Source organism: Lysinibacillus composti (genome assembly GCF_016908465.1).
Classification (GTDB): domain Bacteria; phylum Bacillota; class Bacilli; order Bacillales_A; family Planococcaceae; genus Ureibacillus; species Ureibacillus composti_A.
Map to the genome: position 1 here is coordinate 169,295 of NZ_JAFBDY010000002.1, position 111,439 is coordinate 280,733.

General features: G+C 34.8%; 100 protein-coding genes, 3 pseudogenes and 1 riboswitch (1 of these 104 only partly in view). Of the genes and pseudogenes, 36 read left to right on the forward strand and 67 right to left on the reverse strand.

Going from position 1 to position 111,439, the window contains the following annotated elements; translation table 11 throughout:
- Both JOD29_RS04765 and JOD29_RS04770 read left to right on the forward strand, forming a co-directional pair.
- A protein-coding gene (locus JOD29_RS04765; RefSeq protein ID WP_124762878.1) for a tyrosine-type recombinase/integrase crosses the window boundary here: on the forward strand, positions 1-809 show its 3' portion. 67 nt of this gene lie to the left of the window's left edge; the window shows 809 of its 876 coding nt (coding positions 68-876); its start codon lies beyond the left edge, outside the window; the stop codon is at positions 807-809.
- Between the two features lie 67 nt (positions 810-876).
- Positions 877-1,734: a patatin-like phospholipase family protein gene (locus JOD29_RS04770; protein WP_124762876.1), complete on the forward strand. Its 858-nt coding sequence runs from the start codon at positions 877-879 to the stop codon at positions 1,732-1,734.
- Positions 1,735-1,768: 34 nt separating this feature from the next.
- Here JOD29_RS04770 and JOD29_RS04775 read toward each other — a convergent pair whose 3' ends face one another.
- On the reverse strand, positions 1,769-2,797 hold the full coding sequence (locus tag JOD29_RS04775) for a PTS sugar transporter subunit IIC (protein ID WP_124762874.1): 1,029 nt from the start codon (positions 2,795-2,797) through the stop codon (positions 1,769-1,771).
- A 322-nt stretch (positions 2,798-3,119) separates the two neighbouring features.
- On the opposite strand from JOD29_RS04775, the gene JOD29_RS04780 reads away from it, so the two are divergent.
- From JOD29_RS04780 to JOD29_RS04790, 3 genes are all read left to right on the forward strand, one after another.
- The gene (locus JOD29_RS04780; protein WP_124762872.1) at positions 3,120-3,545 is read left to right on the forward strand and encodes a GatB/YqeY domain-containing protein; all 426 of its coding nucleotides are present in this window, start codon (positions 3,120-3,122) and stop codon (positions 3,543-3,545) included.
- Positions 3,546-3,749: 204 nt separating this feature from the next.
- Positions 3,750-3,905 carry a transcriptional regulator gene (locus tag JOD29_RS04785; protein ID WP_124762870.1) on the forward strand — a complete coding sequence of 52 codons (156 nt, stop codon included), beginning with the start codon at positions 3,750-3,752 and terminating at the stop codon, positions 3,903-3,905.
- Between the two features lie 398 nt (positions 3,906-4,303).
- A complete protein-coding gene (locus tag JOD29_RS04790) occupies positions 4,304-6,010 on the forward strand; it encodes a putative bifunctional diguanylate cyclase/phosphodiesterase (protein ID WP_124762868.1) in 1,707 nt (568 codons plus the stop codon).
- A 118-nt stretch (positions 6,011-6,128) separates the two neighbouring features.
- Here the strand turns inward: JOD29_RS04790 and JOD29_RS04795 are convergent, their stop codons facing one another.
- The 4 genes from JOD29_RS04795 to JOD29_RS04810 form a co-directional block, all read right to left on the reverse strand.
- Complete coding sequence (locus JOD29_RS04795) at positions 6,129-7,523, reverse strand: nucleoside-diphosphate sugar epimerase (protein WP_124762866.1); 1,395 nt, start codon at positions 7,521-7,523, stop codon at positions 6,129-6,131.
- A gap of 261 nt (positions 7,524-7,784) precedes the next feature.
- The gene (locus tag JOD29_RS04800; protein ID WP_124762864.1) at positions 7,785-8,699 is read right to left on the reverse strand and encodes an anti-sigma factor domain-containing protein; all 915 of its coding nucleotides are present in this window, start codon (positions 8,697-8,699) and stop codon (positions 7,785-7,787) included.
- The gene (sigI, locus tag JOD29_RS04805) at positions 8,699-9,442 is read right to left on the reverse strand and encodes an RNA polymerase sigma-I factor (RefSeq protein ID WP_124762862.1); all 744 of its coding nucleotides are present in this window, start codon (positions 9,440-9,442) and stop codon (positions 8,699-8,701) included. Before sigI ends, JOD29_RS04800 begins: the two co-directional genes overlap by 1 nt.
- Before the next feature lie 104 nt (positions 9,443-9,546).
- Positions 9,547-10,311: a hypothetical protein gene (locus JOD29_RS04810; RefSeq protein WP_124762860.1), complete on the reverse strand. Its 765-nt coding sequence runs from the start codon at positions 10,309-10,311 to the stop codon at positions 9,547-9,549.
- A gap of 470 nt (positions 10,312-10,781) precedes the next feature.
- Here JOD29_RS04810 and trhO point away from each other — a divergent pair, with 470 nt between their 5' ends.
- The 7 genes from trhO to JOD29_RS04845 all read left to right on the forward strand — a co-directional run bounded on the left by trhO (position 10,782) and on the right by JOD29_RS04845 (position 18,379).
- Positions 10,782-11,738, forward strand: a complete 957-nt coding sequence (gene trhO / locus JOD29_RS04815; RefSeq protein ID WP_124762858.1) for an oxygen-dependent tRNA uridine(34) hydroxylase TrhO — start codon at positions 10,782-10,784, stop codon at positions 11,736-11,738.
- Positions 11,739-12,009: 271 nt separating this feature from the next.
- On the forward strand, positions 12,010-13,434 hold the full coding sequence (gene aspA, locus JOD29_RS04820) for an aspartate ammonia-lyase (RefSeq protein WP_124762856.1): 1,425 nt from the start codon (positions 12,010-12,012) through the stop codon (positions 13,432-13,434).
- 198 nt (positions 13,435-13,632) lie between these two features.
- Complete coding sequence (locus JOD29_RS04825) at positions 13,633-14,637, forward strand: NAD(P)/FAD-dependent oxidoreductase (protein ID WP_124762854.1); 1,005 nt, start codon at positions 13,633-13,635, stop codon at positions 14,635-14,637.
- Positions 14,638-14,853: 216 nt separating this feature from the next.
- Positions 14,854-15,414 (forward strand): PepSY domain-containing protein, encoded by a 561-nt coding sequence (locus JOD29_RS04830; RefSeq protein WP_124762852.1) that lies wholly within the window; start codon positions 14,854-14,856, stop codon positions 15,412-15,414.
- Between the two features lie 157 nt (positions 15,415-15,571).
- Positions 15,572-16,243 (forward strand): response regulator transcription factor, encoded by a 672-nt coding sequence (locus tag JOD29_RS04835; protein ID WP_124762850.1) that lies wholly within the window; start codon positions 15,572-15,574, stop codon positions 16,241-16,243.
- Between the two features lie 26 nt (positions 16,244-16,269).
- A complete protein-coding gene (locus JOD29_RS04840) occupies positions 16,270-17,655 on the forward strand; it encodes a sensor histidine kinase (RefSeq protein WP_124762848.1) in 1,386 nt (461 codons plus the stop codon).
- A gap of 436 nt (positions 17,656-18,091) precedes the next feature.
- The gene (locus JOD29_RS04845) at positions 18,092-18,379 is read left to right on the forward strand and encodes a hypothetical protein (protein ID WP_124762846.1); all 288 of its coding nucleotides are present in this window, start codon (positions 18,092-18,094) and stop codon (positions 18,377-18,379) included.
- A gap of 346 nt (positions 18,380-18,725) precedes the next feature.
- On the opposite strand, the gene JOD29_RS04850 is transcribed toward JOD29_RS04845, so the two are convergent.
- Genes JOD29_RS04850 through fdhF form a run of 3 tightly spaced genes read right to left on the reverse strand, consistent with a single transcriptional unit; the run spans position 18,726 to position 23,209 of the window.
- Positions 18,726-19,775 (reverse strand): P-loop NTPase, encoded by a 1,050-nt coding sequence (locus tag JOD29_RS04850; protein ID WP_124762844.1) that lies wholly within the window; start codon positions 19,773-19,775, stop codon positions 18,726-18,728.
- A 14-nt stretch (positions 19,776-19,789) separates the two neighbouring features.
- Positions 19,790-20,266 carry a helical membrane plugin domain-containing protein gene (locus tag JOD29_RS04855; RefSeq protein WP_124762842.1) on the reverse strand — a complete coding sequence of 159 codons (477 nt, stop codon included), beginning with the start codon at positions 20,264-20,266 and terminating at the stop codon, positions 19,790-19,792.
- A gap of 18 nt (positions 20,267-20,284) precedes the next feature.
- Entirely contained in the window at positions 20,285-23,209 is a 2,925-nt protein-coding gene (gene fdhF, locus JOD29_RS04860) for a formate dehydrogenase subunit alpha (RefSeq protein ID WP_124762840.1), read from the reverse strand.
- Positions 23,210-23,789: 580 nt separating this feature from the next.
- Between fdhF and JOD29_RS04865 the strand changes: the two genes are divergently transcribed.
- From JOD29_RS04865 to moaA, 3 genes are read left to right on the forward strand one after another with little or no spacing between them, the layout of a single operon-like run.
- Entirely contained in the window at positions 23,790-24,137 is a 348-nt protein-coding gene (locus tag JOD29_RS04865; protein WP_124762838.1) for a Na-translocating system protein MpsC family protein, read from the forward strand.
- 19 nt (positions 24,138-24,156) lie between these two features.
- Positions 24,157-24,957: a formate dehydrogenase accessory sulfurtransferase FdhD gene (fdhD, locus tag JOD29_RS04870; protein ID WP_240033583.1), complete on the forward strand. Its 801-nt coding sequence runs from the start codon at positions 24,157-24,159 to the stop codon at positions 24,955-24,957.
- A gap of 16 nt (positions 24,958-24,973) precedes the next feature.
- A complete protein-coding gene (gene moaA / locus JOD29_RS04875; RefSeq protein ID WP_124762834.1) occupies positions 24,974-25,990 on the forward strand; it encodes a GTP 3',8-cyclase MoaA in 1,017 nt (338 codons plus the stop codon).
- 43 nt (positions 25,991-26,033) lie between these two features.
- Here the strand turns inward: moaA and moaC are convergent, their stop codons facing one another.
- The 3 genes from moaC to JOD29_RS04890 are packed head-to-tail and all read right to left on the reverse strand — an operon-like array spanning position 26,034 to position 27,590.
- Positions 26,034-26,516, reverse strand: coding sequence for a cyclic pyranopterin monophosphate synthase MoaC (gene moaC, locus JOD29_RS04880; protein WP_124762832.1), 483 nt, complete (start codon positions 26,514-26,516; stop codon positions 26,034-26,036).
- Positions 26,509-27,099, reverse strand: coding sequence for a molybdenum cofactor guanylyltransferase (locus tag JOD29_RS04885; RefSeq protein WP_124762830.1), 591 nt, complete (start codon positions 27,097-27,099; stop codon positions 26,509-26,511). The genes moaC and JOD29_RS04885 overlap by 8 nt, the downstream gene beginning before the upstream one ends.
- Complete coding sequence (locus JOD29_RS04890) at positions 27,096-27,590, reverse strand: MogA/MoaB family molybdenum cofactor biosynthesis protein (RefSeq protein ID WP_124762828.1); 495 nt, start codon at positions 27,588-27,590, stop codon at positions 27,096-27,098. The genes JOD29_RS04885 and JOD29_RS04890 overlap by 4 nt, the downstream gene beginning before the upstream one ends.
- Positions 27,591-27,707: 117 nt before the next feature.
- Between JOD29_RS04890 and JOD29_RS04895 the strand changes: the two genes are divergently transcribed.
- From JOD29_RS04895 to moaD, 5 genes are read left to right on the forward strand one after another with little or no spacing between them, the layout of a single operon-like run.
- Complete coding sequence (locus JOD29_RS04895; protein WP_124762826.1) at positions 27,708-28,724, forward strand: thiazole biosynthesis adenylyltransferase ThiF; 1,017 nt, start codon at positions 27,708-27,710, stop codon at positions 28,722-28,724.
- A 13-nt stretch (positions 28,725-28,737) separates the two neighbouring features.
- Positions 28,738-30,027 (forward strand): molybdopterin molybdotransferase MoeA, encoded by a 1,290-nt coding sequence (locus tag JOD29_RS04900; protein ID WP_124762824.1) that lies wholly within the window; start codon positions 28,738-28,740, stop codon positions 30,025-30,027.
- Positions 29,997-30,515, forward strand: coding sequence for a molybdopterin-guanine dinucleotide biosynthesis protein B (gene mobB / locus JOD29_RS04905; RefSeq protein WP_124762822.1), 519 nt, complete (start codon positions 29,997-29,999; stop codon positions 30,513-30,515). The genes JOD29_RS04900 and mobB overlap by 31 nt, the downstream gene beginning before the upstream one ends.
- Positions 30,512-30,988, forward strand: coding sequence for a molybdenum cofactor biosynthesis protein MoaE (locus tag JOD29_RS04910; RefSeq protein WP_124762820.1), 477 nt, complete (start codon positions 30,512-30,514; stop codon positions 30,986-30,988). The genes mobB and JOD29_RS04910 overlap by 4 nt, the downstream gene beginning before the upstream one ends.
- Positions 30,985-31,218, forward strand: coding sequence for a molybdopterin converting factor subunit 1 (gene moaD / locus JOD29_RS04915; protein ID WP_124762818.1), 234 nt, complete (start codon positions 30,985-30,987; stop codon positions 31,216-31,218). Before JOD29_RS04910 ends, moaD begins: the two co-directional genes overlap by 4 nt.
- 92 nt (positions 31,219-31,310) lie before the next feature.
- On the opposite strand, the gene modB is transcribed toward moaD, so the two are convergent.
- The 4 genes from modB to JOD29_RS04935 all read right to left on the reverse strand — a co-directional run bounded on the left by modB (position 31,311) and on the right by JOD29_RS04935 (position 35,005).
- Complete coding sequence (gene modB / locus JOD29_RS04920) at positions 31,311-32,000, reverse strand: molybdate ABC transporter permease subunit (protein WP_124762816.1); 690 nt, start codon at positions 31,998-32,000, stop codon at positions 31,311-31,313.
- Entirely contained in the window at positions 31,981-32,793 is an 813-nt protein-coding gene (gene modA / locus JOD29_RS04925) for a molybdate ABC transporter substrate-binding protein (protein WP_124762814.1), read from the reverse strand. The genes modB and modA overlap by 20 nt, the downstream gene beginning before the upstream one ends.
- 59 nt (positions 32,794-32,852) lie before the next feature.
- Positions 32,853-33,962 carry an ABC transporter ATP-binding protein gene (locus JOD29_RS04930; RefSeq protein ID WP_124762812.1) on the reverse strand — a complete coding sequence of 370 codons (1,110 nt, stop codon included), beginning with the start codon at positions 33,960-33,962 and terminating at the stop codon, positions 32,853-32,855.
- A 248-nt stretch (positions 33,963-34,210) separates the two neighbouring features.
- On the reverse strand, positions 34,211-35,005 hold the full coding sequence (locus JOD29_RS04935; RefSeq protein ID WP_124762810.1) for a formate/nitrite transporter family protein: 795 nt from the start codon (positions 35,003-35,005) through the stop codon (positions 34,211-34,213).
- 1,453 nt (positions 35,006-36,458) lie between these two features.
- Here JOD29_RS04935 and JOD29_RS04940 point away from each other — a divergent pair.
- Positions 36,459-36,779 (forward strand): DUF485 domain-containing protein, encoded by a 321-nt coding sequence (locus JOD29_RS04940; RefSeq protein ID WP_124762808.1) that lies wholly within the window; start codon positions 36,459-36,461, stop codon positions 36,777-36,779.
- Complete coding sequence (locus JOD29_RS04945; protein ID WP_124762806.1) at positions 36,779-38,323, forward strand: solute symporter family protein; 1,545 nt, start codon at positions 36,779-36,781, stop codon at positions 38,321-38,323. The genes JOD29_RS04940 and JOD29_RS04945 overlap by 1 nt, the downstream gene beginning before the upstream one ends.
- 82 nt (positions 38,324-38,405) lie before the next feature.
- Here the strand turns inward: JOD29_RS04945 and JOD29_RS04950 are convergent, their stop codons facing one another.
- The 7 genes from JOD29_RS04950 to parE all read right to left on the reverse strand — a co-directional run bounded on the left by JOD29_RS04950 (position 38,406) and on the right by parE (position 46,802).
- Positions 38,406-39,314: a DMT family transporter gene (locus JOD29_RS04950; RefSeq protein ID WP_124762804.1), complete on the reverse strand. Its 909-nt coding sequence runs from the start codon at positions 39,312-39,314 to the stop codon at positions 38,406-38,408.
- A 125-nt stretch (positions 39,315-39,439) separates the two neighbouring features.
- Complete coding sequence (locus JOD29_RS04955; RefSeq protein WP_124762802.1) at positions 39,440-39,910, reverse strand: S-ribosylhomocysteine lyase; 471 nt, start codon at positions 39,908-39,910, stop codon at positions 39,440-39,442.
- A 13-nt stretch (positions 39,911-39,923) separates the two neighbouring features.
- Positions 39,924-40,664: an amino acid ABC transporter ATP-binding protein gene (locus JOD29_RS04960; protein WP_192894191.1), complete on the reverse strand. Its 741-nt coding sequence runs from the start codon at positions 40,662-40,664 to the stop codon at positions 39,924-39,926.
- 16 nt (positions 40,665-40,680) lie between these two features.
- Positions 40,681-41,340 carry an amino acid ABC transporter permease gene (locus tag JOD29_RS04965; protein ID WP_124762800.1) on the reverse strand — a complete coding sequence of 220 codons (660 nt, stop codon included), beginning with the start codon at positions 41,338-41,340 and terminating at the stop codon, positions 40,681-40,683.
- A gap of 73 nt (positions 41,341-41,413) precedes the next feature.
- Positions 41,414-42,223: a transporter substrate-binding domain-containing protein gene (locus JOD29_RS04970; protein WP_124762798.1), complete on the reverse strand. Its 810-nt coding sequence runs from the start codon at positions 42,221-42,223 to the stop codon at positions 41,414-41,416.
- A 182-nt stretch (positions 42,224-42,405) separates the two neighbouring features.
- The gene (gene parC / locus JOD29_RS04975) at positions 42,406-44,829 is read right to left on the reverse strand and encodes a DNA topoisomerase IV subunit A (RefSeq protein ID WP_124762796.1); all 2,424 of its coding nucleotides are present in this window, start codon (positions 44,827-44,829) and stop codon (positions 42,406-42,408) included.
- Positions 44,826-46,802 carry a DNA topoisomerase IV subunit B gene (gene parE, locus JOD29_RS04980; RefSeq protein ID WP_124762794.1) on the reverse strand — a complete coding sequence of 659 codons (1,977 nt, stop codon included), beginning with the start codon at positions 46,800-46,802 and terminating at the stop codon, positions 44,826-44,828. The genes parC and parE overlap by 4 nt, the downstream gene beginning before the upstream one ends.
- Positions 46,803-47,174: 372 nt before the next feature.
- On the opposite strand from parE, the gene plsY reads away from it, so the two are divergent.
- From plsY to JOD29_RS05000, 4 genes are all read left to right on the forward strand, one after another.
- A complete protein-coding gene (gene plsY, locus JOD29_RS04985) occupies positions 47,175-47,777 on the forward strand; it encodes a glycerol-3-phosphate 1-O-acyltransferase PlsY (protein WP_124762792.1) in 603 nt (200 codons plus the stop codon).
- Between the two features lie 30 nt (positions 47,778-47,807).
- Positions 47,808-48,101, forward strand: coding sequence for a HesB/YadR/YfhF family protein (locus JOD29_RS04990; RefSeq protein WP_124762790.1), 294 nt, complete (start codon positions 47,808-47,810; stop codon positions 48,099-48,101).
- Positions 48,102-48,247: 146 nt separating this feature from the next.
- Positions 48,248-48,925, forward strand: coding sequence for a hypothetical protein (locus tag JOD29_RS04995; protein WP_124762788.1), 678 nt, complete (start codon positions 48,248-48,250; stop codon positions 48,923-48,925).
- A 291-nt stretch (positions 48,926-49,216) separates the two neighbouring features.
- Positions 49,217-49,729 (forward strand): ferritin-like domain-containing protein, encoded by a 513-nt coding sequence (locus JOD29_RS05000; RefSeq protein WP_124762786.1) that lies wholly within the window; start codon positions 49,217-49,219, stop codon positions 49,727-49,729.
- A 99-nt stretch (positions 49,730-49,828) separates the two neighbouring features.
- Here JOD29_RS05000 and JOD29_RS05005 read toward each other — a convergent pair whose 3' ends face one another.
- The 5 genes from JOD29_RS05005 to tlp form a co-directional block, all read right to left on the reverse strand.
- Positions 49,829-50,200 carry a hypothetical protein gene (locus tag JOD29_RS05005; RefSeq protein WP_124762784.1) on the reverse strand — a complete coding sequence of 124 codons (372 nt, stop codon included), beginning with the start codon at positions 50,198-50,200 and terminating at the stop codon, positions 49,829-49,831.
- Positions 50,201-50,696: 496 nt separating this feature from the next.
- Positions 50,697-52,172 carry an aldehyde dehydrogenase gene (locus JOD29_RS05010; protein WP_124762782.1) on the reverse strand — a complete coding sequence of 492 codons (1,476 nt, stop codon included), beginning with the start codon at positions 52,170-52,172 and terminating at the stop codon, positions 50,697-50,699.
- A 326-nt stretch (positions 52,173-52,498) separates the two neighbouring features.
- On the reverse strand, positions 52,499-52,708 hold the full coding sequence (locus JOD29_RS05015; protein ID WP_205101633.1) for a hypothetical protein: 210 nt from the start codon (positions 52,706-52,708) through the stop codon (positions 52,499-52,501).
- Between the two features lie 26 nt (positions 52,709-52,734).
- Positions 52,735-52,926 carry a hypothetical protein gene (locus JOD29_RS05020; protein WP_124762780.1) on the reverse strand — a complete coding sequence of 64 codons (192 nt, stop codon included), beginning with the start codon at positions 52,924-52,926 and terminating at the stop codon, positions 52,735-52,737.
- A gap of 184 nt (positions 52,927-53,110) precedes the next feature.
- Positions 53,111-53,341 (reverse strand): small acid-soluble spore protein Tlp, encoded by a 231-nt coding sequence (gene tlp, locus JOD29_RS05025; RefSeq protein ID WP_124762778.1) that lies wholly within the window; start codon positions 53,339-53,341, stop codon positions 53,111-53,113.
- Between the two features lie 382 nt (positions 53,342-53,723).
- Here tlp and JOD29_RS05030 point away from each other — a divergent pair, with 382 nt between their 5' ends.
- Entirely contained in the window at positions 53,724-54,167 is a 444-nt protein-coding gene (locus JOD29_RS05030; protein WP_124762776.1) for a hypothetical protein, read from the forward strand.
- 93 nt (positions 54,168-54,260) lie between these two features.
- On the opposite strand, the gene JOD29_RS05035 is transcribed toward JOD29_RS05030, so the two are convergent.
- Positions 54,261-54,911, reverse strand: coding sequence for a glycoside hydrolase domain-containing protein (locus JOD29_RS05035; RefSeq protein ID WP_239585566.1), 651 nt, complete (start codon positions 54,909-54,911; stop codon positions 54,261-54,263).
- Positions 54,912-55,120: 209 nt separating this feature from the next.
- Here JOD29_RS05035 and JOD29_RS05040 point away from each other — a divergent pair, with 209 nt between their 5' ends.
- Positions 55,121-56,035, forward strand: coding sequence for an oxidoreductase (locus JOD29_RS05040; protein ID WP_124762774.1), 915 nt, complete (start codon positions 55,121-55,123; stop codon positions 56,033-56,035).
- A gap of 44 nt (positions 56,036-56,079) precedes the next feature.
- On the opposite strand, the gene JOD29_RS05045 is transcribed toward JOD29_RS05040, so the two are convergent.
- Positions 56,080-56,916, reverse strand: a complete 837-nt coding sequence (locus JOD29_RS05045) for a DMT family transporter (RefSeq protein WP_124762772.1) — start codon at positions 56,914-56,916, stop codon at positions 56,080-56,082.
- A 343-nt stretch (positions 56,917-57,259) separates the two neighbouring features.
- On the opposite strand from JOD29_RS05045, the gene JOD29_RS05050 reads away from it, so the two are divergent.
- Entirely contained in the window at positions 57,260-58,345 is a 1,086-nt protein-coding gene (locus tag JOD29_RS05050) for a LysM peptidoglycan-binding domain-containing protein (protein ID WP_124762770.1), read from the forward strand.
- Positions 58,346-58,460: 115 nt separating this feature from the next.
- Here the strand turns inward: JOD29_RS05050 and JOD29_RS05055 are convergent, their stop codons facing one another.
- The 17 genes from JOD29_RS05055 to JOD29_RS05135 all read right to left on the reverse strand — a co-directional run bounded on the left by JOD29_RS05055 (position 58,461) and on the right by JOD29_RS05135 (position 80,664).
- Entirely contained in the window at positions 58,461-59,444 is a 984-nt protein-coding gene (locus JOD29_RS05055) for a VanW family protein (protein WP_239585567.1), read from the reverse strand.
- Positions 59,445-59,626: 182 nt separating this feature from the next.
- Positions 59,627-60,649 (reverse strand): VanW family protein, encoded by a 1,023-nt coding sequence (locus JOD29_RS05060; protein WP_240033582.1) that lies wholly within the window; start codon positions 60,647-60,649, stop codon positions 59,627-59,629.
- 137 nt (positions 60,650-60,786) lie between these two features.
- Positions 60,787-61,563 (reverse strand): sulfite exporter TauE/SafE family protein, encoded by a 777-nt coding sequence (locus tag JOD29_RS05065; protein ID WP_124762768.1) that lies wholly within the window; start codon positions 61,561-61,563, stop codon positions 60,787-60,789.
- Positions 61,564-61,625: 62 nt separating this feature from the next.
- Entirely contained in the window at positions 61,626-61,853 is a 228-nt protein-coding gene (locus tag JOD29_RS05070) for a sulfurtransferase TusA family protein (RefSeq protein ID WP_124762766.1), read from the reverse strand.
- A 43-nt stretch (positions 61,854-61,896) separates the two neighbouring features.
- Positions 61,897-63,024 (reverse strand): MBL fold metallo-hydrolase, encoded by a 1,128-nt coding sequence (locus JOD29_RS05075; RefSeq protein ID WP_124762764.1) that lies wholly within the window; start codon positions 63,022-63,024, stop codon positions 61,897-61,899.
- Positions 63,025-63,102: 78 nt separating this feature from the next.
- Positions 63,103-63,498: a DsrE/DsrF/DrsH-like family protein gene (locus JOD29_RS05080; RefSeq protein ID WP_124762762.1), complete on the reverse strand. Its 396-nt coding sequence runs from the start codon at positions 63,496-63,498 to the stop codon at positions 63,103-63,105.
- 26 nt (positions 63,499-63,524) lie between these two features.
- Positions 63,525-64,088 carry a sulfurtransferase TusA family protein gene (locus JOD29_RS05085; protein WP_124762760.1) on the reverse strand — a complete coding sequence of 188 codons (564 nt, stop codon included), beginning with the start codon at positions 64,086-64,088 and terminating at the stop codon, positions 63,525-63,527.
- Between the two features lie 67 nt (positions 64,089-64,155).
- Positions 64,156-64,452: a rhodanese-like domain-containing protein gene (locus JOD29_RS05090; RefSeq protein ID WP_124762758.1), complete on the reverse strand. Its 297-nt coding sequence runs from the start codon at positions 64,450-64,452 to the stop codon at positions 64,156-64,158.
- Between the two features lie 23 nt (positions 64,453-64,475).
- Positions 64,476-64,823 (reverse strand): rhodanese-like domain-containing protein, encoded by a 348-nt coding sequence (locus tag JOD29_RS05095; RefSeq protein WP_124762756.1) that lies wholly within the window; start codon positions 64,821-64,823, stop codon positions 64,476-64,478.
- 62 nt (positions 64,824-64,885) lie between these two features.
- Positions 64,886-65,149 carry a metal-sensitive transcriptional regulator gene (locus JOD29_RS05100; RefSeq protein ID WP_124762754.1) on the reverse strand — a complete coding sequence of 88 codons (264 nt, stop codon included), beginning with the start codon at positions 65,147-65,149 and terminating at the stop codon, positions 64,886-64,888.
- 161 nt (positions 65,150-65,310) lie between these two features.
- Complete coding sequence (locus JOD29_RS05105) at positions 65,311-66,177, reverse strand: CheR family methyltransferase (RefSeq protein WP_124762752.1); 867 nt, start codon at positions 66,175-66,177, stop codon at positions 65,311-65,313.
- Between the two features lie 23 nt (positions 66,178-66,200).
- Entirely contained in the window at positions 66,201-69,449 is a 3,249-nt protein-coding gene (locus JOD29_RS05110) for a response regulator (protein WP_124762750.1), read from the reverse strand.
- A gap of 48 nt (positions 69,450-69,497) precedes the next feature.
- Positions 69,498-71,570, reverse strand: coding sequence for an EAL domain-containing protein (locus JOD29_RS05115; protein ID WP_205101637.1), 2,073 nt, complete (start codon positions 71,568-71,570; stop codon positions 69,498-69,500).
- 229 nt (positions 71,571-71,799) lie between these two features.
- The gene (locus JOD29_RS05120; protein WP_124762746.1) at positions 71,800-74,754 is read right to left on the reverse strand and encodes an EAL domain-containing protein; all 2,955 of its coding nucleotides are present in this window, start codon (positions 74,752-74,754) and stop codon (positions 71,800-71,802) included.
- Positions 74,755-74,789: 35 nt separating this feature from the next.
- Positions 74,790-77,564 carry a PAS domain S-box protein gene (locus JOD29_RS05125; protein WP_239585579.1) on the reverse strand — a complete coding sequence of 925 codons (2,775 nt, stop codon included), beginning with the start codon at positions 77,562-77,564 and terminating at the stop codon, positions 74,790-74,792.
- A 458-nt stretch (positions 77,565-78,022) separates the two neighbouring features.
- Positions 78,023-79,180, reverse strand: coding sequence for a Ger(x)C family spore germination protein (locus JOD29_RS05130; RefSeq protein WP_124762742.1), 1,158 nt, complete (start codon positions 79,178-79,180; stop codon positions 78,023-78,025).
- Positions 79,177-80,664 (reverse strand): spore germination protein, encoded by a 1,488-nt coding sequence (locus JOD29_RS05135; protein WP_124763228.1) that lies wholly within the window; start codon positions 80,662-80,664, stop codon positions 79,177-79,179. The genes JOD29_RS05130 and JOD29_RS05135 overlap by 4 nt, the downstream gene beginning before the upstream one ends.
- Between JOD29_RS05135 and JOD29_RS20715 the strand changes: the two genes are divergently transcribed.
- On the forward strand, positions 80,664-81,530 hold the full coding sequence (locus JOD29_RS20715; protein WP_338088282.1) for a hypothetical protein: 867 nt from the start codon (positions 80,664-80,666) through the stop codon (positions 81,528-81,530). The genes JOD29_RS05135 and JOD29_RS20715 overlap by 1 nt on opposite strands.
- A 48-nt stretch (positions 81,531-81,578) precedes the next feature.
- Here JOD29_RS20715 and JOD29_RS20720 read toward each other — a convergent pair.
- The 8 genes and pseudogenes from JOD29_RS20720 to JOD29_RS05175 all read right to left on the reverse strand — a co-directional run.
- Positions 81,579-82,613 (reverse strand): annotated as a pseudogene (locus tag JOD29_RS20720) (endospore germination permease); the annotation flags it as partial.
- Positions 82,614-82,721: 108 nt separating this feature from the next.
- The gene (locus JOD29_RS05145) at positions 82,722-83,624 is read right to left on the reverse strand and encodes an alpha/beta hydrolase (protein WP_124762740.1); all 903 of its coding nucleotides are present in this window, start codon (positions 83,622-83,624) and stop codon (positions 82,722-82,724) included.
- Between the two features lie 122 nt (positions 83,625-83,746).
- Positions 83,747-84,964 carry a CapA family protein gene (locus tag JOD29_RS05150; protein WP_124762738.1) on the reverse strand — a complete coding sequence of 406 codons (1,218 nt, stop codon included), beginning with the start codon at positions 84,962-84,964 and terminating at the stop codon, positions 83,747-83,749.
- Positions 84,965-85,169: 205 nt separating this feature from the next.
- Positions 85,170-86,570, reverse strand: a complete 1,401-nt coding sequence (locus JOD29_RS05155; protein WP_124762736.1) for an S-layer homology domain-containing protein — start codon at positions 86,568-86,570, stop codon at positions 85,170-85,172.
- Positions 86,571-86,693: 123 nt separating this feature from the next.
- A complete protein-coding gene (locus JOD29_RS05160) occupies positions 86,694-87,311 on the reverse strand; it encodes a TetR/AcrR family transcriptional regulator (RefSeq protein WP_124762734.1) in 618 nt (205 codons plus the stop codon).
- Positions 87,312-87,686: 375 nt separating this feature from the next.
- Positions 87,687-87,934: pseudogene (locus JOD29_RS05165) on the reverse strand (DUF6985 domain-containing protein); the annotation flags it as partial.
- A gap of 519 nt (positions 87,935-88,453) precedes the next feature.
- Positions 88,454-88,891 carry an SMI1/KNR4 family protein gene (locus tag JOD29_RS05170; protein WP_124762732.1) on the reverse strand — a complete coding sequence of 146 codons (438 nt, stop codon included), beginning with the start codon at positions 88,889-88,891 and terminating at the stop codon, positions 88,454-88,456.
- Between the two features lie 9 nt (positions 88,892-88,900).
- Positions 88,901-89,086 (reverse strand): annotated as a pseudogene (locus tag JOD29_RS05175) (transposase); the annotation flags it as partial.
- A gap of 272 nt (positions 89,087-89,358) precedes the next feature.
- On the opposite strand from JOD29_RS05175, the gene JOD29_RS05180 reads away from it, so the two are divergent.
- The 3 genes from JOD29_RS05180 (at position 89,359) to JOD29_RS05190 (ending at position 93,898) form a co-directional block, all read left to right on the forward strand.
- On the forward strand, positions 89,359-90,750 hold the full coding sequence (locus JOD29_RS05180; protein WP_124762730.1) for a hypothetical protein: 1,392 nt from the start codon (positions 89,359-89,361) through the stop codon (positions 90,748-90,750).
- A gap of 279 nt (positions 90,751-91,029) precedes the next feature.
- Entirely contained in the window at positions 91,030-92,451 is a 1,422-nt protein-coding gene (locus JOD29_RS05185) for an FMN-binding glutamate synthase family protein (protein ID WP_124762728.1), read from the forward strand.
- 25 nt (positions 92,452-92,476) lie between these two features.
- Positions 92,477-93,898: an FMN-binding glutamate synthase family protein gene (locus JOD29_RS05190; RefSeq protein WP_124762726.1), complete on the forward strand. Its 1,422-nt coding sequence runs from the start codon at positions 92,477-92,479 to the stop codon at positions 93,896-93,898.
- 121 nt (positions 93,899-94,019) lie between these two features.
- Here JOD29_RS05190 and JOD29_RS05195 read toward each other — a convergent pair whose 3' ends face one another.
- The 7 genes from JOD29_RS05195 to JOD29_RS05225 form a co-directional block, all read right to left on the reverse strand.
- Positions 94,020-94,565: a DUF2812 domain-containing protein gene (locus tag JOD29_RS05195; protein WP_124762725.1), complete on the reverse strand. Its 546-nt coding sequence runs from the start codon at positions 94,563-94,565 to the stop codon at positions 94,020-94,022.
- 1 nt (position 94,566) lies between these two features.
- Positions 94,567-94,881: a PadR family transcriptional regulator gene (locus tag JOD29_RS05200; RefSeq protein ID WP_124762723.1), complete on the reverse strand. Its 315-nt coding sequence runs from the start codon at positions 94,879-94,881 to the stop codon at positions 94,567-94,569.
- A 122-nt stretch (positions 94,882-95,003) separates the two neighbouring features.
- On the reverse strand, positions 95,004-95,855 hold the full coding sequence (locus JOD29_RS05205; protein WP_124762721.1) for an MBL fold metallo-hydrolase: 852 nt from the start codon (positions 95,853-95,855) through the stop codon (positions 95,004-95,006).
- A gap of 319 nt (positions 95,856-96,174) precedes the next feature.
- The gene (gene metA / locus JOD29_RS05210; RefSeq protein WP_124762719.1) at positions 96,175-97,113 is read right to left on the reverse strand and encodes a homoserine O-acetyltransferase MetA; all 939 of its coding nucleotides are present in this window, start codon (positions 97,111-97,113) and stop codon (positions 96,175-96,177) included.
- A 203-nt stretch (positions 97,114-97,316) separates the two neighbouring features.
- Positions 97,317-97,428, reverse strand: a riboswitch (SAM riboswitch).
- A 92-nt stretch (positions 97,429-97,520) separates the two neighbouring features.
- Entirely contained in the window at positions 97,521-98,288 is a 768-nt protein-coding gene (locus JOD29_RS05215; RefSeq protein ID WP_124762717.1) for a hypothetical protein, read from the reverse strand.
- A gap of 21 nt (positions 98,289-98,309) precedes the next feature.
- A complete protein-coding gene (locus tag JOD29_RS05220; RefSeq protein ID WP_124762715.1) occupies positions 98,310-102,092 on the reverse strand; it encodes a DEAD/DEAH box helicase in 3,783 nt (1,260 codons plus the stop codon).
- Between the two features lie 416 nt (positions 102,093-102,508).
- Complete coding sequence (locus JOD29_RS05225; protein WP_124762713.1) at positions 102,509-102,934, reverse strand: acyl-CoA thioesterase; 426 nt, start codon at positions 102,932-102,934, stop codon at positions 102,509-102,511.
- Positions 102,935-103,126: 192 nt separating this feature from the next.
- On the opposite strand from JOD29_RS05225, the gene JOD29_RS05230 reads away from it, so the two are divergent.
- On the forward strand, positions 103,127-103,498 hold the full coding sequence (locus tag JOD29_RS05230; protein ID WP_124762711.1) for a nucleotide excision repair endonuclease: 372 nt from the start codon (positions 103,127-103,129) through the stop codon (positions 103,496-103,498).
- Between the two features lie 123 nt (positions 103,499-103,621).
- On the opposite strand, the gene JOD29_RS05235 is transcribed toward JOD29_RS05230, so the two are convergent.
- The 4 genes from JOD29_RS05235 to JOD29_RS05250 form a co-directional block, all read right to left on the reverse strand.
- The gene (locus JOD29_RS05235) at positions 103,622-104,161 is read right to left on the reverse strand and encodes a methylated-DNA--[protein]-cysteine S-methyltransferase (protein WP_124762709.1); all 540 of its coding nucleotides are present in this window, start codon (positions 104,159-104,161) and stop codon (positions 103,622-103,624) included.
- A gap of 286 nt (positions 104,162-104,447) precedes the next feature.
- Positions 104,448-105,026: a hypothetical protein gene (locus JOD29_RS05240; RefSeq protein ID WP_124762707.1), complete on the reverse strand. Its 579-nt coding sequence runs from the start codon at positions 105,024-105,026 to the stop codon at positions 104,448-104,450.
- Positions 105,027-105,110: 84 nt separating this feature from the next.
- Entirely contained in the window at positions 105,111-106,550 is a 1,440-nt protein-coding gene (gene panF, locus JOD29_RS05245; RefSeq protein WP_192894190.1) for a sodium/pantothenate symporter, read from the reverse strand.
- Complete coding sequence (locus JOD29_RS05250; RefSeq protein WP_124762703.1) at positions 106,550-106,813, reverse strand: YhdT family protein; 264 nt, start codon at positions 106,811-106,813, stop codon at positions 106,550-106,552. Before JOD29_RS05250 ends, panF begins: the two co-directional genes overlap by 1 nt.
- Before the next feature lie 309 nt (positions 106,814-107,122).
- Here JOD29_RS05250 and JOD29_RS05255 point away from each other — a divergent pair, with 309 nt between their 5' ends.
- Positions 107,123-107,596, forward strand: coding sequence for a hypothetical protein (locus JOD29_RS05255; RefSeq protein ID WP_124762701.1), 474 nt, complete (start codon positions 107,123-107,125; stop codon positions 107,594-107,596).
- The gene (locus JOD29_RS05260) at positions 107,584-107,874 is read left to right on the forward strand and encodes a YxcD family protein (protein ID WP_124762699.1); all 291 of its coding nucleotides are present in this window, start codon (positions 107,584-107,586) and stop codon (positions 107,872-107,874) included. Before JOD29_RS05255 ends, JOD29_RS05260 begins: the two co-directional genes overlap by 13 nt.
- 138 nt (positions 107,875-108,012) lie before the next feature.
- On the opposite strand, the gene JOD29_RS05265 is transcribed toward JOD29_RS05260, so the two are convergent.
- Together JOD29_RS05265 and JOD29_RS05270 are read right to left on the reverse strand one after the other, a co-directional pair.
- Complete coding sequence (locus tag JOD29_RS05265) at positions 108,013-108,279, reverse strand: hypothetical protein (RefSeq protein ID WP_124762697.1); 267 nt, start codon at positions 108,277-108,279, stop codon at positions 108,013-108,015.
- Between the two features lie 193 nt (positions 108,280-108,472).
- Entirely contained in the window at positions 108,473-110,680 is a 2,208-nt protein-coding gene (locus tag JOD29_RS05270) for a 5'-nucleotidase C-terminal domain-containing protein (RefSeq protein ID WP_124762695.1), read from the reverse strand.
- Between the last annotated feature and the right edge of the window lie 759 nt (positions 110,681-111,439).

Sequence of the window (111,439 nt, forward strand, 5' to 3'; positions counted from 1 at the left end):
AACAATATTGCATAGATACTGAACAATTTCTGAACTATATTCAGAAAAATAATTTAAAGCTAAAAGAAGAATTAGACAGTGTATTAATTGGATACAAACAGTTTTTAGAAACCGAATATACACAAATATCTAGTTTTAATCGTAAAGTATCTTCGTTGAAAAATTTTTTATCCTTTTTACAAGACCGAAGTATTATTAATACAGTGCCGGATGATGCTTTAAAGCAAAATAAATTAGAGAAAAGGAATATTCACCCATTGAGTCAAACCCGGTTAGATCAGGTTTTATCAGTTTATTTAAATAAATATAGAAGAATCAGTGATCGGGAATTTGGATGGATTGCATTACGAAATTTTTGTGTTACTCGTGTAATAGCAGAATTGGGTTTAAAACCGATAGAAGTGGTTGAAATGAAGTGGACTCACATCCATAATAATGAAATAAAAGTTATTCGCACGAAATCAGTACGTACGTTATCTTTATCTAAAAGCCTTATAGATTGGCTAGAGTTATATAAAAATGAAACAAAAATGATTTTTCCATTATGTGACCAAGTGGATTATATGTGGTTAGGGATCGGTAATAAAAAATATCAACCAATTACTGAAAAAACGATTGAACGAATATTTCAGACAATTTCAAAAGAGGTTGGATTTAAAGTGACAGCAACAGCTCTTAGATATTCGAAGATCCAAAATGAACTTGATGAAAAAGTTGATGAACAACTAAATCTATTATACATCCAGCTTGGTTATGCCAGGAAAGGTGTCCTTGTAGAGCGTGTCGATCGTTTTACACATGAATCCTAATATCCTAATGGAAATTTAGTATTTTATTGATTTTGTATGGAAAAAATTGGGGAAAAAGAGGAATATAATGAGTAAAAACATCATTGAGAGTAGCTTAATATTAGAAGGTGGCACCTTTCGTACCGTATTTACGGCAGGGGTATTAGATGCATTTTTGGATCATGATTTGATAATGCCATACATCCTAGGTATTTCAGCTGGAGCTATAAATGCCTGTTCGTATGTCTCTAAACAAAAGGAAAGAACTTATCGAGTATACGCAGATTACAGAAATGACAAACGCTATATGGGCTTCCGAAATTTTTTAAAAGAGAGAAGTTTGTTTGGATTAGAGTTCGCATATGATGTTATTCCTAACCAGTTAGATAAATTTGATTGGGATACATATCAACAATATAATGGTACTTTGTTATTTGGTGTTACCAATGCATTAACTGGTGAAGTGGAATATAAGAATGCATTAGATATGGACCGTCGTTGTTCACTGCTACGCGCAACATGTGCAATTCCTGTGTTGTTTCCGGAAATTAAACTAAATGATACCCCATACTATGATGGAGGATTAGCCGACCCCATTCCAATTCAGAAGGCAATCGAGGATGGGTATAATAAGCATGTAATCATATTGACAAGACCAAAAGGCTATCGGAAAGTGATGGATCGACAAAGTAAATGGGCGATGAAACTATTAAAAAAACGCTATCCGCAAATCGCCGAACGTTTACAGGTACGAGTCGATCAATATAATCACACAATTGATTTTTGTGAAAAGTTAGAATCAGAGGGGAAGGCTGTTATTTTCCGACCTGAAAGCCCATTAAATAGTATGGAAAAGGATGTAACCCTCATGCGCAAAGGATATGAAATGGGGTTTAAACAGGGAACTGAAAGAATGGTCAATATGAAAGAATTCCTTCAAATATAAGTAAAAGGGCCGTCTATTTAGACGACCCTCATTTTTATTCGTAATTAACTTTATAATCTTCGTGACTAAACCAACGTAATTTAGTTTCAAATAGTTTTAATAAAACAACGTTTAAGATAATAGGAAGGGCGATAAATAGAGATACAGAAATGATCAAGCTTTCTGTGCTCCAACCTGTAATATCTAAATATTTTAATGGTCCAACGAATCCTGCTAGTCCAAAACCTGCACTATAAGGTGTTCCTTCAATTTGGAATAGACCACCTAATGCTCCTAAAATACCAGCAGTAATAATCATAGGTAATGCAATTTTAGGCTTCATAAAGAAGTTACGCATTTGAATTTTCGCAGATGCAACGTGGGCAATAGCTGTCCCAAAATTATTTGCACGATAACTTGCGATACACATACCGACACCAGAAGCACAAACCCCAAGATTTGCAGCCCCAGCACCAATACCAGAAAGCATAATTACTGTTGCCACACCGATTGTTGAAATAGGAGAGATAATTAAAACTGAAAAGACCATTGCAATTAACGCACCCATGATGATAGGTTGTAAACTTGTCAAGTACATGATTCCGTCACCAATTAATAATGAACCATCTTTAATATATGGTAATACTGATAATCCGATTAAACCAGGAATAAAAATTGTTAATGCTGGCATTGCTAGTAATGTCCAGTCTTTTAATTTAGAACCTAAAAATTGAACGAATAATACAGCCAGTGCTGACGTAAGACCGATATTTATGACAGTTCCGATTCCTGCGATAGTCATTGTGCCATCTTCCATGACTGTTGTGACACCACTACCAATAAATGCAGCCAAACCAATCGAAGACATTTGGATAGGTGATAATTTAAATTGAACTCCAATTAAAACCCCCATAATAACGGGTAATAAACTCATTACAATAATTGAAGCAGTTAAAACCGGCTGTAGCCATGGAGCATAAGGAATAATTAATTTTAATATTTCACCAACTAGAGCATTGGGTATTAAACATACAACGATTCCTAAACTCATTCCGGTTAATAATTTACTAAAAAAGTCTTTCATATTTTCATATCCTCTCTAAGATGTTGTTTATTGTTATGTGAGTATTATCATTATATAAGTTTTGAAGATTTATTCAACTGAAAAAATTCTGATAATTTAATATAGTTTTATAATTTATGACTAAGAGAGAAAAAATTATACTGAAAACGCTTTTTTATTTAATAAAAGATAATGTAGAGAGTCTTTTATTTGCTATAAGTAATTCTGGAATAGTGAATTTTTGCCAATCTGAATAGCCAATTGTTTACTTTATGCCATAACGGTAATAAAATTAACTTGGATTTACTTCTAAATCTTTCAGTAATTTAAAGGAGATTATTATATGTTAAAAACAAAAGTGTTCGATGAATTAAAAATAGCGATGAAAGAAAAAGACGTAGTAGCTAAAGGTGTTTTAACACTTTTAAAATCTGCTCTTGATCAATCTGAAAAAGAAAAAGGGTCAGAGCTAACTCAAGAAGAAGAAATTGCTATTGTCAATCGTGAAATTAAACAAACAAACCAAGCGTTAGAAGGTGCGCAACAAGCAAATAGAGATGATTTAATAGAAAAAGAAGAAGCAAAACTTCTATTATTAAAGAAATTCTTGCCGAAGCAACTATCGGAAGAAGAAATCATTCCAATCTTGACTGAAGCAGGTATCGTTAAAGGCATGAATATGGGCGAGGCAATGAAAATCGCTAAACCATTACTTACAGGTAAAGCAGATGGCGCAACTATTTCGAAAATAGTTAAAAGCTTAATTTAGCTGACTACACTTATTAAAAAGAAACTCACAATCATTGTGGGTTTTTTCTTTTTTATAATTTTTTTAAATCCAATAATTTGTTTTACGTCTCTATAATATTTCAAATATTTTCAGAAAATTATTGACATGAAAAACCGTCTGTACTACAATAAATTCATAAAAATATAACTGTTATAGTACAAAAGATGAAGGGATGAGGAAATGATGAGTATGTATCAAGAAGGGTATCAATATTATATTGCTAAATGTAAACAGTTTGGGCTAGAACCTATTAATTTTTATTACTTTGTACAACAATTAACACAAGAACAATTAAATGCATTTAATGAGCAAGCACAGGAAGTAAAAATTAGTTTATAAAATGTTAGATTCTCATTGAAGATCTTATTTTAATTGAGACACATGTGAACAAACAGGATTTGAACGAGTTAATTATTTTTTTAGGTTAATTTAAGAATATTTGTAAATATGTATAGCCGAGTGACTCATAAGATCGAGGATTAAAAAGTGAAAATTATACAGGATGTCAGATAGCAACCCCATTTGTAAATTAAAACAAAGGGGTTGTTTTCAATTTAATGGATAATTTTGGATGTTCAGAAAGTGTTTACAAAAAATTTACTTAATTAGATAATATTCTGTGATAAAATAACTATACTTAAAACTCTGACAAATTATCTTATAAACCATTAAATTTCGACATCTTAATAATGTCGGTTAGTTTTTTTGTTTATCTAATGACGGGAGAAACTTTTAATATGGTCAAAATTGTTCAATCAAAAAATGAGACACCAACTATCGAATTTTCCTATGAGCAACTAAATGATATTAAATCAGCACTTGATGAATCAGTCATTCTAGCTGTTACCGATCATCTTGGAATGATTACTTTTGTAAATAATCGTTTCTGTGAAATTTCAAAATATACAAGAGAAGAACTGATCGGACAAAATCATCGTGTTTTAAACTCTGGTTTTCACTCAAAAGTTTTCTTTAAAGAAATGTGGAAAACAATAGGGAGCGGGGAAACTTGGCATGGAGATATTTGTAATAGAGCAAAGGATGGCACACTATATTGGGTTCAGACCACAATCGTTCCCTTTCTTAATGAAATAGGAAAACCCTATCAATACATTGCAATTCGAGTTGATGTGACTGCTAAAAAGAATATTGATTTAATTACTTACATAGCAAATCATGATGATTTAACTAGTTTGCCAAATCGTAGAAGCCTGTCCATTCGTTTGAATAAGGAAATTAAAGACAACAAGCAAAACAATACTAAATTTGCATTGTTTTTTATTGATATTAACCGTTTCAGGCGTATTAATGATTCATTAGGTCATCATGTAGGAGATTTATTTTTAGTAGAAGTTGCTAATAGATTTAAAGAGATAGATTCAAAGGGTGATTCTTTTTATCGAATAAGTGGAGATGAATTTGTTTACTTTTTAGATAATGTAGAGGATCTCCATATAATGGCACAGAGAATTATTAGTCTCTTTAAAAAGCCTTTCCTATTTGAAGGAAAAGAATTTTTATCGAGTATTTGTATTGGTATAAGTATTTTCCCTGAACATGGTGAAGATATAGAAAATTTACTTGTTAGCGCAGATATGGCGTTGCATGTAGCAAAGAATAAAAGAGGGAACTATTATCAATTATACAAAGAAAATATACAAAGAATGGATAATCGTGCCTTAGAAATGGAGACCAAGTTGTATAAAGCAATACATCAGGATCTTCTAGAGCTCCATTATCAGCCGAAGATTGATATTAAATCTAATAAAATGATTGGTATGGAGGCATTGCTTCGATGGCATGATTCAGAATTGGGACAGATTCCACCTAACAAATTTATACCAATTGCAGAGGAAAGTGGTTTGATTTGTGATATCGGGGAATGGGTCTTAAGAAAGGCTTCTTTACAAATTAAACAGTGGAAAGAGCAATACGGATTAAATTTACGTGTTGCCGTTAATATCTCACCAACACATTTTGAAGAGCCCTGTTTTATTGATCGATTAAAGAGCATTATTGAAGAAACGAACGTAGAGCCTAAAAACTTAGAAATTGAAATTACTGAATTAAGTATGATGCATTATAATAATGAGTTAATAAATAAAATCAAAAAGTTAAAAGATTTAGGTTTAACGATTTCTATTGATGATTTTGGAACAGGCTATAGTTCATTAAGTTATCTGAAAAACTTCCCTGTAGACACATTGAAAATTGACCGTTCATTTATTGTTAGCATGATTGACGGGGATTCAAATATTGCCATGGTTTCAGCCATCATTTCTTTAGCACATGCGTTGAAAATGAATGTTGTAGCTGAAGGGGTTGAAACTGAATACGAACTAGAGATTTTAAAGAAACATCATTGTGAGTTTGTACAGGGCTATTACTTCAGCAAACCTTTATGTGTATCGGATTTCAATCGATTTTTAGAGGATAATCGTTAAAATTCCCGGGTTTTAAAAGTGCAATCACTTATGAGCTAGAAGTGGAAGAAATAAATATAAATACAAAAAAACGCACAGGTTGTATAATCTGTGCGTCTCTTTATATGATGAGATCCTGTTAACTACTTTCTTCTAATCGGTTTTGAAGTCGATGATATTCTTCATCACCAACTGAATCATAGTATTGGAATAGTAGATCTGAATCTATCTTTATCGTATCTTTATAATTTAAATATAACTGCTCCGTTAAATGACGAATAATAATTGGAACCGGATGGCTGTGATTGAATTGATTTATATATTTTTCAATAAAGGACTCCGTAACAGAACACCATAAATTATGGCCAAGTGATTCGAATTCAACATATTTTACGTGAGCATTTAAAAATTCATCATCTAAATATTGGTTATATGAACAAATCGCATGCCAATCTAACTTTTCACGATAACGATGTAACCAATGCGGTTCTAAAATTGCACTAACTAACATTATTTGCATTGGTGAATAAGCATCGATAATTTCGTCCATCTCTTTGTTTGTGCGTCTTTTGAATCCCATATCATCATATAATTGACAAGCTAATGAAGGAATTCCTTTTACTAAATGTTCGCTACCAAGCCATTTATATTGACCACGATCGAATTCGAAGAACAGAAAATCTACTATTTCTTCTTCCTCTTCAATGAAGTCTTCAAGTAAGTTAATTGTACTATATTCACTGAAATAGGTTTCATCTTCAATAAATAAATCGATTTCATCACTAAAATGTGGATTAATTTCTTTATTTAATCGACGAAGTTCATCGACAATAAATTTTTTGAATGAAGCAGATAGTTGAGATAGCACCGGATAATTATATTGCAATGTTGCCACATCAACCTGATCAAGATGATCGATTAAATAGTTTTCTGTTAGTAAATCACATGCATAACAAATATATGAAAAGTCTACATATGGTAAATACTTTTCAAACTCTGTTGGATGAAGTTTTGTTAAACTATATCGCCAGAAACAGTAATCTAAAATAAACTTTTTTGATAAATTTGGATTTAACTTCACTAATTCATTTAAATCTAATTCATCTATAATTGGTCCTACATAGGATGGAATAGATTTGACATTGAAATCCTCAGGGAAATTTAATTTAGCTAAGGCTTTTTCAGGTTTAAATTTCTTTTTGCGGTTTGGATGCGTTTTAAAGCTATACGATCCAATTGCACCGCGCTCATCGAGTAATATATAGGCTAGTTCTTGTTTTTGGTCTCTTGAAAGCTTCGTATTTTTAGGGAATTTTACTGAGGCGTAGTATCGTAAATTTGACATGTCATAGAAAAATTTATAGTCTCCCTCAGGAGTAAAATCTGAACGAGAATTATTTTTTCTCCAATATAATAGTGCACCATTAATAGGGGGATAGTTTGAAAATTCTATATTAGCAATCGAAAAGATATTATGTGAAAGTGATTCATCGTATACAGTTTTGATAAATTCAATTTTTTTTATTTTCAGCATTTTAAACCTCCAATACCTCTATTATATACTATTTATGGGAAACATTAAGTAAAAAAAATGTAAATATGGACTTTTTCTTCATTTGTTAACTGAAGTCAAATTGGGCCACTATAATATCATATTTTTTAAAAATGACCATTAGAACTAAATTTAGTGTTAAATTTATTAAAAAAGTGTAAGCGTTAATTGAAATTATGAAAACCAAAATTTAAAAATAGAAAACGGGTGTCCTCACTTTATGAGAACATTCCCTCTTTAGAATCAATTTTCATTGGATTGGTTGTTGTTGTTATTTTGGTTATTTTGTTTTTGAGGAGAGTTTGACTGTTCATTTGGTTTGACAACTGATTTGCCAGCGTTATTTGCATTATTTTGGGCAGATTGTTCGCGTCCAGTAGGTGATTGACCTGGATGTTCTACTTTCGGATTATTTTGATGCTTATTTTGTTGTGATGAATGAGTATTTGTCTTTTCGTTTGATGGATTTTGGTTTGTATTTGTATTTTGGTTTGTTATAGGCTTCTCGGGTTTATTTTCAGTATCATTTTGTTCTACTGAAGGTTGCGGTCTTTCTTTATCCTTCTCGAATGACTTTTTGGTTTCAACTTCATCTTTTTTTTCACTTGAGGTAGAATTCTCATCCGTTGATTTCGGTGACTTTTCAATTTTAGCGTCCATAACAGCTTGATTTATTTGTTTATTTAACTGTTTATTATCTTGTTTTTCGTATTGGGTTGTGATTGTAATGTCTTTGTTTGTGGCTGCAACCTTCTCTACAACTTCTGGTAAAACCGTATCTAATGGTCGACCTGTCCATTGATCTGTTTCAAGCTTTTGTTGCGAATGAACGGATATGACTTTTCCATCTTCGTCGACACCTAATTCAATGGGGACTTCACCGTTGATTTGGATATAGGCATATACACTATTTGACTTAGGAATTAGTGTCGCTACCAGAAAGATTGCTATTATTGCTGCTACTAAAGCTGGTCCCAACAAAAGTTTTTTCTTTCGATTTTTAAGAAGTGGGGGAGTATCGACTAAACGGAATTCTACTTCATCCCCAATTTCAGGATCTGTTTTTAGAGGGATTCCGCGTAAAAACGCACCACCCGCCGTCATAAAAATCATATCATTACTATTTTTTGTACACACAATCCCTCTATAAGTGCGCATTATATGATTTCTCCTTTTACATAGTCTTTAATATAAATGAAATCGCTGTTTAAAAGTAAGACGACGGCGATTATGTATTTCCTATGTCGTTCTAATGTTTTTCGAGATACTTCAACTAAATGTTCAATTTCTTTCAATGGAAGCCTTTTATTCTTGAGTAAAGATTCATAGAGTTCATCCGATTCCGCAATCATTTGTGCTATGTGAAATGCTGTCTTCCTCGCATCCGAATGTTTCGGGGAGCATTTTGTCAGTTCTTCAAATGATAAATTAAATTCTGCAAGCAATTGCTGATATTGAAGAAGTTCCTCTCTTCTAGATGCTGATTTTTCATTTTCAGAATATGTATGTATTGATTTCTCATCAAAAATAAAATGTTGACTAGATGATTCTTCTTGAACAGGCTCCAATAATAGATATCTTTCTTTTCTTGCCGATTCTTTTCGAATAAAATCCACAAGTCTTCTTCTTATTATTAAGTGAGCAAATGTTTGGAATGATGCATTTTCCTTTGAATCAAAAGTTCTGATTGCTTCGTGAAATCCATTCATTGCAATACTAAATTCTTCATCATGTTCATCAATAGGTCTTTTACATACAAAGGTGGCCGTTTTTTTCATAAATGGCCAATTAGCAAAAAGGAGGTCATGAAGAACCTCCTGATTGCCTGCTTTTGCCTTTTGTAGAAGGTCATTGATATTCGGTTTTGATTTAAAAATCCCTTGAATAATGGACAAAAGCATTTTGAACCTCCGTTCTCAAATTTCTGAATGCCTTTGATTTTATAGGGCTTAATGAAAATTGAAAAGCGGTTTTTGTATATTGAAATGTTAATTTAATATTAGTATTATTTTTCGTTACCTTTACCAGTTTGTTTTTCCGCTTTTTGCGCTTGTTTTAGAGCTTGTTTTTCCGCTTTATGTTCCTGTTGAAGGGCTTTACGCTCTGCTTTATGTTCCTGTTGAAGGGCTTTACGCTCTGCTTTGTGTTCTTGTTGTTGTGCTTTACGTTGCTCTTTAACAGTTGGAGTTGGTGCTGCAGTTTCAGCTTTCACTTCCGTTTTAGTAGTTGTTTCAACTTGTGTCGTTTCTTCAGTAGTTGTTACTTCTTTATTTGCTTCTTGTTTTGCTTCAAATTTTGCAATCGCTCTTTCAGCATTACGTAAAATTGCAGCTTTTGCTGTTTCATTTCCTGCATTTTCATATGCTTTTTTAAGAGCTACTAGATTTCCAGCAGTATAACCTTCTGGGATCTCTGGAAATTTACTATCTTTTACTTCTGTAGTTGATTTTGAATCTTCATCTGTAGATTTTTCTACTTTATCTTTTGATTGTGTAGTAGTTTCTTTTGTAGAATCTGCTTCTTCAGTTGGATCAGTTGTTTTTTCCTCTACTGTACCATCTTCATAAACTGTTGTAATTGAACCATCTTCATTTAAATTAACTTTTGTTGTACCTTCTTCAGGTGTTGATACGTCAGTAGTTTTATCAACTTGTTCTTCAGCTGATTCGTTATTAGGGTTAAGTAAAGTTTCGTCCGCCCATGCATAACCTGATCCTGCTACTGCCATTGTTGCTACTAATAGTGCTGCACTTGTTTTTTTGAATTTCATTTCTAGTCACCTCAGAATAGTATTTTGTCCGCTATTTGTATGGACACTCTATTATTCGTAGATTGATAGGGTGTTTGTGGGGGTCCTACGAGGAATTTTATTATTACAAAATTATTACAATATATTTTTATTAATAGTAATCATAGAGAAGGTTGGGGAATTAAGTTCATTGTTTGTTCATAAAATAGTTCTTTATTACATAGGTAAATAATTATTCAATCAAAAGTCGTAGGCAGATGAGATGAAAATATGATAAAATAATGATACTTTTTTGTGAAGAAAAGTACAGGTTTAGTCCGATATTGCCAATTTATTTTTCCGATAGTTATTTTCACAGCGGTCAATGCATTTCAAAACCGCTATTTATATTGGAATTTTTATTTTTTGGAAAACAAGAAAGTTATAGAGCTTACGGAAATTTAAGCACTATCAATTATATCTTGCAAATATACATGATAGGTGGAATAAAAATGAATTATCAAGTATTACTTTATTATCATTATACGACAATTGAAGATCCAGAAACTTTCGCAGCTGAACATTTGAAAGCTTGTAAAGAGCTTAACTTAAAAGGGCGAATTTTAGTTGCAACAGAAGGAATTAATGGTACTGTTTCAGGCGTGATTGAAGATACAAACGCTTATATGGAAATGATGAGAAACCATCCTCTATTTGAAGGAATCGTGTTTAAAATTGATGAGGCAGAAGGTCATGCATTCAAAAAAATGCACGTACGTCCTCGCCCAGAGCTTGTTAACTTAAGCTTACCAGAAGATATCAATCCACATGAAATCACAGGTCAATACCTTTCACCTGAACAATTTTTTGAGGAAATGCAGAAAGAAGATACAGTTGTATTAGATGTACGTAACACATATGAATATGATGTCGGTCACTTCCGTGGAGCAATTCGTCCAGAGGTAGAAACATTCCGCGACACACCTCAATGGGTACGTGATAACAAAGAATTATTTGAAGGTAAACGTGTTTTAACTTATTGTACTGGTGGAATCCGTTGTGAAAAATTCTCTGGCTGGTTAATGCGCGAAGGGATCGGAGAAGAAGTTGGTCAATTGCACGGTGGGATTGCTACCTATGGGAAGGACCCAGTGGTTAAAGGTCAACTTTGGGACGGACAAATGTATGTATTTGACGAACGTTTAACAGTTCCAATTAATCAGGTTGAACATGTTGTTGTCGGAAAAGATCATTTTGATGGAGAACCATGTGAACGTTACATTAATTGTGCAAATCCAGATTGTAATAAACAAATTTTAGCTTCAGAAGAAAATGAATTAAAACATTTAGGTGGCTGTACGATTGAGTGCTCAAAACACGAACGCAATCGTTTCATTGAAAAACATAATTTGTCTGAGGAATTCGTTCAACAGCAATTGAAATGGTTAGAAGAAAAAGCAACAGTATAAATTGAAATGGAGAAAGAGCTATTAGAGGCTCTTTCTTTTTTTGATTTTTTCGTTAATAATGCTATATACTCTATAAAACTTGCGGAATTCTTGTTATCTAGTAATGAAAAATATAGAAATACTATAAAAAAATTGTTAATTTAAATTTATATATCAAAATGAGATGAAATTGTGCTAATATCGGTATAGATATATTTGTGACAAAGTTTCAAACTTTATCGCTAACTAGCTACTAGTCAGTATCTATTATCTAAGAATGGGGAGAAGTATAATGATTACTTCAGAATTTCGTATTGAAAAAGATTTTTTAGGAGAAAAAGAAATACCAAAAGACGCTTATTACGGTGTTCAAACAATGAGAGCCGTTGAAAATTTCCCAATTACGGGGTATAGAATTCATCCAGAACTAATTAAATCTTTAGGGATTGTGAAAAAAGCAGCAGCACTTGCCAATATGGAAGTTGGAATGTTGGAAAAAGAAATCGGTCAATATATTGTTAAAGCATGTGATGAAGTCATTGCTGGAAAATGGAATGATCAATTTATCGTCGATCCAATTCAAGGTGGTGCAGGCACATCCATCAATATGAATGCTAACGAAGTGATTGCAAATCGTACACTTGAGTTAATGGGAGAAGAGAAAGGGAACTATAAAAAAGTAAGCCCTAATACTCATATAAATATGTCCCAATCAACAAACGATGCATTCCCAACAGCAGCACATATTGCAATTTTAAGCTTAATGGATCAATTACTTGAATCAACAAAAACGATGCAACATGCTTTCGTAGAAAAATCGAAGGAATTTGCTGGCGTTATTAAAATGGGTCGTACTCATCTTCAAGACGCTGTACCAGTTTTACTTGGTCAAGAATTCGAGGCATATAGTCGTGTCATTTCACGTGATATTGATCGTATGTCACTTTCAAGACATCATTTATTTGAAGTGAATATGGGAGCAACGGCAGTTGGAACAGGGTTAAACGCAGATCCAAAGTATATTACATCTGTTGTTCAACATCTTAAGGAATTAAGTAAATTCCCATTAACAAGTGCTAAGCATTTAGTTGATGCTACTCAAAATACAGATTGTTACACAGAAGTATCTGCAAATTTAAAAGTTTGTATGATTAATATGTCTAAGATCGCAAATGACTTCCGTTTAATGGCTTCCGGACCACGCGCTGGTTTATATGAAATTGAACTACCAGCTCGTCAACCAGGTTCATCTATTATGCCTGGTAAGGTAAATCCTGTTATGGCAGAAGTTGTGAACCAAGTGGCATTCCAAGTAATGGGGAATGATGTCACAATCTCACAAGCGTCTGAAGCAGGTCAATTCGAATTAAATGTAATGGAACCTGTATTATTCTATAACTTAATTCAATCGATTTCGATTATGAGTAATGTATTTAACACATTTACAGAAAAATGCGTAGCCGGCATTAAAGCAAACGAAAAAGGCTTAAAACAATATGTAGAGAATAGTGTAGGGATTATTACAGCCGTAAATCCTCATATTGGCTATGAATTAGCTGCACAAATCGCAAAAGAAGCAATTGCAACAGGTGCCTCTGTACGTGAGCTTACAATTAAATCTGGCGCACTAACAGAAGAACAATTAGACCAAATCCTTAATCCTTATGAAATGACACGTCCAGGTATTGCTGGAGGAAAGTCTCTTGTTAGAGGGTAAAAGGTTAAAAATATAATAGAATCGCATGATGAGAAGGAATCTTTTTTTAGATTCCTTCTCTTTTTATCGTTTCAAGAACAAATGTTCGTTTCTACATTAATTATAGAATAGGTGGTACTAAAAGAGGGAATCGTACCCATAATGAAGAAAGGTTAAAGGCTGAAGAATTTGAAAACCATAATTTATAGGAGTGATCAAATGGTGGGGCGTGAGGAGATTTTTGATGTAACCATTATTGGTGGAGGTCCTGTGGGGTTATTTACAGCATTCTATGCAGGAATGCGTGATTTATCGGTCAAAATCATTGATAGTTTACCTCAATTAGGTGGTCGACCATCAGTTATTTATCCAGAAAAATTTATTTATGATATCGCAGGTTTACCAAAAATTCGTTCAAAAGATTTAATTGAAAATTTAGTTTCCCAAATGTCCAGGTTTACCCAAACAATTGTGTTGGAGCAAACTGTAGAATCGTTTAATAAAGTTGAGGATGAGGTCTTTGAAATAAAGACTGACAAAGGCCTTCATTATTCGAAAACAGTACTAATTACGGCAGGTCTAGGAGCTTTTACCCCTCGTAAATTAACTCTGGAACATATAGAAACATATGAAGGGCAAAGCGTTCATTATTTTGTGAACGATTTAGAGTTATTTCGTAATCAAAATGTTGTGGTATTAGGTGGTGGGGATTCAGCCCTAGATTGGGCATTGATGCTTGAGGGAATTGCTTCGAACGTAACGTTAGTCCATCGCCGAGATCAATTTACCGCGCATGAACATACAGTGAACCAAGTACAATCTTCATCTATTGATGTTCGTACGCCTTTTGTGCCCGTTGCGATTAAAGGTGAAAGCGGTAAACTTTCCGAACTACATCTTAAAAATAGTTCAACGAATGAAATTGAAGTATTAACAGTTGACCATATCATAGTGAATTATGGATTTCTTTCTTCCCTCGGCCCATTAGGTCAATGGGGGCTAGAAATGGATAAGTTTTCAATTAAAGTCAATACGAAGATGGAAACGTCTATTCCAGGGATTTATGCCGTAGGGGACGTATGTTCGTATGACGGCAAAGTGAAGCTAATCGCCACTGGATTTGGAGAAGCAACCATTGCCATTAATGCTGCAAAACATTTTATTGACCCGACAACTAGTAAACACGTACCACATAGTTCGGATATGTTTTTAGATCGATCATAAAATTCAGCTCAAACCCGTTTTAATGCGAACGGGTTTTTTTAGTGCGAAAAAACGGGGTTAAGAACACTTGTTCGTATATAGGTGGGACTCTTTTGCAAATAAAACATTAAAAACTTCTAATGAAAGTCTAATTGTTTTCTTAAGGGTTTTTCACGTTCCTTTTATGATTGAAGTGTAAGATAGTCACTGTAGTAAACATATGGGAGGAACACGAAAATGAAAAAATATATTATATCAGCATTAGCAGTAGGAATTATCGCAGGTGGAGGTTATACATTCGTAAATGCAGATATACAAGACGAGGAAAACCAAGCAGAATTAGCAAAACAAGCGCAAATTACAGAGCAAGAGGCAACTAAAATTGCCCTTGAAAAAGTACCTGGTACGGTTAATGAAGTTGAATTAGAAAATGAAGACGGTTTAATTGTATATGAATTTGAGATTGTTGGGGAAGATGGTAGCGAACAAGACTTAGATGTGGATGCAAAGACAGGGGAAATTGTTAAGGTGGAAGCTGACGATGATGAAAATGACGATTTTAGCCAAGCTGATCTAGCAAAACAAGCAAAGATTACAAAGGATGAGGCTTCAGAAAATGCACTCGAACAAGTGCCTGGTACTGTCACAGAAGTAGAATTAGATGATGAAAATGGTCTAGTTGTCTACGACGTTGAAATTAATGCTAAAGATGGAACACAACAATCTGTTAAAGTAGATGCTAAAACTGGAAAGATTGTTAATGTTGAACTTGAAACTGATGATGACAACAAAGTATAAAATAATAATCAAAAATAGTTTTATTAAAAGTGTCCGAAATCATATTTCGTGACACTTTTTTAATAGTAATTTCTGTCGTATTAAATATACACGTCCAATCCCGGTTAAACTAGGATAAGTAATTTTTATACAAAATTATATGGAGAGCGCTACTTATATGAAAAAGGTACTAATAATAGAAGATGAAAAGGATTTGTCTGAATTCATTCGATTAGAATTAGAGTATGAAGGTTATAAAGTATTAACTTCCTATAATGGAAGGGATGGTGTTGATCAAGCATTAAACGAAAACGTGGATTTAATTTTATTAGATCTGATGCTGCCAGGTTTAAATGGAGTTGAAGTTTGCAGAAGAATACGTTTAGCTAGCAACACGCCAATTATTATGATAACTGCTAGAGATAATGTATTCGATAAAATATCAGGACTTGATAGTGGGGCAGATGATTATTTAACAAAGCCATTTCAAATTGAAGAATTATTAGCAAGAATGAGATCAATTTTTAGGAGAGTTGAAAATACGTTAAGTCAACAAACATTGGTACACAAACAACTGCAATTAAATATTGAGTCTAGAATATTGAAACGAGGAAACGAAGAATTAGAACTCACGAAAAAAGAATTTGATTTGCTGTATCTTCTAATGAAAAATAAAAATAAAGTGTTAACCCGGGAAAGTCTACTAGAAAAGGTCTGGGGCTTTGAAACGAATGTAGAAACTAATGTAGTGGATGTCTACATAAGTTATCTCAGAGCGAAAATAGATAAGAAAGAAGAAGATTCCTATATACAAACTGTTCGGGGCACTGGATATGTCATGAGAGATTAGTTGTTAGTAAAGGTGGGAGAATCAAATTGAAAAAACTCTCAATAAAATGGCGATTGACTATCTTCTCGGCTATTTCAATCTTTATTATCTTTATCATTTGTAATCTAATTCAGCTAATTTTTCTACACATTTATAATGTGGATCAGGAAGAAGACCTATTAAAAGAACGATCAGAAGTTATTACCAGTTTAATTTCGGAGCGGGTAAAGGCCGATAATCGAAACGATCAGTTAATGATTCCAGAAGATTTTTTTGAAAATCTAATAGAAGACCATGAAATGATTCGAATTATCGATTATCGAGGCCATGAAATCTATTACATCGCCGAGGATTTTCCGTCTTTTCGTGATCGTGAATTAGAGAATGGTTTTTCTAGGCTTCAGGAAAAGGATGATGATTATTTAGTTCTAAAGCAGCCTATCGAAATAAACGACTTTCATGGAATCATAGAGATTGGAAAAAATGTTGAGATGTTCGATGACTTTATGGAACAAGTAGTATGGGTATTACTATTTGGTACTGTATTGTCCTTAGTTCTAAGTGTGATTGGTGGACAGCTTTTAGCAAGAAAATTCCTAGCGCCACTTACTGTAATGACGAAAACGATGATGAAAATTGAAGATGAACATTTTCAGGAACGTATACCAGTGATGAATACAAAAGATGAATTCTCCCAATTTTGCAACATTTTTAATTCTATGATGGATCGTATTGAAGTTTCGATGGAACAACAAAAGCGTTTTGTAGAGGATGCCTCTCATGATTTAAGAACACCATTAGCCATTATTCTAGGTCATCTTTCATTAATACAAAGATGGGGCAAAAATGATAAAAGAGTGTTAGAAAAGTCGATACAAACAAGTATTAAAGAAACAAATAGGGTCATTGAGTTAACGAACCGTCTATTACAACTAACTCATATTGATAAGCTTGAGGAAGAAGAAATAGATAATAGCATCCGTTGTAATGTCACCTCCATATTGGATGAAATCTCTAATGATTACGAGTTAATCCATCAACATATAAACATCAGTATAAATAATAGTTTAGGTGAGAAACCTTTCGTTGCCATACAAGAGGAGCAGCTAAAGCAAGTATTGATAATACTATTTGATAATGCAATCAAATATAGTGGTGATGATAAAAAAATCATCGTCACATTAGAGACTCAGCAACAAAAATGCAAAATCGAAATTATAGATAATGGATACGGGATTAGCAATGAAGATCTGCCATATATTTTTGACCGTTTTTATAGAGTAGATAAGGCTCGAAGTAGAGAATTAGGCGGAACTGGCCTGGGTTTATCAATCGCTAAAGATATTATTCAGAAATATAATGGGGAAATATCAGCTGAAAGTAAGCTTGGTAAAGGAACAACTATTACTATTATTTTACCATTTTCTAAGTAGCAACTAAGCTCTTGAATTGATTTTAGCACATTCATTTGAATAAGAATTTATTTCTTGAGTGATTAATGCTGCAAAACATTCTATTGATCCGATAACTAGTAAACACGAACCATATAGTTCGGATATGTTTTTAGATCGAACATAAGATTTGGATTGAACCCGTTTTAATGTGAACGGGTTTTTTAATGCGAAAAATCGGGGGTAAGAACGTTTGTTTGTGTGTCGTAGCATTCCATCCTAAATACATTAAAAATTACTAATGAAGGTCTACTTGTTTTCTTAAGGGTTACTTACCTTCCTTTGTAGAGGTGGATCTATAATCAATTTAATTTAAGATTATTTCGCTACCAAATAGAAACAAGATACGTGAGAAAAGATAAATATCAGAGTATAATATAATAGGAAGAAACTCAAAGAAAAAAGGATGGAAGAGCAAATGAACGAGCAATTAGTAGATTGGATTACGCGTTTTCAAAAGGACAAAGATATTGACGCTCTTGCAAACTTAAAAGACTATTGTTACGATATGATCGAACCTTTAATTATTGAATTTACTGAGAAATATGGTGAAGATGCTGGGGAATTATTACGCTTAAAATGGGATAAAAGATTTTATTTTATATTTACGAAGTATCAGCTAAACGTTGGATTACCATTAGATAATTTTGTTAAGAATACTTACCGCTTTTATTTTATGCAGGTTTTAAAAAAGGCTGGTTATTAATAATTGGATTCTAATTGGTGAAAAATACTCATCATTAAAATTAGTTATACGTTTTCATATCAAACTCTAAACAAATATTAAAAACATCTTCGATTGAATATAGGATTTGTGTCCTAAAATTCAATAAGAAGATGTTTTTTTATGGGAATTAAAATGTGTTTTCTAAACGAAGCTTAATGAATTGGAGTGAGAGATGATCCTAAGGGGAAAAGTAGACCCTTTGAAGGCCATTGAATCGAGAAGACCAAATAATAAATCAAACAACCAGTTGCAGGGGGCAATCCTACAACTGGTTGAATGGATACTTTATTAATGTGTCTATATACGGTGTCTGCTTTATAACAAATTAACGATAAACAATATCTTCAGCTAGGTGTGAAAATACTTCTCCAATCATTGAGTCCTCATCGTAAACAGAAGAACCGGTATTTTCCTCAGGTTGAGCAAATGGAACTTGAGCTAAGACATCTGTATGAAGTTCATGTGCTAATTTTTGGGCACCACCCTGACCAAATAAATAGTGTTTTTCACCATTTTCATTTTCAAAGTAAGCCATATTTTCAACTACACCTAAAATGGAATGTTTTGTATGTTGAGCCATTATACCTGCACGTGAGGCCACGTGAGAAGCAGCGTTGTGCGGTGTTGTGACAATGATTTCTTGTGCTTGCGGAATCATGGCTGCCACATCAATAGCAACATCTCCGGTACCAGGTGGTAAATCTAGTAGAAGATAATCTAGATCGCCCCAATGCGTGTTAACAAGGAAATTACGAATCCATTTGTTGAGCATTGGACCACGCCACATGACAGGTTGATTATCCTTAGAGAAAAAGCCCATCGACATGATTTTTACACCATCACTCACAACTGGAATCGCTGTTTGGTCAATCATTGTTGGTTTTTCAGTTGTCTTCATCATGGCAGGAATACTATAACCATAGATGTCAGCATCTAAAATACCAACATTTTTTCCAAGGCGGGCAAGGGCTACTGCTAAGTTAATCGTAACAGTAGATTTACCAACGCCTCCTTTACCACTAGTAACAGCAATAAATTTGACACCAGAATCAGGCATAAGCATTTTCGGCATCCCCTGATCTGTCACATTTTGAGTTTTTAAAGAAGCTGTTAAATTGCGGCGTTCCTCATCAGTCATTGAACCGAAAGTAAGGGAGACGCTTGAAGCACCAAGATTTCTTAAAGCATGTTCAATATCCTGTTGAATTTTCGCTTTTAACGGACAACCAGAAATAGTTAAAATCACATCAAGGGAGATATGAGTTCCTTCAATAATTTGGATATTGCGAACCATATTTAACTCAACGATGCTTTTATGAAGTTCTGGGTCTTCAACATGTTTTAGTGCATTTAAAACGCTCTCGTTTGTTAACATTTAAAAAATCCTCTCTACTTTAATCCTTTACCAATTCCTTGTAACAAGTGAATGCCAAAGTTCATAGCGCGATTGATATCAGGATCATTTAGCATTTTTACTAGCTTGAAGACACTGATTTTTTCATCAGTGTCCACTGCTTTGTTAGCAGCATCTAGGCCAGTCGTTAAACTTTCTATAAGTTTAGTTGTTTTTTCTGGGTCCATTGCCGATAAAGCACCAGCAGCACCCATTAAGTTGTTGATCATATTCGTGACAGGTTTTCGAGTTACCTGACCAAGCAGAATATGAACAACATCTTCTTTTGCTTCAAGTAGTTTTGTGACTGCTTGAAGTGCGCCCATATCATTTAAATCTTTCATGATCGCAAAGAGTTCATTTACTGTTTCTTCATTCTCGGAAAGAAGTTGTTTTAAATTCTCTAATTTTTGTTCTTTAATTTGTTCTTCTGTTAATTGTTCCTTTTTAATGGTTTGAATTGGTGCAGCCATACCTTTCACTTCCTTCCATTAATTAGTTGTTAAGTGAACGTAGCCAGGGCGATTCCATTTACGTTCTACTTCGACACCATTTTGTGGATTACGTTTTTTATTTCTAGGGTTTGTTCTAGGAAGTGGTGATTTACCTTTTGCTTTCAGTACTTCCACTCTAACTTTTGTTTGTTTATAGGCAGGTGTTAATGTATTCACATCAGAAGCTGAACCTGTTAAGAAATTAATTGCTGAATCTTTGCTAGTAGAGTTCATTGGTAAGAATAGCTCGTTACCTTGCACACGATCTGTTACAAGGGCGTTTAATTTTAGGGCGCCATTTGGAGAAACTAAACGTAATAAAGTTCCATCTTCAATGCCTCGTTCTTTCGCTAATTCTGGTGATACTTCTACGAAAATTTCAGGTACTTTTGATTGAATACCTTTTGATTTATTTGTCATATTTCCTTCGTGGAAGTGTTCTAACATACGACCATTATTAATATGACAATCGTACTGTGCTTCATATTCAACAGGTTTTACCCAATCGTTTAAAGCAAAACGAGCTTTTTTGTCAGGGAAGTTAAAGCCATCTACGTAAAGTAAAGGTGTATTTGTACCATCATGACTACCCCAAAGGAAACTGCCCCAATCTTCTAATACATCGTAGTTATTTCCAGAGAAAATTGGAGAAAGACTAGCCATTTCATCATAGATTTCACTAGGGTGGCTGTAGTTCCAATCTGCTCCTAAACGACGGGCAACTAATTGAAGGATTTCCCAATCTGCTTTTGATTCACCAAGTGTTGGTAAAACTTGATATAAGCGTTGAACACGACGTTCAGTGTTTGTAAATGTACCTTCTTTTTCAAGAGATGGTGCTGCTGGTAGAATAACATCTGCATATTGTGCTGTGCGTGATAGGAACACATCTTGAACAACAAAGAAGTCTAATGATGAAAGAACTTTATCTACATGATTAGCATCAGCGTCAACTAACGCCATATCTTCACCAACTAAATACATTGCTTTCATTTTACCTTCCATAATCGCATCTAACATTTGCGGGTTCGTACGACCTGGTTGCGGTTGAATTTCAACACCATATGCTTTTTCAAACTTAGCACGTGCTTCGTCATCTGTAACTTTTTGATAGCCTGGTAATAGGTTTGGTAATGTACCCATATCACAAGCACCTTGTACGTTATTATGTCCGCGAAGAGGGTAAGCTCCTGCACCTGGACGGCGATAGTTACCAGTAGCTAAAAGAAGATTTGAAATTGCTGCTGAAGTATAAGAACCGCCTGTATTTTGTGTAACACCCATACCCCAAAGTACACAAGTACCGTCTGCATCACGAATCATTTCCGCAACATTGATTAACACATCTTTCTTAATGCCTGTTACTTCTTCTGCGTAGTCAAGTGTGTATTTATCAAGAACATCTTTGAAATCATCAAAGAATTTTACATTTTCACTAATAAAGGCTTCATCATGCCAACCTTGATCAATCATGTATTTTGTTACGGCCATTAACCAAACTTGGTCAGTACCTTGTTTTGGACGCATGAAGATGTCAGAGCGTTCAGCCATTTCGTGCTTACGAACATCGGCAACAATTAATTTTTGACCATGTAACTTGTGGGCACGTTTTACGCGAGTCGCTAATACAGGGTGACCTTCTGTAGGGTTTGCCCCAACAATAATAACAAGACCAGCTTTCGCTATATCCTTAATTGTTCCTGCATCACCACCAAAACCAACTGTGCGCAATAAACCATCTGTAGCTGGAGATTGACAATAACGTGAACAGTTATCTACATCGTTCGTACCAAATAATTGACGTGCCATTTTTTGAATTAAGTAGTTTTCTTCATTCGTAATTTTAGAAGAAGAGATAAAACCAACAGAACCAGGGCCAAATTCTTTTTGAATACCACCTAGTTTTGTAGCGATTAAATCTAACGCTTCATCCCATGTTGCTTCAACAAATTCTTCGTTTTTACGAATTAAAGGTTTTGTAATTCGTTCTTCGGAGTTAACGAAGTCCCAGCCAAATTTCCCTTTAATACATGTAGAAACTGCATTCACAGGACCTTCAGAAGGTTGTACTTTTAGAATCTTGCGGTCTTTTGTCCAAACTTCAAATGAGCAGCCTACACCACAGAAAGTACAGACTGTTTTTGTTTTCTTCGTACGTTTGCTTCGCATGGCAGCTTCAACTTCGGAAACTGCGAAAATACCGCTATATCCTGGTTCAACCTCTTTAATTAAACTAATCATTGGATCCAACGTTTCTTGTTTAAGGCCAGTCATAAAACCAGCTTCTCCAAGCATTGATTTTTCCATTAAAGCGTTACAAGGACAAACGGTAACACATTGTCCGCAACCAACGCATGAAGAATCATTAATTGCAACACCCTCATCCCAAATAATGCGTGGTCTTTCTGCTTCCCAATCTAAGGATAATGTTTCATTAACCTGTAAGTTTTGACACACTTCTACACATTGTCCACAAGCAATACATTGGTTAGGATCGTAACGGTAAAATGGGTGTGACATGTCCACTTCATGTGGTTCAACTTTGGGTTGATAAGGATATTTTTGATGTTCGATTTCCATCATTTCCGCTGTATTATGTAGTGTACAGTTTCCGTTGTTATTGTCACAAACCGTACAGTATAATAAGTGGTTTTCTAATAAACGATCCATTGCTTCTGTTTGTGCTGCTTTCGCTTTTTCAGAAGTAAGTTGGATATTCATACCATCTACTGCTTTTGTTGAACAAGATCGAACTAGTTGTCCATCCACTTCAACGATACAAGTATCACAAGTTTGGATAGGGTCAACGGATGGGACATGACAAATTTGTGGATGGGCTATACCATTTTGATTGATAGTATCAAGAATTGTAGCTCCTTCTGCCACTTCATAAGATAAACCATTAATGTTAATTTTCGTCAAAGTAAACTCCTCCTTGTGCTATTTGACAATTATATGACACCAGGTTAATGGTTATGGTAAAGCCGGAAGAGTATGTTCAGTTAGTTTTTTTAAAACTCTACCCTGGATTTATCGTGTCCTTAGACTAAAGTTGAGTCGATTGGGAACATTCATTAACGAAGTGATCATAAAGTTGCATGCTCAAAAAATAAAAAAATCCACCATGAAACAGCATATTTTCACACGCTGTATATCTCATGGTGGATAAAATTCTTAGCAAACCGTACTAAAAACTCAATCTACTTTTATTTTTTTATTAAACAATAGAATTGAAATATTTGAATCATTATGCCAAATGTTTACTTTCGATAAAACTAAGTCATAAAAATTAAAATACATCAATTCCATTTACAATAATTCTCATTATAGCGTCTACATTATAAATCCACAATAGTCAATTATTATTCTGAATTTTCGTCAATTTAGAATAATTATTTTCCCTTTAACTTTTTTAAAAGTTGCTATATTATTAACAAACTATAAGGCTGTCTCACCAAAACGAGGCAAAAAATAGAGTATATATGTTAGGGGAGTGGCAAAAATGTCAAAAAAAGTGCATGAATTTAATGACATTATTCGAAAACTACGCAAAGATTTATTTGGAAAAGGACCGGAGCGTATTCATACGGTTTTTGTAGATAACATGGCCATTTCAACTTTGTATGGCAATATAACACCAACCGAAAAGTTTATGTCAAGTACACCAGAAGGCGCTAGAATGATTCATGCTGCACGTACAAGAATGATTAAAGATTTATATGCAGAAGCAACTCCTGAAGGAATGGAAGAATTAATGGGCTCAAAGTTGCTCCATTTATTTACAGATATCAAAATTGAAGAAGATGTCGCGATTTCTGTCTTTATTTTTGAAGAAAAAATTACTGAATAGAAGAGGAAGGGGATGCCTCGTGAAAAACGCAGTAACTCGAGAGATTCTACGTATCGAAAATAATAAAGTAAATGTAGTAGAAGATTTAGTTGTAACAGAATACGCTGTCACGGTTAAAATTAATCAGCAGGAATTTGTTACGATGGTTTGCACACCCGAGTATGTTGAAGATATGGTAATGGGATATTTAGCTTCGGAACGAATCATTCGTAGTTTTGAAGATATTGAAGATATTTGGTACCAAGAAAAAGAAGGATTTGTGCATATTAATACGAAGCAAGTCAACCCACTCTACCAACAAATGCAAAATAAACGATTCATCACTTCATGTTGCGGTATGAGCCGACAAGGGTTTGTTTTTGCTAATGATGCATTAGTATCTAAAAAAATGGATGATATTCATGTGCGAATTACTACAGATGATTGTTTTCGACTAATGCGAGATATGCAAGATTCGGCTGTAACGTTCCAAGAAACTGGTGGAGTGCATAATGCCGCGCTATGTGATGTTAATGGTATTGTGTTAAGTCGCATGGATATTGGGCGTCATAATGCACTAGATAAAATATATGGTTACTGCTTACGAAATAACATTAGCATGCAAGACAAAATTATCGTCTTTAGCGGAAGGATTTCGTCCGAAATCTTAATGAAGGTATCAAAAATTGGATGTGAAATTGTTTTGTCCAAGTCAGCGCCTACAGAATTAGCATTGCAATTGGCAGAGCAACTGGGGATTACAACGGTGGGGTTCATTCGCCAAAATGCATTGAATATTTATACACACAAAGAGCGTATTCAATTATCTACAAACGAATGAAAGAAGGAGATTCAAAATTAGTAATCTACAAGATCAACTACATAGACCGCTCAGAGATTTAAGGATATCAGTAACAGATCGTTGTAACTTCCGATGTCAATATTGCATGCCAGAAGAACTATTTGGCCCTGATTTTGCCTTTTTGCCGTCTGAAAAGATATTGAGTTTTGAAGAAATCGAAAGGTTAGTAAAGATTTTTGTCTCACTAGGTGTGAAAAAAGTTCGTATTACAGGTGGGGAGCCTTTACTGCGTCGAGATTTACCAAATTTAATTGAACGCATTCATCGTATTGATGGAGTAGAAGATATCGCCTTAACAACCAACGGCACATTATTAAAAAAATATGCCAATGATTTGGCAAAAGCAGGATTATCAAGGGTTTCTGTTAGCCTTGATTCGCTAAATGAAGAACGTTTTTTTGAGATGAATGGTCATCGGGGTAAAGTGAAAACGGTATTAGAAGGTATTGAAAAAGCTGCAGAAGCAGGCTTGCATGTGAAAATTAATATGGTAGTTCAAAAAGGTGTTAATGAACAAGATCTCGTTTCGATGGCAAAATATTTTAAAGACAAAAAGCATATTCTCCGTTTTATTGAATATATGGATGTAGGTAACTCAAATGGTTGGAAAATGGATGACGTTGTATCGAAGAAAGAAATGATTGAACAAATTCATCAAGTGTTTCCGCTGAAACAAGTTGAACCTAATTATCAAGGGGAAGTAGCGAAGCGTTTTCAATATCAAAACGAACAAGGTGAAATCGGTATCATTTCATCTGTGACAGAATCATTCTGTTCATCTTGTTCCCGTGCCCGTATTTCAGCTGAAGGGAAATTGTATACTTGCTTATTTGCTACAGATGGAACTGATTTACGGGAATTATTAAGAACTGGGGAAGATGATGCATCAATTATCAAATGTATTTCGGATGTTTGGGAGAATCGAACTGATCGCTATTCCGATGAACGAAATGAACAGACGATGGAGAAGAGGAAAAAGACAAAAATCGAAATGTCGCACATCGGTGGTTAAAAGAAAAAACAAAAAAACCGGCAAAATGCCGGGTTTTTTCTGTTTATTTATGCATAAAGGTGCCGCTTTTACCACCCGTTTTTTGAAGAAGATAGGTTTCTTTAATGACCATATTTTTGTCGACAGCTTTACACATATCATAAAAAGTCAGTGCGGCAATGCTCGCTGCAGTTAATGCTTCCATTTCGACGCCTGTTTTGCCACTGCATTTTACTGTAGCTTGTATGTGAAGTTCATATCCATCTTGTGCTTTAGTATATTCAAATTGGAAATCTGTTCCTTGCAGCATGATCGGATGACACATCGGGATAATATCTGCTGTTTTTTTAGCACCCATAATCCCTGCAATTTGTGCGACTTGCAAAGGATCACCTTTTTTTATGCCACCTTGTTGGATAGCTTGATAGACTTCATCAGATAAAGTAATCGTACTACGAGCGATGGCTGTACGTTGTGTAATGTCCTTTTCTGAAATGTCGACCATTTTCGGACGACCTTCTTCGTTCCAGTGTGTAAAATTATTCATAAGTAGACTCCTTTTTATCTAATTGTGACCAATCTAGTTGCGTATTAATATTTACGAATGTTGAGCATTCTTCTTCAAATTCAACATAACGAACACGAAGTTGCTCTAACAAAACTTTCATACTTCTCTTGTTTTGTTGAAGTAATAGATTTGCTTTTGGCAAAGCACTGCGGCGATATAAAGCTGCAAGAGGCTGTATTCTAGAAGCTTGTTTAGGAACAATCGCGTCATAACGATCATCGATATATGTAAGCATAGTTTGGACAAAATCTACATTCATATAAGGCATATCACTTGCAACTATAAAAAACCACTCAACATTTTGGAAATTAGCTAAGATGTTCTGTAATGCAGACAGAGGGCCTTGATGAGGTTGTTTTTCAATAATCATTTCAATCTGGTCTTCTACAAACTTCGATTCTAAGTTAGCATTTGTAGCGATTATTAAAGGCTGTAGTTGATTTTTTTGTAAGGCAATAAGACTGTTCTTATACAAAGGTTGACCATTAAACAATTCAAACATTTTCGGTTGACCATATCTAGAAGATTGACCACCAGCTAAAACAACACCAGCTATTTTCATATGCGATTCAGCTCACTGACAAAATGTTGTACAGTAGGAATAATTAGTTTTGTCATAGCAAGTTTTACTGCATTAACGGACCCAGGTAGCACATAAATGGCGGATTTTTCACGACAACCTGCTGTAGCACGGCTAAACATAGCTTTTGGACCGATTTCCTCATAACTTAATGATCGAAATAATTCACCAAATCCTACCATTTCTTTTTCGAAAAGGGGGAGAATCGTGTCGTAGGTTTGGTCCCTAGGTGTAAATCCTGTGCCACCTGTGACGATGACCGTGTTAATATCTTGATTAGTACACCATTTTTTTACATACTTTGATATTTCAAATGGTTCATCTTTTGAAATTTGATAGTCAATGATTTCAAATGAAGCTTCTTGTAGTAAAGTTTGAATTTGTTGACCTCCGAAATCATTCGCCTTTGTACGTGTGTCACTTACAGTTAAAATGGCAGCTCTTATTGGTTGTTGATGATGTGTAGGGTGCAAGCTGTAAACCTCCTTTTCTTTAGTTGAATGCGTTTTTTACTGAAAAACATTGTTTTTATTATAATGCTATAAATGAAAAGGTCAAACCAAAAATAAAAGTTAGGAAGGCAAAAAGTTATGCATAATAGATATTCTAGACAAGAATTATTCAATCCGATTGGAGAAAAAGGACAGCAACTATTAAAACAAAAGCATGTCTTGATTATTGGTGTTGGTGCATTGGGGAGTGCTAGTGCAGAAGCTCTTGTAAGGGCAGGCATTGAAAAGTTAACGATTATTGATCGTGACTACGTAGAGTGGAGTAATTTACAAAGACAACAACTGTATACCGAACAAGATGCCCAAGAAAAAGTTCCTAAAGTCATTGCAGCAAAAAATCGCCTCCAAAGTATTAACTCATCAGTGGAAATTAATGAATTTATTCTTGATGCCTTTACAGAGAAATTACCAGGTATACTTAAAGATGTAGATATTATGATAGATGCAACAGATAATTTTGATGTTCGCTTTATGATGAATGATCTTGCGCAAAAATACCAAATTCCATGGATTTATGGATCTTGTGTTGGCAGTTATGGTGCGACTTATACGATTGTGCCAGGTAAAACACCTTGTTTACATTGTTTGCTAAAAGTTATGCCAAATACAGGGATGACTTGTGACACGGTTGGGATTATAAGTCCCGCTGTCCAAATTGTCGCAGCTTATCAAGTCGCTGAGGCATTAAAACTTTTAGTAGGCGATGAAGAAGCTAGAAGAAAATCCTACTTAACATTTGATGTTTGGCAAAATCAACACTATGAAATGAATGTGGAAAAAGTACGCAATCATGATTGTCCCTCTTGTGGACAAAATCCCACATATCCCTATTTATCCTATGAAAATCAAACAAAATTAGAGGTACTATGTGGGCGTGATGCAATACAGATTCGTCCAGCAAAACCTGTTCACCATAATTTAGATCAGCTCGCGGTTAAACTTAAGCCTTACGGAGATATTCAACAAAATCCGTATTTATTATCTTGTCAAGCGCCAGACTATCGAATCGTTATTTTCCAAGATGGTCGAGTGGTGATTCATGGTATACAGGATATTGAAAAAGCTAAAAGCATTTATTATCGTTTACTAGGGTAAAGGAGTGTTCAGGGTGTTACAACAAAGAAAACCAATTACAGTGGGAGACGCTGTGCAACGAGTGATGGAATATGCATTTCAAGAAAAAAAAGAGTTAGTCTCATTACTACAAGCACATGGTCGCTTTCTAGCAGAAGATATTGCAGCAGATCACGACGTACCAGCTTTTGATCGTTCTCCTTATGATGGATATGCGATTCGCTCGGTTGATAGTCAAGGGGCAGCTTCAGAAAATCCAGTTACCTTTACGATTGTGGGGGAAATCGGTGCAGGCTATGTATTTGAAGAAGAAGTTTGCAATCGAGAAGCCGTACGAATCATGACGGGTGCTCCTATCCCAAAAGGATGTGATGTGGTCGTCATGTTAGAATTAACACATACTTTTGAAGAAAATAATCAAATGTACATGTCGATTAAACGAACTTTTGAAGCGGGAACAAATATTTCTTATAAGGGTGAGGACGTACAAAAAGGTACGATTCTTATTGAAAAAGGACAATATATCAATCCTGGTGTTGTCGCATTACTTGCTACTTTCGGTGTAGATCAAGTACCTGTTTTCCGAAAACCAATTGTAGGTGTCATTGCAACTGGAAGTGAGTTACTAGATCCAAGTGACTCTTTACAGCCGGGCAAAATTCGTAATAGTAATGCCTATATGATCATGGCACAAATTGAACGTGCTGGGGCAACCGTCAAATACTTCGGTAAATTTAGCGATGATATCAATTTATGTATTGATGTTGTCAAAAAAGCCTTAGAAGAAGTAGATATATTAATAACAACTGGAGGCGTTTCGGTAGGTGATTATGATTACTTACCAGCTATTTATGAAGCTATTGACGCAAAAGTATTGTTTAATAAAGTGGCAATGCGACCAGGGAGTGTTACGACTGTAGCTGCTCGAAATGGTCAATTATTATTCGGACTTTCAGGTAACCCATCAGCTTGCTATGTTGGTTTTGAACTATTTACACGTCCAATTATTCGAAAGGCATTTGGGAATAAGCAACCGCATCTTCGTAGGGAGCAAGCTGTTTTGGGGGCCGATTTTAAAAAGGCGAATCCATTTACTCGTTTTGTCCGTGGGATTGCTTCATACGAAGATGGTCAATTAGTTGCCGTTCCTTCTGGTTTTGATAAATCAAGTGCTGTTTCGTCCTTAGCGGGAGCGAATGCCTTTATTGTATTACCTGGCGGATCACGTGGATACGAAAAAGGAATGCAAGTAGCTGTCTTATTGTTAGAAGATTTGCAAGGAAGTGAGTGGCCTTGGGACAACATCAAAAAGTCCTACAAATAGTAGGTTATCAAAATAGCGGAAAGACAACGTTAATGGAACAACTAATTTCACAAGCCGCCACTGAAGGTTTACAAGTAGGAACCATCAAGCATCATGGACATGGTGGACCTCCTATGAGTGACAATGCAAAAGACAGTGTTCGTCATGAGCAGGCAGGAGCTAGTGTAACGGCAGTTGAAGGGGCTGGAACGTTGCGCATGAGTATTCAACAAAGTAACTGGCAACTTGCTGATATACTCGCTATTTATGCATTATTTAACATCGATATTATTTTGATCGAAGGGTATAAGAATGAACACCATTCCAAGGTTGTTCTGTTGCGAACATTGGAAGATCAAGAATTACTGCAAAAAGTGACGAATATCATCTGTGTACTATATTGGCCGACCTATCCACTAGAAAAGCAATTAGAATACCCAACTTTTTCAATTCATGACAAGACACAGTATATGGAATTTTTAATGAAAGAAATGAGGGGGATATCATGAATACACCGTTGTTTGAGATTGTAGATATACCAATTAACGTTGAAGAAGTAAGGCGAAAAGTAACAGACCGTAATGCTGGTGCTATTACGCTTTTCATTGGAACAGTTCGAGAATTGACAAAAGGAAAAAAAACATTACATTTGGAATATCAAGCATATCCAGCTATGGCTATTAAAATGTTTGAACAAATCTCTAAGGAGATACAAGAGCGGTGGCCAGAAGCGAAAGTTGCCATTACACATCGTATTGGGCATCTAGATATTTCAGATATTGCCGTTGTAATTGCGGTATCATCACCACATCGTAAAATTGCCTACATGGCGAATGAATATGCCATTGAGCGTATTAAACAAATTGTTCCCATTTGGAAAAAAGAGTTTTGGGAAGATGGTACAGAATGGATTGGCGATCAATTAGAAAAAGTCCCATACCCAAAAGGAAATCCATCTATAAAAAGAGGTGAACTTTCGTGATTAACATACTATTATTTGCTCACTTACAAGAAGCAATCGGAAAATCAGAATTAAGAGTTGACCTATCAGATTATACTGTTGGTCAAATTAAAGAGTGGATGGAAAATCAATATCCACAACTGTCTCTTCAAAATATAATGACTGCAGTAAATGAGGAATTTGCAACAGATCAGATGATTGTAAAAGATGGAGATACACTTGCGTTTATTCCACCTGTTAGTGGAGGGTAATGAATACTTTTAGACATAAAGCTAGAACATCTAAAAACAGGTGTATTGAAACACGATTCGCGTTTCAATACACCTGTTTTACTTTTTCTAAATCACTTACTATTTTCATTCTTTATCCGTACAACTAGCAACATGAAAAAGGAAATAATGACCATTGAAATGACCCACATCCAGGCCATTTTCATATTCCCAGAATCAATTGCTATATAAATTGCTGTCGGAATTGTTTGGGTTTCTCCCGGAATGTTACCAGCAAACATTAAGGTAGCACCAAATTCACCTAATGCCCTCGCAAAGCTTAATATACTTCCAGAAATAAGAGCCTTCGAAGCAAGAGGGATAGAAATGAATAAGAAAATTCTCCACTCACTTGCTCCATCTATTCTAGCAGCGTCTTCAATGTCAGTGTTTATTGCCTGAAATCCTGATTTTGAAGACTGATACATAAGTGGAAAAGCAACAACAATTGCTGCAATAACAGCAGCCCACCATGTAAAAATAATAGGCTGCTTAAAAAGCCATTCAATAACTTGTCCAACTATACTATTCTTTCCAAAGATTACAATAAGGAAAAAACCAACAACAGTAGGGGGGAGTACCATCGGGAGCATGAGTATTGTTTCCAAAACAGCTTTCCCTTTAAAAGTTTTTCTAGCAAATACGTGACCTATTAATGTACCTAGTAAAATAACGATAACACCTGAAATAGTAGCTATTTTTATCGACAACCAAATTGGACTCAAAAACTCTTGCATAAACTCTTTATTTAATAGTAAATCCATATTTTTCAAACACCTTTAATGCTTCGTCGCTTTGTAAATACAAATAAAAATCTTTGGCTACTTCGTAATGTTGTGAATCCTTAATAATACCAACAGGATAAATAATAGGAGAGTGTGTAGCAGGATCTGCATTTGAAACGACTTTTATTTTATTTGAAATTAATGCATCTGTTTTATAGACAATTCCAGCGTCAATATTGCCGGTTTCAACATAGGATAATACTTGCCGTACATCCTTTGCATAAACTATTTTTGATTCAACATCTTTCCAAAGATTCATCTGTTTAAGAGACTCCTTTGTGTACTTCCCAGCAGGCACTGTTTCTGGCGTACCGATTGAAATTTTACCTGTACTTTCTTTGACAAGGTCTTCGAAACCTTTAATTGATTGATTCTCTTTCGGAACAACTAGCACGAGTTCGTTTCCAAGTAGATCTAGACCATCTTCATTTGCTATTATTCCTTCCTTAACTAGTAAATCAAACTTGTCATCTGCTGCTGAGAAAAATAAATCAACTGGTGCTCCTTGAGAGATTTGTTGTTGTAAAGAACCAGAAGCTCCAAAGTTGAATTTCAATGTGATTCCAGGATGTTCTTCTTCGTATGTATGTTGTATGACATCCATTGCATCTTTTAAACTAGCAGCTGCTGAAATGATTAATTCTTCATTTTCTGATGGTGTTTGTGTTTCTCTTTTGTTTTGTGATGGTTCTGTACTCCCGTTATTAGAACAAGCTACGACAAATATAAGTGAAAAAAGTAAAATAACTGTTAGTTTAAAGCGATTATGCATGTTTCGGCCCCTATTCTATTAATGTTTATCTGACTAGAATTATTTTAAAAGTTCATATCCTAAAATACATCAAGATGAATACGGTTTTTTGAAATGTAATCAAAAAAGTGAATTTTATCCATATCAACAGCTAACTTTATAACTTGTCCTTCTTTAACTGCTGTTTGGGTATTAAGTCGGGCAATTAATGGTTGACACGCGATTTGCGAGTGTATAAGATTTTCTGCACCTAATGATTCAATTAATTCTATTTTAACATCAATAGTAGAACATGCTGTATTATTAGGAAAGATAGATGCGTCATGAAGATCTTCTGGGCGGATACCTAATATGATTTCTTTGTTAACATATCCTTGCTTGCGTAAGGACATCATTTTAATTATAGGAATTTCCATTGTTAGATGATCGAAAAGAATTTTATCATGTAAAAGGGTGCCGGAAAAAAAATTCATTGCAGGTAAGCCTATAAATCCTCCAACAAAAACATTTTCCGGTTTATCGTAAACTTCTTTAGGAACACCAACTTGTTGAATTTTTCCGTTATTCATCACAACTAAGCGGGTTGCCATTGTCATTGCCTCAGTTTGATCATGAGTTACGTAAATGGTTGTAGTCTGTAAACGCTGATGCAATTTAATAATTTCAGACCGCATTTGTGTTCGAAGCTTTGTATCTAAGTTGGAAAGCGGCTCATCCATTAAGAATAATTTTGCGTCACGAACAATTGCACGACCTAATGCAACTCGTTGACATTGTCCCCCTGAAAGCGCCTTTGGTTTGCGATCTAAGTGTTCTTCGATATTTAGGATCTGTGCTGCATTTTTTATGCGCCGATCTATTTCATCCTTCGGGAATTTGCGACTTTTTAATCCAAATGCCATATTTTGATATACGTTCATATGAGGGTAAAGAGCATAGTTTTGGAAAACAAAAGCAACATCACGATCTTTTGGAGAAACATCGTTCATGTATTGTCCATCCATTATAATCTGACCTTGAGAAAGATCTTCTAATCCCGCTAGTAGACGTAATAGGGTGGATTTCCCACAACCGGAAGGCCCAACCAAAACGATAAACTCTTTATCTTTAATATCAAGGTTAAAATTGTTTACTGCTTGAATGTCTTTATTGTAGGTTTTATAAATGTGTTGTAGTTTTAATTCAACCAAAGTTATCATCCTTTAAAGTATGTATATTTACGACGCAAAAATTTAATTGAACGTACTGAAAAATACTTATATGATCACTACATAATTATAATATAAATTCAATTGATTAATAATTTTTTTAATAAATTGGGGAGATAAAACAAAGAACTACTACAACTTCAATACAGAAATTGTAGTAGCACTAAGAGAACTAGTTAGTTAATATTGCAAAGCTCTTTTAAAATTGAACTGTTTGCTAAAACGTCAGTCTAATTTTGTGGCTTCTGAACTTGATTTGCTTGTTTATGATAAACATAAAAATATAAAAGTCCAACAAAACCAGCTCCGCCAACAGCATTGCCTAAGAAAGTCGGAATAATGTTTCTAAAAAAGTCAATCCAAGTAATTTCTCCTGCAAAAATGGCTGCTGGTATTACAAACATATTCGCGACAACGTGTTGGAAGCCAATTGCAACAAACGCCATAACAGGGAACCAAATGCCGGCAATTTTTCCAATAAAGTCATCTGCACCATAAGCAAGCCAAATCGCTAGACATACAAGCCAGTTACAACCAATTGCCGAAATAAAAGTTTGTAAGAACGATTCTTCTACTTTTGATGTTGCCATTGCAACCGTTTTATGTAGATATGGACCTGTTTCGGTTAAACCAACGACATGACCAAAGAAATACGCTATAAAAAGAGCACCAACGAGATTCGCTAAAGTGATCCAAAACCAATTATGAACAAGATTCCCTAGAGAGATTTTCTTTGCATAAAACGCCATGGATACTGACATCATATTTCCCGTAATCAACTCTGCGCCCGCTAAGACAACTAAAATAAGGCCAACAGGGAATACGGCTCCTCCAATCAGGTTAGCAAGGCTTCCCCATTCAGTAGGCAAATTGCCGATGACACGAATATCTAGTAAATAGCCCAATGCAATAAATGCTCCTCCTAAAAATCCAAGTAACAACATATGTGAAAAGGGAAGTTTGGTCTTTGTCACCCCCGTTTCGATTGTTAACTCTGCAATTTTTTGTGGTTTATGAAAAGCCAATAAAATTCCTCCTAATTGAAAATAAAAAAGGTAGCATCTAAAAAAACCTTTTACAAAAAAGGCTTTTGAGATGCTACCTAACGTCTTTGCACTCGATACAAAGAAATCAATCATCATAATTAATAAATATAAAAAACATATAAAAGTAAAGAAGCAGATCTTACCTAATCACCATTTTATGCTCAATATGTATTTATTTTAACGTAAAAAAGCACTAACTACAAGTTTTCATTGTAGGGTCAATTCATCTTTGGTAGTCTTTATATTTCTATTTTAACCGATCAAAATAGTATGCATTAGCATTTAGAGCTCATACACCGCATGTAGAATTGGAGATTAGCGGGAAGTAGACATGGGAACGTTTGTATTATGTTTCTAATATGTAAAAATTTACAATCCGCGATATAAAAAAGACTTCATTAAACCCAATGAAAGATAAATAGAAAATTAAACGTCAATAGATCGCATTAAAGAATTGGTGAAAATTTTTCCTATGGAATTTGAAGCTATCACGAGTTAATTTTTAACGAAAACAATGTTAGAATTTATCGCAACTCATCTGGATCTATAATATAAGTGGTATTAAAGGTACTGAGAAAATAGGGCGTATTAAAGTAGATATAGTTTAAGGTCTATTTGCTGAAATAAATTTTAGTTTACATAATATAAATTATCGGAAGTAACGTTTCAGTTCATAAGTATACTTATAATAGTGAGACGGAATGAAAAAATGCTATTAAATCCTTAATCTATATGCCTTTTATAACTTTGCTTCATTTTAAACTGATTTGAATTCAGCTTTTAAAATGTCTTTTACCAGTCGAATTTTTTATATTTGGTTGTCTGTTAATCCAATCCAACAATACTTGTATAAGCTTCACTAGAATTTACAACTCAAGATCCCTTATGTTCCTTTTTGGTTTGTTCTATTAAATGCTTATTTAAAATTTCATACCCATCATCTAGAATCAATATTCTCTAAGCATATATTATTTTCCACTATGCATTTGATGTTTTCTCAAACAAGAATCGCTATCTCATTTAAACAAGATTAATTAAAAAAATTAATAAAATACCTTTTATACAATATTAATACGAAATAACAATATCCTTTATATCCTTTATCTAAATAACAAATTCATAATTTCCCTATTATGATTATTTTTGCATTTTAAGATTTTCGTTTAATTGTCAATAGTTAATTATGATTGATATTACTGCTTTAGTTGAAGATAAAACATCCGGTTAAGTACGCGTGATTCATTATTTTTAGCTTTCAAACTCATTATTTCTCTATTAATCTAAAATTTTATGAGAATTTTAAGATAATTTTCAGAAAAAACTATTGCAATTTTGTGAACGGTTAACTAGAATTGGAATTGTAAAGTCTATCAGAATAGAATTTTACAAACACAAAGTAGAAGAAATGGACACAAATAAGGGGGTTGTATTTATGGGGAATAATAAGCCAGCAATTGATTATGATAAAATTGCTGAAATGGGATCGTTCAAACAACTTGTAAAAAAGAAAAACGTATTTCTATGGTCTATTACTGTAATTTTCCTTGTAGCTTACATGTTGTTACCGATTCTAACGTCTTTCACGCAAATTTTACACCAAAAAGCAATTGGTGATATCACTTGGGTGTGGATTTACTCAGTTGGACTTTTCGTTATGACATGGGGTCTTGCTCACCTTTACGTTTCAAAAGCAAATGTCTTCGATAAAGAAGCGAAAGAAATTATCGAAGAATATGAGAGAGGTGTTAAATAATGAGTCCGATAGCAATTATCATGTTCTTAGCGATTGTTGGTTTAACTTTAGTCATAACTTGGTGGGCTTCTAGACGGACAAGTACCGCTACTGATTTCTATACAGCTGGCGGTGGTTTAAAGGGTTGGCAAAATGGACTAGCGATCTCAGGTGACTATTTATCTGCGGCTTCTTTCTTAGGTATTGCAGGATCGATTGCCTTAACTGGTTTTGATGGATTCTTCTTCTCATTAGGATATTTAGTGGCGTATTTAGTGGTATTATACATTGTTGCTGAGCCATTACGTAACCTTGGTAAATTTACTTTAGCAGATATGATTACTGCTCGTTTTGACAAATCTAAAGTTCGTGGAACAGCGGCTTTAAGTTCAATCGTAATTGTACTATTTTACATGATTGCACAACTTGTTGGTGCAGGTGCCCTTATTCAATTATTATTAGGTATTCCTTATTGGTCTGCAGTTCTTTTAGTAGGTTTCATGATGACAATCTATGTATTATTTGGTGGTATGACTGCAACATCTTGGGTACAAATTATTAAAGCTTGTTTATTAATGTTAGGTACAGTAATTATCTCATTCCTTGTACTTGCTAAATTTAACTTTAATATTTTAACAATGTTCTCTTATATGACTACAGCGACAGATGCAGGTGAAGCTTACTTAAACCCTGGACTAAAATACACAAACGGTATTGATACAATTTCAATGTTGGTTGCATTAGTTCTTGGTACAGCAGGTCTTCCACACATCTTAATGCGTTTCTTCACTGTTAAAGATGCGCAAACAGCTCGTTCATCAGTCATTTGGGCTACTTGGATCGTGGGTATTTTCTATGTTTTAACAATCTTCTTAGGATTCGGAGCAGCTGCGTTTGTAGGTAAAGAGGCAATTGTTGCAGCAAACCCAGCTGGTAACATGGCTGCCCCACTACTTGCACAAGCATTAGGTGGAGACATTTTATTCTCATTCGTTTGTGCTGTTGCCTTTGCTACAATTTTAGCGGTAGTTGCAGGTTTAGTACTTTCAGGCGCTTCTGCCCTATCACATGACATTTATGGTCAAATTATTAAAAAAGGTAAAGTGACAGAAAAAGAGCAAGTTGTTGCTGCTCGTGTAGGCTCAATTATTATTGCAGTTATTTCAATTGTGCTTGCATTAGGTGCACAAACATTAAACGTTGCATTCTTAGTATCATTAGCATTCTGTATCGCAGCATCTGCAAACTTACCAGTAATTATTTATACAATCTACTGGAAGCGCTTCAATACAAATGGTGCTGTAACAGCAATGCTAACAGGTTTAATTTCAGCATTAATTCTTGTAGCAGTTTCTCCAAACGTTTGGAATCCAGAAGCTGGTAAAGCAATCTTTGTAGGTGACCCATTAATTATGCTAACAAACCCTGCAATTATTTCTGTACCACTTGGTTTCTTAGGCGGAGTAATCGGTACTCTACTTTCTAAAGAATCAGATGAAGCGAAATACCGTGAAGTTGATGTTAAGGCACAAACTGGTATTTCTGTACAAGATGTATCACATTAAATTAAATTTAAAAACCTCAAGTGAATTTCACTTGAGGTTTTTTATTGGTAAAAAAGCGGCAACCAAAGTAAATGGTGATCCCTTACTCTAGTGCTACTTCTTTTTCTTTTCTAGATAAGATGACGATCGTCAAAAGAATACATATGGACCCTAACCAATCGATTAACCCGAAAGGTACACCTAAAAAAATGACCGCTGTGATTGCTGCGGAAAGTGGCTCAGCACATGCCAGTAAACTAGTTTCTGAAGCTGTGAGATAGATTAAACTATTGAGATAACAATAAAATGCTAAGACAGTTCCACAGATGATGACAAAAAAGAAAGCAAAATTAGTGGAAAGATACCACTCGCCTTCGAACTTCCAAGGAGGATGAACGAAGCTAAATACTACACCTCCGATGAGCATTCCCCATCCAACAACAATTGTAGAGCCCCATCTTCTTAATAACTCAATCGGTTGAATCGTATAAAAAGCTAAACCAATCGCTGCTAAAATCCCCCAGAAGAACCCTTCTTTTGAAATAGATAGCGTTTGGATATTGCCATGTGTCACAAGTAAAAAGGTACCAAATAAAGCTAAAACAACAGCTAGAATTTCCTTTTTATTTGGAAGCCTTTTTGCTTTCATAATGAAGTAACTAGTCACTAATGCTGGACCTAAATATTGTAATATGGTTGCTGTAGCAGCGTTACTATGCACTATCGCGGCTAAATAAGTGTATTGTACACCAATCATACCAACAATCCCAAAAATCGTTACACTGAGGATATCCGCTTTGTGTCTCCAAATATCGAATATTCGATACCCTTCTCTTTTATAAGCAATAAGGGTTAACAATAACCCAGCACATAATAATCGAAGAGTAGTCATCCATTCAGCACTAATGTGTAAGGTTTGAAACATGTATTGTGAAACTGTACCCGATACTCCCCAAAATAGCGCACCGGTTATGACGAGGATGATCCCTTTACTACGGTTTTCTAAAACCATTTAACGTATCCTCCGAGTTTTTTATTACTACCATCATACTCTACTCAATAAACTTATCAATTATTAATAGATGAATAGAAAAAATGACTTAAGGAATTAGTCCTTTAGTCATTTTTGATACTAAATTATTCAGCAAATACGATGTGCCATTCAGAGCGTTTTTCTAAAAATTCTTTAGCAAGAGCTTGTGCACCTTCTAAGCTGTGGCTTGCTGCCCATCCACATTGTACTTCGTTACATGCTGGTACAGATGTTGCTGCTAAAACATCTTTTAATGTGTTTTCAAGGATATTCAATACATCATCATAGTCGTTGTGATTGATAAATGATAAATAAAATCCAGTTTGACATCCCATTGGCGAAAGGTCAATTACTTGTGATGAATGATTACGGATACGATCTGCCATTAAATGTTCTAATGAGTGTAAAGCAGGCATTTCCATATGTGCTTTGTTTGGTTGTTTAAAACGAATATCATATTTTGTTACAACATCGCCTTTTGCACCTTCTTTTACCCCAGCAAGTCTTACATATGGTGCTACTACTTTTGTATGGTCTAGATCAAAGCTCTCTACATTTGTTTTTTCTTTTGTCATTTCTCTGTTCCTCCTAAATAAATTGCATGGATTGAATAAATGAATTAATTCGTTCATTCTCTGTATTATTAAAGAATTGTTCGGTTTTTCCGTCAAAAACGATTTCACCATTCTCTAAAAATAGTATACGATCTGCAACTACGCGTGCAAAGTTTAAATTATGCGTGACGATAATCATAGATTTATCTTCTTCGGCTAAGGCTTTTAATACCTTTAACACTTCACCTTCTAATTCTGGATCAAGCGCACTTGTCGGTTCATCAAAAAGTAAAAATTTAGGCTCCATAGCTAGTGCACGGGCAATCGCTACACGCTGTTGTTGCCCACCAGATAATTGGGAAGGGAAACTATCCTTTTTGTGAAGTAATCCAACTTTCTCAAGTAACTGTTCGCCAATACTAACCATTTTTGTTTTATCTTTTTTTAATACTGTGATTGGCCCTTCAATGACATTCTCAAGAACTGTCATGTGTGGAAATAAATTAAATGATTGGAAAACCATCGCTGTATTTTGACGAATTGATAATCTATCTTTTTGATTTAATTTCGCCGTGAAATCTACTTTTAACGACTCTATTTCTAGTGTACCAGTTTGAGGGATCTCAAGTAAATTGATACATCGTAAAAGTGTTGATTTTCCTGATCCTGATGGACCTAAAATCACAGTTGTTTCCCCTTTATTGAATTGTACATTGATATTTTTTAGTACGTGATGTTCATTGAAATGTTTGTTCATATCTGTAAAAGAAACGATGGTGTCCACTTCCTTTCTAAACGTACTTTGAAGCTGATTTTTCTAATCTGCTTTGTAATGTTGTTAATACTGTACAGAAAACTAAATAAATAGCTGCTACTAGACTATAAATTGCTAGTGGTTCATATGTAAATGCAGTAATTTGTTGTCCAATCATAAACATATCTGCAATGGTAATACTTGCAGCTAGAGATGTACCTTTTAAAAGATCAATAAAGTCGTTCGTAATGGGCGGTAAAGAAATACGGACTGTCTGTGGTGCTATTACTCTGCGTAAAACTTGCCAATAAGACATTCCAAGTGACTCCGCAGCTTCCCACTGCCCTTTTGGTATAGATAAGATCGATGCTCGAATCGATTCAGAGGCATAGGCGCCTGTATTTAAAGAAAATGTAATAATCGCAGCCGTCCAAGGATCTAGTGTAATTCCTGCTTTTGGAAATCCGAAGAATACGATGAATAATTGTACTAATAATGGTGTTCCTCTAAAAATCCAAACATACGTGCTGAAAATGAATTTTAAAACTCTAAAGTTCGATAATTTTACTAGTGCGGTGATTACCGCAATCACTAATGCAATGGCAAATGAAATAAGTGACAATGGGATTGTTACTATTAGCCCAGCCTTTAAAATGGGCCATATAGAATTTAATACGATTTCGAGTTCACGGCTCATCTTTTGGCATCCTTTCAAGTTGAATAAAGATAAAAATCAATCGGCCAATGAAGAGCCGATTGATCCGGTAATCTTATTGAATCATTACATTTTCATTGAAGTATTTCTCTGAGATTTTAGCAAATGTGCCATCTTCAAGACGCTCTGTAATAATATCATTTAATGCATCGCGAAACTCTTCATTATTTTGATTTAAGATTAATGCGATTTCAGAAGAGCTTGTTTCACCATCAATTAATTTAATTGGTGCATCTGGTTGTTCTTTTAAGTAAGTTAAGAATGTAACTCGGTCATGGATTGTACCATCAGCACGTTTTTGTAAAACTAACTCAATTGAACTAGTTAAATTTTCAGTTGGTACAATCTCTGCTCCTAAATCGCGAGCATCTTGTGCAAAGTTACTAGTTACAGTTTGTGCTGCTTTTTTGCCTGAGAAATCTTCTAAACTTGCAATGTCTGAATCAGAATGTACTGCTAATGTAGCAACTGATTTCATATATGGAATTGTGAAATCATACTTTTCTTTGCGTTCATCAGTAATAGAGATGTTGTTAATAACAAAATCATATTTATCTGTATCAAGACCAGCGATTAATGAATCCCATTTTGTTTCAACATATTCGGCTTCAACACCTAGGTCTTTAGCAATTTGATCTGCAATTTCATACTCAAATCCTGTTAATTTTCCAGTTTCATCGTGGTAACTGAATGGAGGGAATGTTCCTTCAAGACCAATCGTAATGACACCGTCTTCTTGAATTTGTTCTAGTTTGTTTGTAGTTCCCTCTGTTGTTGATTTCGAAGAAGTAGCTTCATCACTACTGCATGCTGCTAACGCTCCAACTGAAAGTGTTAGTAGAGATGCAAATAACCATTTTTTCACTTAAATTTCCTCCTGATTTAAACCTAGTTTTTTGATATGATTAATATTATTACATATATTACTTTATTTCAATAAGAATTTTTAAAATATTATGCATTTTCAATATTTGTTAAATTCTTAATATTAAAATTAAAAGGTATTTATAAGTCAACTAAACTTATAAATACCTTAGTTAATATAATTTATTCTTTTTTATCGACTTTTACTGAGATGATGTCACCATCATTTGCGACATCTATTCTTAAAGAACCATTTGAGTAACGATCAGCTTTTGATAAATCTGAAACATTTATGGTTTCTTGGATTTGTTTGTCTGTTATTAATGTAACAGAATCTGTTTTCTCAACAACCATAACTTTTAGGATACGATGAGGATTTGCCTTTAATTCTTTTAAAATGACAACGCCTCGTTTTGCACGATTACTACTTTCAATCTCCCTTACACTCATACGCTTAACAGCCCCACGCTGTGTAACAACAAACACTTCTTGTTCTTCACCTGATTCTAAGATGTTAATAGACACTAGTTGATCATCGTCTTTTAAGTTGATTCCTTTCACGCCACCAGTTTTTACGCCGGTCACAGGAATTTCATCTAAATTAAAGCGAAGAGTATAACTTAAGTAACTTGTAAGAAGTAATTCTTTATTAGGAGAAACGAGTTCTGCAAAAATCATTTCGTCTCCATCTTTAACATTCATTGTTTTAATCGGCTTAGAATAGCGCTGGACAGCATAATCAGAAAGATTGGAGCGTTTAATTTGCCCTTCTTTTGTTGCTGTTAAAACGAATAGATCGTCTTGTTCAAATTTTTCAATTCCAATAACATTGATGATTTCTTCTTCTTTATCGGTTGGAACAATACTTGATATATGTTGACCAAGATCTTTCCAGCGGATATCCGGAAGTTCATAAACTGGCTGATAAATGTAATTCCCTTTATTTGTGAATAATAGTAGATGATGCTGAGTATTTAGATTTGCTTCATACAGTAAATAGTCAGACTCTTTCATAGCAAAGTCTTGTCCATTTGATGCAGCATGTGAACGAATGCTTGTTCGTTTTACGTAACCGTCTTTAGTGACAGTAACTACTACTTCCTCACTAGGTACTAATACATCTAAAGTAAGTTTAATTTCTTCTATTTCTGCCTCGATTTTAGATATACGAGGTAATGAGAATTTTTTTCGAATTTCTTTTAGTTCAGATTTAATTACTTCAATCAATTGTTTTTCACTATCTAAAATCGCTGATAACTCCGCAATGGTTTTACGTAATTCCTCTTCTTCAAGACGGAGCTCAGTGATATCTGTATTTGTTAAACGATAAAGTTGTAAGCTAACAATTGCTTCAGATTGAATTTCAGTAAATTGGAATTTCTCTTGTAAATTGTTCTTCGCATCTTTTTTATCTTTCGAAGAACGAATTGTCGCAATTACTTCGTCTAAAATGGATAATGCTTTCATTAAACCTTCTACGATATGTAAGCGGTCCTTCGCCTTCTCTAAATCATATTTACTACGCTTTGTGATAACATCTTTTTGATGTTCAATATATGCATCTAACATTAAAGGAAGTGTCATCATTGTTGGTCGTCGGTTATGAATCGCAATCATATTAAAGTTATAAGTAACTTGTAAATCCGAAGTTTTATAGAGATAGTTTAGGATCCCTTGACCTTGAACGTCTTTCTTTAACTCTATCACAATACGAAGTCCTGTACGGTCCGATTCATCACGAATATCAGCAATTCCCTCAAGACGTTTATCAATTCGTTGTTCATCTATTTTTTTTACTAATTGTGCTTTATTAACTTCAAAAGGAAGTTCGTGAATGACGATTTGTTCTTTGCCACCTTTAATTTGCTCAACTTCAGCTTTGGCACGAACAACAATTTTCCCTCTTCCAGTTTCGTATGCTTTTTTGATACCTTCTACACCTTGGATAATACCACCTGTTGGAAAATCAGGACCTTTAATAACAGTCATGAGTTTATCTACAGAACAGTTGTTGTCATCTAGTCGCATTAGGACTGCATCCAGTGTTTCGGCTAAATTGTGTGGAGGAATATCAGTAGCATAACCAGCGGAAATCCCTGTAGAACCGTTGACTAAAAGGTTCGGGAATTTTGCTGGTAATACTGTTGGTTCTAAATCTTGGTCGTCAAAGTTTGGGATAAAATCCACCGTGTTTTTTCCAATGTCTCGTAACATCTCAGCAGCTATGGCAGAAAGACGTGCTTCTGTATAACGCATCGCTGCTGGTGGATCACCATCAACAGAACCATTATTCCCGTGCATTTCGATTAACATATGACGAGATTTCCAGTCTTGGCTCATACGAACCATTGCATCATAAACAGATGAGTCACCATGCGGATGGTAATTACCAATAACATTCCCGACAGTTTTTGCTGATTTACGGAAAGGTTTTTCGTTAGTATTCCCTTCATGGAACATTGCGTATAAAATACGACGTTGTACAGGTTTTAACCCATCTCGAGCATCTGGTAAGGCACGGTCTTGTATAATATATTTACTATAACGACCGAACCGATCACCCATCACTTCTTCTAAAGGTAATTCTTGAAATCGTTCGGCTGTCATTCTTCAATTTCCTCCTCATGTTGGATGAATTCACTTTCTAAAATACTTGAATCCTCTTCCATTCCGAAGTTTACATTCGATTCAATCCATTTACGACGTGGTTCAACCTTGTCACCCATTAATGTCGTCACACGACGTTCTGCACGTGCACCGTCTTCAATTTTGACACGAATTAATGTTCTTGTTTCGGGATTCATAGTCGTATCCCATAATTGGTCAGCGTTCATTTCCCCTAACCCTTTATAGCGTTGGAGAATGTACCCTTTACCGATTTTATCAATAGCTGATTGTAAATCTTTTTCTGTCCAAGCATACTCAATTTGCTCTTTTTTTCCAGCGCCTTTTGACACTTTATATAAAGGTGGTAAAGCGATATATACTTTCCCAGCTTCAATTAACGGTCTCATATAGCGGTAGAAGAAAGTTAGAAGTAATACTTGAATGTGCGCACCGTCTGTATCGGCATCGGTCATAATAATGACTTTATCGTATGAAGCATCTTCTACAGTAAAGTCTGCCCCAACACCTGCACCGATTGTATGAATAATTGTTGCAATTTCTTCGTTTTTCATAATATCTGAAAGCTTAGCTTTTTCGGTATTGATTACTTTACCTCGAAGTGGCAAGATCGCTTGGAAAGTACGGTCGCGGCCTTGTTTGGCAGAACCGCCCGCAGAATCTCCTTCCACTAGGTATAATTCGTTTTTAGCTGCATTTCGAGACTGAGCTGGTGTTAATTTACCAGATAAAATCGTGTTTGATTTTTTCTTTTTCCCATTTCGCGCATCTTCACGTGCTTTTCTTGCTGCTTCACGTGCTTGTTGTGCACGGATTGCTTTACGAACTAGAGAAGCAGATAAATCCGCATTTTCTTCTAGGACATATTTCATTTGTTCGGAAACAACGGATTCTACTGCAGAACGAGCTTCAATTGTTCCAAGTTTACTTTTTGTTTGCCCTTCAAATTGCAATAAGTATTCAGGAATACGGACCGATATGATTGCTGAAAGACCTTCTCGGATATCCGTACCATCAAGGTTTTTATCCTTTTCTTTTAATAACCCAATTTTTCGAGCGTATTCATTGAATACTCGTGTCATTGCTGATTTTGCACCAGTTTCATGTGTTCCACCATCACGGGTACGAACATTATTAACGAAAGATAAAATTGTTTCTGAATAGCCATCGTTAAATTGGAAAGCATATTCTACTTCAATTTCCTCATGTGCTCCTTCAACATATTTTACGGGATGAATCGTATCTTTTTCTTCATTTAAATAAGCAACAAAGGCTTCAATTCCATTCTCATAATGGAAAACATCGTGTTGACCTTCAGGACGTTCATCAATAAGTTCAATCTTTAACCCTTTTAATAAAAAAGCAGACTCGCGTAAACGTTCAGCTAATGTATCGTAGTTAAATTTTGTTGTAGAGAAGATGGTTTTATCTGGCAAAAAGTGGACGCTTGTTCCTGATTCTTTCGTTTTCCCTAATATTTCTAGAGTTGTGACCGGGTGACCACCGTTTTCAAAGCGTTGACGATAAATTTGACCTTCACGGTAAATCGTCACTTCTAAAAATGTAGAAAGCGCATTCACGACGGAAGAACCTACACCATGTAATCCACCACTTGTTTTGTAGCCACCTTGTCCAAACTTACCTCCTGCATGAAGGATTGTAAAAATAACCTCTGGTGTTGGTTTCCCTATTTTATGCATTCCAGTAGGCATGCCTCGTCCAAAATCTCGAACGCTAATACTGTTATCTTCATGGATTTTTACAATGATATGTGAACCAAATCCAGCAAGTGCTTCATCGACAGCATTGTCAACAATTTCATAGACTAAGTGATGAAGGCCTCTACTATCTGTTGATCCAATATACATTCCTGGTCTTTTTCGTACGGCTTCTAAACCTTCTAATATCTGAATGGCATCGTCATCGTATGCGATCCCTGGCTGATTAACTGCCAAATCAAATCCCCTCCAAAATACAAACATCCGTTCTATTTCAATCTAATCGTACTGACATTTCCTATAAATGTCAACATTGTACAATAGAGTAGCATTCCTAATTGTATCAAAGAAAAGTTGAAATACACAAACAGAACTTTAATTTTAAAAATTTGTAGTAATCTTTACAACCATGTAAAATTCATCTTGTACAATTATTCATGATAATTTAGCCTTTTTCCTTCTTGTTAATTCATTTTTAAAAAAAAGAATATTTAAAACCATTGAGAATGTGTTAATTTGAAATAAGCCTTCCGAATAAATAGAAAAAGGTGTAAAATGGTTACGACTATTAGTACCAACTAATAATTTTAGTGTTGAAAGGATTTTTTTATGGTTAATGCAATAATACTGATTTGTGCTTATTTGATTGGTTCAATTCCTTCTGGATTGTGGATTGGGAAACTTTTTTATAAAACTGACATTCGTCAGCATGGTAGTGGTAACTTGGGAGGTACCAATTCATTTAGGGTATTAGGAAAAAAAGCTGGTATTGTCGTAACGTCTCTTGACATCCTAAAAGGGACAGCAGCAACGCTATTGCTATTAATTCCCTACTTCTCAGAATCAACAATTCACCCTTTAATTTTAGGTGTTGTAGCTGTAGTTGGACATATGTTCCCTATATTTGCAGGATTCCGTGGTGGTAAAGCAGTTGCAACATCAGGTGGAGTTTTACTCGGCTACTCTTGGCCTTTTTTCATTGTTTTAATCATAGCATTTTTTATCGCCTTAAAAGCAACAAAAATCGTAAGTTTATCATCAATGATTGTCGCGGTTGTTGGTTTAGTATATAGTGCGATCTATTGGATTGTTACAGGTGATTTTGCGCTCTTCATATTAGTAGCTGTATTAGCATTCTTTATTTTTTACCGTCACCGTGCAAATATTAAGCGAATTAAAGAAGGTACAGAGCCAAAAGTAAAATGGATTTAAGTTCATGATTTTTTGGAGGGATTGGTCGAAATGAAAATTGTTGTGTCTCAAGAAGCTTTGAAGTGGTTTAAATACGAGATGGATGTACAAGCTGGTGATTACATAAGGTTTTATGCTCGCTATGGCGGTTCTTCACCCTTTCATGAGGGTTTTTCACTTGGGATGAATCGTGAAATACCACATGATTTAGGAATAGAAACCATGATAGAAGGCATTCATTTTTATATCGAAAAAGATGATCTTTGGTTTTTCAATGAACATGACTTACAAGTTTCGGTTAATCCAGAATTAGATGAACTTAAATATAGTTACCTAAATGCATAAAATAACTAACCCGATTCAATAATGAATCGGGTTTTTATTATTAATAAAATAATCAATCGTGTAAATTCCCTTTTTCCTCACATAATAAGCCACAATAACAAGAGATTAAATAACCTTGCTACAAAAATGGCGAAAGGAGTACTTTTGTGAAAAAAGGTTTAAAGTTTGGTTGTTTAGGGATTATAGCACTGATTGTCTTAATGGTCATCATCGGATTTTTAGTAGGAAATGATGAAGAAGTAATTGATAAACCGGATGTGAATCAAGAATCAGCTACTGATTCAAATGCAATTAATACTAAAGAAGAAACTACTGAGTCTGCAGAGAAAGAAGAAGCAGGATCACATGCTATTAAAGCAGGTACTTATAAAGTAGGTACTGATATTGAAGCAGGTGAATATTTAATTTTCTCCGAGGGTTTTGGCTATATTGAAGCTGCTAAAGATAGTACTGGAAATCTAGAAAGTATAGTGTTTAATGCAAATTTAACTGAAGATAGTCACACCTACGCAACCCTAAGTGATGGACAATACTTTAAGTTACAAGGCGCTAAAATGTACCCAGTTACAGAAGCACCCTCAGTCATTCCAGAAGATGGTGTTTATCGTGATGGAATGTATAGAGTGGGAAAAGATATTCCTGCAGGGGAATATAAAATTATTTTGGAAAGTGAAGCAGGTATGGGATATATTGAAGTGTCAAAAGATAGTAGTTATGATTTAGAGAGTATTGTAACAAATGAAAACTTGCAAGCTGATACGTACCTAACTGTTCAAGAAGGACAATATTTAACACTTCAAGGTGCAAAAATTGAAACTAAATAATCATTTAAGGACTATTCATTTTAGGATAGTTCTTTTTAAGGGAAATTATAAATATGAATATGCGTGACCTTCTAAAAGTTCCGGAAACTATTCGCGGCTTACAGTGGTAGGCCGCGAATAGTTTCTGGAAAATGGCTTACACTTTCTCAACATTTGGAAGTGAAAATACTACCCAAGATTACAACTTTTAAGTATGACCCGCTTTAATATTTTATTCTCCGCACTTTTTTTGCACCCATTTTGTGTAAATGACATAGGCTACTATACATATTATAAGTGAGGAGAATGATCGTGAATTTTAATAATCCATACGGTCAACAAATGTCCCCTACTGAGTTTATGTACCCAATAATTAATTCACAATTTGAAAATAACCAAAGATTACCCGTTTTAGGTGAGTTATCATACGATCGATTAGTAAAAACAATTTATGATTCTATAGTAGCCGAAGCAACGGCAGCAAAGTTTTATACTAAATTGTTGGATTTAGCACCTAATGAAATTCATCGAGAAATTATCAAATATGCACGTAATAATGAATTAAAACATATAGAATCTCTTACGATGCTCTATGTAAGGTTAGTGGGTCATATTCCGCATGTTAAATTAGAACCGATTCAGATATCAAATTATAAAGCAGGGATCTTAACCGCATTAAAGGCTGAGATTGAAGCCGTTGATTTATATCGTGATGTTCAATTGGTTAGCATGAATCCAGTTATACGAGAACCATTTTATCGGGCAATGGTCAATAAAATGGAACATGCAAATCAATTTGGAGAAATTTATCATTCATTAAGTTAGAGAAAAAGACGGAGCAACACAGGTGGTCCAGTGTTATTCCGTCTTTTTGTTGAAAATAAAGTTTTACAAAGCTATCTCGTCAATAAATACTCATTGCAGTTAAAATCTTTTAGGATTGACAACTTCCCTCTCGTACCCCAGTGCTGTAACCATCTCATTGTACAGTACTAATGTTTCTTCGAAAATTGGTCCAACTAATTCTTCATTGACTTCCTTCTCAAAATCAGTGCCTACACCTACAAAAATTCCATTGAACTCTTCTAATTTTTGTTTAAATGCTTGTACTTCATTACTTTGACCTATATTAGGATCTACATATGTATGAACATTAAAGGAATGTTGATTTGCACTAAGGCGCTCATAAGTAGCTGCACGATCCTTATTCTTTTTATGGGAAAGGCGTTTCAAATCTTTCATGTTTGTTAGTACGCTTTTTCCTTGTTTTATCAGTATTTCGCTAAGATTTTCCATTGTTCATTCACCTTTCTTACATACCGATTAATGCAAAATAGTTAACATTTTTTATATTACCATTGTAACACAACTTTTAAATGTCAGCATAACAGTGGATTTAGTGAGAATGAAAATCCCTTTACTTTAATGTTGTGAACTTTCATAATTCTAGTTTTTGTTTAATTTGCTTATTAGCTATTGCGTAAAGTTTTTTGATTTTATTATTTGTTTGGAGCGTGGGAATTTATAAAAAGTATTATAGAAGTGTCGGATAATATGAAATATTATGAAAAATGATATTGCGGTCTTTGTTTAAAATAAAGTAAATGGCCTTCGGAGTAAGCCGCGCATGGGTTTTGGATCATTAAAAAGTAGTCATTACTTAAAGAACCCAAGCCTCTAAAACTGTTATTCTGTCAATTTTCTTAACAATAAGAAAAACAGCTGCATGAAGTATCCACACAACTGTTTAGTGAAAATGATATTTGGTTGAGTTCTCTTACTATTTATTTCCCTAGACTTTAATGGAGAATGGATCACGTTCTTCATCTGAAAAGTTCATCATTACATTTTTAACGTACGTAAACTCTTTTATGGCTTCTAGTGAACGTTCTTTACCGTACCCACTATTTTTGATTCCGCCAAATGGTGCATTAGGGGCGGCGGTACGATACGTATTAACCCAAACAGTACCTGCTTCAAGTTTTCTCGTTAAATAATGAATCTTTTTAAAATCTGTTGTCCAAATTCCAGCAGCAAGCCCATATTTCGTATCATTGGCAATTTGAATCGCTTCTTCTAGATCTTCAAAAGGAATAATACTTAGTACTGGACCGAACACTTCTTCGCATGCAATCTCCATGTCATTTTGCACGTCTGAAAATATTGTTGGATTTAAAAAGTATCCATTTTGAAGTTCCTCGCTTTGAGGTGAATACCCTCCCGTTATTACTTGTGCGCCTTCTGCTTTTGCTTTTTCAATCATTCCTAGAATTTTATCGAATTGTTGTTTATTCGCAACGGGTCCCATTTCTGTTTCCGGATTTAGAGGGTTTCCTAATCGAATTGATTTAGTCTTTTCAACAACCTTTTCAACGAATTCTTGATAAATGCTTCTCTGAACTAATAATCTAGATCCCGCGATACATGTTTGCCCAGTTGCAGCAAAAATACCTGCAACAGCCCCAATCACTGCTTTCGATAACTCTGCATCTTCAAATACAATGTTTGGAGATTTTCCACCAAGTTCTAATGTAACAGGTACTAAATTACGAGCAGCAGTTTCCGCAATCCTTTTCCCTGTTTCTGCACCACCTGTAAAACTAATTTTTTTAATACCAGGATGTTCAGTTAAGTATTTTCCTACTTCACCGTCACCAGTTACAACATTTATGACACCTGGAGGAAAGCCTGCCTTTTCTACTAATTTTGCAAATTCTAATGTACTAGCACTAGCATGTTCACTAGGTTTTATAATCACGGTGTTTCCAGCAGCTAATGCTGGCGCCAGTTTATTCGCAATTAGAGAAAGTGGTGAATTCCATGAAATTATTAGAAGGGATACACCTAATGGAGTACGAATAGTATAATCAAACAAATCAGGGTCATCTAATGGGATAACCTCTCCATATATTTTATTTGCTGCACCTGCAAAAAATCGATAGCCCCTAGCAGCAAAATATACTTGGTTTTTAGTTTCTCTAATGACCTTTCCATTATCAGTTGTCTCTATTTCAGCTAATAAGTTGGCATTTTCCTCAAGTAGATCTGCTAAATTATTCATTAATTTTGCTCGTTCGGTTCCATTATAGTCTCTCCATGTTGCGTAGAAGGCATTTGTTGCGCTTTGAACCGCCCATTCCACATCTTCTATTGCTGCTTGTGGGATTAGTGCCCAAGGTTGTTGTGTATACGGATTTAAGCTTGCAAAAGTTGTACCCTTTGAACTGTTACACCATTGTCCATTAATAAACATTTGGTAATCTCTCATAGTCGACCCCACTTTCGGTTAAGTTATATTTCTATGTAATAGCTAAGCAATCTCCAGGTGATCAAGTTTAAAAATTACATAAATATCCATTACCATAATAGTGTTTGAACAAATCCATGTAAATACTTTCTATCTTTTAAGCTGAAATTCTCTCTTATTAGTCATTGTTCTCTAAGTTTTTTATTTTGCAAACCGAATTGAAATAAATGCGAAATTAAAAAAGCACGCCATTAGTAATGGAATGCTTCTTTTAGTAAAAACTTAATATAAGGTACCAAACATCCCCCAATGTTTTTGTACAGTTACTATGTTTGCAGTCTTTTTATTTATAAATATAAAAAGTAATCGTCGATTTTCGTTCCAGGCGCTTCGCTTTCCACGGTAACGGCTCCAACTAATTTTTGCGGTCGTTCACCGCAAAAATGGATTTTCCGCTCGTGCTGTTCCCGTAGGAAGCTTTGCTCTGTGCGAAAGGCGAAGCCGACAACAACAGTCTTCGCGCCATCCACACCAATCGACTTTTGAAAGACTTTCAATGAAATTTGAATTTTGTTTTAAAAAATTATATCGCTTCTTGACCTTTAAAAGTTTCATACATATTGATCGTAATTTTATCGCATATTTTATGAAGTTCCCTTAAATTATTAATGCCCACCGCATCAACCCAGTGAAGAAATTGCATTCTTTCTTCATCGCTTTGAAGCTGATTTTCTAAGATATATTTAAGTGAAAATTCTTGTTGACTATTTGCCATCTAAAACTCCCCTTTGTTTACCATGAACTAATCCCCTATCATTTCATTACCCCAATTTTATGTATTCTAATCTTTAAATTACAAATTTATTAATCCAATATGTTTACACCATTTTCTTCGTTATTGCTGTACTTATAAAAATTAAAAGACTGTGACAAACAAATATGTCGCAGTCTATTTTCTTCTATACTTCTCTGTTTTTTCTTGCTGTCATTTCATCTTGCATTTCTTCTTTCATGGCATTAATCGATTGTTTTCGACGTTCATTTTTCTCTTGCAAACGTTGCTTTTCCTCAGGTGAGGCAAATTCTAAGCTGATTTCAGCATCTTGTATCTTTTTCTCAGTATTTTCAATCATATCATGTAGACGTTCCACATTATTTGAACGATTATCTGGCTTTGATTGTTTTGTCATTACCTATACCTCCAATTCGATGCTCTAGTTCCCGTTTAGTTTGCTTAATTTTTGTGGGTGTATACGGATTAAAAGTAAACAGGCTTTCCCTTTGATATGGGAAGGTTTTTTTAAATAAGAAAACTTTCGAACGACCTATAATCCCTAATCTATTCTGGCATCATTTTTTCTAATTATGTAAACATAGTTTTCAATTAAATCCATAAATCGATTCCTTAAACATTCCACACTACAGGTTTTCCTTTAACCTTTTCTTTTCCATGTCATTAATGAAAATTTAATACTGAAGCCTATAATTTGCCTCACCCTACTAGGAAAATAAAAGAATAATTCATCTATTTCTTATCATATAATTCGGTAATTGAACAAGTGAGGTGAAAAGATGAATTATAAGAAAGTCTATGAAAATTTAATAGAATCGTCATTTTACGAGGTTGACTTTCCTGCATCGCCAGGAAATTTTATTCTTTCAGAGGAACAAACCCTTACGCAAGATTTTATCAATGGTTTAGTGGACCAGATCGAATACCGTTTAGTTGAACTAAATGGCATTACGACTACTTATAAAGATCATCAATATGAGATTGATTCAGAAATATTTAAGTTGACGTACTTACTTGATTGTCTATATTCAAATGAAATTCATGAACTTGTTAACTTTAAAGGAATAGATGTAGATCCCCCAATCGATATTGAAGATGCAGGTGCTTATATTTACGAACGCAATGTTGAGGCTTACCAAGATATTTTAGATCAGGCAAATTCACATATGCATACGATTAGAATTATTTTGGGGGAACTTTGTGATGCGAGCGAGGACCTGTAGCTTAAATCGGTAGGGATAATTACTTTATGACAAGGACTCTTTATATATCAAAAACCGTGAGCGTCGCATTAGTTATGTGACGCTCACAATAGATTAGTGAAGTTGCTGGAATAAACGACGATCAATAAGATTCGTATCAATTGGACAAACTTCAGAATCTCGCCCATATTGCCAAGCCCATGTATTGGACTGACAATCAACAGTTAAAGGATTAAATTGAGGAGCATCTTTTGCATTTGTTACACCAGGATCCTCTTTGGCACTCCAAAGTATGGCTTGAGTCTGAACTCTGAGCTCTTCACTTACAGCTTGGCAAAAAGCAGCCTTGAAGCCACCTTCTGTAGGATCGTGGTAAAAGCCCGGTTTGTAATCAGAATTATAAAGATAGTTTACAAATCCTTTAATCCACGCACTATCGACTTCCATAAATTTTTCAATGTTTGCGAAAATAAAAGTTCCTTTTCGAATACCAAGTCGTTTTGCATGATATGCGGCATTCATTGCTGCAACTCGACCATTGCTTTCTCCTATTGCTCTACGGAATTCATTGTAAATCGGCATTAGTTTTGTCCCATTTTTATGAAGAAGTGAAATTTCGTCCTTTGTTAAACCTTCGGAAGCACCTTCTACTCGAGTAAGGTATCTTCCCCAATATTCGGGTTTACCGTAGTTTTCCATTACGCAATTGTAGAGTTCTTGCGTAACGGCTTGAGAAGAGTCTACACCCCAATGATAACTAACCAATTGTGACCCTCTTTTCTAAGATTTTTTTACATATTGAGCAATAGCATTGACTGTTCATTGCTTGCTTAAGAAATCATGTTAAAAGTGAACCTATCTATCACCTTATTTACAACGTTCAACATATACTGACAATGATCTACCCAAACATTATTGGATTCTAAGGCATGTTTCCATCTATTTATATGAAAACTGAAAGGAGTGTGTGAACAATGGGGATATTTTGGACTAAAAACGATATAAAGGATTTAACAGGAAAAGTAGCCGTTGTAACGGGTGGAAATAGTGGAATAGGCTTTCAAACAAGTTTAGCTCTCGCTGAAAAAGGGGCGACGGTTGTGTTAGCCGTACGCAACTTAAATAAAGGCAATGACGCTGTTGATCGAATAAAAGCAGTTGTTCCGCAAGCGAATGTTAATGCAATAAAGCTTGATTTAAATGATTTGAAAAGTGTTAGAGCGTTTGCTTCTGAGTTTAAAAATAATTATAAGTCCTTGTCATTATTAATTAATAATGCTGGCATCATGCTTCCTCCTTACCGTTCTACGGAAGATGGATTTGAATCCCAATTTGGAGTAAATTATTTAGGTCATTTTGCATTAACAGGCTTATTACTCGAAACGTTGAAAAAAACACCTAATTCAAGAGTGGTTTCGTTAGGAAGTCTTGCTGCTCATAAAGCTAAACCAGAGTTTAGTAATATAAAAGGTTCAAAGAAATACAAACCATTGAAATTTTATTCTCAAAGCAAATTGGCTTGTATGTTTTTTGCCAAAGAGCTTCAATATCGATTGCGTTCACATCATATTGCATGTAAAAGTATTGCGTGTCACCCAGGTATATCAAAAACAAGCTTATTATCGAGAAACACTAAATTAACCAATAAATTAACAAGATATTCCGTAAGATTAGTTGGTCAATCAGCCGAGATGGGTGCGCTACCGATCCTTTACGCTGCAACTGAATCCTCTATACGAGGAGGAGAATATATTGGGCCAGATGGAAGACGTGGAGGAAAGGGTTATCCAACGGAATTGGATATACTAGATAACTTATTTGTTGATCATGTAGCAAATAACTTGTGGACTTTATCCGAAAAATTGACGGGTGTCACGTATAGATTTTAATAAGAGAAATCCCCATGTAGCAAGTACACGGGGATTTTTTGTTTTTATATTTTCGTAAAGACGATACCAAGAAGCGCGGTAATAACACCGATGACTTGATAGGCTTTTAGACGTTCTTTAAAGACCCAGCAACCGCCTAAGACAACAACTAAGCAGCTAAGACTGACAATTGGAAAAACGATACTCGCAGTGCCTGTGTTTAATGCAAAGAAATAAGCACTATAACCGATAATGCTAAACAAGCCCACAATTCCACCGGTTTTTGCTTCAGATTGTTTCCATTCTTCTTTTTGAATGAGACTAGTAATGGCTAAATATAACCAACCTCCGCCATACATACAAATTAGTGTGTTTAATGAATCAATATGTAAGTAAGATGATGTTTTCATTAATATACCTAAAATCCCAAACGATACAATAGCAAACATAATACGTAATAACCAAGGAACATATTCGGTATTACCATTCGTACCTGGAGTATATTGAATCACGATCGCTGAAGCCATCATGATGAGAATCCCAATCCACTGAATCATTGTAATGTGTTCATTGAAAATTAGTGCAGCACTTAAAATTGGGATGACAGAGTTCGCGCTAATTAACGGTGAAGTTAGACTTGCTGGTCCCTTTTCAAAGGCTTTTGACATTTGAATATTACCAACAGTATTTAAAACCCCAATCAATCCGCCAATAACAGCTGTTACAACATTAATATGTTGTATTCCTGTAAAGAAACCGTAAATCAATGTTAATACGAACGCAACAAGATAAAAGTAAAATTGAATATGTACTTTTGAATAACCTTTCCCTGTACTCCACTTAAAGATAAGATTGTTTAGCCCAAAACATAGCATTGTGACCAATGCCGCGAAAATCCACATGTGATTGATCCTTCTCTCCATTGATTTTCTATTATTTTAATACCAATGGGTGTATTCAACAATACTTTTTAAAGATTTTATCTACTTGTTAAAGAGATTGATTTGCTATGTTATTAAGTTTATTTAAAGTACTTTCTACTATTATTTCTTGTTAATAAAAATTCTTTAGTTATTTTATTTCGATATTACTAATCTCTCGAATCCGAAATTAAATTGGTAGAATTGTGGAATCAGTGGTAAAAATCTATTATTGATAGGATAAATTGCATAGTTTATTATATGAATTGTTAATAGTATTAATGACTTACAAGGTTCGAAAAATAGAGAGGGGAAAAAGTCCTATATGAATAAAAAATTAAAATCTATCGTCTTAGCCTCTGCATTAACTCTTTCGGTTGCTGTTACACCAGCGTTTGTACAAGCAGACTCGACTTCATATACAGTTGTATCCGGAGATTCTCTTTTTAAAATAGCTCAAAAATATAACACTACAGTTGGTCAATTAGTAGAAGATAATAATTTAAAAAGTTCTGAAATCCATGTGGGTCAACAATTACAAATAGATGACAATTCAAATAAATATAAAGTGAAATCAGGAGATACGCTTTATCTACTTTCAAAACGTTTTGGTACAACAATACAGGATTTGAAAGTAACTAATGGATTAGCATCGGATACTCTTAATATTGGACAATCATTAACGATCCCATTTGCTGCATCGAAGGATGGAAGTATTGTAGATTCTGCTACAACAAAAAAACCAACACAAACGTCAACTACTACAAAATCTAGTTATAAAAAAGTAGGTGAAAATTCGAAACTAACAAAATATATTGTTAGAGAAGGAGATACCGCTTCTTCTATATCTAAAAAGTTTGGAAGCAAATACTCACCTGAGAAAATAGTGAAATTCAACTATATGACGATGAATGACTGGTTTGATGCAGGTGAAACAATTTGGGTTGATGGCTATGCCCCAAGAAACTATGATGTTGTTCCTGGAGAAGCAAGTGGACCATCTCAATATGGTACAGCGATTGATTGGTTTAAAGATGGTCAATATATCTTAAAGCGAAATGAAATAATCCGAATTACTGACACATGGACTGGAAAACAATTTACTGTGAAAATTATGGGTGGTTATAACCATGCAGATGTTGAACCAATCACTTCATATGATACGAGCGTAATGAAAAGTATCTTTAAAACATGGAAATGGGCACCAAGACCAGTATCGGTTCATGTAGATGGAATGAACATTGCCGCATCACTATCTGGTATGCCTCACAGCTTTGATACGATTAGCGATAATGAAGCATCTGGACATTTTGATTTATATGTATCAAATAGTAAACCTCATAATGAAAAAACAGATACAAATTATGTAAAACAACATCACAACAATATTGCCATTTCTTCAGGAAAATAAATCAAACGTATCCCAAGAGTTTCAATACTTTTGGGATACGTTTTTATATTGTTTAGTACTTTCTATTTGAAGGCATTCTATAGAATGAGCATGTGTAAGATTATCAACAGTTGAATCACTCCGAAATATTTTGTAATTCATTCTTTAATAAATCAGCATATTCTTTTGTTGTTCTAATCTGTACATTTAAAGTTCCCGGTTGATAATAGCTTTTAATAATAAACGGTATACCGGTCGTATTTCGAAAGATAAAATCTAAACCCCCGAATGACACAGTTGCATCTCTTCCCTTTTGCACATATCCAACATCTTTTGAATGGTGGTGTCTTTCAACAATTTCAACACCTAGTTGATCAATTGCGTTAAAAAGTGTGGAGGACGTTTGACATATACCTCCTCCAATACCCATGACAGTCTTTCCTTTAATAATTTCAGGTGCCATTTGATAGCCAGTAGCCACTTCCCTTGGTCCTACTGTCATATTAAAGGAGAAAAAATCCTCACTCCCAACAATGACATTGTGAATGGCAGCTGACGATAATTCGATATTTTTACTTCGACCAATTTTAGTAGAGTTAAAATAGGTACTATATGATGCTAAAACTACTTCATTAAAATGTTTTACGTCTTCACTGCGATAACCACTTTCCCGGATGGCTAAAGGGATTTTAATATTGTCACCATCGAAGGATTTTTCTAAAATTTGATTCACTAGTTCCTTTTCTCGAACTGTAATTGAAGGATTCCCTTTAATTACCTCTCCATTCGAATCAATTCGATCTAAACTCATTCCTTTATTATATCCACTACCCATAGCAGCAGATCCCCATGCCAATTCTTTAACCCATTGTTCTATTCCATTTTTATAAGCATTAAAATCAGTCATAAGATCAAAGTGATTGGGGATAAACGACTGGACTACTTCATTTGTATTCGGGTCAATAATATTAATTACGCCTTTTGGGTCATCCAGGAATTCATCGGGACTTATAGGAAAGTCTATTGCATTATAATTTGCTGCCACAATCCTTTCGTCTCCAACATCAAAAATCAAGTTTATGGTGAAAATAAAGAAAATTGGTACCATCCATTTTTTCATATCATCCGACCTATCTATAAATCGTATTCTCAAAATTAGTTTTGCCTGACTTCTACTTAAAATGCGTAAAAAAGCCATTGTCCAAAAAGTGCTAAAATTTCGTTATATACTGGGTGAAATTGCACAAAACGTAAAGAGTACGTCTGAAAAAAATTACTTTTCAAACGCACTCTTATCTTTTTTTATAATAATGGTTCATATTCTTTTGAGGTTGTAATTTGAACTGTAATTGAATCTTTCGAATAGATTGTCTGAATTAAAAATGGAACACCCGTTGTATTTTGAAATCTAAAATCTAATGAACCATATGAAACGGTAGCATCTCGACCTTTTGGTACATAACCAACACTTAATGAATGGTGATGTCGTTCAACGAATTGCACTCCAAGTTGATCGACTGCATTATAAAGTGTGGAGGAAGTTTGACAGATTCCACCACCAATTCCCATTACATATTCACCATTAATAATTTCGGTAGCTGGTTGATAGCCCCTTTCTTTTGTTCTTGGTCCAACTTGTGTATTAAATGAGAAATAATCGTCCACACCAACAATAACGTTATGAATTGACTGAGAAGATAGTTCAATATTTTTATTACGTCCAGTTATTGATGGGTCAAAATAGGTAGTATAAGTAGCAACGACTATATCATCTAATGATGAAATTTCTTTTTCGTCATAGCTACTCGTCGTTTCATATAGTGGGAGCTCAATCTCTCCGCCTGTTTTAGAGGCAGCAATTACTTTTTCAACTAGTTCTTTTTCCTTTAAAATGATCATTGGACTTCCCTTTATAATTTGCCCGTTATCTCCGATTTGATCGAGAACCATTCGTTGATCGTAACCAGGTTGATTTCCAGTTCCGCGCGCTAAATTACGTGCCCATTGTTCTATTTCGTTTTTATAAGCGTCGAAATTTGAACTATAGCCTAGTTCTTGCGGTAAAAAGGTTTTGATAAGTTCATTTGTATTCGGATCAATTACATCTACAATCGCAGGTTTTACATGATCAATTTTCTCTTCTTCTTCGGGAGAGGTGGGTTCAGAATCCTTTACATTTCCTTTTAACTGATCGATTTCCTTTTGAAGTTCTTCTACTTGTTGTTCTAACTCATTGACTGTTTTCTCGTCTTCTTTAGAATTACCCATACATCCCGTTAACATAAGTACCCCAATAATCGACAGTAATCTAAGACCTTTCTTCACTTTTCATCCCACTACCTTAACGTGTTTTTAAGGTGAAAAAACACCACCATATTATTTTATTCGAGTAGGATGGAAATGGTATCTTGTACAAAAAATATCGTAAATCATTAGATGAAAGAACGGTTAGTTGGATTATTTTATAAAATATCAATCCAAATCTTTATGGCGGTTCCTAAAATTAATATTGCTAAAATAGCTTGTAATACTGTTGTATTCATTTTTTTGCTAATTTTTGTCCCAATAGGAGCTGCAATTAAGCCTGCAATGATCACGATGATTGCTGGAAGGTACTCCACCTGACCAGTTGAAAATTTCCCAATTGAACCAGCAATAGACGAAATAAGCGTTATAGCAAGACTTGATGCAATTGTCATTCGAGTAGGAATTCGTAAAATTAGTAACATGATTGGAATTAATAAAAATCCCCCTCCAGCCCCTACAATGCCAGATCCAATTCCAACAAAAAAGGCTAAAGAAGCTGCAAGAGGTTTATGGAATGTCACTTCAGTCAATGGTAGATCATCTATTTGTTTCTTAGGTATAAACATCATAATCGCCGCTAACAGTGCTAAAATTCCGTATACAATATTCACTTGTTCCTCTGTTAGATGTTGTGAACCGAAACTGCCAATAAATGTCCCAACCAAGACGGAAATACCCATGGTGGTTATTAACGATTTATTTAAATACCCACCATGTCGAAAACCTATGACACCCGCAATCGATACAAAAAACACATCAAGTGCACTAATGCCTGAAACTTCATGAGCGGTAAGCGTGGGCAATCCAAATTGAGGTGGAATCATGAGAAGCATTGGATATTTTACAATCGCACCACCGATTCCAAGCATTCCTGAAAGAAATGAGCCAATAAAACCGATAATAAAAAGGAGGATGACGTAACTAATTTCCACTGGATTTCCTTCTTTCTTTTTAATTAAGAAGAAAGTGAGTCGATGAACAACTCACTTTTTGTTTACCCTTTTTGAATAAAGAACGTTAGCACTTCCGCGTCTTCCTTTTGTTTAATAATCGTATGTCCTGCTGCATTTGCCCAAGCTGGCATATCAGCTAATGCTCCTTGATCCGTTGCATGAACTTCTAATATATCGCCAGAACTTAAAGTATCCATTTCCTTCTTTGTGCGTACAATGGGCATTGGACAAGACATTCCTTTAACATCTAATACTTTTGTTGAGTCCATTTTAAACATCTCCTTTTATTGCTTGAATATTTACGACATGACTTTAGCGTACTGCACAGCGATTTGGACCAATTTCCATTTCCGTTTGCTCATCATAATTAGGGGTGATTTTCCCCATATTAACTTGACGAATTTGCTGATACGCATTTGGTTGTGGTGGTAAATGATCTGTTACTATGTGGCGAAAGGCATCTTCACTTTCAATATTTAACCCATGATTTTCAGCAAATAAATCGCCTAAACGTTTTGCGACAGTCCCGTCTGTGTTAAGTTCATCTATCTTCATAAAGTGAGATGGTAGTACGATTAGTTCTTCTGTTAGCTCACGATAACGTACATTTAATGTTTCACGAAGATCTCCTACCCAATCTTCTGCTAAACCTGCTAAGTCAGGACGACCAATTGAATCGATAAATAATATGTCACCTGATAATAGATATTTACCATCAATAATAAATGAAGTTGAGCCAATTGTATGACCCGGTGAATAAAGGGCACTTACGTTAATTTGAGCGGCTCCAATTTTCACTGTTAGAGCATCTTCAATTGCTGTATAGTCAAATACCACTTCTTCTGCATCTTTCTGAGGTAAGTAGTAAGTTGCGCCTGTTGCTTCTGCAATAAGTCGTCCGCCTGAGATGTGATCGGCATGTAAGTGTGTATCAAATACATGTTTTATGTCCACATTTTTCTGTTTGGCAAAGTTCGTAAATACATCTGTGAATCTTACGGCATCAATGATTGCTGCTTCTCCTTCAGAAATGACCATGTATGATAGACAACCTTTCCCTAGACGAACAAATTGATAAAGTTCACCACCACCTCTTAAGTCACCTACTTTTATTGGTTCAAGATATGAACTCCAAGACTTCATACCACCTTCAAGGTAGAATACATCTCGGCCTGCTTCAGCAATCATTTCAGCAACCATTATGGATGAACCTTCTTTTGCACATACAACTAGTACATCTTGATCAATTGGTAGCTTTGATAAGACGTTATCCACACCATCCAATAATTCGAAATATGGAATATTTAAATATTCAAAGTTGTGCCCTTCAATTTTCCAATCTACATAAGCATCATGGTTTCGTACATCTAAAATGAATAGAGGTTGATTGTCAATTACTTTACGAGCAACTTCTGCTGCTGTCATTTTTATGATTGTCATATTCGTATTACCCCCATAGGTATTATTTATTTGATTTTTTAAGTGGAAGAGACTACCCCTTCCACTTAAACTTACAAATTAAAATGTTAATGTTGGTGATGCATCTTTCGCAAATTCTAGGAAAGTAACGGCTCCACCCACTTCGATTCCATTAATAAAGTCATCTTTTGTTAATCCCATTACGTCCATCGTCATTTGACAGCCAATAAATTTAACACCCAAATCCTGTGCCATCTCCACTAGTTGGGGAATGCTCGGTACATTTGCTTTTGCAAATCCTTCCGCAAAGTGTTCTCGCGCCTTTGGCATAGGTAATTGTTGCATGGCTTGTTTATGAATTAGATTTAATCCTTCAAATGTGAAGAAGATAGCAACCTCCTTTTCTGTTGCTGCGGCTGCTGTTGCGATATTAAATACTTTATAAGCATCAAATAGACCACCGTTACTTGCGATAATAGCTACTTTGTTAGACATGATAATTTCCTCCAGTTAATTTTTGTTTATTTCATACTTTTTGATAAATTGCCGTTCCACGAACCTATTCCTGGTAAAACGTTATAGACTTTGGTAAATCCTTTTTTGAATAATTTCTGTGCTGCAAAATCACTGCGAGTTCCTGTTCGACAAATGACATAAATTTCTTCATCATGATTAAGTTCATCTAAGCGATCCTCTAATTCACCCATTGGAATGGATTTAGAACCTTCGATGTGTCCAAATGCATATTCTGCTTCTTCTCGAACATCTAAAATAATACCGCTATTAGCTACACGATTGATTACTTCTTCATTGGTAATCGTTTGTTCGAATTGCTTTTCGTAAGAATTGTCATCATTACTTTTACGGATGTAATGTAGTAACACATTGTCCTCTTCTCTTGTCCCAATATATTGGTGACCTACACTCTTAGCCCATGCTTTTAAGTCAGTGGTTGATCCTTTATCAGTTGCTTGGACTTCTAATATTTGACCTTCTGTTAAATCGTTCATGGCTTTTTTTGTTTTTACGATTGGCATTGGGCATGCTAATCCTTTTGCATCTAATTGAACATCTGATTTAATCATTACATTCTTCAGCTCCTTATACCATACGGGGTATTATTTCAGATAAAAAAATATATAAAAAATAAATTTACTCAATATTTCCTTCCCAAGCAAGCATCCCCCCTGTCATATTGGTAACATTAAATCCTAGGCTCTCTAAATATTGAGTAGCCTTACCACTACGTCCACCAGAACGGCAGATCATAATATAAGGTGTTTTTTTATCGAGTTCATGTGTACGGAATTCAAGTAAAGCAAGTGGGATATGTTTAATACCAGAAATATGACCAGCCTTTACTTCATCTACCTCGCGAACATCAATTAAATTAAGCTTTTCACCATTTTCTAATCGTTGCTGAACATCTTTCGTACTAATTTCTTTCATAATAATATCCTCCTTATTAACTGTTAACCTCGCCAAGCATTCATGCCACCTCGAACGTTCGTGACGTTTGCATAACCTAACTTTTTTAGTTGTTTACAAGCTTGTGAGCTTCGCATACCGCTTTGACAAATGACAATAATTTCTTTGTCTTTTGGAAGTTTTGAAAAATCAGACCCTAATGGTATATTTTTAAATTGACGAATACTTTGAGATTTAAATTCGCGCGGTGTTCGTACATCAATAAATACTTTATCTTGGTCATTTAAAATACCTTTAAGGGTATCTGTCGAAATTGTTCTTGTACCTTTAGCTGGTTTCATTCGCCAAATGAAAAAGATTACGACAATTAATATAAGTAGCCAACCTACCATCATTTCACCTCCCTATACGGGTATGGGTATATTTTTGTTTAAAAATTAAAAGTCGATAGAAGCTAACGACTTTTAACAAACAGATTCACTGCTTCTTGAATTGATTCGTTCACGGCTTCTTCGTCACCCTCAGCTTCTCTAATACATTCCAATAAATTCTGACTAACAATTATACCAATTGAACGATCTACACCTGTACGGACAGCAGAGAGTTGTGTGATTACGGCCTTGCAATCTTTGCCATCCTCCATCATTTTCAAAATGCCTCGAAGCTGACCTTCTATACGTTTAATACGATTTTTGACTTTATCGTCATATGAATTCAATTTGTCTGCCTCCTTCTCAACTGTTTGTTTGTTGCTATAGTCACATATTATACCTATAGGGGTATATTGTCAACCGATGAACAATAAATATTTTAATTTTACTTAAGTTCATGAAGTTAAAAAAAAGCTGTCCGGAAATTTACAGACAGCTTCAAATGTTCTTATTTAACTTTTCTATAGATTTTCTGTTTTTTACTTACGTCTTCATAGACATTAGCATAGTCCGTGTAATAAATGGTTTCTTTATCACCGAGTCCTAAGAATCCGAACATACCGAGGCTTTCATAAAATAGTTCATGTACTTTATTTTGAAGGTCTTTATTAAAGTAGATTAAGACATTCCTACATAGGATTACATGAAATTCATTAAAGGAACTGTCCGTCACTAAATTATGTTGGGCGAACACCACATTTTTCATTAAGCTATGGTCGAACTTTACTCCTGCATTTGTCACCTTATAATAATCGGAGAATGCACGCTGACCACCTGCTTGCATATAGTTCTGTGTATATTTCCGCATATGTTCCAGTGGAAAAAAGCCGTTTTTAGCGATTTTAAGAACATCCGAATTGATGTCCGTCGCATATATTTTTGCCTTTTCATATAGACCTTCTTCTTGAAGTAAGATAGCCATTGAGTATACTTCTTCACCTGATGCACAACCAGCATGCCAGATGCGAATGGATGGATAGGTTTTTAAAAGTGGTACAACGTTTTCTCGAAAATCTTTGAAGAACAACGGATCCCTAAACATTTCAGTAACATTTATTGAAAAGTCTGCGATTAATCGTTGTAAACAAGTAGGGTCATGTAACACTTTATTTAGAAGACTTGTAATGGTTGGTAATTTTTCGGCTTGCATTCGATGCTGTACCCTTCTTTTGATGGAAGGGTAAGCATAGTCACGGTAATCGTATCCACACCAAGCATATAACCCATCTAGCAACAATTTGATTTCAAGCTTTTCTAAATCATTTGTAGGTTCTTCAGTTAGTGTGTAATTACTGTCAGTATTGTTAAGGTTCATTTCCCGAAATTAACCCCTTTATATTAATATAGCCATACTTTGATTAATGAAATGAGTTGGTCAGGTTCAACTGGTTTTGCAATATAATCAGATGCACCAATACTTAAGCATTTTTCGCGATCTTCTCTCATCGCCTTTGCTGTTAAGGCAATTATTGGTAATTGGATGAATTGAGTGTTTTCTCTTATTCTTTGAATTGCTTCATACCCATCCATTTCTGGCATCATAATATCCATTAACACGAGGTCAACATCAGGATGATCTTCTAGCATTTTCAAGCTCTCTAACCCGTTTTCAGCGAAAATTACTTCCATCCCAGCAGTTTCAAGTACACTAGAGAGTGCAAAGACGTTGCGAATATCGTCATCAACGAGAAGGATTTTTTTACCTTTTAAGTCTGAATTTGTGCTGAAATAACCGATTTCATCTACATTTTCTATTGCTGAATATTCTTGTTCTTTTAAATAAAGGTCTAATTCGGCTTTTAATCTTTCTGGTGAATACTCATTTTTAATGATGATCGTATGAGCATATTTATTCAATTTCATTTCTTCTTTACTTGTTAAATCACGACCAGTGTAGATAAACACTTTGATTTCATTGTGAAGGTCTTGTTTTTTAATCTCTTCTAATAAGTCAAAGCCACTTGTATCTGTCAAACCTAAATCAAGAATAATACAGTCAAATGGATTAACCTTTAGTAATTCAATGGCCTTCGTTCCCGTTGAAACAGCTTTAATAATAAAGTCCATGTCACCAATAAGTTCCATTAAACTATTTCGTTGATTTAAATCATCATCAACGATTAACAGGCGTTTAATTTCATTGTTTTTTCGTGTATCTTCATACGTTGTCACATCTTTTTTTGGCGTTTCAAGTTGAGGTTGAAGGTCACGCTGTTCTGAATCGCTATATACTGTTGCTGCAATTTCTTTATCAGTTATTGTATCTGTTTCATCTTGTACTTCCACATAGTCCCCAATTAAAAGTGAGAATTTACTTCCTTTTCCTTCTTCACTTTCTACAACTATTCTTCCACCTAAAAGTGTAGCAAGTTCTCTACTAATCGATAAACCTAATCCAGTTCCACCAAATTTACGACTTGTTGTCCCATCTGCTTGCTGGAAGGCTTCAAAGATTAAGTCTTGTTTTTCTTTCGGAATACCGATTCCCGTATCAATAACAGTGAATTCAAGGATCGTTTCATTTGTTTTAATATTCGAGAATGGATAAACACCAATTTCTAACTTTACTTCTCCCTGATCCGTAAATTTAAAGGCATTAGATAACAGATTTTTAAGTATTTGTTGAATACGCACTTCATCACTAAAGATGGTTTGTGGGGTAGCAGATTTTACGACTACATCAAAGTTTATCTGTTTGTTATCAGCAAGTGGCTTGAAGTTTGATTCAACGTATTCTACTAGATTGTTCAGTTTCACAATTCCTGGAATGATTTCTGTTTTACCTGACTCGATTTTTGCTAAATCTAAAATATTATTAATTAATACAAGTAAGTCATTACCTGATGAATAAATCGTTTTTGAATATTCTACTTGTTTAGATGATAGATTTCCGTTTGGATTATCAGCTAATAATTTAGATAATATAATTAAACTATTTAAAGGCGTACGCAATTCATGAGACATATTTGCTAGGAACTCAGATTTGTATTTAGAGCTTAACGTCAGCTGCTCTGCTTTAATTTCAAGTTCTGCTTTTGCTTTTTCAACTTCTCGATTTGTTCGTTCAAATGCGATGTTTTGCTCTTCAAGTCTCTTTGCTTTTTCCTCTAATTCCGTATTTGTTTGTTCTAGCTCTTCTTGTTGCTGTTGAAGCTTTACTTCCGATTGACGTAATGCTTGCGTTTGTTCTTCTAATTCTTCATTTGTTGCTTTTAACTCTTCTTGTTGATTTTGAAGTTCTTCCGATTGTGCTTGAATTTCTTCCATTAATGTTTGTGATTCTTCAAGCAATTTTGCAAGTTGAATGCGACTAATCGTACTATCTAGAACAATACCTAAATGACGAATTAATTCTTCTAAAAAGCTTTTTTGAGTTTCAGTGTATGGGTGGAATGAAGCTAATTCTAATACGGCAATTACATGATCTTCAAAGCTTATTGGTAAAATATATAAGTTTAATGGTTTTGCTTCTCCTAAGCCAGAAGAAACTGAAATATAATCGGCTGGCACATCTGTTAAAATAATTGGTGTTTTTTCTAACGCAGCTTGGCCAATTAAACCTTCACCACTTTTTAACGTATTTTTTACACGTTTTCTTTCTTTAAAGGCATAAGATGAAATAAGTTTATATGTTTCATTACTTGGATCGTCTAGGTCTTTAACATAGAAAACAGCATGACTAGATTCTACTAATGGAACTACTTTTGACAGTAATACGCGTCCTAGAGACTCTAATTCAGTTGTTCCAGTAATTGCTGTTGAAATTTCAGCAATATTGGAATTTTTCCAAGTTAGCTCTTTTTCAATGTTCATTTGAGTTTCTAATGTCTCTGTCATTTGATTAAAAGCCTTAGCCATTTCATCGAACTCGTTATTTGCAATGATGTCAACTTTTGTTGTGAGTTCTACACGACCGTTGGAAATATTATTCATCAAATTCGACATCGAACTGACTCTTTTGGTGAATGGTAATATATTTCGAAGTAAAATAATCATTATACCAATTACGACAAGGGCTAATATTACACAAGAAAAAATGATTAAATCCCTAAAGTCTTTTACCTTTTCTTGTAATGTAAAAGCTAAATTTTGATCGTAAGTTGTCGTGATTTTAGTCAGTAGATCCGAAAATTTTTGTTGAAGTGGTGCCGAATTTTCATCCATTAAGTTAAGCGCTTCTTCTTTTCTATCTTCTTGAATGTGTTCAACCACTTCATCTCTGTATAATTCGAAGTCACTATTTACTTTTATTAGCTGTTCAACGATCTGTTTTTGTTCAGCAGTCGTGACGTTTGAATCTAGCTTTTCTATTTGATTGTTAACTTTTTGTCCTTCAAGTTTCAACTCAGCGATTTCGGCATTTATAGAATCCTTTTGATTAAATAAAACAATATTTCTTAGAAAAATTCCTTCATCTTTAACATTAGCCCGGATCTGCGCTGCTAAGACTGACATATCATAATTCGATTTAATTTCGTTATTTGCTTTACTTATCTGATTAACTTGATACCAACTTAATAAGAAAAGCAATAGTAGTAATAGTGGTAGAGTACCGATTGCTAATAAAAATTTTGTTCTAACTTTCATGCCAACACGCTCCGTTTAATCTTTACATTTATTGATTCATTTCATCATCTAATTCTTAATGCTTTCTTGATGAATACATGTTTCATATACAAGAGCAATTGCATGAACCCGGTCAGAGACGTTTAGCTTTGATAGTATATTGGTAATATGATTTTTCACTGTATGTTCACTTATGACTAAGTGCTCAGAAATCTCTTTATTACTTAAACCATCTACGATTAATCTAAAGACATCTAACTCTCGATTTGAAAGTGAATTTTCTATTTTTATTTGGTTAATTGCATGTTTTAAAATATCTTTATTTACCCCGATTTCTACATCAGGTTTTGGTTTGCTTGTGTGTTCAACTGCAGCGTTCGTTTTTGGTTGCTCCGCCGCTCTTTGTTCCCCATAAGCTGATAAGAATTTTATGAAATCTTCAGGTTTTAACGGCTTACTATAAATATAGCCTTGTACCTCATTACATTGGAATTCTGTTAAAAGTTTTAGTTGATCGAGTCTTTCAACACCTTCTGCAATGACCTTCATGTTCAATTGTCGTGCCAGCCAAATAATTGACTCAACTATGACTCGACTATTGTTTTCGTTACTCGCCAAATCTTGAATAAATGAATGGTCAATCTTAATCGTATCGAATGGGAATTTTTTTAAATAAGTTAATGATGAATAACCTGTTCCGTAATCATCAAGGCTAATCATGATTCCCATTTGCCGTATTTGAGTTAATGTTTGAGAAACAATGGCTTCATTCCCTAAAATGGCAGTTTCCGTAATTTCAATTTCAATTAGTTCAGGGGCTATTCGAGCATCGTGTAAAATTGTTTGAATTTGGTCAATAAAATTCCGTTGTACGAAATGCTGAGCTGAGAAATTAATGGCGATTCGCATTGAGGGCAAGCCCAACTCTTTCCAACGATTGATTTGCTCGCAAACGCTTTTAAGAACCCATTCGTCGATTTCAAGAATAAGGCCCATTTCTTCAGCAATCGGAATAAATTCCTCAGGTGAAACTGGTCCCCATTCTGGATGGTTCCAACGTAATAATGCTTCGGCACTCATGACTTTACCACTTTCAATATGTACCCTCGGTTGATAAACAAGTGAAAATTCGTTTCTTGCGATGGCTTTCCTCAAATCATTTTGCATGAGGAATGTGCGGTAGGATTGGATGTTCATGCCCGTATGGAACACTTTATATTTGTTTTTCCCTTGTTCTTTCGCACGGTAAAGTGCAGCATCTGCATTTTTAATAATCGTATTAGAATCATCGCCATCATATGGGAAGACGGCTAATCCAATGCTCGTCGTAATATAAAATTCGTACTGATTAATAAGAAATGGTGCTTTAAATGCATGTAAGATGTTCTCCGCAACTTCTAAAGAACCCTCTCGGTCAGTATTAGGTAATAAAATGATAAACTCATCCCCACCTGCGCGGGCTACAAAGTCACCTTCTCGAACGATTGATGATAATCTTTTTGATACTTCTATTAGTATACGGTCTCCCATTAAATGACCAAGTGAATCATTGACATATTTAAATCGGTCTAAGTCGATGAAAAGAATACCGAGTGATTTATTTGCAGCTTTTGCTCTATGGATATTGGTAACTAACTGTTCATTTAGCATCCTACGGTTTGGTAAGCCCGTTAACCCATCATGAAAGGCCATATGTTCGATTACCTTATTTTTTTCTTCAAGAGCATTTGTTTGTGCTTGTAACTGTTGACGTAACCGATACATTTCTACAAATCTTTCAACCTTTGATTTTAAGATCATCGGGTCAAAAGGCTTTAAAATATAATCAATTGCCCCAACAGAATACCCCATGAAAATATGCTCTGAATCCATATTATTTGCAGTAATAAATAGAATCGGGATATTTTTTGTTTTCTCTCGTGCCTTAATAATTTTGGCCGTACTAAAGCCATCCATTCCTGGCATTTGAACGTCTAATAAAATGACAGCAAAATCATATTTTAATAAATGTTTAAGCGCTTCTTCCCCAGATTGAGCTTTAATTAAATGATATTCTTCTCTTTCGATAATCGCTTCTAACGCAAGTAAATTTTCGGGTCGATCATCGACTAAAAGAATATTTACCTTCCCCTCATTTTCCATCAAAAAGCTCTCCATCCTTTATGTAAAAATATTATTTTAACGTTCTATAATAATACCATACTCAATTTTCAATGAGGAGTAATTTAGTAATATTTACACCAAGGTAAATTTTAACGGAAATGAGTACAAAGTATCATAACTGTTTCATTAGAAAGATAGATTCATATGAAATTTCTGATTGCGAACTATTTTTTTATCACAATCAGAAATTAACTGACTTACTAGTGAGCTATGCGATACGATTCGCCTTTCTTAAATAGCAGAACTTATCGTCTTGAATAAAACTGCATCCTGGTATATATGCATTTTTTTTCAGTTGGAGTGTTAATTGATTCAGAATTTTTATAAGTTCATCTCGTTCCTTTTCAGTAATGATAAATTGCACACCATATTGGAAGAATCCATCTTTCACTTCTTGTTTCCAAACGACATGACCATTCATAGTAATCTGCTTTTCCAAGATTGTTGTTTCAAATTGATAGATGATATCCGGTCTTACAGGTAACTGAATTGTAGAGAGGAATCTTAACCCTCCAGCACTTATATTTTCAATCACTACTTCTGTCTTCCCTAAGTTTACGTTTTTCCCTTGAAATGAAGTTAATGTCATATCGGAGCTTAAAGGAAATAGTAAATCAACTCTGTAAAATTCTCTTCGGTCTTCCATTGCAACATGTCCACTGAAGTGTGCTGGTTTAAGAATCACTCTTTTTAACATAACCTCTAGTTTTTCGACGGGCACTGGTTCACTAAATAAATAACCTTGAATTTCACTGCATTCTTGATTCCTTAAAAATTCAAACTGCTCGATTGTTTCTACACCTTCTGCAACGACAGTCATCTCTAATCCTTTTCCCATAAAAATGAGTGACTTGATAATCATTTCAATATTTGGTTCAGATATACGTTGAATAAATGATTTATCAATTTTGATCGTATCAATTGAAAAGTCTTTCAGGTGAGTTAAAGATGAATAGCCAGTCCCAAAATCATCAAATGCTAATTTAACGCCTAACTCTTTTAAGTATTGAAAAGCAAATTCTACTTCTTTTTCATAATGTAATAAAGTTGTTTCGGTAATTTCAAATTCCAATAAAGAAGGATCTATATCATAGGTATTGAGTGAATTAAGTAGTACTGGAAGCCAATCACTTTTTAAAAATCTTTGAGACGTCACATTGATTGAAATTGGAACAACATGAAGTTTTTCACTTTTCCATTTTGCTATCGTTTTACAAACATTTTCTAAAACCCAATTACTAATTTCATTTATGAAACCACTTTCTTCCGCTATCGGAATAAATTCCCCTGGTGATACAAGACCCCATACAGGGTGCTGCCAACGAATTAATGCTTCTGCACCGACAATTCTGCCCGTACTTGTTTCCACACGTGGTTGGAAATAAAGGATCAGTTCATTATTTTCGATTGATTTGCGTAGATCTCTTTCTAATTCATAATGCTTAAATGAATTAATACTAATCGTTGGCGAGTATATATGGTACGTATTTTTTCCAAGGGCTTCTGCACGTTTTAAAGCAGTATTTGTATTATGAAGCAGTTCTTCACGAGTACCGCCATTCGAAGGGTAATTGCTAATACCAATACTCACATTAAGATACAATTCATAGCCATCGACTATTAAAGATTCTTGGAAACTATCAATCATTGATTTGGCAAGAATTTCAGCAAAATTGGTTTCGTTGGTGTTCGGTAAAATCAGTCCGAATTTACCTCCACTTATTCTTGCAAAGTAATAGGTTCCATTAATCAATGAATCAATTCGATTAGAGAAATGTTGTAATAATTGATCGCCTATTATGTGACCTAGTGAGGAATTGATATTTCTAAATCGGTCTATTTGGATATACAAAATGGAAAATGGTTTGCTTACTTCAATTAATGAATCAATTTTTTCAATGAAGCTTGAACGATTCGGTAATCCAGTTATTGCATCATAATATGCTAAACGGTTAATCTTTTCCTCATATTGTTTTTTTTCTGTTATATTTGTGAGAATTCCATCTGTTCGAATTAATTTCCCTTGATGATCGAAAACACTCACTGTTTTATCTTGTACCCAAATAATATCGCCATTTTGGTGAAAAATACGATATTCAATATTAAAGCTTTTTCCTTCAAGTATTTTTGAATATTGTTGTTGGTAATATTCGTGATCATCAGGGTGAATCAATTGATCCCATGCTTCTCTTTCATAGAATCCCTCAGCTGGTAATCCAGTAATTTCGGTAATACCGGGTGAAACAAAAATCACCTTGTTGTTTACAACATCAACTGAACGAATTCCAAGGGGTAAATTATCATAGATATGATTGATTCTCGATTCCGTTTCACGGAGCTTTTTTTCTGCTAATTTTCTTTTAGTTATATCTTGTGTGTTTCCGATTAGTCGGACTGCTCGACCAAACTCATCAAGAACAACTTCTACATTTTCAGATACATATATTACAGAATTGTCTTCACGTAAGATTCGAAATTCAATATCATAGCTTTTACCAAATTGAATGGATTGATTGAGTAATTTACGATAACGTTTTTGATCTTCTGGATGAACATACTTTAACCCTTCGGTAAGTTTTAATGAGTACGACGCATTACTATTTCTTCCAGTTAATTCATAAAGTTGCTTTGACCAATAGATGGAATCGCTTTCGATATCGTAATCCCATGAACCAATCTTTCCGCTCTTTTGCGCCATTTCAAATTTGTTTACAATTTCTTGCATTTTTTCTTCATGCTTTTTATGCTTCGTAACATCCAATGCAATTCCATAGACAGCTAATGTTTCCATCTCTTCACTTAATAAAGGAACAAGTGTGAAATCAAGATGAATTAAACTTCCGTTAGATAGATAAACTGAATCCTTAAAATTTTGAGCTTGTCCCTTTAAAGCCATTTTAAAATGGGAATTAAATGTCGATTGTTTCATTGTGTTTGAAAATTCCGAGACAACTTTACTTTCATTAAATTGAAAAGTACGGATCAAGGATGGATTAAATAAACATAATTGACCGTTTAAATTTAATGTAAATACAGCTTCAGGATGTGGATGAAATAAAGTTGAGAAAATGGACTTATTTATAAAGGTATGACTTTTGAGAGAAGGAATGGAAGACTGTCCATTCTCTTCTCTTTTTGACTTTGGAAAAAATAAAAAGCTCATTGTAATCCCCCCCAAGAATTTCTTTTTTCTTCTTGTTACATCGTGAAAGTATTTCCTCCGCGGTCTTTTGATTTATAGAGATTTTCATCTGCTATTTTAAACAGTTCTTCAACGTTCGTTGTCGGTGACAGATAAGTTGCAACTCCAATACTTGCTGTAAGTCTTATTTCATGACCTTTTATATACATTGGCTCTTGCATCACATTTACTAATCTTTTGGCGATGTCGCTGATAACTAAAGAATTTAGAGCCTCGGGTATGATAACCGTGAACTCATCTCCCCCTACCCTACTTACGGTATCTTTTTCTCTTAATGAGGATTGAATTCTCCGAGCAAATTCCTTAATGACTTCATCTCCCATATCGTGACCAAGTGTATCGTTAATTGTTTTAAACTTATCGCAATCAACTACCATTAAGGCTGTTAATTTTCCTGTTTGGTTACTCATCATCATCGCTTGTTCGAGTCGTTGATTGAACATCCGTCGGTTTGGTAGTCCAGTTAAATAATCGTAATAAGCCATTTTTTTTAGCTTTGTTTCTTTTTGTGTTATTTCAGTTATGTCATCTGATATGACAATGATTTTTTCAATTTCTCCCTCTTCTGTTATAAGTGGGATGAAACGTGTGTTAAGTAATATAGAATAACCATCCTGATGTAGATGTTGAATAACAACATCTTTAGATTGTTTAGACAGTTTAATTTCTTCTAATATTTCCATAGCCTTTTTGGTGTCATCTGGATGAATGGTCGAACTAATTGATTGACCAATGACATCACGAATTTTGTAGCCCAATGTGACTTCCATCGATGGTGACGCATAGATGATTTTCCCTTTGTGGTTAAGGAATTTAATAATACTCCTTGAATTCTCAACGATCAGACGGAAGCGTTCTTCACTTTCCCGTAATGTTTTTTCTGCTCGCTGCTTTTGAGTAACATTGCGGAGCATGACAACAACAAAATCTTGTCCCTTTTCCCTAAATGTTGCAGTAGTTGTTTCTAGTAATATTTTTTCACCTTCTAAAGTGAGATAAGCTTCAACTGCTAATTCGCCTCTTTTTCCTTTTTCAAGGGCATCTTTTACCCGTTCAATTACTTGTCTTTTATAATCTGGATGAACAAAATCTATCACTGGTTTTCCAACAATTTGATTGGCCGCTTTTGCTTTTACTAATTCAAGTCCTGCCTGATTGATATACGTAATGATTTTTCCATTATGAATAATGAGCGGATCTGGTGAAGCTTCTAAAATTTTTCGATTTCTTTCTTCACTTTCAGTCAGCTCATTAAAAACTTTCTTTTCCTTTGTAATGTCCTTATATGTTGCAATCGCAAGTATTTCACCACGATCACTTGGTCGATAAGTTGCCAAAACATCTATAATTGAACCGTCTTTTCGCTTACGTTTAGTTTCAAATTGTAGAATCTGTTTCTTTTCTTTTAAGTAAGTTAAAAGCTCGTATTTTTGAGTGATTTGACTATCTAGATAAAAATCATTCAGAGTCATATTTTTCACTTCTTTTGAAATCGAGAACATTTCAACAAATGCTGGGTTCGCTTTTATTATTGAACCGTTTTGTGAAAGCATAAAGATAGCATACGTTGAGTAATCCCAAACAAGTTCTAACTCTTCTTTTATCTCATTTATTTCCATTGAAGCTTTCTTTTGTACTGTAATGTCACGCAAAATACTTGAAAAGGCAACTACTTCGTTGAATTCATTATAAATTGGAGATAATGTCACGCTTAAATCTAAAATTTCTCCCGACTTTGTTTGGCGTTGAACATGAATGTTTTGCACCTTTTTTCCTTGTTTAACTAATTGCATCAGTTCGTTTGTTTCTTCTTTCAACCAATCCGGGACAATTGGACTCATTTGATTGATCAGTTCCTCTTTTGTAAAGCCGAACATTGAAAGAAATGCTTCATTTACAAACTGAATACGACCGTGCACATTACTTAAGGAAATCGCATCAAAACTGTCATCTAAAAATGATTCAAATTGTTGCTTAATTTTATTAAGTTCTTCTAGTGTCGCTCTTTCTTTTGTAATATCTTTTGCAATACCATATATTCCGATAATCTCTCCATCAATCTCAATGGGAATATTTTTCACTTCAACAATAACTTCCTGTCCATTTTTGTGATACGCAACTGTCTCATACTTGACGTTATCTTTATCAATGGCTCTTTGAAAGTATTCATTTACCCGACTTAACTCTTTTTTAGGTATTAACTGATCAAAATGTGTTCCAACTAGTTCAAAGGGTGTGTAGCCGATTACTTGTTGCAATGCGTCATTTCCTTCTAAAAAATAGCCTTCAGTATCGAGCATATAGACGGCATCCGAATTATTATCCAGTAAAGAGGTTAAGCGTTTTTCGCTCTTTTCAAATAGTCGCTTAGATTTTTGAAGTTCTTGCATTTTTTTGCTACGATCCGTCACATCACGAACAACTGCTATAATATATTGTTGATGGTCGTTCATCATCGGCGTTAGTACTGTTTCGTAGATGGAATCCTCTCCATCTAACTCAGAAGTATCTTCAAAACGAACAACTTTTTTAAATTTTGCAGCTTTTAAATATTGTCGGTGAAGAAAATCTGCTTTATCTTTCGTTAGAACGTCGTGGAATGTTTTACCGACTATTTCAACATCCGCGTTTAAATGTGAAGCGCCTAAGCTATTTGTAAACAGATATGTGAACGTCTTTTCTTTGACTTCAATGATATAAATAATATCTTGTAAGGATTGTATAGCATCTATAAGAATTTGGAAGAATTGTGAATCCCTTTGATTATGCATTTGGGTCAACATGCAACCTCCGTTCAATCTGATCTTGTCGATTTTAAATCTATTTCTGTCATAATTAATTATGTAATAATTGTCAGAACACTTATATCACCTATCCTTCTCATTTATGTAGGAATACATTCCTATTTAGGAGTTTTTTATGGTTATCGAACTAGGAGTTGAAATATGATTTGAAATAAAAAGAGCAATTTATGAGAAGATTTTGGAGTGGCAGTAGTAAGTTATTCGGTTTCTGCGCTCGGGTGCACAATTTATGAACAACTTTTGGAGGGGGATAAATAAGTATAACTTTTACATGAGCAGCATTTTGGGTGGGGGTTATGAGCAAGGTTCTCCGATATTTGAGCACCTTTTGAGGTTGAACAGGTGCCCTTTAATAATCAATTTTTCTTAAAAAGAAAAAACACAAACCTTAACAAGTCTGTGTTTTTGTTTGTATAATAATGCGATTATTTAGTGATTGTTTCTTCCAATTCTTTACGACCCGAGCTGATTTTTTCTAAAGTAAAATGAATTTGTATAGAATCTTCGTTTAATGGAATTTTGCCATCTTGATTTAATTGTTTCCAAAGTTTTACGTTTTTTCTATATAATTTTTCTGATAATCGGTAAACATCCACATCCAACTCTAAACCAGCTTTATACGTTTCATTAATTTCTTTCTTTACTTGTTTTGCAATTACTTTTTTAATTTCTCGTTTTGTTATGTTACCTTGAAGGTCGTCTACTTTTCCGGAGGCTTTTACTATAATGTCAAATTTGACGTTATTGCCATTGATGATAGGTTTAATTTTAGTGCTAATATGACGTAACGAAACAGAAATATAATCATTCTCTTCACTATCTATATTTATGTTTGTTGTTATATTTGTTCTTATTGTTTTTTTGGACAACCATTGCAATCCGTTTGCTTGATCGCCTTTTATAAATCCTTTAAATTCTGACGGTGTTACGACAGCAAAGCCATCAAATTCTGTAATACTATCTGGACCTTGTGTTGTTTCCCATTTTTTCGTTAGTTTCACATAGGGAATATTGGCATTATAACTGGGTTCTTGTAATCGAGTGATTACTTTACGTATACTCGTAAGTTCAATATAAGAATCTTGTTCAAACGTATTGAGGGGATCCCCTAATTTTGTAAGTGTAATCGCTCTTTCAAGTTGTGGGGTAGTTAATAGTAATTCTCTCAAATCACCATCAGTTGCATAAATCCAAGAATTATATCTTATTTCCGTTATTCGAGTAAAAGTATCAATAACCGAATTGAGATGCCCATTCTTCATTGCGTTTTCGCTTAAAAGAATAAAAGAAAAATGACCCCAATAAATTTCTGAATCCACCGAATTGTAAAGATTGAAAACCGCTTCATGAATATCTTTTCCTGTTCCATACCCTATTTCCGATTGTCTAACATCCTGATTTACTTGTTCAGATTTTGCAACGTTTGCAAAACTTATTAATTGAACATAAACTTCATATTTCCCCTCATTATAATCAATTCCCATACCAAAAGCGTAATACATCCTCTCAGGTTGCTTAGAATCCCAGCATCCAGATATGAAAATCGTGAAAATTAACAAGTATATTAACTTATTTTTTTTCATTTCAACTCCCTCATTGCTTTACGAGATTCATCTTGAGGATCTAGCATATTGGGCCTTTGTTGATAATGATTTTTACCTGGTCTAAATAATGTTTTTTTAATCGTTTCCCAGCTTAGGTCAGCGGATATGTTTAAATATGGTACGCCAAAAATTCTCGTATTCCCAATATAAAGTATTAATAAATAGAGGGAGATGAAGAACCCAAATAAACCAAAGAAAGATGTAAAAATAATCATGAAAATCCGAATAATACTTAAAGTCGTTAAGAGTGATTTATTCGGAAGCGTGAATGTTGCAATCGTAGAAACAGCGATCACCACGAGCATAGCGGGACTTGTAATTCCGGCTCTTATTGCTGCGTCTCCAATAATTAAACCTCCAACTACACTTACAGTTCCCCCAATGGCTTGTGGCAACCGTAATCCAGCCTCCCGAAGAAGTTCAAACAATATGATTAAAAGAATCATTTCTAATGGTGCAGGTAATGGTAATCCCCTATTTGCAATAATAACAGTAGCTAATAGTGCTAGAGGCATTTGATCTTGATGAAAATATATCAAAGCAATCCAAAATGCTGGAAACGCGATGCCCAAAACAATTCCAACTAAGTGTAAAAATCTTTCAAATGTACTAAAAGGAATGGTGTTTTCAAAGTCCTCTGATGATTTTAATAAAAAGGATAAATTAGTAGGTGTGATTACCCCGTACGATACCCCGTCAACTAATATAGTAAATCTTCCTCTAATTAAGGATTGAACAACAAAATCTGGTCGTCCAGTCGTATTAAATGCAGGAAGAAACCAATTCTTTTTATTGACAAATTCCATTAGGGATTGGCCACTTAACATAACATCATTATCTATATTATTTAATTGTTTTTTGATTTCAGTTAAGATGTCTTTATTTACAGTATCATCTAAATAAAGAATCGCAATGTTGGTTTTAGAACGTCTTCCTACTTCCATTTTTTCAATACATAAAGAATTAGTAGGTAATCGTTTCCGTATTAATGCAATATTAGTTGAAAGATCTTCAATGAAATTATCTCTCGGCCCCTGTATAATCACTTCCATATTTGTTTCTTCAGGGTTTCGATTTGGTTTATGAGCAATATTACTAGCATACAATACTTGTTCCTCTTCAAAATACAGCAGAACATTTCCACTATAAACTAGAGTCATTGCCTCATTTAAATCTGCAACTAGTTTTAAACCAGGTAATATTAGATCGTCAAAATTTATATTATTTTGTCCAATGATCATCTCAGCGTTTGGTAAATAGATCTTCTTCTTTTCACTTTTAGATTCTTTTTGCTTTTTTAAGAATTGTTCAATTTGTGGAATGACCATGCTATATAACATTTGCTGATCAACCATTGCATCACAAGTAATAAATAAAACCTTAGCAGGATTAAATGTATATTCTTGAAAAACGATATCTGCAGAGTTTGCAAATAATTTTTCTAGAGTATTTTGATTTATTATTGATTGTTGTTGGTTTGGTTGTTGTTGGCCTGGTTGTTGGTATTGCGGTTGTTGATTTGGTTGTTGTTGCTGTTGGTTTGGTTGTTGGTATTGCTGTTGTTGGCCTGGTTGCTGCTGTTGATTTGGTTGTTGTTGTTGAAATTGTTGTTGCTGTTGGCTTGGTTGTTGCTGTTGATATTGCTGTTGATTTGGTTGTTGTTGAAATTGTTGCTGCTGGTTTGGTTGTTGGTATTGCTGTTGTTGGTCTGGTTGCTGCTGTTGAAATTGTTGTTGATTTGGTTGCTGTTGAAATTGTTGTTGGCTTGGTTGCTGTTGTTCATAATGTTGTTGAATTTGTTGTAGTTGATGTTGCTTCCTTGATTGTTGCTGCTGAAATTGCTGTTGTTGATTTGATTGTTCATATTGCTGCTGTTGTTGTTGTTTATATTGCTGAAATTGTTGTTGTTTATATTGCTGAAATTGTTGCTGTTGGTGCCCAAACTGTTGAAATTGTTGTTGTTGACTTGGTTGTTGCCCATATTGCTGTTGTTGACTTGGTTGTTGCCCATATTGCTGTTGTTGTTGACTTGGTTGTTGCCCATATTGTTGTTGATGTTGAATGGATTGTTGCCCATATTGTTGTTGTTGAATTGGTTGTTGCCCATATTGTTGTTGTTGAATTGGTTGTTGCCCATATTGTTGTTGTTGAATTGGTTGTTGCCCATATTGTTGTTGCTGTTGAATGGATTGTTGCCCATATTGCTGTTGTTGTTGATTTGGTTGTTCCCCATATTGTTGTTGAAATTGCTGTTGCCCGAATTGTTGTTGCTGTTTTGAGTCCAATCGATCTCACTGCCTTCTGTTATAATTGGATTAGATGTTTGTGAATGTTGGACATTACTTCCGTTTTTCTTTCCAGACTTCATCGTTGCCAATGCAATAATTATGGATAAAAGTACACAAAATATAAAAGTACTGATTAAAAATTCGTTTTCGTTAATTTGTAAAAAGTAACTGTCATCGAATAAAAAAAATATTAGATTTAAAATAAAAAATGGTGGTACCAAATAAGTCCAAATTCGATTTTTATCTCCAGCTATATTTAATATGTCCGCCACGATGAATAATATTATTCCTACACGAATAAAAGTTCCCGTTAACCACTGATAAACAGAGAAAAAGTCAAGATGTTCTACAAATCGACCTAATGATGCCATTGCCCATTCTTCGTAAGCTGGATATCTTAGTTGAGATGCTTCCTCTGGCCCATAAATTGAAATGGCCCCGATTAATGGCCCCATTGTTAGCCCTACTAAGATAAAGAGCATAATTGTAAGATGATACCATTTCAGTCGCTCTTTAAAATGATGCTGAATAAATAATAAGAATATTAACTCTGCAAACCCACCCGCAGGAAATAATGATGCTTTCAAGGCAGGACCAAAACCATATTCAAACATTGGAAGTAACATTGTATATTCTTTGTATTGAAGGTTTGTAAATGCTACAAAAAATCCAAATATTACAACGAAAAATAGAACAAATGCATTTACGATGACGATGGTTTGAATATCAGTAATGATAAATAAAGCTATTAAAATGATATAAATAGATAAAATAAGAATGCTCGGTGTCTCAGATAACCAGGAAACACTAATCCATAGAATGGTTTCGTGTAAAGTAAATAGTGCAAGTAGTAGTAAATAAACTGCAGTCACATAAAGAACAATGGAAGAACCCCATTTGCCTAGCTTTTCTCTTAACCAAGTTTTTATCGGTTGCTGATTTGATTTTTTATGAATATATAAAACTAAAAATAACCAAGGGAAAATGTAAATAGCAGCAAAAAGTACGGATGCCCAACCATCTCTATGTGCCACGTCCAATATTCCCGGTATGATTGTTACATGATTTTTCAAGCCAATCACTGTCATAATAAGAAAAATGACATGTAAAATACTAATTTTCATATGATTTACCTACTAACATATCTAGATTATTTTTATCGTTGACATTTAATTGAGGAAATATAAGTGGATAAAAGAAAAAAGTGCCATCTTTGGCACTTTTTAAGTTGCTTATTCATTTGCTAAAAATTCTGCTGTGAGTTCATGACCGCGCATATAATCCGGTGAACCAGGAAAACTTTGCATAAAACCATGAATATTACCGTCAAAGCGAACTAATTTCACCTCCGCTCCCGCTTCTTTTAATGTATCTGCAAACAATTCCCCTTCATCGCATAATGGGTCATACTCAGCTGTGAATATTAAGGTTTTTGGCATTTTCGCTATATCCGTTTGCTTCATATTTAATGGAGAAATGTTTAGATGTTCTTTTTGTTCATCATGTATGAGGTGTGTATGATGAGTGGCCAGATCGACACCATATTTGGCATTATACATTTTGCGGGATAAATACGGGCTGTCTTGTATCTCTTCGCTTAAATCAATAATTGGATAATGTAGGACTTGTTTGGTTAAATTAAAATCACCAGTGATTAATGACTTTAACGTAATAACCGAAGCAAAATAGGCACCTATACTTGCACCGCCTAATGAAATGTCATCTGAACGACCACCGTAATTTGGTGCATGTTGAATGATCCAATTCACTGAAGTATAACAATCCTGAATCGTATCAGAAATTTTTTTATTACCTAGTTCATAATCGACAGTAATTACTTTAGATCCGCATAAAGAACTAATTAAACGACTAGATACATCGTGACTTTCAAAACCATTGTTCGAATATCCACCAGCGTGAAGATAAATAAAAATTGGATAATAATGCTCAAGCTCATGTTCTTCTAGAATTGGTGTATATATACGAATTGGAATGTTTGTTTCACCATCTTTAGCTGCAACTTTTTCTACCTTGTACATTTTCGGCCGTTTAATAATTGGTTGATTTTGAACTCCTTTTATCCGTGCTTCTGGATATTTGGTGAAGTACTCTTGTATATACGTATGTAGCGGCATTAATAACCCTCCTTTATCTGTATTTTTCGTGTGTAACTTATAGGTTGCCCGATAAGGAGTACACTATAAGGAACGAAAAAAACCATTAGTCCCGATAACTGACTATGGCTTTGATAAATGGTTTAATATGCGGATGTTGGTACATTTTCTTGAAATTGTTCTTCAATAAACTGAAGTTCTGGGACATACTGTGACATGTGACTCTTGATTTTTTCGTAAACTGTGTTGGCATTTGCTAAATCTTTATTCGTCGCTTTTTGCAATGGAATGATTTCGTAATTTGACCAATTTCGGAATTTCACAAAAGTTGGAAGCAGTTTCGGATTTGTCAAATTGATTGTCACCGTTTCATTTCCTTCTATATCATAAGAAACTGCTTTGTTAACACGTATTTGAAATATGGCTCCAATTTTTGTATACAACATATCTTGGGCAGATAAAAAATTTCCTAAAGAATGGACAACGAATGTTTTATTGCCCTCTCTGCCTTCATACCATTTCACTGGTTGTAACACATGTGGATGATGAGCGATGACAAGATCCACACCTTGATCTGCTGCAAATTGAGCAACTTGATTTTGATAATCGTTGAAATGTTGTTCGTATTCATTTCCAATATGTAAGTTTAATATGACGACATCTGATATTTCTTTTGCTACTTGAATATCATGTGCCATTTTTTCTTGGTCTATGTAATTCACTAAATATTCTTTTCCTACCGGTGTTTGAAGTCCATTAGTACCGTATGTGTAACCTAAAAATGAAAAGATTATATTGTTTGCAGTGAGCGTTTTAATTTCTCGTGAAGCTTCTTGTGATGGTGACGCACCTATATACGTAATGCCTAAATCATTCCAATAGTTCGTAGCGTTGATAATGGCTTGTTCCCCGCCATCTAATGAATGGTTATTGGCCATATTAACGACATCTACCCCAACTTCCTTTAGCGCATCCCCAATTTCGTATGGACTATTAAAAAGTGGATAACTTGAAAGACCAAGTTCTTGCCCACCAATTATACTTTCAGAGTTTGCAATTGTTAGATCGGTGTTTTCTAAATATGGTTTTACATCTCTAAACATTTTTGTGAAGTCATATTGATCATTTGCAATTTGTGCATCTTCATAAACAGAATTATGTATAAGAATATCTCCAATTGCACTGATTGATGCTGAGTAATATTCGGGTTCTTTCGGTTCTGGAACAATCGGTTCTACATCCACCTGTACCACTTCGTCATTTTTTCCTTGGGATGCTTCTCCTATGATATAGTCTTGAATGTTACAGGCAGTTAAGACTAGCAAAATCATTAATAGTATTAGAAATTGTAATTTTATCATCTTTACCTCCAAACTTTTAACTAATTATTATCATAAATCAAGAAATTCCGACTAACAATATACCAAATTATAACATATTAAATTAAACAAAAAGTTTAAGATTTAATATGAATAGGTTAAATGTAAATAGAATTCTATTTTAAAATTAATAGACCTAAGTTTAGAATTATTATCTAGACTTAGGTCTTGTATTATATTCTTGTTGTTATTTGCTCTTCAAATCTTGAACGCGCCATCCTTGGCCTGGCACAAATCTAAGTTCCCCAACCATTGTTTCAACTTCTTTACTCTCTCCTAGAGGAACTTTTAACTCATATTTCTTAACTGTTGTCGAATTTAGAGTTTGTTTAATTGTAGCCTTATCCCAGTTCAAGATACTTCCACCGTCTGCATTTGGCTGAGCTAGTTTGCCATATCGCGTGATGAAACCTAATTGTTTATAAATTACTGCAACTTTTTCTGGCGTATAGACATTTCCTAAGAAGGCTTCAAACTTCTCTTTTGTTTCTAATGATTCAGCCATATAACGGTATTCAATTCCGTTATGGACAAATGTTGATTCATCTCGTAAACCGTCTCCACCTCTAACAACTGTCCAATATCCTTTTTGTGATTCATTAAATAAAGATTGCGCGTCTTTCGTTGTAAAGGAGATTGAATCATCGCCTTTAAGTTGTGGTTTAACATTGACAGATTGAATTTTATATTGCATATAACCTTCTTTTGTCACTAAAAAATACAGTTCATTATAGCCATTTTTTATTAAACTAGTTTCGTTTCCATTTAATTTAATTGTAAATTTAACACTGAATTCTGTTACACCATTTAAACGGCCTACTTGATTTAATTCATGAACATCAAGATCTTTAACTTTTAAATCTGCAAAGCCAAAATCTTTAGTTGATGTAAATAATGATGAAATGTTCTTAGGATTTTTGATTGTATAATCAAATAATTTTACAACAGGATTTACATTCATTGGGATATTGTATTGGGTTGGTAAAAAGTCATCATTCATCGCGCGTGCAATATATATAGCAAATTCGGCACGCGTCACTTTTTTATTTGGTTTGAATGTTCCATCTGACTCACCACTAATAATTCCATTTTCCGCTAATCTCGTAATAGCCTCATACCATTTCGATGATTTCGGAACATCTTTAAATTCTATATTACCTAAATCTTGAAGTTTATAGGCTTTCACCAAAATGTCTGCCACTTCTTTTCTTGTTAATGGTTCATTTGGCTTGAAATTTTTATCTTTTGAAAAAATCCCTGCATCGACAGCTGCTAAAATTTGTTTATAGGCATAATGTTTTTTATTGACATCTTTAAAACTTAATTTTGTATTGTTTGTTTTTAAATCTAAAGCATTCACAATGATAATGGCTGCTTGCGCCTTTGTAATTGTTTTGTTTGGTTGAAACATTTTAATGTTTTCATCTAATATATCTTGCTCCACTAAGAACTCAATTTCATTTTTTGCCCAGTGCTGTTCACTAATATCCTTAAATGAAGCAGCCGAAGCAGCCGAAGCCATCGAACCTGAAAACAAAAGGACACTCGTCATAGAAGTAGCGACTAGGTATTTTTGAAACTTATTCAACAGAATTCCTCCTAAATTTTCGGAAATTAACTAACCATTCAATAGACGATTCATAATTACGTTTCGTTACATAAATTTAAAATTTTTCCATTTTTAATTTTTATTGTGCCCGATAACTCCTTTTCATTGATGTTGAGACAAGTTCAATAACTTCTCTATTCTTTTGTAAAGAAGGTTCACTTGGTGATTTGCATCAATGGTTTGCGCGCCAAATGCTAAGCTGTGGATTAATATCCCATCCACAGTGGACATCATTATTTTTGAAATGTCTTCAGCTGGTATCGTAGGTTGAAATTCGCCTTGTTCTATTCCCTCTTGAATCAAATTTGAAAGTAACTCTCGTATTTTTTCGTATCGATTTATAAAGAACGCTTTTGCTCTAGGTTCTCTCCAACCCGAAATCCAAAATTCATAAATTGCTGGATAAATACTGTCTTCAATTGTGGGAAATATATCGTAATAACTCTCTAAAAAATCCCTAATGATTTTTGCTTTTGATTGTTGATTTGATCGATTTAAAATGGAATCATCTATTTGTTGATCGAGATACAGGATCAGTGCTTCAAATATTTCGCTTTTATCTTTGAAATATAAATAAATCCATCCACGACTCATCCCGGCCTCTTCGACAATATCTTTCAAAGTGGCTTTTTCATAACCCTTCCGTTTGAATACCTCTAAAGCTGCCATTAAGATTTGCTGTTTTCTTTGTTCTTTATGTTCTTCGCTTAATTTCGGCAATTGGAGAACCTCCCAATAATAAATTACGCATCGTCTAACCTGAGTCCGGATTTTTAATTGCGCTTAGGCCGCGCACGTGTTGCTCAGATAGCGGTTGTTGCATGGATGTGAAGTTCTTAGGCTAACTTCTTATTACAACTGTTTTCTCCTGAATGAGATGAAAATAAAAATAAACCACATGTCATTTATATATAATGACACGCGGTTCATTTTAGAATAGGCGTTAAAAAAATATTTTAAAAGATTAGGCATGATTATTCTTTTATTGCTGTTTCTAAATCTTGAACGACTTTCTCTAACCACTCTAGAGGTGTAAGTCCTAACTCTGGAAAATATAAATCACAACAATCTGCAATAAATTCTTCTATTTCTTCAATAGCCTAATTCCTGTCGCTTTTGAATGTAATAAGTTAGGATAGAATCTACTAAATTTTGTTGTAAATCATTCCAATTTTGTATTAAAGATTGGTATGCAGCATTTTGCCCTTCACCAAACTGACCATCTTCTTCACCATCTATTATTAAATCTATTTCAGTTACATTTCCAAAGAAATCTAAAGTGTCACCTTTGACCAACCATAATCATATTCAAGTTCACCAAAAATTGCATCATTTATTGTCATTTTCTAATCTCCTCGCTTTGGTTTTTGGCAAAGCCCCCAAGTGCAAAAGCTTTGGCAATTACCTCCACTAAATGAGCTTCTGGGAAAGACTGAATCCCCCAGTGGATAAATAGTAGATAAAAAATACCACCTTAAAAGGCTATTGCCGATTGAGGTGGTCAACATTATATTGCCTTTAATATTTCATCTACAGAATTTCCAAACATATTTGGGTCTTCACTTTTAATGTCTCTTAATAAGTTTATGACTGTCGCTTTTGTTTTAATTTCTAGTTTAGATATTACATTTCCATATATTTTTCTTACTTGTTCATGATTTAAAATTCTGTAATGTAAAATTTACTCAGGATATAATTCCCTATTCTTTCTAATAGTATTTAAAAGGCCCTCCCTAATATCAGGTGTATACACACCATCCTTCATGTATATCCTTTTTGCGTCTAATATATCATGAGCAAGGGTATCACGGTAACTGAGATATGCATTGGATAAAACTAATCAAACTCACTTTATTAGTTGTCTAATCCTCAATTAAATCAATATAATATTCGTTATCATTTAGAAACTTTTTAAAGAAATCCTCTAACGAATCGGCAATTTGAATATCGAAATAAAATACCGGATTATTTACTAATTGCAAATCTATTGAAATATATACACCTTCGTTTACTTCAAAAAAAATAAGCTTATTTTGATCATCATAGAGATCATCTAAATCTGGATTGAATTCAAATATACCTTCTCTAAGACTAATGTCTGCTACAGTTCCCGTTCCTAGAATTCTATTAATCGCATTGTCACTTTGAGCTTTAATAAAACCATAACCCACTTCTAGATAGAACTGTTTTAAATCAATTGGAAAACTAATGTTCATCCTTTGCTCAGCTTTTAAAATATCCTCATTCGTTACCTTATGTGTTTTATTTTCATTAAGGTTAATAAAATTGAAATCTGCCATATTTAATATTTACCTCCTTGGAAATAGTTTTCCTGATGGCGCGCCATTTCCATGAATAACCGCTTGGTGTTCATCGGGATATTTTGCTAGATGAATATTCCACCATTCATGAGGCCCACCAAAGTTGTTCTCAATGATGTGATGGGCCTCATAAGGTTGACCAATACTTCGAGCAACTTCACCAATCCTATCAAACTTTACAAATGAACGATGATACAATAAGTTTACTAAATTTAATCAGTTTTCCACCATATGTAAACATACCTAGAAGATTATGGGGCTTTTTTCTGATTGACTTAAATTTTTCGTTCTTTAGTTTATTTGAAATTAGTAGGTTTACTGAAAGCCTTTACATGTACAGTTACACAGTGTTCATATAGGTAATTGGAAATAATAAATTTTTTTAACTTCTCACCAACTGACAATTCCCTCATATTCTAATACCAAAAGAAAAGAGGTGATTGCCCATGCTTGTTGAATTTACCGCCCTTCATTGGATATACGTTGTCTTTATCGTATTAATCATTGGATTTATGGTGAAACGCTGGGATACTTCGCTTATTAGTATCCTAGGAATATTTGTTTTAGCAATCGTTGCAACTGGAGACTTAACCGCCGCCTTAAGTAAGGTATTCAACAGTTTTATCTACGCCATAACCGAATTATTGTCGACGATTTTAATTATTTCATTGATTGTGGCAATGAGTCAGGTGATGAAAAAATCGGGGATCAATGAAGTGATGGTGGCTCCATTTACAAAATTAATACGAACACCAACACTTGCTTATTGGGTTACCGGGATTTTAATGATGATTATTTCTTGGTTCTTCTGGCCTTCTCCGGCTGTTGCGTTACTAGGTGCGGTGTTATTACCGGTAGCGATTCGTGCTGGGTTACCGGCACTTGGCGTTGCGATGGCGATGAACTTGTTTGGTCACGGGATTGCGCTTTCTGGTGACTTTATCATTCAAGGTGCACCAAAGCTTACGGCAGATGCTGCAGGTATTCCAGTTGCGGATGTTGTTTCAGCAAGTGTTCCCCTTGTTATTGTCATGGGAGTTGTCACAACGATTACGGCATTTATCTTTTTACGCCGTGATATGAAGAAAGGCACTTTGGAACTTGTCGGAACATATGACGGTGAAAAAGTAGAAGAAAAATCAGAAAACCTTCTCACTTTAGGTCAGAAAAAATTCTTTGCGCTTTTGATTGTGGTTGCCTTTTTACTCGATGTGCTTGCTATGTCGTTGCTAAAATTGACTGGAGGCGATGCAACTGCCCTAGTTGGAGGAACGGCTGTCTTTATTTTACTTCTACTTGCAGTTGTGGCTCACAAGAAAAAAGGACTTGAGAAAACGACAAGTTACTTTATTGAAGGCTTCCAATTTGGGTTTAAAGTATTTGGTCCCGTGATTCCGATCGCTGCATTCTTCTATTTAGGGGATTCAGGGTTTATCAAAATCATTGGTGAATATTTACCAAGTACTTCGCAAGGTATTGTGAATGATTTAGGGTTGGGGTTAGCCGCGCTCGTTCCGTTAACAAAGGAGATTGCAGTTGTCACGTTAGCAGGTGTCGGGGCAATTACAGGATTAGATGGATCTGGCTTCTCCGGTATTACGTTAGCAGGTTCCATCGCAAACTTGTTTGGAACGGCTATTGGTGAAGGAACGGCAACTTTAACAGCACTAGGGCAGATTGCAGCTATTTGGGTAGGTGGCGGTACACTTGTTCCGTGGGCGTTAATCCCAGCAGCTGCGATATGTAATGTCAGTCCATTCGAACTGGCTCGTCGAAATTTAGTTCCTGTTGTTGTGGGTCTAGTTGTGACGACAATTGTCGCGATGTTCTTAATATAGAATCAATTACGACTTGGCGAAATTGTGTTCGGATTTTGGATGTCCTGCACAAACTGAATGAAGATAAAGTATCTCATGAAGGATGTAATTCCTTCATGAGATATTTTTTTATATAGGAAGTAATTTTCTATAGAAGGAAATTTGAATCCGACTCTCACATTACTTTCTCTTTAATAGCTAATCAGGTGAATTCCTTACAAAATGATAATTATTCATATTATTGGGTAATAATGGTGAATATGACAGCTTGAAGTTAAGACAATATTGGAGAAGTGAATTATGCTAACTATTATTTCTTTTGTGATGATTTCCATTTTATTTATCTTATTTCTCTTTATACTCATTGGTTGGCGTTGGATCATTAAAAAATTCGTTCAACAGATGGGGAAAATTATTCTTACAGATAGTTATCAAGAAAATATTATGGAGTTAATGCCAGGTCTTCGTCATATGGGCATTCAAAATATGGTGGAAAATAGCTTACGTGCAGAAACGGGAGACGTTCTACATCGTCCTCTCGGTTCGTCAAAAAAATGGCCGCATTTAGATCCGATTACATTTATCGCTGCTCAGACGACCCCCTTTCCAATTGATGGTGATCAAGATGTTGATGTAAATGTAACAATTGGTCCAAATGCAAAAAAACCAATGAAAATAAAAATTCCACTGATGATTAGCGGGATGGCCTATGGAATTGCACTAAGTGAGGATGTGAGACTTTCTTTAGCAGAAGCAGCAAAAAATTTAGAGACCGCCATTAACTCAGGTGAAGGCGGTATTATGCCTGAGGAATTAGACACTGCAGGTAAATACATTTTACAGTTTTCTAAAACAGATTGGTCAAAAGAAGAAGAAAAAATTAAGCGTGCAGATATGATTGAAGTTAAATTTGGACAAGGAGCATTATTCGGTGTCGGGGGTAGAATTTCCCCTGATAATTTAACAGGTCGTGCACGGGATGTGATGGGACTTAAAGAAGGTGAAGAAGCCGTCATCTATGATAACTTTTTTTCCAATCAAACATTAGATGATTTAAAGGAGCTTGTTGATGAGCTTCGAACCCTTACAGGTGGTGTTCCTATTGGTGCGAAGATGGGAGCCAGTGGAAAAATTGAGGAAGATATTGATCATTTAATCTATTTAGGAGTAGATTATATTGCGATTGACGGTGGACAGGCTGCTACTCTTGGCGCACCTCCAATTCTTTCAGATGATATGGGAATTCCAACTTTACATGCCATTGTCCGTGCTGTTAACCATTTAGAAAAGAGAAATATGAAGGGCCAAATTAGTTTAATTGTTTCTGGAGGACTTTTAGTTCCTGGACACTTTTTAAAAGTCCTTGCCCTTGGAGCTGATGCAGTTTATTTAGGATCTGCCATGTTATTCTCAGTCTCACATAGTCAATCTCTTAAAGCGATTCCGTTTGAACCACCTACACAAGTGGTTTGGAATCAAGGGAAATTCAAAGATTTATTTAACCGTGAAGAAGGTGTTAAATCAGCTGAGAAATTTTTAACATCTAGTATAGAAGAAATGAAAATGGCATTAAGAGCAATGGGAAAACGCTCTTTAAAAGATCTATCAAAAAAAGATTTAGTATCCTACGATGAATTAACAGCTAAAATGGTGGGCATTCCCTTTTCATTCGAAGCTTGGGACAACAATAAAAAAGGTTCAGGGACTGACTCTAATCAATAGAATTTATCATAATGGAGAATGAAAGATGTCAAACCTTTTGCAATATATAACTTTCACTATTGTTTCACTACTTTTTATCGTCACTTTGTTCATGCTTGTTGGATGGCGTTGGATCACGAAACAAATCATGAGGAAGACTGGAAAGATTATACTTACGGACAGTTATCAAGAAAATATTATGGAGTTAATGCCAGGTCTTCGTCATATGGGCCTTCAAAATATGATTGAAAATAGCTTGCGTGCCGAATCAGGCACCGTTCTACAACGGCCACTTACTGGCTCTTCAAAAAAGTGGCCGGATCTTGAATCGATTACGTTTCTCCCTGTTCAAGTTTCACCTTCCTTAGTAAATGGAGATGAAGATGTAGATCTCTCTATCACGATCGGACCAAAAGCAAAAAAACCAATGAAATTAAATATTCCACTGATGATCAGCGGAATGGGTTACGGTGTTGGTCTTAGTGAACAGGCAAGGCTTTCTTTGGCTACTGCTGCATACAATGTCGGAACCGCGATTAATTCTGGCGAAGGTGGCGTTTTACCCGAAGAACTAAACGCAGCAGGGAAATATATTTTACAGTATTCCAAAGCACATTGGGCTAAAGATACAGAAGTAATTAAACGGGCAGATATGATTGAAATTAAGTTAGGACAAGGTGCAATAGCTGGGATGGGCAAAAAGGTTCCTCCTCAAGATTTGCCAGGTCGTGCTCGTAGCATAATGAAGCTTTATGATAATGAGGAAGCCGTAATTGGTGAAAACTTTTTTAAAAATCAAACATTAAGAGATATAAAAGGTCTTGTCGATGAACTTCGACGTTCGACAGACGGTGTTCCGATAGGGATCAAAATAGGAATGAGCGGAAAAATTGAACAAGACCTCGATCACCTCATTGAAATGGGTGTCGATTTTATTGTGATTGACGGCGGTCAAGCAGCCATGAAGGAGGCCCCACCTATTTTAGCTGATGACTTTGGAATCCCTACCTTGCATGGAGTTGTTAGAGCTGTTCGCCATCTCGAGAAAAGAAACATGAAAGGTCAAATCAGTTTAATCGTCTCCGGAGGGCTTTTAGTACCTGGTCATTTTTTAAAAGTACTGGCACTCGGGGCAGATGCGGTATATGTTGGATCCGCTATGTTATTCGCTCTTTCCCATACACAATCCTTAAAAGCAGTCCCCTTTGAACCACCGAATCAGGCTGTTTGGTATAACGGGAAATTTAGGGATCAGTTTAACATTGAAGATGGAATAAAATCATCGGAGAAATTCTTAACATCAAGTGTTGAAGAAATAAAAACAGCATTAAGAGCAATGGGAAAACATTCCTTAAAAGAGCTGTCAAAAAAAGATTTAATGTCCTATGACGAACTAACCGCTAAAATGGTTGGGATCCCCTTTTCATTTAAGGAAATGGAGGACAATAAACGAGGAAATGATGGTTAAATTGAACTTAAGCATGTAATATCATGTTGAGATATTCTTCTATTAATACTATTTAAAAGTGTCTCATGTTGAAGATAATGGCTTCTTAGTGAGACACTTTTATTTTGTTAGATAGCTTTATTTAAATAGAGGATTTTCTGCTAGAGGCCACTTTCCACTTTGTAAAATGTATCGAAATAAGCATCATAATAGTAGGTACTAAGAGAACGATCGAGATGAAATGGAAACACTGTCCTATCTGGGAGATGATTCCTATTGAAACAGATTTCAAAAATAATGAAAAAATGAAAAATAAGACTAAAAAGCCTGCAATGGAATAAATAGGTTTTGCTAGCCGGGATACTTTATCGACGGTTGAATCGGGATCACTATAAATAGGTTGTGTACCAGTTTCTGCTTTAAATATGTGTATATCATAATTTGAACAAACATGAGACCACCCAGCCATTTGGAATAATTCAAAGTACTCCTCTTTTTCTCCCTTTTCTAAGCTACGATAATCAATACTGTACTGAATATCTGCTGGTTCTGATTTTTCTAATCGGTAACCCATAAAAGCGAATTTTTTTAACATCCATCCTTGCTTTGCTTTTTTCGCAAGCTTTTCCATATCCTTTTGTTCTGAAAAAGCAAGTCCGTTTGACGGCATATATTTTGTTTTCCCCATCTTACGCTCCCCCTTTAAGTCCTTTCTCAGCTAGTTGAATCATCACTTTTCGTCTTTTAATATCTTCTGTTAATACTTCTCTTCCTTTATCGGTCAATACATAAACTTTTCTACGGGAATCAGATTCATCATGTAGAACGATTAAATGTTCAGCCAATAATTTTTTAATAATTGTATAAAGTGAAGCTGGACCAATGACAAAGTCGCCATTTGTTGTTTCCTCTACCAAGTTCATCACTGCATATCCGTGCCTCGGTTCTGTAAGTGCAGCCATAATATAAAAAACTGAATCAGTTAATTGTTCCAAAGACTTCAAGTAAGAACCACCTCTTTGTATCATAAAGTGATATATCTAAAAATAATATATCACTTTATGATACATATGTAAACTGCAATTGGAAAAAAATAAAAGTGCCCCCAAAGGACACTTGTTAGTTATTAATGATCAGTATAGCGGCCATAGTCAGGGATGGCGATTTTTTCGAATTCATTTGCTAATTTTGTCAGGTTTTCAGTTAATTCTTCTCCTAACATTGGAATGCCGTGTCCTGTTATGGCAATGCTTGGATTGAGGGATTGTAGTTTTTTGACGGAGTCCCAAGCGGTTTTCCAGTCGGTTGTAAAGTAGCGTGGTGGTCCGCTGATTTCTTGGTCTTGAACAAGGACTTTAAATAAGGATTCTTGTTTAACGGTAACAAAGGCATCTCCTGCGATGAGGGCGCGGTCAGGTTCACGGAATAATGAAACATGGCCTGGAGAATGACCAGGAGTATGAATCCATTTCCAACCTTCTAATACGGGAATCGTGCCATCCTTTGGTAAAGTCATGACTTGGTCTCCAAGTTGAATGGGCTCATTTGGGAAGTATGGCGACATTCTTGCAACGAGCCCACCTTCTACCGTTGGATCAGCTTCTGGATAGCTTTTTTGGCCTGTCAGATAAGGGATTTCAAGTTCGTGTGCATATACTGGGACATTCCAGTAGTTTACTAATTCGATAATAGCACCAACATGATCAAAATGACCATGGGTAAGGACAATCGCATTTGGTTTAGCGTTTTTACCAAAACGGGATTCCGCTTCCTTTATAATCGCATCTGCAGATTTTGGCATTCCTGCATCAACCAACGTCCATTCATGTGGTTTCGCTGGACTCCCAACAAAACATAAATTCACTACTTGTACTGTATAGCAATAGAGATCTGTCGCAACTTCTTTTCCTACGCCACTTTTAATGGATGTTACAGGAATAAATTTATAATCGTCACCGTAATTCATTTGTTCACTCACAATGATCCACTCCTTTTACTATTCCTATTTTGTACAAATCGTAATTGTTTAATCTTGTAGTTTGATATTGTGGATCTGAAATATATGGAAATTTAGTTACGGAAGGATTGGAGCGGATGAACGTCATTACGGTTGATTTCTAAACAGGTTTGCCTTTCATAGCTTGAATGAAGAGGATTTCGATTATTTGATTCATGAGATTTCCACTTCATAGCGAGGATAAAGAGATTTTAGAGAATTTCATTCACCAGATTTCCTCTTCATTACTCTTAAAAAAAAGACCAAAATGTTCATCACATTTCGGTCTTTTTTAAGTCTATTAAATATGATATTCAATATTTTCATCCACGTAATGCCAGTCGAATGGTGTTTCTTGGTATACGTAGTAGTTTAACCAGTTATAGAAAAGTAAGTGCGAATGAGCACGCCATGTATTTTTTGGCATTTGGGATGGGTCGTCATTTGGGAAATAGTGTGCTGGTACTTCTACTGGTTCCCCTTTTTCAACGTCACGATGATACTCATCAGCTAGAGTAGTTGCATCATATTCTAAGTGACCCGTAATCATAATATGTCTTGAGTCTTTCGATTGAATAATAAATGGACCAACATCTTCTGAATAACTTAATAGTTCTAAATCGGAGTGATTTCTTACCTCTTCAAAGGAAACAGAAGTATGTCGTGAATGTGGTGCAACATATTCATCACTAAATCCTCGAACTAAATCTACCGTTAAATCTGTAATTACGTGAGAATAGATTCCCGAACATTTCTTCGGAAGCTCAAATTTACCGATTCCAAAATGATGATAAAGAGCAGCTTGTGCGCCCCAACAAATATACATATTGGATGTAACGTTCACTTTTGCCCAGTCCATGATTTTCGTAATCTCTTCCCAATACAAGACATCTTCAAATTCCATCCGCTCAACAGGCGCACCTGTGATGATCATGCCATCAAAGCGGCGATGTCTGATTTCATCGAAGGTTTTGTAAAATGAATCTAAATGTGATTTGGAAACATTTTTACTAGCGTAAGTTGCTGTGTTTAGAAATGTCACATTTGTTTGTAGTGGTGTATTACCTAACAAACGTAATAATTGAATTTCTGTTTTTTCTTTTTCAGGCATTAAGTTACACACTAAAATGTTTAATGGTCGAATTTGTTGTGTTTTTGCGCGGTCTTCTTCCATAATAAAGATTTTTTCTTGGCGCAGAATTTCTCCAGCAGGTAAATTTCTAGGTATATTTATTGGCATTCTTATTCCCCCATTTCAATACATGTCCTATCTTTTATACACCTTGTCTTACATACGACTTTTCGTGACTACCGTCTGAAGGTGTATATTCATTCAACTCATATGCATATGTAGTTTCTTATTTCACAAACCGTATCGTTTGAATGAATATAAAAAACCCCTCATTCCAGCGTGAGAATGAGGGGATACAATTTGTATACGCGCTCTTATCTCTCAAGACATATGTCTGTCTTGCTGGAGTTAGCACCTTTCTAACACTGTTAGAGGTTGCTGAAGCTTCATAGGGCCACTTCCCTCTGCTTCTCTTGATAAGATAGATGAAATTAAAATAATCTTAACACCAATCACAAATAATTGCAATATTCATATTGTAAATGAATTCAAATAATAAAGGCACTTCAAAAAACTTATTTAAAGGATTCCTTCCAAGTTGGTCGGTCCTTACTATTAATTTGCTGTTCGAGTATTTCATCCCATGATTCTTCTACTGAATTCCAGATGCGGGCACTATAAAGGTCTTTTTCTTTATTGTACTCAATGAACTCAATGCATGGGACATCATTTATTTGAATCTCTTCAATTGAATCAACAGAAGAGATGATTTCTTGTGTTTGATTTTCTTCATTACTTTCGGCATTTGCTTTATTGTCCCGGAGTTCTTTCAAGATTTGTTCATTCGATAACTGTAGCTCTTCGTTATGATGAACGTATCGATAGCTTTCTTCTGGAAAGTCCTCATAATCTAATACTTCTTCCACATCACCGTAAAGAAAAGTTTCATGTACTGGACTGTAGTGAAGTTCCATTGTTTGTGGTTCTTGTTCTTCTTCAAAGACACCGCTCGATAGTTGCGATAAACCTTTTACAGTTAATTGATAGTGCGTTTCCCCCTTTTCAATTAACCCGGTTTTGAGCATTTTTGTCATTAAATCTTGAATGAACAATTGTTCGACTAACAGGATTTCGCTTAGTTGTTCTGCATGTTGAAAGTTGCCCTTTTGAAAAGAAATCAAAAGCATCTTCATTAAAATGTCCATTTTAGATCGAATGACAGGTTTATAAGTTATTTGTAATGTATGAACAGGGATTGTCCAACATTCCATTTGGACAATGTTTATTTTAGAATTTTGTTCTAGTTTTTGACTAAGTTGTTGCTTGATGTCTTCTAGTTTCATGATTGTCCCCCTAGTCAGACGTTACGCTAAAGCGTTTTGATTAAATTCGCGATAGCCTTTTTGATCTTTTACTACGTTGAGTAAATTTCTATACATCTCACGTGTTTCTTCTTTTTTCGGTCGTTTCGTAAACATTTCTGAACTTCCGATTAAAACAAGTAATTCACGCGCACGAGATAGGGCAACGTTTAAACGGCGATAGTCCTTAGCAAACCCGATATCGCCATGTTTATTGTCATTATTACGAACCATACTTAGTAAAATGACGTCCATTTCCATCCCTTGGAATTTATCGACAGAACCGGTGCGGATGTGTAAATGTTCAAGATTTAACTCTTGTACTAATTGATTAATTCGCTTCACTTGTTCAGCATAGAAGCTAATTACACCGACAGATTTCAGATCATTTTCATTAAACGAACCATCTACTTTTGCTTTTTCTGTTGCATAATTTAGTTCGATTAACATTTCACGAATCATGGTTAATTCTGATTCATTAAATAAACTTGCGCCTTCTTTCATGCGCTCTTCAAAGAATCCTTGTCGATTTGGAATGTCATACCAAAGTAAATGTTCGTTACGTTTAACGAGATGACAATTTAATTTATGATCTCGCATTGCATCTGAATCCGTTAAACCGCAGTGTAGTGATTCATTGCCATTTTGATAGAATGGAGCGATCGTTTGCATAATCTTTTCGTGCATTCGGTATTGAATCCCAAGCATTTTTTTGTTTGTGCTAGGTAGATTTTTATAAAGACGTTCAAATAAAGATTCTTCTAATAATTTCTCTAGCTCACGTTTTTCTTCAAATGTATCACTTTCTTTAATTACCGCTTCCAGAGTCTCTTCCAATGTTTCATCCCCAATTAGCGGTGGAAGTTGATGATGGTCACCAACAAGGACAATCTTTTTACCTTTTAGCATTGGTAATAGTAATTCTGGCGGTGTTGCTTTTGAAACTTCATCAATAATGACAACATCAAATGTCGGGTAGTTGTCCATAAATTCTTTATTGGCTGAAGCTACACAAGTTGTACCGATGACGTTCGCATTTTTCACATAAAGTTTACGAATTTCATCTAAGTCGTGTTCGCTTGCTTGTTCTAATAAGGCTTGCCATTCATTTTGTAATGTTTTCGTAATTGGCAACATATCGATTTTTGCAGTTAGTTTTTCAATTTCTTTTTCGGTACTTGCAATTTGCTCTGTTGTTTTTTCGAGCTCGGCTTCAGGGTTTTGCTTCGTAATTTGTTGAAGCGTCTCAGCTTTCTTTTCAAGCTGTATGCCTTGAGCATTAATTTGCTTCAGTTCTTCTGTAATCTTTTGCAGTGCCTCTTCTCCAACAGTTAACTCGGCTTTAACACGTTCCTCATCTTGCTTTTTCTTTTGGTAAGTTTCTTCTATTTTTTTGACTTTTTCTTGATCTTCCTCAAGCTTTGTAATTTTTTGCTTAAGCATATTTCGAACAGATTGAAGTTCGTTGTTCGTTGGAATGAAGCTAGTATCCCCAATGTCCTTAGTAAGTTCATCAAGTTGTTGTTGATATGAACTCGTTGTTTCGTTGAACTGAGTTTCTTTTTCTTTTAGTGAAGTGACAACTGATTGATTAACCCCGGATTTTTGTTTGATTTGATCTTCCACTTCTTCTTTTATTTTTCGGAATACAAGAAGGGATTCGTCGACTAACGCGCGATACTTTTCTTCATATTTCGTTAAGGAGAGTTTTCGCAAGTATAATCCTTGGATTGAGCGAGTTCCATTTAATGGCGTTACTTGTTTTCTAGCAAATGCATAACTAAGTTTAGTTAAAAACTCATCAATTTCTTGAAGGGAGTAAGATTGGTTTTGTGGTAAATTTGTAAGATCCACCGTGATTCCTAATGTTTTCTTACTATATTCAATTGCTTTTTCAAGTCGCCCCGAAATATCCTTTAACGTTTTAAATTCCACGATATTTTCATGTATTGTTTCCATGTCTGAAAATAGTCGATTCAGAACATAGCCTTTTCGAATGGAATGGGTTTCAATAAATTGTTCAATATCGTGAATCTTTTTCATTTGATGAATTTGTTGGATGGTTGAATCGAGATTCGTCGTGGTCGCTTCAATTTGGCTTAATTGACTTTTTACGTCTTCTACTTGTTTTTTGGCAGCTAGGAAGTTTTCTTGGATCCGCGCATATTCAACAATTTTATCACTCTTCGCAATTTCCTGATTCGCGTATTGGATCTCTTCATTTATTTGTTCAATTGAGCCTAAAGCGCTTAATTGTTCGGTCAATTCATCGAGTTCTTTTGTCAATTTTTCAAAGGATGAACGTAATTTCTCTAACGCCAATTCTGTGTGATCGCGCTCTTTTTTTAATGGACTTAGCTGCTTTTTTAACTGAACGATTTGTTCTGTCAGTTCAGCCAGTTCGACTTTCGCTTGTTTTTTTCGTTCAATTTCTTCTTCAAGCTTTTTTTGTTTTTCTTTTAATGAAATAATTTCATCGCGACATTGCTCAATTTCAGTTTTTAGTTGATGTTCCTTTGATGCATGTTGGTTTATTTCATTTGTAATGGCATCGTATGTTTGTGTTTTCCAATAGTTTGCTACATTTTCTTCGATGAATTTTTTGCCTTCTTCTTCAATGCTTTCCGTACGACCATACCTTAAAATTCGTATATCTTTATTGGATAGAAGTCGACTTAGCGCATTATCTACGGCAAGGTTTGATTGAGAGGCAATTAACGTTTTTAGTCCCGCTTTTGCATTTTGGTAACAAATCTCGGAAATTACAGTTGTCTTTCCCGTTCCTGGTGGCCCTTGGATGACATATAAATCATCCGCCGCAATGGCACCAATAACAGCTCCACGTTGATATTCGTTTAAATTATTATGAAACTCAATTTCAATATCCTTTTTAGGTTCGACAACATTCGGGTGATCTTCAAAAAGGATGTTTTCGAGACTTGCGTTGGCAGCTAAACCGTCCTTTAACCGTTCAAAACCATTTAAGAGTCGTTTTAGTTGAGATGTAGTTGAAGCATTGCTAAACGAGATATTTTCTGAGTGGAAGTCAAACTCATCATTACGGGCTAGCTTAACGAAGTTTGGTCTTAATTCAATTTCAATTGTTTGCAATGAACGATTTGCCTTTACAACTTCCCCAATGTCTTGTTTATAACCTTGGATTCGGGCGCTTAACCCTTTTAAGTTTTTCCATTCTTTTTCTTGAATTCCACGACATTTCATCGAAAGGATGCTGTAATCTGAGTTGAAACGAACCGAGTCAAACTGTGTTTCAATGTCATCAAAGGATGCATTTTTGTAAAGAACCTTTAAGTACCCTTCCCAGCTCGTGATACGTTTGTTGACATAATCGTATCGCTCTTGGGCCACGGGTAATTCAGCAATCGTTTTTATGAATTTCTCCGAATATGTATGTCCGCTAATTCTTGATGCAACGAAACGAATTTTCATATGGGCACGGCGATTTGTTGCAACCGGGGTATGTTTCCCTTTCGTTCTGAAACTTTTTGCAACAAGACCGTTTTTCAAGTCGAAAATACAGTCCATGATGACAACGCGTTCATCAAATTTATTGGCTAATTTTTTATTTTTTTTGTTATCGAAATAGATGGTTAAATTCAGTGCATTTTGTTCAATTGATAATTTCTCTATGTATACATCAAAAGCATTTTGCAAATTAAAAAAGGCATGTTCATCTGAAAAATGCTCATTGATTGCTTGGCGAGACGTATTAGTTAAGACGATAAAACATTTAATGATTTCGCTTGGGGCAAGTTTTTGAACCATGAACACACCTTCCTTTCTTTGCTGATTTTTTTATGTTGAAATGATTTTAAATTTAAATTTTTTGTATAAGCACTGTCACCTTTAGGTCGCTATGACTGAACAGCTGTTATGGCTTGACCTGGTTAATAGCATGCGACGCGGTGTTGACAGATTTATCGCTTTTTTATTCACAAACGTCATTATAACAAGAGATTTCGGTTAATGGTAGTTTGCGAAAAGTTGTTTCTCAATTCAAAATGATGAGAAAGTAGAATTGAAATGATATAACATGCTAAGGTAAATCGTCATAACTCGCTATAGATTTTTAGGTCTACAACGCATGAAATCACAAGAAAAAAATAGCAGGGAGATCCCTGCTACGCTGCAGAACTTTATGTACATCGCTTTTCCTTAAGTTGTTGATGTCTAAGCCATTGTTATTGTTGTGAACGGGCGATTTCTTTATACTTTGCATCCCATGCTGGGTCCGCTTTCACTAGTGGAAATGGTCGTAAGTTTTCTCGTTTTACTAATGTATTAAGGGTTGTTCCCGTTGCTGCAATGGAACCATCTTCGTGTAAAATTTCATAGCCATATGTAGTGCGAAGCTTGTCATGGGATTCAACCCATGTTCGAACGGTCGCAACTTGTCCATAGCGCATCGCTTTTTTATATTGAACTGTTAAATCTAAAACCGGAGATATGTATCCTTGTTCTTCTAGTTTTGCATAATCGAATCCTAAGTCGTGAATCAGTTGCGTTCTCCCGATTTCCATCCAAATTAAATAATTGGCATGGTACACAACGCCCATTTGATCAGTCTCAGCATATCGAATTTCAATTTGTTTTTCACTTACAAACATGTGATCACCTCTAGAAATATTATACCGTATTGTACTGGTGGTGCAATGAATTGATATTTTTCGTTTAATTCAAAATCAATCTTGAGATATAACAATTCATTATATGGTCATAATAAAAATGAAAAGTAAATAGCATTTGTTAGTAATTTATGGTAGCATTAGAATTCGATTAACATGAAGGACGTGAACTATTTGATAAAAATTGAATTACCAAAACCTGATCTTGTCATTTATCAACGCGAGCAAAAATTAAAAGAAGGCGATGTACCAATTACTCCTTATCACGGGTTTATTGATTTCCATAAAATCACTCGTGAAAAAGGTGGAATCTTCTTTTTCTATAATAAAGCGAATGAATTATTATTCGTAGGGAAAGCAAGAAAGATACGTCAACGCATTAAGAAGCATTTTGAAGATAATGTTTCACCAATGAAAACTCATCGCGATGAAATTTATAAAATTGAAGTGTATGAAATTGAAGACCCTATGGAACGTGAAATTTATGAAACGTATGCCATTAATACACTGAGAGCAAAATATAATATCGATAAGGTATTTTATTAAATCGTTTAGATAATGGGGTTACCTCAAAAGTTGAAAATTTTGAGGTAGCTTTTTTTCATTTAATTGAAATTCACACTAGCCGTTTCTCTTCATCTCATTAACGATTTGCAATTCCTCTTGCCATTAAAGTTCACTACTCATTAGTTTTCTCTGACTTTCCAACTGCAAAAGCTTTGTTTTCATTTCAAGTCCGCCTCGGTAGCCTGTTAATGTTCCATTCTTCCCTACTACGCGATGACACGGGACGGTAATTAAAACTGGATTCGCTCCAATAGCAGCGCCTACAGCACGAACAGCTGTTGGTTTGTTTATAGAATTTGCAATGTCCGAATAGGTCTTTTTCTCACCATAAGGAATTTCACAGAGTGCATTCCAAACGGCAAGCTGAAAGTCTGTACCATTATAATCAAAAGGAATCGTAAACTTTTGCCGTTTTCCTTCAAGATACTGGGTGATTTCAATGGCAAAAGGTTCAAGCTTTTCATGATCTTCAATAAGAGGACTCCCCGGAAAGCGTTTTTTCGCCCATTCAGTCAATTCCTCGAATGGTTTGTCCTGTGAACCAACAAACACAAGCCCCTTAACTGTTGATGCGATATAAAAACACCAATCTCTATATTTTAACAAAGACCAAAATAGTGTAGGTTTATTCTTTTGCTCCATATTTTACCTCCGTTTACTTAGGTGACCAAAATCATATCAACACGGTCCGTCATAACTTTATTAATTCCCTTCATTATACACTCTAACAATCCAAAACAGCTGTTGAAAGAAATGAATTAGATAAAGTTAAAAACCTCATTTTTAAACGAACAGCAAAGTAAATCAATAAAATTATTATGTAATCTAGAATATAAGCCTGTTCTTTACGAAAGAAAATCGACCGATAATATTCCATTAACGGTCGATTTGTGAGATTAGCATAATTTAATGGATTTTTTCGAAGTTATTAAAACCCAATCATCGTCCCAATATGCTTCATATCATTTAGAATGTGTTCTCTATTGCGCATCACGTCGTTAAACCACATTTCAATCGGTTTCAACATTTGTTCTTCTGGTTGTTCTTTTTTGTGTAAAACATGAACTAAGTAATTAATGATTTTTGTGCGATCTTGATAAAACTTAACGCGTTGATGAAAATCACGATTTACTTCTACGTTAAAAATTTCACCTAATCGGATTATTCCGGCATTCACTTGTTGTTCTGCAAAAAGCGAGGATCCAACAATGGCTAGCTTTTGATTAAATGACATCGGCAACTGTCTGAAATATGTAGACATTAGTTCTTCTGTATGACCCGTAATCGATTGAAGAAGTTGCAATTGTTCCGTAGTTAAACTTTTCGTCTCTTCAAAAACTGGAATAATGGCATAAATTTGATCTAAATAATCTTTTACTTTATGAAAACGCTCTGAGCTAGAAGGTTCTCCCACTTTTACTAAGACTTCTTCCATTACATAGAGCCGTTGTAGGTAGCCAGTTAATAAAATAATTCCATTATATTGTTTGGAAGCGTTCGTAGTCATATACAATGACCCCCTTTCTTCTATTGTAAACGGTCAACCCTGAAACGAATAGTAAATTATTCTTAGAAGTGACGTTTCCTTCCACTAAAATATATGTGGCTTTGTTTTATGCTGCGTCGCAAGGCTGACGACTACAAAGACAACCAATGATACCATGATTGGAAGTGTCACCGTATGCATGCCAAACACATGGGGCGATAAACGGTCAATTGAAATATATAAGGTTAACCCTACGACCATTGATGAAATGGACCCATATTTATTGGCTTTTTTCCAATATAGGCCGAATACTACTGACCATAAAAATGCTGATTCCAAACCACCGAATGCGAATAAATTTAGCCAAATTAAAAACTCAGGTGGTTTTAACGCAAAGAATACTACGGCAAGTCCAATTATGGTCGTTACCCAGAAGCTTCTCGTTTTAATTTGGTGATCTGTAGCCTGTGGATTAACAAAGTTTAAGTATAAATCCTTCACAACGGTTGAACTTACTAACATTAATAATGCGTTTACGGTAGACATAATTGCCGCCATTGGTGCTGCTAGTACAATACCAGCTAAAATTGGTGGTAATACTTCTAACGTTAGAGTCGGCATCACCTTATCCCCGATTTCAATACCAGGAACTACTGGTCGAGCCAATACACCGATTAAATGCATGCCAAACATAATCGTACCAATTCCGATTGTGCCGATAATAATTGCACGGTGTAAGCTATTTGAATCTTTATAGCTCATCGCACGAACTGCAATTTGTGGTAGTCCAATCACACCAAGTCCAATTAAAATCCAAAACGTTGATACATATAAAGGTGTTAAGGAACCGTCTGATCCAAAAGGTGATAAAAATTCCGGATTTTCTTGCATTAAAGAATTCATAATATTATCCATGCCACCACCAGCAATGATGGTTGCAACTAATAAAATCACGGTCCCAATTATCATAATGGAGCCTTGCAATGCATCAGTTAAAGCTACCGCTCGGAAACCACCTATGATCACGTAGACAAGAACTGTGATGGCAAAAATAAGAAGTGCAACTGTGTAATTTAACCCTGTTAATGATTCAATTAAACGAGCACCCCCAACCCATTGTGCTGTCATAGAAGCAAATAGAAAGACAATAATACTAATAGCCGAAAGAACGATGACAACGTTGCTATCGTATCGCTTTTTAAGAAAATCAATGAGTGTTATGGCTTCATATCGTCTAGAAATAATCGCAAATTTCTTACCTAGTATCATTAAGACGAAATATCCTGCAGGTAACTGGGCCATTGCTAGTAGCACCCAACCAAGCCCCATATTATAGGCTACCCCAGGACCACCAATGAAACTAGAGGCACTTCCATAAGTGGCCATCATCGTCATGGCAAGTAAAAAGCCACCCATTTCTCGTCCGCCCAAGAAATATTCTTGTAAAAATGAATTCGATAAACGAACTTGTTTATTCGCCCAAAAGCCAATTCCAAAAATAATAATTAAAAAGATGACTAAAGGAATAATAACCGACCAATGAATCATTGCTTGTCCTCCTCTTCATCAAAAGGGATCTCTTTGAAGAAGATTTTTATCGAAATCCAAATGAGGATAATCATAAAAATAGTACCAGCAATACAGCTATAAAAGAACCATGCAGGAAATCCGAACACAAATTCGTACTCTGAAGGGTTACCAGAACCTAAGCCATATGCAAATCCATACCAAATCGCAAAATTGATGATCACGAGTGCGACCCCGATGAAAGCTTCACGATTTGCTATTTTAAAGCGTTTATCTTGCAAATGTAACTTCCCCTTTCTGTTGTCAATTATTGTAGAAAATAATACTATAATAGTTTACTTTTTCTATTTAAAAATTGGAAGGTGTTCTTTCATTTTCTCAACTTAGAATATAGATGGAAGAAAAGAAAATTACTAGTAAATCCTCTACTTTCTAATCAGTATTGAACTCCTAATATTATTCATAATAAATTATAGTCGAAAAAGCATTATTATTGAGGAATTAATGCTTTTATTTTAAACGCTTTCAATATTTTGTTATACTTATAGAGACATCACAAAATTGTGATATTTTAGGATTGGAGGATAAAAATGAAGAAACTTTCAGCACTTTCAGCAATATTATTAGCCTTCACTTTAGTGTTCTCAAGTGTAGGGTCTGTCATACTTTTTGACGGAGATCAAACAGCAGAAGCGAAATCTTATAAGTCGGGTAAAAAAAGCTTTAACAGTAACAATAGTGGTTCAAATAATATCCAAAATAATGATGGAACAGGGACATCTTCTGTTAATAAAGCTACGATAAATAATAATAAAACGACTGGTACAACGGCTACGAATAAAGGTGGATTCTTTGGCGGTGGCTTAATGAGGGGTCTATTTATTGGTGGTTTAGCTGGTTTACTTTTCGGAAGTCTTTTCTCAGATATGGGGTTAATCGGAAACTTGTTAGGCTTTTTAATTAACGCAGCAGCAATTGTCTTTATTGTCTTCATTTGTATAAAAATTTATCAAATGATGAAGCGTAAAAAGGATAAAGAGGTATCTGACAGTTGGAAAAATTAATACTTAACGAACAAGAAGTGATTAATGCATTATGCTTATTCCATGCTCGTTTTAAAAATGTACAACCTTCTGATGTAGAAGTTGAACTCGCCTATGACGACGTAGCTGGATTTACAGCAGAAGCCTATTTAAATGGGCAAATGGAATATTATAATACTGTTAATTTAATTACGGCGATCCGTTTATATTTAGAAGAACAATTAAATCGTGATTCGATGTCCGCTCGAATTGTGCTAGACCTTCACGATGAAGAAGGAATTATTGCAAGAATTGATTAGTAATTAGAAATACGGAGAACGTTTGTTTAGATCTCGTCAGCAAAAGCGCTATACGCGCGTTCCTCAACAACTTATAGAAGAGCTAACCTGTTCGGAGCTAGACAATAAAAAGTACAATCTTTTATAGATTGTACTTTTTTAATGGTCTAATTCGGTTTTATCAAGAAACACGGTTTTTTTCTGGTTCGTTCGAAAATCTTTTACATGATAGTAGGCGATGTTGCCATTGATTAATTCAACAAAGAATTCAATTTCTGCAGGTTTATAGATCGGCCAGTGGGCTAAAACCAATAATCCTTCTGGTGGAGGTACTTGTTTTAAACAATCGAGGATTTGATCATCATCAAAGTTTAAAAAGAAATATCCTGCATCCCGGATTTTGGCTAAAATACTAAATCTCTTCATGGCTCCTCCTTCATAAGTATATTAAAACCACAATTAACTAGACTTAGATATTCTCTACTATTTTACATGAATATTTTCATATTACAACTAATTTTACCTTATTAAGCAAGAATAATAATACATAATAAAGAGAAAAAGGTGGATTATGCGATGTAACATAAATCCACCTCTGCCCTATTTAATTTTTACAAGATTATTTAGTTGCAATATCAACGATTCGACCTTCTGTAGTTGGGTTAATTGAACCGATTGATGTTAAATGTTCTGCAAGGTTTTCCCAGTCAGATAAGCCTAGGTCCGTTACACGACCTTCTTTGTATGCAGTACCAAGTACATCATATCCATCTCCACCTTTTGCAGTGAAGGCATTTGTTGCGACTGTGTAAGTTTTTGAATCTTCTAAATTCACATAGTTACCGCTTGCATCTTTGTAAGAGATGTTCACTACACGTGAGCCAGCTGGTTTAGAGGAATCAAATTCAACTTTTGCACCAGCAACATGTAGGAATCCACCGTTTTCTTCTGGATATTTTCCAACACTAATTTCAAATGCTGCTTTTAATTCTTTACCAGTCACATCCATTAATGCAATCGTATTACCGAATGGAAGTACTGTAATGACTTCACCAACAGTAATTGGACCTTGATCGATTGCAGCACGGATTCCCCCACCGTTTGTAAAGGCCATAATCACTTCTTTGTCAGTATATTTTTTAGCTTTAATTAACATGCCATCAGTAATTAAATTACCAAGAGCTGTTTCATTTTTACGTACACTTACCCCTGAAGTATTTCCTTCGTCAGAAATACGTGGATTAACAAGTGCTTCAGATGTAGTTGCATCAATAAGATTGTTTTGTACAGCATCTACTTTTTCTTTATATGGTTTTAATAATTCTAATGCTTTAACATCGTCAGCGTAATCAGCCAGTTTTAATAATTCACCATCATAAGCCACAACAACACCGTTTTCATCGAATGAAACATCGAGTGTACCTAAATAATCGCTGTATTGGTAAGCTTGTACGATTAATGTCGTTTCTTTTGCATCACCTTTTGTATTTTTCGTTACAGCTACTGGTTCTGTCAGTTGTGTATGTGTGTGTCCACCAACAATAACGTCAATTCCTTCAACAGTTTGCGCTAATGTTAAATCGTTATCAACAGCCGCAGAATCATCGTAACCTAAGTGGGATAAGGCTATGATTTTATCTACACCTAAACCTTCGAAGGCTTTCACAGCTTTTTCAGCTTCTTCAATGTAGTTTTCAAATGCAATGCTACCAGGCGATGAAATAGCTTTTGTTTCTTCAGTTGTTAAACCGAAGATCCCCACTTTTTCTCCATTGATTTCTTTCACAATTCCACTATAGATTTTACCATTTGCGGGATCACTAGAAATTAAATCACTAAATAAACCTGTGAATTTTGTATCCTTTGAAAAATCAACGTTAGATGAAACAAATGGGAAGTTGGAATCTTTAATAAAATCTACTAATGCTTGATGTCCTACAGGAGTAGAGCCAGCATCGAATTCATGGTTACCAAATGTCATAGCATCATAGTTCATATAGTTTAAGAATGCTAAATCAGCCTGACCTTTAAATTCGTTGTAATAAAGTGTCCCTGTGTTCACATCACCTGCATCTAGTAATAGAGCATTAGGATTTTTAGCACGCACTTCTTTCACAGCAGTTGCACGCTTTGGAGCCATTTCGACACGACCATGTGTATCATTACTGTGCATAATTGTTAAATCAAACGTATTAACATCAACATTTTCTTTTGTTTGAAGTGCTTTATAGATAAAAGTAGCAGCTTGGCCACGTGTTACAGGTGCGTTTGGTGAGAATTTTGTATTCGACGTACCTTTTGTAATATCGTGATCATATAGGGCTTTTACATATGCATTCCCTTCTACATCTGTAAATGGTAGGTTTTCATTATTCGAAGCTTTAATATCTAGCCCAACTGCAATGAATTTCGCTAATTGGCCACGAGTAATGGTTTTATTCATTTTAAATGTATCATCTTCATAACCATTGATAATGTTTGCTTGAGCTAAAGCAGCAATGGCACCGTAATAATCGTGAGTTTTGGGAACGTCCTTAAATCCAGGATCATTTACATTTTTTGTATCTAGATTTAATGCCTTAGCAAAGATTACTGCAGCTTGACCACGAGTTAATGCTTTGCCAGGTTTGTATGTACCGTCAGTAAAACCTTTAATTAGACCTTTGTTTGCTAAGTTTGTAATTGCTTCTACATGAGAATTTGACGAAGTAACATCTTTAAATGAAATAGATTCTGCTTGTGCAGGCGTTATTACTAGTGCGGAAGCTGCAAGAACTGAAGTTGCAACTGTTGCAGTATATAATTTACTACGTTTTTTAGATGACATTAATAGAAACCCTCCGATAACAAATAGTAGAAAAATTATGAATTTCATAATCTTATCTATCTATGATACCGTAGATTTATGGAAATAACTATGAAACTATGTAAATTTTATGTAATTTTTTCGTTAATTAGTAGAGTGATACTTCTAGCATGAAGATTTTTGCTAGTAGTATATATCGTTTTTATAGAATTACCTTTGCTAGTTCCTTCGTCTCTGTGTGGACGTCGTAAAGTCAGTACGGGTAAAACGGTGCGTTATGTGGAAGAATTAGGAGGATTAATGGAGGAATTCCGGGGTGAACTAACAAAACAGTGTATTATATGGACGAATTCCTGGGGTGAACGGACGGAACGGTTAGTAATGCAGGTAAATTCTGGCATAAGCGGCGAAACGGTGACTTATGCGGTCCAATTCCAGCGTGAGCGGACGAAACTATGGATTATACGGACGAATTCTTGTGGTGAATAGTCAAGTCCTTAAAATTGTGTAAATTTCAATACGAATGTTTTCAACAGTCTTAAGAAAATAATTTTGGGCAATAAATAAACCCCTGCTTACATTTTTTAGCCTTAACCTCTGGGGTTAATAACTCCACAGTCCGGAAAGGCTGTCAAAGGCTCTTTTCACTTTGATAGCCTTTCCGGACTGTGGAATACTCCCTAAGTGAGGTTAGGTTAAAAATTTATTATCTCTTGATTTATACAATCCTGTTCGTAAAGAGTAATCGTTTTCCTGATAATGCATTAACACTGCACCTAC

Coding starts and splice junctions, on each gene's coding strand:
- JOD29_RS05095 (WP_124762756.1), bottom strand. CDS start 64,823: ATGGTAGGTTGGCTACTTATATTAATTGTCGTAATCTTTTTCATTTGG.
- JOD29_RS05075 (WP_124762764.1), bottom strand. CDS start 63,024: ATGACAATCATAAAAATGACAGCAGCAGAAGTTGCTCGTAAAGTAATT.
- JOD29_RS04940 (WP_124762808.1), top strand. CDS start 36,459: ATGGGGAATAATAAGCCAGCAATTGATTATGATAAAATTGCTGAAATG.
- JOD29_RS04945 (WP_124762806.1), top strand. CDS start 36,779: ATGAGTCCGATAGCAATTATCATGTTCTTAGCGATTGTTGGTTTAACT.
- JOD29_RS04955 (WP_124762802.1), bottom strand. CDS start 39,910: ATGACAAAAGAAAAAACAAATGTAGAGAGCTTTGATCTAGACCATACA.
- parC (WP_124762796.1), bottom strand. CDS start 44,829: ATGACAGCCGAACGATTTCAAGAATTACCTTTAGAAGAAGTGATGGGT.
- JOD29_RS05085 (WP_124762760.1), bottom strand. CDS start 64,088: ATGATTAAATCAGATGTTCAATTAGATGCAAAAGGATTAGCATGCCCA.
- JOD29_RS04850 (WP_124762844.1), bottom strand. CDS start 19,775: ATGTTAACAAACGAGAGCGTTTTAAATGCACTAAAACATGTTGAAGAC.
- sigI (WP_124762862.1), bottom strand. CDS start 9,442: ATGCTTTTGTCCATTATTCAAGGGATTTTTAAATCAAAACCGAATATC.
- JOD29_RS04785 (WP_124762870.1), top strand. CDS start 3,750: ATGAGTATGTATCAAGAAGGGTATCAATATTATATTGCTAAATGTAAA.
- JOD29_RS05170 (WP_124762732.1), bottom strand. CDS start 88,891: ATGGCAGATTTCAATTTTATTAACCTTAATGAAAATAAAACACATAAG.
- JOD29_RS05030 (WP_124762776.1), top strand. CDS start 53,724: ATGAATTATAAGAAAGTCTATGAAAATTTAATAGAATCGTCATTTTAC.
- JOD29_RS05050 (WP_124762770.1), top strand. CDS start 57,260: ATGAATAAAAAATTAAAATCTATCGTCTTAGCCTCTGCATTAACTCTT.
- JOD29_RS05005 (WP_124762784.1), bottom strand. CDS start 50,200: ATGGAAAATCTTAGCGAAATACTGATAAAACAAGGAAAAAGCGTACTA.
- plsY (WP_124762792.1), top strand. CDS start 47,175: ATGGTTAATGCAATAATACTGATTTGTGCTTATTTGATTGGTTCAATT.
- JOD29_RS04830 (WP_124762852.1), top strand. CDS start 14,854: ATGAAAAAATATATTATATCAGCATTAGCAGTAGGAATTATCGCAGGT.
- JOD29_RS05020 (WP_124762780.1), bottom strand. CDS start 52,926: ATGGCAAATAGTCAACAAGAATTTTCACTTAAATATATCTTAGAAAAT.
- trhO (WP_124762858.1), top strand. CDS start 10,782: ATGAATTATCAAGTATTACTTTATTATCATTATACGACAATTGAAGAT.
- JOD29_RS05185 (WP_124762728.1), top strand. CDS start 91,030: ATGCTAACTATTATTTCTTTTGTGATGATTTCCATTTTATTTATCTTA.
- JOD29_RS05150 (WP_124762738.1), bottom strand. CDS start 84,964: ATGATAAAATTACAATTTCTAATACTATTAATGATTTTGCTAGTCTTA.
- moaC (WP_124762832.1), bottom strand. CDS start 26,516: ATGAATAATTTTACACACTGGAACGAAGAAGGTCGTCCGAAAATGGTC.
- JOD29_RS05055 (WP_239585567.1), bottom strand. CDS start 59,444: ATGAAAAAATGGATGGTACCAATTTTCTTTATTTTCACCATAAACTTG.
- JOD29_RS05255 (WP_124762701.1), top strand. CDS start 107,123: ATGAAGAAACTTTCAGCACTTTCAGCAATATTATTAGCCTTCACTTTA.
- modA (WP_124762814.1), bottom strand. CDS start 32,793: ATGCATAATCGCTTTAAACTAACAGTTATTTTACTTTTTTCACTTATA.
- JOD29_RS05180 (WP_124762730.1), top strand. CDS start 89,359: ATGCTTGTTGAATTTACCGCCCTTCATTGGATATACGTTGTCTTTATC.
- JOD29_RS04835 (WP_124762850.1), top strand. CDS start 15,572: ATGAAAAAGGTACTAATAATAGAAGATGAAAAGGATTTGTCTGAATTC.
- JOD29_RS05115 (WP_205101637.1), bottom strand. CDS start 71,570: ATGGAAAATGAGGGGAAGGTAAATATTCTTTTAGTCGATGATCGACCC.
- JOD29_RS05105 (WP_124762752.1), bottom strand. CDS start 66,177: ATGAACCTTAACAATACTGACAGTAATTACACACTAACTGAAGAACCT.
- JOD29_RS04770 (WP_124762876.1), top strand. CDS start 877: ATGAGTAAAAACATCATTGAGAGTAGCTTAATATTAGAAGGTGGCACC.
- JOD29_RS04965 (WP_124762800.1), bottom strand. CDS start 41,340: ATGAGCCGTGAACTCGAAATCGTATTAAATTCTATATGGCCCATTTTA.
- JOD29_RS05235 (WP_124762709.1), bottom strand. CDS start 104,161: ATGGAGCAAAAGAATAAACCTACACTATTTTGGTCTTTGTTAAAATAT.
- tlp (WP_124762778.1), bottom strand. CDS start 53,341: ATGACAAAACAATCAAAGCCAGATAATCGTTCAAATAATGTGGAACGT.
- JOD29_RS05240 (WP_124762707.1), bottom strand. CDS start 105,026: ATGACTACGAACGCTTCCAAACAATATAATGGAATTATTTTATTAACT.
- aspA (WP_124762856.1), top strand. CDS start 12,010: ATGATTACTTCAGAATTTCGTATTGAAAAAGATTTTTTAGGAGAAAAA.
- JOD29_RS05125 (WP_239585579.1), bottom strand. CDS start 77,564: ATGCATAATCAAAGGGATTCACAATTCTTCCAAATTCTTATAGATGCT.
- JOD29_RS04800 (WP_124762864.1), bottom strand. CDS start 8,699: ATGCGCACTTATAGAGGGATTGTGTGTACAAAAAATAGTAATGATATG.
- JOD29_RS04825 (WP_124762854.1), top strand. CDS start 13,633: ATGGTGGGGCGTGAGGAGATTTTTGATGTAACCATTATTGGTGGAGGT.
- JOD29_RS05120 (WP_124762746.1), bottom strand. CDS start 74,754: ATGAGCTTTTTATTTTTTCCAAAGTCAAAAAGAGAAGAGAATGGACAG.
- JOD29_RS04845 (WP_124762846.1), top strand. CDS start 18,092: ATGAACGAGCAATTAGTAGATTGGATTACGCGTTTTCAAAAGGACAAA.
- JOD29_RS04950 (WP_124762804.1), bottom strand. CDS start 39,314: ATGGTTTTAGAAAACCGTAGTAAAGGGATCATCCTCGTCATAACCGGT.
- JOD29_RS04810 (WP_124762860.1), bottom strand. CDS start 10,311: ATGAAATTCAAAAAAACAAGTGCAGCACTATTAGTAGCAACAATGGCA.
- JOD29_RS05090 (WP_124762758.1), bottom strand. CDS start 64,452: ATGAAAGAAATTAGTACGAAAGATGTTCAGCAACGATTAGAAAATGGT.
- JOD29_RS04790 (WP_124762868.1), top strand. CDS start 4,304: ATGGTCAAAATTGTTCAATCAAAAAATGAGACACCAACTATCGAATTT.
- metA (WP_124762719.1), bottom strand. CDS start 97,113: ATGCCAATAAATATACCTAGAAATTTACCTGCTGGAGAAATTCTGCGC.
- JOD29_RS05130 (WP_124762742.1), bottom strand. CDS start 79,180: ATGAAAAAAAATAAGTTAATATACTTGTTAATTTTCACGATTTTCATA.
- JOD29_RS04895 (WP_124762826.1), top strand. CDS start 27,708: ATGCATAATAGATATTCTAGACAAGAATTATTCAATCCGATTGGAGAA.
- JOD29_RS04990 (WP_124762790.1), top strand. CDS start 47,808: ATGAAAATTGTTGTGTCTCAAGAAGCTTTGAAGTGGTTTAAATACGAG.
- JOD29_RS05070 (WP_124762766.1), bottom strand. CDS start 61,853: ATGGACTCAACAAAAGTATTAGATGTTAAAGGAATGTCTTGTCCAATG.
- JOD29_RS04775 (WP_124762874.1), bottom strand. CDS start 2,797: ATGAAAGACTTTTTTAGTAAATTATTAACCGGAATGAGTTTAGGAATC.
- JOD29_RS04865 (WP_124762838.1), top strand. CDS start 23,790: ATGTCAAAAAAAGTGCATGAATTTAATGACATTATTCGAAAACTACGC.
- JOD29_RS05270 (WP_124762695.1), bottom strand. CDS start 110,680: ATGTCATCTAAAAAACGTAGTAAATTATATACTGCAACAGTTGCAACT.
- JOD29_RS05225 (WP_124762713.1), bottom strand. CDS start 102,934: ATGTTTGTAAGTGAAAAACAAATTGAAATTCGATATGCTGAGACTGAT.
- JOD29_RS04855 (WP_124762842.1), bottom strand. CDS start 20,266: ATGGCTGCACCAATTCAAACCATTAAAAAGGAACAATTAACAGAAGAA.
- modB (WP_124762816.1), bottom strand. CDS start 32,000: ATGGATTTACTATTAAATAAAGAGTTTATGCAAGAGTTTTTGAGTCCA.
- JOD29_RS05195 (WP_124762725.1), bottom strand. CDS start 94,565: ATGGGGAAAACAAAATATATGCCGTCAAACGGACTTGCTTTTTCAGAA.
- JOD29_RS04780 (WP_124762872.1), top strand. CDS start 3,120: ATGTTAAAAACAAAAGTGTTCGATGAATTAAAAATAGCGATGAAAGAA.
- JOD29_RS05265 (WP_124762697.1), bottom strand. CDS start 108,279: ATGAAGAGATTTAGTATTTTAGCCAAAATCCGGGATGCAGGATATTTC.
- JOD29_RS05110 (WP_124762750.1), bottom strand. CDS start 69,449: ATGAAAGTTAGAACAAAATTTTTATTAGCAATCGGTACTCTACCACTA.
- JOD29_RS05040 (WP_124762774.1), top strand. CDS start 55,121: ATGGGGATATTTTGGACTAAAAACGATATAAAGGATTTAACAGGAAAA.
- JOD29_RS05045 (WP_124762772.1), bottom strand. CDS start 56,916: ATGTGGATTTTCGCGGCATTGGTCACAATGCTATGTTTTGGGCTAAAC.
- JOD29_RS05145 (WP_124762740.1), bottom strand. CDS start 83,624: ATGCCGCTACATACGTATATACAAGAGTACTTCACCAAATATCCAGAA.
- JOD29_RS05080 (WP_124762762.1), bottom strand. CDS start 63,498: ATGTCTAACAAAGTAGCTATTATCGCAAGTAACGGTGGTCTATTTGAT.
- JOD29_RS04885 (WP_124762830.1), bottom strand. CDS start 27,099: ATGAAAATAGCTGGTGTTGTTTTAGCTGGTGGTCAATCTTCTAGATAT.
- JOD29_RS04910 (WP_124762820.1), top strand. CDS start 30,512: ATGAATACACCGTTGTTTGAGATTGTAGATATACCAATTAACGTTGAA.
- JOD29_RS04795 (WP_124762866.1), bottom strand. CDS start 7,523: ATGCTGAAAATAAAAAAAATTGAATTTATCAAAACTGTATACGATGAA.
- JOD29_RS05010 (WP_124762782.1), bottom strand. CDS start 52,172: ATGAGAGATTACCAAATGTTTATTAATGGACAATGGTGTAACAGTTCA.
- JOD29_RS05190 (WP_124762726.1), top strand. CDS start 92,477: ATGTCAAACCTTTTGCAATATATAACTTTCACTATTGTTTCACTACTT.
- JOD29_RS05220 (WP_124762715.1), bottom strand. CDS start 102,092: ATGGTTCAAAAACTTGCCCCAAGCGAAATCATTAAATGTTTTATCGTC.
- JOD29_RS05215 (WP_124762717.1), bottom strand. CDS start 98,288: ATGAAACTAGAAGACATCAAGCAACAACTTAGTCAAAAACTAGAACAA.